The 105,047-nt window shown below is 67.5% G+C and carries 98 protein-coding genes and 1 CRISPR repeat array; of the genes, 63 read left to right on the top strand and 35 right to left on the bottom strand.

Annotation, left to right across the window (positions count from 1 at the left end):
• Nucleotides 1-222: 222 nt before the first annotated feature.
• The 4 genes from ACTCB7_RS03550 to rdgB form a co-directional block, all read right to left on the bottom strand.
• On the bottom strand, nt 223-1,074 hold the full coding sequence (locus tag ACTCB7_RS03550; protein ID WP_163648060.1) for a 23S rRNA (adenine(2030)-N(6))-methyltransferase RlmJ: 852 nt from the start codon (nt 1,072-1,074) through the stop codon (nt 223-225).
• A gap of 79 nt (nt 1,075-1,153) precedes the next feature.
• Entirely contained in the window at nt 1,154-1,828 is a 675-nt protein-coding gene (locus ACTCB7_RS03545; protein WP_205596206.1) for a YiaD family glycine zipper/OmpA-like lipoprotein, read from the bottom strand.
• Nucleotides 1,829-1,880: 52 nt separating this feature from the next.
• The gene (gene hemW, locus ACTCB7_RS03540) at nt 1,881-3,056 is read right to left on the bottom strand and encodes a radical SAM family heme chaperone HemW (RefSeq protein WP_463005560.1); all 1,176 of its coding nucleotides are present in this window, start codon (nt 3,054-3,056) and stop codon (nt 1,881-1,883) included.
• Nucleotides 3,053-3,646, bottom strand: a complete 594-nt coding sequence (rdgB, locus tag ACTCB7_RS03535; protein WP_224416146.1) for an RdgB/HAM1 family non-canonical purine NTP pyrophosphatase — start codon at nt 3,644-3,646, stop codon at nt 3,053-3,055. Before rdgB ends, hemW begins: the two co-directional genes overlap by 4 nt.
• Nucleotides 3,647-4,075: 429 nt before the next feature.
• Here rdgB and ACTCB7_RS03530 point away from each other — a divergent pair, with 429 nt between their 5' ends.
• The 7 genes from ACTCB7_RS03530 to ACTCB7_RS03500 all read left to right on the top strand — a co-directional run bounded on the left by ACTCB7_RS03530 (nt 4,076) and on the right by ACTCB7_RS03500 (nt 10,106).
• Nucleotides 4,076-4,747 carry a LuxR C-terminal-related transcriptional regulator gene (locus ACTCB7_RS03530; RefSeq protein ID WP_463005559.1) on the top strand — a complete coding sequence of 224 codons (672 nt, stop codon included), beginning with the start codon at nt 4,076-4,078 and terminating at the stop codon, nt 4,745-4,747.
• 5 nt (nt 4,748-4,752) lie between these two features.
• A complete protein-coding gene (locus ACTCB7_RS03525) occupies nt 4,753-5,244 on the top strand; it encodes a CsgE family curli-type amyloid fiber assembly protein (protein WP_463005558.1) in 492 nt (163 codons plus the stop codon).
• Nucleotides 5,245-5,276: 32 nt separating this feature from the next.
• Entirely contained in the window at nt 5,277-5,690 is a 414-nt protein-coding gene (locus tag ACTCB7_RS03520; RefSeq protein ID WP_463005557.1) for a curli assembly protein CsgF, read from the top strand.
• Nucleotides 5,691-5,704: 14 nt separating this feature from the next.
• Complete coding sequence (locus ACTCB7_RS03515) at nt 5,705-6,541, top strand: CsgG/HfaB family protein (protein ID WP_463005556.1); 837 nt, start codon at nt 5,705-5,707, stop codon at nt 6,539-6,541.
• 423 nt (nt 6,542-6,964) lie between these two features.
• Nucleotides 6,965-8,308, top strand: coding sequence for a hypothetical protein (locus tag ACTCB7_RS03510; RefSeq protein WP_463005555.1), 1,344 nt, complete (start codon nt 6,965-6,967; stop codon nt 8,306-8,308).
• Nucleotides 8,309-8,534: 226 nt separating this feature from the next.
• Nucleotides 8,535-9,017: a hypothetical protein gene (locus ACTCB7_RS03505; protein ID WP_263478940.1), complete on the top strand. Its 483-nt coding sequence runs from the start codon at nt 8,535-8,537 to the stop codon at nt 9,015-9,017.
• A gap of 90 nt (nt 9,018-9,107) precedes the next feature.
• On the top strand, nt 9,108-10,106 hold the full coding sequence (locus tag ACTCB7_RS03500) for a hypothetical protein (protein WP_163648051.1): 999 nt from the start codon (nt 9,108-9,110) through the stop codon (nt 10,104-10,106).
• Between the two features lie 86 nt (nt 10,107-10,192).
• Here the strand turns inward: ACTCB7_RS03500 and ACTCB7_RS03495 are convergent, their stop codons facing one another.
• The 6 genes from ACTCB7_RS03495 to ACTCB7_RS03470 form a co-directional block, all read right to left on the bottom strand.
• Complete coding sequence (locus tag ACTCB7_RS03495) at nt 10,193-11,761, bottom strand: bifunctional aminoglycoside phosphotransferase/ATP-binding protein (protein ID WP_463005554.1); 1,569 nt, start codon at nt 11,759-11,761, stop codon at nt 10,193-10,195.
• Between the two features lie 24 nt (nt 11,762-11,785).
• On the bottom strand, nt 11,786-13,072 hold the full coding sequence (gene hemL, locus ACTCB7_RS03490) for a glutamate-1-semialdehyde 2,1-aminomutase (protein WP_224420344.1): 1,287 nt from the start codon (nt 13,070-13,072) through the stop codon (nt 11,786-11,788).
• A 76-nt stretch (nt 13,073-13,148) separates the two neighbouring features.
• Nucleotides 13,149-13,799, bottom strand: coding sequence for a thiamine phosphate synthase (thiE, locus tag ACTCB7_RS03485; RefSeq protein ID WP_224420345.1), 651 nt, complete (start codon nt 13,797-13,799; stop codon nt 13,149-13,151).
• Nucleotides 13,786-14,622 (bottom strand): bifunctional hydroxymethylpyrimidine kinase/phosphomethylpyrimidine kinase, encoded by an 837-nt coding sequence (gene thiD, locus ACTCB7_RS03480; RefSeq protein WP_463005553.1) that lies wholly within the window; start codon nt 14,620-14,622, stop codon nt 13,786-13,788. The genes thiE and thiD overlap by 14 nt, the downstream gene beginning before the upstream one ends.
• Nucleotides 14,622-15,053: a protoporphyrinogen oxidase HemJ gene (hemJ, locus tag ACTCB7_RS03475; protein WP_163648046.1), complete on the bottom strand. Its 432-nt coding sequence runs from the start codon at nt 15,051-15,053 to the stop codon at nt 14,622-14,624. Before hemJ ends, thiD begins: the two co-directional genes overlap by 1 nt.
• 39 nt (nt 15,054-15,092) lie before the next feature.
• A complete protein-coding gene (locus tag ACTCB7_RS03470; protein ID WP_224416136.1) occupies nt 15,093-16,823 on the bottom strand; it encodes a chloride channel protein in 1,731 nt (576 codons plus the stop codon).
• A gap of 220 nt (nt 16,824-17,043) precedes the next feature.
• Between ACTCB7_RS03470 and erpA the strand changes: the two genes are divergently transcribed.
• The 20 genes from erpA (at nt 17,044) to glmS (ending at nt 36,237) form a co-directional block, all read left to right on the top strand.
• The gene (erpA, locus tag ACTCB7_RS03465; protein ID WP_163648044.1) at nt 17,044-17,397 is read left to right on the top strand and encodes an iron-sulfur cluster insertion protein ErpA; all 354 of its coding nucleotides are present in this window, start codon (nt 17,044-17,046) and stop codon (nt 17,395-17,397) included.
• 169 nt (nt 17,398-17,566) lie between these two features.
• Nucleotides 17,567-18,334 (top strand): transporter substrate-binding domain-containing protein, encoded by a 768-nt coding sequence (locus ACTCB7_RS03460; RefSeq protein ID WP_163648043.1) that lies wholly within the window; start codon nt 17,567-17,569, stop codon nt 18,332-18,334.
• A gap of 113 nt (nt 18,335-18,447) precedes the next feature.
• On the top strand, nt 18,448-19,119 hold the full coding sequence (locus ACTCB7_RS03455) for an amino acid ABC transporter permease (RefSeq protein ID WP_163648042.1): 672 nt from the start codon (nt 18,448-18,450) through the stop codon (nt 19,117-19,119).
• Between the two features lie 10 nt (nt 19,120-19,129).
• Nucleotides 19,130-19,903, top strand: coding sequence for an amino acid ABC transporter ATP-binding protein (locus ACTCB7_RS03450; RefSeq protein WP_163648041.1), 774 nt, complete (start codon nt 19,130-19,132; stop codon nt 19,901-19,903).
• 552 nt (nt 19,904-20,455) lie between these two features.
• On the top strand, nt 20,456-22,360 hold the full coding sequence (gene mnmG / locus ACTCB7_RS03445) for a tRNA uridine-5-carboxymethylaminomethyl(34) synthesis enzyme MnmG (RefSeq protein WP_463005552.1): 1,905 nt from the start codon (nt 20,456-20,458) through the stop codon (nt 22,358-22,360).
• A complete protein-coding gene (gene rsmG / locus ACTCB7_RS03440; RefSeq protein WP_463005551.1) occupies nt 22,357-22,983 on the top strand; it encodes a 16S rRNA (guanine(527)-N(7))-methyltransferase RsmG in 627 nt (208 codons plus the stop codon). Before mnmG ends, rsmG begins: the two co-directional genes overlap by 4 nt.
• Before the next feature lie 38 nt (nt 22,984-23,021).
• Nucleotides 23,022-23,789 (top strand): ParA family protein, encoded by a 768-nt coding sequence (locus tag ACTCB7_RS03435; protein WP_463005550.1) that lies wholly within the window; start codon nt 23,022-23,024, stop codon nt 23,787-23,789.
• Nucleotides 23,790-23,816: 27 nt separating this feature from the next.
• Entirely contained in the window at nt 23,817-24,737 is a 921-nt protein-coding gene (locus ACTCB7_RS03430; protein ID WP_463005549.1) for a ParB/RepB/Spo0J family partition protein, read from the top strand.
• Nucleotides 24,738-24,943: 206 nt separating this feature from the next.
• Entirely contained in the window at nt 24,944-25,342 is a 399-nt protein-coding gene (locus ACTCB7_RS03425; protein WP_463005548.1) for an ATP synthase subunit I, read from the top strand.
• A 15-nt stretch (nt 25,343-25,357) separates the two neighbouring features.
• Nucleotides 25,358-26,224, top strand: a complete 867-nt coding sequence (atpB, locus tag ACTCB7_RS03420) for a F0F1 ATP synthase subunit A (RefSeq protein ID WP_163648035.1) — start codon at nt 25,358-25,360, stop codon at nt 26,222-26,224.
• A 51-nt stretch (nt 26,225-26,275) separates the two neighbouring features.
• Nucleotides 26,276-26,524: a F0F1 ATP synthase subunit C gene (gene atpE, locus ACTCB7_RS03415; protein ID WP_011508579.1), complete on the top strand. Its 249-nt coding sequence runs from the start codon at nt 26,276-26,278 to the stop codon at nt 26,522-26,524.
• A gap of 65 nt (nt 26,525-26,589) precedes the next feature.
• Nucleotides 26,590-27,060, top strand: a complete 471-nt coding sequence (locus tag ACTCB7_RS03410) for a F0F1 ATP synthase subunit B (protein ID WP_463005547.1) — start codon at nt 26,590-26,592, stop codon at nt 27,058-27,060.
• Between the two features lie 11 nt (nt 27,061-27,071).
• Complete coding sequence (locus ACTCB7_RS03405; protein ID WP_224420353.1) at nt 27,072-27,611, top strand: F0F1 ATP synthase subunit delta; 540 nt, start codon at nt 27,072-27,074, stop codon at nt 27,609-27,611.
• 16 nt (nt 27,612-27,627) lie between these two features.
• Nucleotides 27,628-29,172 (top strand): F0F1 ATP synthase subunit alpha, encoded by a 1,545-nt coding sequence (gene atpA / locus ACTCB7_RS03400; protein ID WP_463005546.1) that lies wholly within the window; start codon nt 27,628-27,630, stop codon nt 29,170-29,172.
• A 64-nt stretch (nt 29,173-29,236) separates the two neighbouring features.
• Complete coding sequence (gene atpG / locus ACTCB7_RS03395) at nt 29,237-30,112, top strand: F0F1 ATP synthase subunit gamma (RefSeq protein ID WP_463005545.1); 876 nt, start codon at nt 29,237-29,239, stop codon at nt 30,110-30,112.
• Between the two features lie 51 nt (nt 30,113-30,163).
• A complete protein-coding gene (gene atpD, locus ACTCB7_RS03390; protein ID WP_463005544.1) occupies nt 30,164-31,540 on the top strand; it encodes a F0F1 ATP synthase subunit beta in 1,377 nt (458 codons plus the stop codon).
• A 26-nt stretch (nt 31,541-31,566) separates the two neighbouring features.
• A complete protein-coding gene (locus ACTCB7_RS03385) occupies nt 31,567-31,995 on the top strand; it encodes a F0F1 ATP synthase subunit epsilon (RefSeq protein WP_463005543.1) in 429 nt (142 codons plus the stop codon).
• 153 nt (nt 31,996-32,148) lie between these two features.
• Nucleotides 32,149-33,510: a bifunctional UDP-N-acetylglucosamine diphosphorylase/glucosamine-1-phosphate N-acetyltransferase GlmU gene (gene glmU, locus ACTCB7_RS03380; RefSeq protein ID WP_463005542.1), complete on the top strand. Its 1,362-nt coding sequence runs from the start codon at nt 32,149-32,151 to the stop codon at nt 33,508-33,510.
• A gap of 104 nt (nt 33,511-33,614) precedes the next feature.
• Nucleotides 33,615-34,385, top strand: a complete 771-nt coding sequence (locus ACTCB7_RS03375; RefSeq protein ID WP_463005541.1) for a DeoR/GlpR family DNA-binding transcription regulator — start codon at nt 33,615-33,617, stop codon at nt 34,383-34,385.
• Nucleotides 34,386-34,401: 16 nt separating this feature from the next.
• A complete protein-coding gene (glmS, locus tag ACTCB7_RS03370; RefSeq protein ID WP_463005540.1) occupies nt 34,402-36,237 on the top strand; it encodes a glutamine--fructose-6-phosphate transaminase (isomerizing) in 1,836 nt (611 codons plus the stop codon).
• A gap of 6 nt (nt 36,238-36,243) precedes the next feature.
• Here the strand turns inward: glmS and mltA are convergent, their stop codons facing one another.
• Complete coding sequence (gene mltA, locus ACTCB7_RS03365; RefSeq protein WP_224416127.1) at nt 36,244-37,371, bottom strand: murein transglycosylase A; 1,128 nt, start codon at nt 37,369-37,371, stop codon at nt 36,244-36,246.
• A gap of 231 nt (nt 37,372-37,602) precedes the next feature.
• Between mltA and ACTCB7_RS03360 the strand changes: the two genes are divergently transcribed.
• A complete protein-coding gene (locus ACTCB7_RS03360; RefSeq protein WP_224416126.1) occupies nt 37,603-38,478 on the top strand; it encodes a DUF72 domain-containing protein in 876 nt (291 codons plus the stop codon).
• Between the two features lie 491 nt (nt 38,479-38,969).
• Nucleotides 38,970-40,331 (top strand): sodium-dependent transporter, encoded by a 1,362-nt coding sequence (locus ACTCB7_RS03355; RefSeq protein WP_224416125.1) that lies wholly within the window; start codon nt 38,970-38,972, stop codon nt 40,329-40,331.
• Nucleotides 40,332-40,395: 64 nt separating this feature from the next.
• Here ACTCB7_RS03355 and ACTCB7_RS03350 read toward each other — a convergent pair whose 3' ends face one another.
• On the bottom strand, nt 40,396-40,596 hold the full coding sequence (locus tag ACTCB7_RS03350) for a PA3496 family putative envelope integrity protein (RefSeq protein WP_224416124.1): 201 nt from the start codon (nt 40,594-40,596) through the stop codon (nt 40,396-40,398).
• Between the two features lie 202 nt (nt 40,597-40,798).
• Between ACTCB7_RS03350 and hexR the strand changes: the two genes are divergently transcribed.
• From hexR to ACTCB7_RS03330, 4 genes are all read left to right on the top strand, one after another.
• Nucleotides 40,799-41,686 (top strand): transcriptional regulator HexR, encoded by an 888-nt coding sequence (gene hexR, locus ACTCB7_RS03345; protein WP_224416123.1) that lies wholly within the window; start codon nt 40,799-40,801, stop codon nt 41,684-41,686.
• A gap of 52 nt (nt 41,687-41,738) precedes the next feature.
• Entirely contained in the window at nt 41,739-43,988 is a 2,250-nt protein-coding gene (gene uvrD, locus ACTCB7_RS03340; RefSeq protein WP_463005539.1) for a DNA helicase II, read from the top strand.
• Nucleotides 43,989-44,009: 21 nt separating this feature from the next.
• Nucleotides 44,010-44,468, top strand: coding sequence for a phosphate-starvation-inducible PsiE family protein (locus ACTCB7_RS03335; protein ID WP_240464662.1), 459 nt, complete (start codon nt 44,010-44,012; stop codon nt 44,466-44,468).
• Nucleotides 44,469-44,599: 131 nt separating this feature from the next.
• A complete protein-coding gene (locus ACTCB7_RS03330; protein ID WP_163648018.1) occupies nt 44,600-45,685 on the top strand; it encodes a TRAP transporter substrate-binding protein in 1,086 nt (361 codons plus the stop codon).
• Between the two features lie 36 nt (nt 45,686-45,721).
• Here the strand turns inward: ACTCB7_RS03330 and ACTCB7_RS03325 are convergent, their stop codons facing one another.
• The gene (locus tag ACTCB7_RS03325) at nt 45,722-46,141 is read right to left on the bottom strand and encodes an acyl-CoA thioesterase (protein ID WP_163648017.1); all 420 of its coding nucleotides are present in this window, start codon (nt 46,139-46,141) and stop codon (nt 45,722-45,724) included.
• Nucleotides 46,142-46,474: 333 nt separating this feature from the next.
• On the opposite strand from ACTCB7_RS03325, the gene phoU reads away from it, so the two are divergent.
• The 3 genes from phoU (at nt 46,475) to fhuF (ending at nt 48,848) form a co-directional block, all read left to right on the top strand.
• A complete protein-coding gene (gene phoU, locus ACTCB7_RS03320) occupies nt 46,475-47,203 on the top strand; it encodes a phosphate signaling complex protein PhoU (RefSeq protein ID WP_163648016.1) in 729 nt (242 codons plus the stop codon).
• A gap of 87 nt (nt 47,204-47,290) precedes the next feature.
• Nucleotides 47,291-48,034, top strand: coding sequence for a sulfate transporter CysZ (gene cysZ, locus ACTCB7_RS03315; protein WP_463005538.1), 744 nt, complete (start codon nt 47,291-47,293; stop codon nt 48,032-48,034).
• A 70-nt stretch (nt 48,035-48,104) separates the two neighbouring features.
• On the top strand, nt 48,105-48,848 hold the full coding sequence (gene fhuF, locus ACTCB7_RS03310) for a siderophore-iron reductase FhuF (protein ID WP_463005537.1): 744 nt from the start codon (nt 48,105-48,107) through the stop codon (nt 48,846-48,848).
• On the opposite strand, the gene phoR is transcribed toward fhuF, so the two are convergent.
• The 4 genes from phoR to ACTCB7_RS03290 form a co-directional block, all read right to left on the bottom strand.
• On the bottom strand, nt 48,791-50,149 hold the full coding sequence (gene phoR / locus ACTCB7_RS03305) for a phosphate regulon sensor histidine kinase PhoR (RefSeq protein WP_463005536.1): 1,359 nt from the start codon (nt 50,147-50,149) through the stop codon (nt 48,791-48,793). The two genes, fhuF and phoR, sit on opposite strands and share 58 nt — an antisense overlap.
• A gap of 10 nt (nt 50,150-50,159) precedes the next feature.
• Nucleotides 50,160-50,849: a phosphate regulon transcriptional regulator PhoB gene (gene phoB / locus ACTCB7_RS03300; protein WP_463005535.1), complete on the bottom strand. Its 690-nt coding sequence runs from the start codon at nt 50,847-50,849 to the stop codon at nt 50,160-50,162.
• Nucleotides 50,850-50,975: 126 nt separating this feature from the next.
• The gene (ubiA, locus tag ACTCB7_RS03295) at nt 50,976-51,875 is read right to left on the bottom strand and encodes a 4-hydroxybenzoate octaprenyltransferase (protein ID WP_463005534.1); all 900 of its coding nucleotides are present in this window, start codon (nt 51,873-51,875) and stop codon (nt 50,976-50,978) included.
• 30 nt (nt 51,876-51,905) lie between these two features.
• Nucleotides 51,906-52,379 (bottom strand): chorismate--pyruvate lyase family protein, encoded by a 474-nt coding sequence (locus ACTCB7_RS03290; RefSeq protein WP_163648080.1) that lies wholly within the window; start codon nt 52,377-52,379, stop codon nt 51,906-51,908.
• Nucleotides 52,380-52,544: 165 nt separating this feature from the next.
• Here ACTCB7_RS03290 and ACTCB7_RS03285 point away from each other — a divergent pair, with 165 nt between their 5' ends.
• From ACTCB7_RS03285 to yccS, 4 genes are all read left to right on the top strand, one after another.
• The gene (locus ACTCB7_RS03285; RefSeq protein ID WP_463005533.1) at nt 52,545-53,705 is read left to right on the top strand and encodes an NAD(P)/FAD-dependent oxidoreductase; all 1,161 of its coding nucleotides are present in this window, start codon (nt 52,545-52,547) and stop codon (nt 53,703-53,705) included.
• A 122-nt stretch (nt 53,706-53,827) separates the two neighbouring features.
• Nucleotides 53,828-54,103 carry an HU family DNA-binding protein gene (locus tag ACTCB7_RS03280; RefSeq protein WP_163648010.1) on the top strand — a complete coding sequence of 92 codons (276 nt, stop codon included), beginning with the start codon at nt 53,828-53,830 and terminating at the stop codon, nt 54,101-54,103.
• An 81-nt stretch (nt 54,104-54,184) separates the two neighbouring features.
• Nucleotides 54,185-54,541 (top strand): hypothetical protein, encoded by a 357-nt coding sequence (locus tag ACTCB7_RS03275; RefSeq protein ID WP_163648009.1) that lies wholly within the window; start codon nt 54,185-54,187, stop codon nt 54,539-54,541.
• A gap of 107 nt (nt 54,542-54,648) precedes the next feature.
• Nucleotides 54,649-56,823, top strand: a complete 2,175-nt coding sequence (yccS, locus tag ACTCB7_RS03270) for a YccS family putative transporter (RefSeq protein ID WP_463005532.1) — start codon at nt 54,649-54,651, stop codon at nt 56,821-56,823.
• A 7-nt stretch (nt 56,824-56,830) separates the two neighbouring features.
• On the opposite strand, the gene recG is transcribed toward yccS, so the two are convergent.
• Both recG and ACTCB7_RS03260 read right to left on the bottom strand, forming a co-directional pair.
• Entirely contained in the window at nt 56,831-58,912 is a 2,082-nt protein-coding gene (gene recG, locus ACTCB7_RS03265) for an ATP-dependent DNA helicase RecG (protein WP_463005531.1), read from the bottom strand.
• Nucleotides 58,909-59,835: a LysR substrate-binding domain-containing protein gene (locus ACTCB7_RS03260; protein WP_463005530.1), complete on the bottom strand. Its 927-nt coding sequence runs from the start codon at nt 59,833-59,835 to the stop codon at nt 58,909-58,911. The genes recG and ACTCB7_RS03260 overlap by 4 nt, the downstream gene beginning before the upstream one ends.
• 113 nt (nt 59,836-59,948) lie before the next feature.
• Between ACTCB7_RS03260 and ACTCB7_RS03255 the strand changes: the two genes are divergently transcribed.
• The 15 genes from ACTCB7_RS03255 to ACTCB7_RS03185 all read left to right on the top strand — a co-directional run bounded on the left by ACTCB7_RS03255 (nt 59,949) and on the right by ACTCB7_RS03185 (nt 72,654).
• Nucleotides 59,949-60,875 (top strand): SDR family oxidoreductase, encoded by a 927-nt coding sequence (locus ACTCB7_RS03255; RefSeq protein ID WP_463005529.1) that lies wholly within the window; start codon nt 59,949-59,951, stop codon nt 60,873-60,875.
• Between the two features lie 277 nt (nt 60,876-61,152).
• Nucleotides 61,153-61,974 carry a phosphonate ABC transporter ATP-binding protein gene (phnC, locus tag ACTCB7_RS03250; protein WP_463005528.1) on the top strand — a complete coding sequence of 274 codons (822 nt, stop codon included), beginning with the start codon at nt 61,153-61,155 and terminating at the stop codon, nt 61,972-61,974.
• 48 nt (nt 61,975-62,022) lie between these two features.
• Nucleotides 62,023-63,036 (top strand): phosphonate ABC transporter substrate-binding protein, encoded by a 1,014-nt coding sequence (gene phnD, locus ACTCB7_RS03245; protein ID WP_463005527.1) that lies wholly within the window; start codon nt 62,023-62,025, stop codon nt 63,034-63,036.
• Between the two features lie 78 nt (nt 63,037-63,114).
• Nucleotides 63,115-63,909, top strand: coding sequence for a phosphonate ABC transporter, permease protein PhnE (gene phnE / locus ACTCB7_RS03240; RefSeq protein WP_133483670.1), 795 nt, complete (start codon nt 63,115-63,117; stop codon nt 63,907-63,909).
• A gap of 35 nt (nt 63,910-63,944) precedes the next feature.
• A complete protein-coding gene (gene phnF / locus ACTCB7_RS03235; protein WP_463005526.1) occupies nt 63,945-64,700 on the top strand; it encodes a phosphonate metabolism transcriptional regulator PhnF in 756 nt (251 codons plus the stop codon).
• Nucleotides 64,697-65,137, top strand: coding sequence for a phosphonate C-P lyase system protein PhnG (gene phnG / locus ACTCB7_RS03230; protein ID WP_087720122.1), 441 nt, complete (start codon nt 64,697-64,699; stop codon nt 65,135-65,137). The genes phnF and phnG overlap by 4 nt, the downstream gene beginning before the upstream one ends.
• A gap of 76 nt (nt 65,138-65,213) precedes the next feature.
• Entirely contained in the window at nt 65,214-65,897 is a 684-nt protein-coding gene (phnH, locus tag ACTCB7_RS03225; protein ID WP_373190400.1) for a phosphonate C-P lyase system protein PhnH, read from the top strand.
• Nucleotides 65,897-67,021, top strand: a complete 1,125-nt coding sequence (locus ACTCB7_RS03220; protein WP_463005525.1) for a carbon-phosphorus lyase complex subunit — start codon at nt 65,897-65,899, stop codon at nt 67,019-67,021. The genes phnH and ACTCB7_RS03220 overlap by 1 nt, the downstream gene beginning before the upstream one ends.
• Before the next feature lies 1 nt (nt 67,022).
• A complete protein-coding gene (locus ACTCB7_RS03215; RefSeq protein WP_071230461.1) occupies nt 67,023-67,856 on the top strand; it encodes an alpha-D-ribose 1-methylphosphonate 5-phosphate C-P-lyase PhnJ in 834 nt (277 codons plus the stop codon).
• Nucleotides 67,853-68,713: a phosphonate C-P lyase system protein PhnK gene (locus ACTCB7_RS03210; RefSeq protein ID WP_071230460.1), complete on the top strand. Its 861-nt coding sequence runs from the start codon at nt 67,853-67,855 to the stop codon at nt 68,711-68,713. The genes ACTCB7_RS03215 and ACTCB7_RS03210 overlap by 4 nt, the downstream gene beginning before the upstream one ends.
• Before the next feature lie 13 nt (nt 68,714-68,726).
• A complete protein-coding gene (gene phnL, locus ACTCB7_RS03205; RefSeq protein ID WP_463005524.1) occupies nt 68,727-69,494 on the top strand; it encodes a phosphonate C-P lyase system protein PhnL in 768 nt (255 codons plus the stop codon).
• A complete protein-coding gene (locus tag ACTCB7_RS03200; protein WP_087720121.1) occupies nt 69,491-70,639 on the top strand; it encodes an alpha-D-ribose 1-methylphosphonate 5-triphosphate diphosphatase in 1,149 nt (382 codons plus the stop codon). The genes phnL and ACTCB7_RS03200 overlap by 4 nt, the downstream gene beginning before the upstream one ends.
• A gap of 25 nt (nt 70,640-70,664) precedes the next feature.
• A complete protein-coding gene (gene phnN, locus ACTCB7_RS03195) occupies nt 70,665-71,216 on the top strand; it encodes a ribose 1,5-bisphosphokinase (RefSeq protein ID WP_133483678.1) in 552 nt (183 codons plus the stop codon).
• On the top strand, nt 71,213-71,968 hold the full coding sequence (gene phnP / locus ACTCB7_RS03190) for a phosphonate metabolism protein PhnP (RefSeq protein WP_133483679.1): 756 nt from the start codon (nt 71,213-71,215) through the stop codon (nt 71,966-71,968). Before phnN ends, phnP begins: the two co-directional genes overlap by 4 nt.
• 26 nt (nt 71,969-71,994) lie before the next feature.
• Nucleotides 71,995-72,654: a DapH/DapD/GlmU-related protein gene (locus ACTCB7_RS03185; RefSeq protein WP_133483680.1), complete on the top strand. Its 660-nt coding sequence runs from the start codon at nt 71,995-71,997 to the stop codon at nt 72,652-72,654.
• A 2-nt stretch (nt 72,655-72,656) separates the two neighbouring features.
• Here the strand turns inward: ACTCB7_RS03185 and thpR are convergent, their stop codons facing one another.
• From thpR to gmk, 5 genes are all read right to left on the bottom strand, one after another.
• A complete protein-coding gene (gene thpR / locus ACTCB7_RS03180) occupies nt 72,657-73,172 on the bottom strand; it encodes an RNA 2',3'-cyclic phosphodiesterase (RefSeq protein ID WP_133483681.1) in 516 nt (171 codons plus the stop codon).
• A gap of 38 nt (nt 73,173-73,210) precedes the next feature.
• Nucleotides 73,211-73,600 (bottom strand): RidA family protein, encoded by a 390-nt coding sequence (locus ACTCB7_RS03175; RefSeq protein WP_463005523.1) that lies wholly within the window; start codon nt 73,598-73,600, stop codon nt 73,211-73,213.
• Between the two features lie 105 nt (nt 73,601-73,705).
• Complete coding sequence (gene spoT, locus ACTCB7_RS03170) at nt 73,706-75,844, bottom strand: bifunctional GTP diphosphokinase/guanosine-3',5'-bis pyrophosphate 3'-pyrophosphohydrolase (protein ID WP_463005522.1); 2,139 nt, start codon at nt 75,842-75,844, stop codon at nt 73,706-73,708.
• 110 nt (nt 75,845-75,954) lie between these two features.
• On the bottom strand, nt 75,955-76,209 hold the full coding sequence (gene rpoZ / locus ACTCB7_RS03165; protein ID WP_224420373.1) for a DNA-directed RNA polymerase subunit omega: 255 nt from the start codon (nt 76,207-76,209) through the stop codon (nt 75,955-75,957).
• Nucleotides 76,210-76,285: 76 nt separating this feature from the next.
• A complete protein-coding gene (gene gmk / locus ACTCB7_RS03160; protein ID WP_224420374.1) occupies nt 76,286-76,918 on the bottom strand; it encodes a guanylate kinase in 633 nt (210 codons plus the stop codon).
• Nucleotides 76,919-77,020: 102 nt separating this feature from the next.
• Here gmk and ACTCB7_RS03155 point away from each other — a divergent pair, with 102 nt between their 5' ends.
• Nucleotides 77,021-78,208 carry an MFS transporter gene (locus tag ACTCB7_RS03155; RefSeq protein WP_163647999.1) on the top strand — a complete coding sequence of 396 codons (1,188 nt, stop codon included), beginning with the start codon at nt 77,021-77,023 and terminating at the stop codon, nt 78,206-78,208.
• A gap of 43 nt (nt 78,209-78,251) precedes the next feature.
• Nucleotides 78,252-86,761: direct repeats of the CRISPR family, unit length 29 nt; unit sequence GGGTCGATCCCCGCGGGTGCGGGGAAGCC.
• Nucleotides 86,762-86,811: 50 nt separating this feature from the next.
• On the opposite strand, the gene cas2e is transcribed toward ACTCB7_RS03155, so the two are convergent.
• The 8 genes from cas2e to cas3 form a co-directional block, all read right to left on the bottom strand.
• Nucleotides 86,812-87,129 carry a type I-E CRISPR-associated endoribonuclease Cas2e gene (cas2e, locus tag ACTCB7_RS03150; protein ID WP_463005521.1) on the bottom strand — a complete coding sequence of 106 codons (318 nt, stop codon included), beginning with the start codon at nt 87,127-87,129 and terminating at the stop codon, nt 86,812-86,814.
• Between the two features lies 1 nt (nt 87,130).
• Nucleotides 87,131-88,033: a type I-E CRISPR-associated endonuclease Cas1e gene (gene cas1e / locus ACTCB7_RS03145; protein ID WP_163647997.1), complete on the bottom strand. Its 903-nt coding sequence runs from the start codon at nt 88,031-88,033 to the stop codon at nt 87,131-87,133.
• Between the two features lie 6 nt (nt 88,034-88,039).
• Complete coding sequence (locus ACTCB7_RS03140; protein ID WP_163647996.1) at nt 88,040-88,822, bottom strand: type I-E CRISPR-associated protein Cas6/Cse3/CasE; 783 nt, start codon at nt 88,820-88,822, stop codon at nt 88,040-88,042.
• Nucleotides 88,819-89,523 carry a type I-E CRISPR-associated protein Cas5/CasD gene (gene cas5e, locus ACTCB7_RS03135; protein ID WP_163647995.1) on the bottom strand — a complete coding sequence of 235 codons (705 nt, stop codon included), beginning with the start codon at nt 89,521-89,523 and terminating at the stop codon, nt 88,819-88,821. The genes ACTCB7_RS03140 and cas5e overlap by 4 nt, the downstream gene beginning before the upstream one ends.
• Nucleotides 89,520-90,638, bottom strand: coding sequence for a type I-E CRISPR-associated protein Cas7/Cse4/CasC (gene cas7e / locus ACTCB7_RS03130; RefSeq protein WP_163647994.1), 1,119 nt, complete (start codon nt 90,636-90,638; stop codon nt 89,520-89,522). Before cas7e ends, cas5e begins: the two co-directional genes overlap by 4 nt.
• The gene (locus tag ACTCB7_RS03125; RefSeq protein ID WP_163647993.1) at nt 90,631-91,230 is read right to left on the bottom strand and encodes a type I-E CRISPR-associated protein Cse2/CasB; all 600 of its coding nucleotides are present in this window, start codon (nt 91,228-91,230) and stop codon (nt 90,631-90,633) included. Before ACTCB7_RS03125 ends, cas7e begins: the two co-directional genes overlap by 8 nt.
• Before the next feature lie 13 nt (nt 91,231-91,243).
• On the bottom strand, nt 91,244-92,785 hold the full coding sequence (locus tag ACTCB7_RS03120; RefSeq protein ID WP_163647992.1) for a CRISPR-associated protein Cse1: 1,542 nt from the start codon (nt 92,783-92,785) through the stop codon (nt 91,244-91,246).
• Nucleotides 92,786-92,941: 156 nt separating this feature from the next.
• A complete protein-coding gene (gene cas3, locus ACTCB7_RS03115; protein ID WP_163647991.1) occupies nt 92,942-95,461 on the bottom strand; it encodes a CRISPR-associated helicase Cas3' in 2,520 nt (839 codons plus the stop codon).
• Between the two features lie 252 nt (nt 95,462-95,713).
• Here cas3 and pyrC point away from each other — a divergent pair, with 252 nt between their 5' ends.
• From pyrC to ACTCB7_RS03085, 6 genes are all read left to right on the top strand, one after another.
• Nucleotides 95,714-96,763 carry a dihydroorotase gene (gene pyrC, locus ACTCB7_RS03110; protein ID WP_463005520.1) on the top strand — a complete coding sequence of 350 codons (1,050 nt, stop codon included), beginning with the start codon at nt 95,714-95,716 and terminating at the stop codon, nt 96,761-96,763.
• Nucleotides 96,764-96,872: 109 nt separating this feature from the next.
• Nucleotides 96,873-97,334 carry a MarR family transcriptional regulator gene (locus ACTCB7_RS03105; RefSeq protein WP_224416105.1) on the top strand — a complete coding sequence of 154 codons (462 nt, stop codon included), beginning with the start codon at nt 96,873-96,875 and terminating at the stop codon, nt 97,332-97,334.
• On the top strand, nt 97,331-98,443 hold the full coding sequence (locus ACTCB7_RS03100; RefSeq protein WP_463005519.1) for an HlyD family secretion protein: 1,113 nt from the start codon (nt 97,331-97,333) through the stop codon (nt 98,441-98,443). Before ACTCB7_RS03105 ends, ACTCB7_RS03100 begins: the two co-directional genes overlap by 4 nt.
• Nucleotides 98,436-99,995, top strand: a complete 1,560-nt coding sequence (locus ACTCB7_RS03095; protein WP_163647988.1) for an MDR family MFS transporter — start codon at nt 98,436-98,438, stop codon at nt 99,993-99,995. Before ACTCB7_RS03100 ends, ACTCB7_RS03095 begins: the two co-directional genes overlap by 8 nt.
• A 130-nt stretch (nt 99,996-100,125) precedes the next feature.
• On the top strand, nt 100,126-101,328 hold the full coding sequence (locus tag ACTCB7_RS03090; protein WP_463005518.1) for an MFS transporter: 1,203 nt from the start codon (nt 100,126-100,128) through the stop codon (nt 101,326-101,328).
• 82 nt (nt 101,329-101,410) lie between these two features.
• Nucleotides 101,411-101,713, top strand: coding sequence for a hypothetical protein (locus ACTCB7_RS03085; RefSeq protein ID WP_463005517.1), 303 nt, complete (start codon nt 101,411-101,413; stop codon nt 101,711-101,713).
• 35 nt (nt 101,714-101,748) lie between these two features.
• Here the strand turns inward: ACTCB7_RS03085 and ACTCB7_RS03080 are convergent, their stop codons facing one another.
• Together ACTCB7_RS03080 and ACTCB7_RS03075 are read right to left on the bottom strand one after the other, a co-directional pair.
• Nucleotides 101,749-102,951 carry an MFS transporter gene (locus ACTCB7_RS03080; protein WP_163647985.1) on the bottom strand — a complete coding sequence of 401 codons (1,203 nt, stop codon included), beginning with the start codon at nt 102,949-102,951 and terminating at the stop codon, nt 101,749-101,751.
• Nucleotides 102,952-103,126: 175 nt separating this feature from the next.
• A complete protein-coding gene (locus ACTCB7_RS03075; protein ID WP_163647984.1) occupies nt 103,127-103,570 on the bottom strand; it encodes a (R)-mandelonitrile lyase in 444 nt (147 codons plus the stop codon).
• Between the two features lie 110 nt (nt 103,571-103,680).
• Between ACTCB7_RS03075 and ACTCB7_RS03070 the strand changes: the two genes are divergently transcribed.
• Nucleotides 103,681-104,577, top strand: a complete 897-nt coding sequence (locus ACTCB7_RS03070; RefSeq protein WP_463005516.1) for a LysR family transcriptional regulator — start codon at nt 103,681-103,683, stop codon at nt 104,575-104,577.
• Nucleotides 104,578-104,670: 93 nt separating this feature from the next.
• On the opposite strand, the gene ACTCB7_RS03065 is transcribed toward ACTCB7_RS03070, so the two are convergent.
• Nucleotides 104,671-105,047: integrase core domain-containing protein (locus tag ACTCB7_RS03065; protein WP_463005515.1), on the bottom strand; the 377-nt coding region annotated here is incomplete at its 5' end.

Raw genomic sequence — 105,047 nt, 5'->3', positions numbered from 1 at the left:
GGCATGGCACTATCTGGGTGAATGGCGATATTCGCTATATTGCCATGCAGTTCAGTAGGTTAGAAGCATTCCTGGGGGCCGGTCTCACGGATTCAGGAGTAGGTTACGTGGTTTCTTGATCATTTTTGATCCCCATTTACTCCCTTAAAACTATAAACTATTGATTTTATGACTTATTTTACATTCTGTATCGGCAAGTGACGCCGGCCGCCACGGGCCGGCTCACTCTGTCGTCCACCATTTCCCGCTGTGCCGCGCCCCTCGGCCCCACAGCGGCGCCAGGCGCTGCATGGCCGCCGACAGCTCGGTATCCAGCCCCCAGGGCGGGTTGCGCACCACCAGGCCGCTGCCGTACATGCCGTGGCGCTCCCCGGCGGCATGGTGAACGAGTTCGCTGCGCCACAGCTTGTCGATGCCCGCCGTGCGCAGCGCCTCCAGCAGGCCGTGATGGTGACCCGCCGGCAGCAGCGGATACCAGATCATCACCACCGCGTGGCGCGCCTTGGCGGCGATCCGCTGCAGCGTCTGTGCCGTCTCGGCGTATTCGGCCTTGCGCTCGTAGCTGGGGTCGATGAGCACGCACAGCCGCGGCGTCGGCACCGGCAGCCGGCGCACCAGCCCCTGCGGGCCATCCTCGTGGAAGCGCCGGGCCTGGGGCGGCAGCGCCTGGCTCTCGAGATGACGATGCTCGCCCGGGTGCAGCTCGAAGAGCGTCAGCCGGTCCTGTTGGCGAATGGCCCGAGACAGCCACCACGGCGAGCCGGGATAGTGGGTCAGCGTGCCACTCCTGGGCTGGGCCTCGGTCAGCGCGGCGAGCCAGTCGGCGAGCAGCGGCGCGTCGTCCCTGACCAGCGCATGCCGGGCCGCCCAGACCGGTTCCACCCCGTCGCGGTATTCCTGGAGCCTGTCGGTCTCCATCGCGGCCAGTGGATACAGGCCGCGACCGGCATGAGTATCAACATACGTAATGGGTGATTCTTTACGTAAAAGATGGCGCGTGACGGCATGCAGCGCCAGATGCTTGTGAACGTCGGCGAAGTTGCCGGCATGATAGGCGTGCTGATAGGCAAGCATGGCGAGATTCCGATGAAGAAAAGGCCCACCGACAGTCGCCGGTGGGCCCGAAGGTCGCGAATCGTGGAACGTCGGGGAGTTACTGCTGCCCGGTCGGCACCACGGTGATCTCGACACGGCGGTTCTGGGCGCGTCCGGCTTCGGTATCATTGCTCGCCACCGGCTGGCTTTCCCCCTGACCGACCATGTTCAGGCGCTGACGCTGCACGCCACCCTGCATGAGGTAGTCGCCCACCGCCTGGGCCCGGCGCTCGGAGAGGCGCTGATTGTAGGCCTTCGAGCCGGTGCTGTCGGTGTAGCCGGCCACGGTGATGCGGGTTTCCGGATACTCGCGCAGCACGGCGGAGACATCGTTGAGCGCCTGCCGCGCCTGGCCGGTGAGTTCGCTGGAGTCGAAGCCGAAGGTGACGCTGTTGGGCATGTTGAGGACGATGTTGTCGCCCTGGCGCTGCACGCCGATGCCGGTACCCTGCAGCCGGTCACGCAGCTTGGCTTCCTGACGGTCCATGTAGTAGCCGATGCCGGCACCGGCGGCGGCGCCCACCGCCGCGCCGATGGCGGCATGATCGCGGCGGCTGGCGGCACTGTCGCCACTGAGCAGGCCGGCCACGGCCCCTGCCGCGGCACCGATGCCCGCACCGGTGGTGGCCTTGGCGGTCTGGGGCTCCCCGGTCTGCGGGTTGGTGGTCGTGCATCCTGTCACGGCCAGTGCGGCCGACAGCGGAATCGCCATCCAGAGCTGCTTGGTGATCATGCGGTTAACGCTCCTCGTTTCCTTGGCTTCCGTGAATAAGGCTTGCCGCCCGTCACGCATCGTCGATCAGGGCCAGCAAGTCGTTCAAGAATAACAGACCCTGCGGGCTCGCCTGCAGCCGGCCGGCATCCTCGACCAGCAGCCCGCGCGCGCGGGCTGCCGCCAGGTGCGGTGTCAGTTCATCCAGCGGCCGGCCGGTATGGGCTTCCCACAGCGACAGCGGCACCCCGTCCACCAGCCGCAGCGCGTTCATGGCGAACTCCAGCGGCAGCGTCTCGAGCGCCACCGGCTCGCGCCCGGCCTCGAAGCCGCGCGGGTCGTCGGCGCGGCGCAAATACGCCTCGGGCTGGCGGGTCTTCCAGCGCCGCTCGACGTGCCAGGTGCCGTCGGGCTCCCGCCGGGTCAGCTTGCCGTGGGCGCCGGCACCGATGCCCAGATAGTCGCCGAAGCGCCAGTAGGTCAGGTTGTGGCGCGAGGCATGGCCGGGCCGGGCATAGGCAGAAATCTCGTAGCGCCCAAGGCCGGCGGCCTCGAGTCGCGCGTGGCCGGCATCCTGGATCGCCCACAGCGTCTCGTCCTCCGGCAGGGGCGGCGGCCGGGAGTGGAATTCGGTATTGGGCTCGATGGTGAGCTGATACCAGGAAAGGTGCGTGGGCGCCAGCGACAGCGCCGTGTCGATATCGGCCAGTGCCAGCTCGGCGTCCTGCCCAGGCAGGCCGTGCATCAGATCGATGTTGAAATTGTCGAAACCGGCCTGCCGGGCGCTGTCCACCGCGCGGCGCGCCTCGTCGCCGTCGTGGATGCGCCCGAGCGCCTGCAGCTGGGCCGCCTGGAAGCTCTGGACGCCCAGCGACAGGCGATTGATGCCGGCCCGGCGATAGGCCGTGAAGCGCCCCTGCTCCAGCGTCCCCGGGTTGGCTTCCAGGGTGATCTCGGCATCCCCGGCGAGCACGCCGCGCCGCTCGAGGGTGTCCAGCAGGCGCGCGTAGAAATCCGCCGACATCAGGCTCGGCGTGCCGCCGCCGATGAATACGCTGTGGATCAGTCGCCCGTCGCTGCGCGTGAGCTCCTCGTCCAGATCCATCAGCAGGGCGGCCAGATACGCCGACTCCGGCAGATCGGCGCCGGAACCGGAACCGATGCCATGGGAGTTGAAGTCGCAGTAGGGGCACTTGCGCACGCACCAGGGCACATGCACGTACAGCGCCAGTTCGGGCAACGGCCTCATGAGCCGAGGCTCTCCACCAGGGTGCGCAGGGCGCGGCCGCGATGGCTGAGACGGTTCTTTTCAGCGGGGTCGAGCTCGGCGGCCGTCAGCCCCTGGTCGGCCAGCCAGAACAGCGGATCGTAGCCGAACCCTCCCTCACCACGCGGGTGGGCGAGAATCTCGCCACGCCAGCTGGTCTGCACGATACGCGGCACCGGGTCGTGCTCGTGCTGCAGCCAGACCAGCACGCACCAGTAGCGGGCCGTGCGCTGCCCTTCAGGGACGTCCGCCAGCGCCTCGAGCAGCTTGCGATTGTTGGCCGCATCGCTGCTGGGCTCGCCCGCGTATCGGGCCGAATAGATGCCCGGCGCCCCCTGCAGGGCGTCCACCGCCAGCCCCGAGTCGTCGGCCAGTGCCGGCAGGCCGCTGATGCGACAGGCGTGCCGCGCCTTGAGCAAGGCATTTTCGACGAACGTCAGCCCCGTCTCCTCGACATCGTCGACATCGAACTCGCGCTGGGGATGAACCTGATAATCCAGGGGCGTCAGCAGTGCCTGAAACTCGCGCAGCTTGCCGGGGTTGCCGCTGGCCAGTACCAGTCGTCGCTCCATGTCTCGTCACCTTCGCTTGCTCAGTTTCGCTCATTCTATCGGTTAGCAAGGCCTGTGCGGAACGCCGGCGGGCCCGGCGGCGTTCCGTCGAGTCGCCGGCGAGGCGGCCCCGCCCACGGGGATGAGAAAGGCCATGCCGGAGTCACACGCAAAGGTTACATCGTGTTTCTGAAACGGCTGATTTTTCCCCTGCCCGACACGCTGAAAACTCTTTTAACGCCATTGGTTAACAATTAAAAACATGATTTAAAAAAGATAATTTCCCAAAGATTAAAAACGCTCGTCCATATAGCGAAGACAACCTACAAGACAGTGTAACTTAACTTTACAAAAATGACGGGAGCGACAACGCTGAATCAGACCACTGCATGACATGCAGCCACAGAATAACGACTCACGATCCAACACCATACTTCCGGAGCAGTGACGATGAGCCAAGGGAACTCATTGATTCTTCTGGTCACGGACTGCAATCCTCAGACGCAGCTGTTCATGGACTACATCGCCGAACAGCTGGACTGCCAGATTGCCGCCGTCTCCCCCCAGGATTCGCTCGATGCCTTCACCAGCGATTCGCTGCTGATCCTGCTCGATGCCGATCACGTCGATGAAAGCAGCATGCAGCAGTGGCACAGCCGGGCGGCGGAGACCCCCCACACCACTCTGGCGGCCATCAACCTGCGCGACGAGGACCACGCCGCGGACATGCTGGCCTCGCTGCACCTGCGGGGCGTGTTCTACCGGCGCGACAGCATGGCGTTGATCTGCAAGGGCATCCACGCCCTGCTGGAAGGTGACCTGTGGATGTCGCGCTCGCTGATGACCCGCTTGATCGAGTTCTACCGGCGTCAGCAGCTCAACGCCTACCGGCCGGTCTGCGGCCTGACCCATCGCGAGCTGGAAATCATCGGCCTGCTGGGCTCGGGCGCCTCGAACACCGAGATCGCCGACAAGCTGTTCGTCAGCGAACATACGGTCAAGTCCCACCTCTACAACATCTTCCGCAAGATCAAGGTACACAACCGCATCCAGGCCATGAACTGGGCGCGCCAGAACCTCGGCGCGCCCCCGCCCAGCCCGAGCAAGCCCCAGCGGCGGTAACCGTCATGAACATGCCTGTCATCAGCCTTGCCCTGTGCCTGCTGTGGTTGTCGGCAGCGCCGGTACTGGCCGGAGCCGATTCCGCCGCGCCGGCGACCGGCCAGCAGAGCGACGCCCCCGAGAGTGCGGACGGCCCGGCGACATCGCAGACGCTCAAGCCCAGCGAGCCGTCACCGCTCAACGGCCTGGTGGTGGACCGCACCATCACCATGGTCGGCAAGACGTTCTACCAGCAGTTCAGCCAGCGCCGGCTGGACAGTGTCGTGCTCAACAACACCAACCTGGTGATCCACGAGCGCCCCTCGGCACGCTGGGGCAGCCTCGTCTGGGTCGCCGAGGGCAACCGCATCCTGTACCGGGCCACCCTGCCGCCCCGCTTGAGCGACATCGATCAGTATGCCCAGGCCGCCGTGGAGCAGGTCGAGGATCTGGTGCTGCGTCGCAAGGTCATGCAGGCACTGGACCGCAATGGAGATCTGGCCGACGACGAATGGTGAGCCGGCCCAACGACACACGCGAGGGAACCCCGATGAGAATCAAGCCGCTGCTGTTGTCTCTGGCCCTGGCCACGGGCACCGCCCAGGCAGGAGAACTGGTCTATCGACCGATCAATCCGTCGTTCGGCGGCGACCCGTTGAACGGCAACTACCTGCTCAACAAGGCCCAGGCCCAGGATGACAATAAGGACCCCAACGCCCCGGATTTCGGCAGTTTCAGCGAAACCGACCTGTTCATCCAGGACCTGCGCAACAGTCTGGTCTCTGACGCCATCGACGACGCCGTGAAATCCACCGATCCCGGACGCACCAGCACCATTGACAGCGCCGAACTGAAGATTCAGATCGTCAGCAATGGCAACGGCGGCTTCCAGATGCAGATCACCGATCGCCGCACCGGGGAAGTCACCAACATCAACCTCGGCTCCGCCGCCAACAACTTCTGATGAGGGCGAACACCATGAAAGGATTGACGGCCTGCCTTGTCATCTCCCTGCTGGCTCTGAGCGGCTGCTCGAGCATGGTGACCACCGCGGAAGGGCTCGAGGCGGCCCCCGCGACGCTGATGCCGCGCTCCGGCACCTACGGGGATCTGATCAGCCTGCCCAAGCCGAGCGCCAGGATCTACGCCGCGGTCTATGACTTCCGTGATCAGACGGGGCAGTACAAGCCTCAGCCGGCCAGTACCTTTTCCACCGCCGTCACCCAGGGCGGCGCGGCGATGCTCAGCGGGGCACTCGCCGACTCCGGCTGGTTCGTGCCCCTCGAACGGGTGGGGCTGCAGAACCTGCTGACCGAGCGCAAGATCATTCGCGCCAACCTGGAACGCAACGGCCAGACTGATGCCCTCAGCTCGCTGGATGCGGCACGGGTCCTGCTCGAGGGTGGCATCATCGCCTACGACTCCAACCTGCGTACCGGGGGTGCCGGGGCGGAATATTTCGGGATCGGTGCCTCCGGTCAGTACCAGGTGGATCAGGTCACGGTCAATCTGCGGGCAGTGGATATCGCCACCGGGGAGGTGCTGGCCAATGTCACCACCAGCAAGACCATCTTCTCCCACGAGATTCGCGCCGGCGTATATCGTTTCATCGATTTCAAGCGCTTGCTGGAAGGCGAGATCGGCTACACCAACAACGAGCCCGTGCAGATGGCGGTCATGTCGGCCATCGAGTCCTCGGTGATTCACCTCATCGCCCGGGGTATCCAGAACGGCCTGTGGACACTGGCCAATCCCGCCGAGCGTGACGACCCGATTCTCAGCGCCTACCTGGAGGCGCCCACTCCCATGCTCTGACAGCCCGGCTCGCGCGATAGTGCCTGAGCGCCCTGCGGGGCGCTTTTTTCATGCCTGCAGCCTGACCGCCACCCCGCTGTTTCTCTCGACAGGCCATGCTGAAAGACAAACTTGTGACTTATCTGTGCACTTTAAAAACATCGTCTCTCACATCAGTCCGGCCAGCATGAAAAATGGCATTTACTTCTGATTGCTGCATTTTTTCACTTTGTAAAGACTTCGAAAGGCAGTGCAAAAAACCATGCCAGCAATGACAGAACGGAATGCCGTGACGGCGAGAAACGTCGTTCAGCAGGATCGCTGATGCGAGGCCCTCCCGCCGTCTCGGCACCATGAATCCGCAAGACGGAGTGACGCGTCCGGGCGTGCCGGTGCGCGAATCTCGTCGCTCGATCACGAGCAGCCACAGGGTGGGAACAGCACATGAAACTCAAGATCGCGATTCTGTCCGCCTCGATTGCCTTGTCGTCCCAGGCGATGGCAGATGGCAACGACATCACGGTCGAACAGGATGGCTACGGCAATCAGCTCAATGCCTACCAGTTCGGCAACGGCGGCACGGCCAGTTACCAGCAGTCGGGCTGGCGCTCCCGCGCCGAGCTGCGCCAGTACGGGCAGGGTAACGACGCTTCCCTGATGCAGAATGGCTACCGGGGGCAGGCCACCCTGCTGCAGCGCGGTTATCTCAACAGCGCCGCCATCGATCAGGACGGCATGAGGAGCCGCGCCTCGATCACCCAGCGCGGGCAGAACAACGACGCCGCCGTCACCCAGCGCGGCTGGCGCAGCGACGCCACCATCACGCAGCGCGGTTACGCCAACCAGTCGGCGATTACCCAGTCGGGGTATCGCAACAGCGCGACCACCCTGCAGGCCGGCCAGACCAACGCCTCCGCGATCACCCAGGCGGGGATGCTCGGCACGGTCGATATCACCCAGCGCGGCTACGGCAACCAGTCCAACGTCACCCAGGGCGCCGATAGCTACACCAACGCCGTGACCTCGGTGCAGCGCGGCACCTACAACGAGTCGACGGTCGCTCAGGACGGCTACTTCGGCACGGTCGACGTCACCCAGCGCGGCTACGGCAACCAGTCCGACATCACCCAGGGCGCCGACGGCTACACCAACAGCGCCACCTCGATGCAGCGCGGCACCTACAACGAGTCGACGGTCACTCAGGACGGCTACTTCGACACGGCCGATATCACCCAGCGTGGCTATGGCAACCAGTCCGACGTTACCCAGGGCGGCTATACCAACAGCGTGACGTCGTTGCAGAAGGGTACCTACAACACCTCCAGTGTCGACCAGAGCGGCTACTTTGGACGTGTCAATGTCAGTCAGTCGGGTTACGAGAATGATGCTTCCGTCACCCAGCAGGGCTACCGCAATCAGGCCGACGTGATGCAGTCGGGTGAGTTCAACACGGCCGAACTCAGCCAGTCCGGCGAATACAATCGCGGCGATATCTCCCAGAGTGGTTACGGCAACGACAGCACCATCACCCAGAGCGGCTGGCGGAACATGGCCACCACCGAACAGGACGGCACCTACAACACGGCGGAAATCACCCAGACCGGCTATCGCGATATCGCGGATATCTACCAGAACGGCTATGGCAACAGCGCGGTGATCTCGCAGGCCGCCGGTGGCTGGGGCTCCTGGGCGACCAACCGGGCCAGCATCGTCCAGTACGGCTACGGCAATACCGCCAGCGTGACCCAGAGCGGAGGCGCCAACACCGCCAACGTCTACCAGTACTGATCTTCGTCAGTCTTCATGGATTACCGACCCCGCTTCGGCGGGGTTTTTCCTGCTCTTTTTCGTCCCCCTTTTATCGCTATTTACCTCATCGTTTCCCCACCAGTTACCTGATGAGTTTTTCGTTGCCATCAACCAGAGAATTCACCATCAGTTTCATGCGCGCTTCTTATAGCGTGTCTCGCCTTTTGTATAAAAATGTAATCAACCATTAAAGGCGGGATTCACCATGAAATCGTCAGTGATCATCGGGGCCGCAGCCGGCCTTTTCATCACGACCTCCGTGCAGGCACGTGACCTGGCCATCGGCTCGGAACTGGACAGCTACTCCGGGGTTTCTCGTGGCGATCAGGCCGTGACGATCGAGCAGTCAGGCGTCGGCAATCGGGCCGACACTCGCCAATACGGCAGCGGCAACGGCGTCGCCATCGGCCAGTCCGGCCGGGCCAATCATGCCGTGGCGATGCAGGCCGGCAGCGCCAATGAGGCCAGCATTCTTCAGTCGGGCGGTTATCTGAGTGCCGAAATCAACCAGCAGGGGGTCGGACACAGCGCCGACATCGCCCAGTCTGGTTATCACAAGCAGGCCACCATCAATCAGCAGGGGGCCTACGGCAACGCGGAAATCGTCCAGCTGGGCAGGAGCAGTACCCCCGTGAGCATCACGCAGTACGCCCGCGGACGCATGAGCGTTCAGGTCGTGCAGCACTGATGGCGGGGTTCAAGGAGCGGCATCGACAGGACGTCACCGCGTCTCGCATGCCGGACGTTGATTGAAAAACCACACAAGGGAACACGAACCATGAAACTGCAACTCTCCGTACTCGTCGCCGCCATCGCCCTCTCCACCAGCGCCATGGCCTCCGAGGAGGGTAGCCACCATGGTGGCGGTCATCACGGCGGCTTCCACAACGGCAACAATAGCTCGGAGATCAACCAGACCGGCTACGGCAACAGCGCCGAGACCAACCAGATCGGCTACAGCAACGCCACCACCCAGCTTCAGACAGGCTGGGGCAATGACTCCAGCGTCATGCAGCGTGGCTGGGACAACTCCGCGGATGTGACCCAGAACGGCTGGGGGAACCGTTCCAGCGTCTATCAGCAGGGCTATTCCAACTCCACGGACGTGTCCCAGTCCGGCATGCACAACAAGTCGTCCGTGACCCAGAATGGTCGGGATAACTATGCCGCCGTTTCTCAGAACGGTATGGGCAACCGTTCCGACGTGTCCCAGGAAGGTCGCGACAACGTGGCCGACGTGACCCAGAACGGCACCCACAACGATTCGGTGGTGACCCAGAACGGCCGCGACCATTACGCCCGGGTCAAGCAGAACGGCATGGGCCACGCGTCCGACATCGCCCAGAGCGGCAAGGATAACGTCGCTCGCGTCGATCAGTCCGGCAGCCTCAACGACTCCGTGATCGTGCAGAAGGACGAGAGCAACTATGCCAAGGTCACCCAGTCGGGTACCAAGCAGTTTTCCGACATCTACCAGAGCGGCAAGGATCAGGTCGCCATTACCACGCAGAGCGGTTACGGCAACGATGCCAAAGTGGTCCAGGAAGGGATCGGCGACAACTACTCGTCGATCGGCCAGACCGGCTACAACGATCTCGCCGATGTCTACCAGGGCGGCTACGACAACGTCTCGTCGGTCAGTCAGGGAGCCGCCGCCGGCATGGGCATGATGAACCTGTCCCGCAATACCGCGACCATCGTCCAGCAGGGCTACGGCAACTACTCCAGCGTGACCCAGATGGGCGGTGGCAACGCGGCCAACGTCTATCAGTACTGAAGGCGTCCCGCGACGTCCATCCGACGCTCACGACGCATGCATGAAAAAGGCCCCGCTACGGCGGGGCCTTCCTGTGTCGCCACCGCTCACTGCAAGCGCAGATGCTCCTGGATCAGCCCCACCAGGGTCAGGTTGGCGTTGTCCCGGGTGGTATCGAGATGTACCAGGTGCAGGCGCTCCTCGTCGGTGAACGGCTCGAAGAGGCGTTGCTGGCGCTCGAGCACCGCCAGCCCGGCCTCGGAGGGATCACCGCCCCGACGGGCGCGCTTCTCGATGCGCGCGCGCAGGGTCGCGTCGTCGGCCTCGAAGCTGACCAGCAGCACCGGCAGCCCCCGGGCCTCCGCCTGATGGCGAAGCCGATCGCGCTGTGCCTGACGCAGGCAGGTGGCGTCGATGCACACCGGCAGCCCGCCGTCGAGCACCATGCCGGTCAGCGCGGCAAGGTGCCGATAGGTGCGCTCGGTGGCCTCGGGGGTATAGATATCCACACCCGCCTGCTCGGTGCGCGCCTGGGGATCGAATCCGTGCAGACGCTTGCGCTCCACATCGGAACGCAGCCGGACCCCGCCCAGCCGCCGGATCATCTCGCCGGTGAAACGGCTCTTGCCGCTGCCGGAGACCCCCACGCCGATCACCAGATAGGGAAAGTGGAATTCCGCATAGCGCTCGGCAAGGTCGAGATAGCGACGGAAGTCGGCCATGATCGCCTGGCGATCGGTGGGATGCAGGTCCGGCTGGTGGTAGCGCAGCATGGCCACCTTGGCGCGCACCAGCGCCCGGTAGAGCTTGTAGAAGGGCAGCAGGCGCACCAGTTCGTGGTCCCCCGAGCGCTCCAGATAGCGGTTCAGGGCGTGCCGAGCCAGGGCTTCCTCGCCGCGTGCCTCGAGATCCATCAGCAGGAAGGCCAGATCACTGCCGACATCGTTCCAGCGCAGCGTCTCGTTGAACTCGATGCCGTCGAACAGGACCACGCGATCGGCGAAGCGCACCGCGTTGCCCAGATGCACGTCGCCGTGAGTCTCGCGCACAAAGCCGTCGCGATGACGGCGATCGAATACCTCTCCGAGCCGGGCCAGGGTCTCGTTCGCCCAGGTCTCGAGGTGTTCCAGTCGCCTACGGTCATGCTCGCCGGTCAGGCGCGCGTCGATCAGCCGGAATTCCCGTTCGACGACCGCCGCGATGGTCTCGCGTGACCCCAGGGCATCGGTGGCCGGCAGCCGCTCGGCCTCGGCATGAAAGCGCACCAGCTGGTCCACCAGGTCATCGATCAGCGGCTGCGACAGCTCGCCGCTGGCCTGCAGATGGCTGAGCAGCTCGCGGTTGCTGAACTGGCGCATCTTGATGGCGTGCTCGATGGGCGTACCCGAAGCGGCGACCCGGGGCGCCTCCGGCGTGCCGACGATCGGCACCACGCCGAGGTAGAGATCCGGCGCCAGGCGGCGGTTGAGCCGCACCTCCTCCTCGCAGCAGCGCCGCCGCCGCTCAAGCGTCGAGAAGTCCAGGAAATTCCCCAGCTCCAGCGGCTTCTTGATCTTGTAGGCATACTCCCCGGTCAGCACGATCCAGGAAATATGCGTCTCGAAGATCTCGATCGCCCCGACCGCGTGGTCGAAGCAGCTAGGGTCCCGGAGGGCGTCGATCATGGCCTGGCTCACGGCAAGCTCCCGTCAGGTGAAGGTTCAGCGCGCCATGGCGGCAAAGACCCGCTCGGCGGCATCCAGGGTGGCGTGAATATCCGCATCGCCGTGGGCGCTCGACATGAAGCCGGCCTCGAACGGCGACGGCGCCAGGTAAACCCCGTGGTCGAGCATCGCGGTGAAGAAGCGACGGAAGCGCTCGACGTCGCAGGCACCGGCCTGGGCGAAGTCATCGACGCGACGCTGCCCGGTGAAGAAGACCCCGAACATGCCGCCGGCGCGCTGCGTGATCAGATCGACCCCGGCCTCCGCGGCGCGCGACTCGAGTCCATCGCACAGCATCTCGACGCGCCGCGCCAGATCGGCGTGGAAGCCGGGCTGGCGGATCTTGTCGAGCAGCGCGATGCCGGCGGCCATGGCCAGCGGGTTGCCCGCCAGGGTACCGGCCTGATAGACCGGCCCCAGCGGCGAGATGTATTCCATGATCTCGCGCTTGCCGCCGAAGGCGCCCACCGGCATGCCGCCACCGACGATCTTGCCCAGGCAGGTCAGGTCCGGGGTGATGGCGTAGTGTGCCTGGGCGCCACCCAGGGCGACCCGGAAGCCGGTCATCACCTCGTCGAAGATCAGCACGCTGGCGTGGGCGTCACAGACCTCGCGCAGCGTCTCGAGAAAGCCCGGACGTGGCGGAATGCAGTTCATGTTGCCGGCCACCGGTTCGACGATGATCCCGGCGATGGCGTCGCCCAGCTCGTCGAAGCAGGCCCTGACCGCCTCGGCGTCGTTGTAGGGCAGGGTGATGGTATGCTCGGCCAGCGAGGCCGGCACCCCCGGCGAACTCGGTTCACCGTGGGTCAGGGCCCCGGAGCCGGCCTTGACCAGCAACGAGTCGGAGTGGCCGTGATAGTTGCCCTCGAACTTGACGATCTTGTCGCGCCCGGTATAGCCGCGTGCCAGGCGGATCGCCGACATGGTGGCCTCGGTGCCGGAGTTGACCATGCGTACCATCTCGATCGACGGCATGATCTCGCAGATCCGGTCGGCCATGGTGGTCTCGATCGCCGTCGGCGTACCAAAGGACAATCCGGCGTCGAGCCGCTCGCGTACCGCGCCGAGCACCTCGGGGTCGGCGTGCCCGGTGATCATTGGCCCCCAGGAACCCACATAATCGATGTAGCGCTTGCCCTCGACGTCGAACAGGTACGCCCCCTGGGCCCGCTCCATGAACAGCGGGGGACGATCCATTCCCTTGAAGGCCCGGACCGGCGAGTTGACGCCACCGGGAATGTGCCGGCAGGCCTGTTCGAAAAGTTCCGCGGAAGTGGGCATGTCGTCCTCTCGTCAGAAGCTGTGGATAACTCTTTGGACAGTTGGAATAACTCGTCGTTGACGGCTTGTGGATAAGCTAGCCGTCTTCCAGCTGTCGTCGCAGATACTGCACGTTGCTTGCCGGTTCGCCCCGGCCGAACACGGCCTGTACGGTCGCCAGCAGTTCGGCCCCGGCGCGGCGTGCCTGCCGGACATTGTCGGCATCGATGCCGCCGATGGCCACCCGGGGCAGGCCGAATCGTGCCGCTTCGGCCAGCAACTCGAGCCGTGCGGGCGGGGCGTCGGGCTTGGTGCGCGAGGTGAAGAAACGCCCGAACGCCAGGTAGCTGGCTCCCGCCTCGCATGCCTGCGCGGCCAGGTCCAGACGCGCGTGGCAGGTGGCGCCGATGATCGCCGCCTCGCCCAGCGCACGCCGGGCTTCGCGCAGCGAACCGTCCTGCTGGCCGAGATGTACGCCGACGCCGCCATGGCCCTCGCGGCGCAGCCGCTCGGCGAGCGCCAGGTCGTCGTTGATGATCAGCGGCACCCCGTGTCGGGCACAGCGGCTCGCCAGGGCAGCGGCCTGGCGGTGGCGCCGCTCGGCATCCCGCGACTTGTCGCGATACTGCAGCAGGGCCAGCCCGCCCGCGAGCGCCGACTCGCAGGCGGCGATCAGGGTGGCGTCATCGGGCAGCAGCCCGGCATCGGTGATGGCATAGACGCCCCGGCGCCAGTCATGAACGGTCATCGAGGGCCTCCGGGTCGAAGGCGGCGGGCAGTTGCCAGAGTCGGCGCGGCAGGTGCTGGCCCGCCGCCGGCCGCCAGCCGTGGCGCAGGCTTTCCCAGGTGAAGCGCTGGGCCTGCTCGCAGGCCGCCACCAGGCGCTCGCCGGCGGCCAGGCGCGCCGCCGCCGCCGCCGCCAGGGTACACCCCGAGCCATGATAGGCCCCGGGCAGCCGCGGCCACTGCCACTGGCGAGTCAGCTCGGGGGTGTGCAGGGTATGCGTCACGCAGGTCGGATCGCTCCCCGCCGCCGGCTGGTCGGTGCCGGTGATCAGTACCGCCTGACAGCCCCGCGAGAGCAGTTCGGTGGCCCGTGCCGTGTCATCGTCGGCCTGCGGTGCCAGCCGCTCCAGCTCCTGTCGGTTGGGCGTCAGCAGATCGACCCCCGGCAGCAGCCGCTCGCGCAGGGCCTCGGGCAATGCCGTGGCGGCCAGCTCGCTGCCGCCGCCGGCGCGCAGCACCGGGTCGCAGACCACCGGCACCCCGGGCAGACGGCGCAGTACCTCCAGGATCACCTCGAGGGTGGCGATATCGGCGATCAGCCCCAGCTTGATCGCCGCGATCTCGAAGTCCTCGACGAGCGCCTGCACGGTCTCGCGCATCATGTCCGGCGACGCGGGCGTCACCCGGCGCACGTCGCGGGTGGTCTGCACCGTGAGGCTGGTGGGCACGGTCAGCGGCCAGCCGCCGCAGGCGGCGATCGCCTCGGCATCCGCCACCAGCCCGGCGCCGCCCGTGGCATCGTGGCCCGCCAGCACCAGCACGGCCGGGAGGTCTCGTGCGGCCATCAGAAGGGCTTGATCACCGCCAGCAGCACGATCAGCACCAGACCGATCACCGGCAGCTCATTGAAGACGCGGAAATAGCGATGCGACTTGTCGCAGGTGCCCGCCGCCAGCCGCTTCATGTGGGCCAGGCAGACATGGTGATAGCCGATCAGCAGCACCACCAGCGCCAGCTTGGCATGCATCCAGCCCTGGCCGAGGAAGCCGGGCACCAGGTAGAGCATCGCCCCGCCGAAGACCAGCACGGCGATCATCGACGGCGTCATGATGCCGCGGTACAGCTTGCGCTCCATGGTCTCGAAGTAGGCGATCGCCGTCTCGTCGCCGCGATCCCGGGCCATGGCGTGATAGACGAACAGCCGCGGCAGGTAGAACAGGGCCGCGAACCAGGTCACCATGGCCATCAGGTGCAGGGCTTTCATCCACAGGAACATCGGGTCTCCTCGTCGCCGTCGGGGGAAGGATCGCTCGGATCAGCGCTTGTAACGGTAGTAGTTCTCGATGGCATCACGGGTGATGATACCGGAAATCTTCTGGATCATCGGCGCCGTGGTGTGCTCGACGTAGAGCGCATCCACGCCGTAGTCGTTGAGGCGGTCGAAGGCCTCGCTGAGCGTCGCCTGCAGGTGGATGGGCGCCAGCTCGAGGCGCTGCCCGGGAATCTCCAGCAGGTCGAGCGTCGCCGTCTCGTCCGTCGCCTCCTGCTCGTCCAGCAGGGCGCGCGCCAGGTCGGCGGCCTTGAGCGCCAGCGGGGTCTTCTCCTCGCTGGAGCGGGTGATCACCAGCCAGGTGGGCTTGTCCTCGAGCAGCCGGCGGGCCTGCTCGCGGGTGATCATCCGCTGGGTCCGCGCCACGCTGCGCTCCATGACGGCGGGGACCGCCACCCGCGACAGGGCCTGCATCAGCGGCTGCTGCAGCGGATGCAGGCCGTGATGGGTGCCGGTGACATACAGGCCGTGGCAGCGGCAGATCTGGCGCGCGGTGAGCCCGGCGATCACCACCGCCAGCATGCCCGGCAGGATGATGTTGGGGTTGTGGGTGAGCTCGAGCAGCGCCATCAGTGCCGCCAGCGGTGCCTGCAGCACCGCGCCCATCATCGCCGCCATGCCCAGCATGGCGTAGAAGCCGGGATCGGAGGCCACCGAGGGCCACAGCCAGTCCCCGCTCAGCCCGCACAGGGCGCCGGCCGAGGCCCCCACCACCAGCACCGGGCCGATGATGCCGACGGGAATCCCGCAGGCAAAGGTGAAGGCGGTGAGCAGCAGCTTGCCGAGCATCAGTGCCACCAGCACGTCGAGCGCCAGACGGCCGTCGAGCGCCGCGGCCAGGCTGTCGTAGCCGATGCCCTGAACCTGGGGATACCACCAGGCCACCACCGCCACGGCCACGCCCGGCAGCATCAGCCGGGCGACGAGCGGCCAGCCGGCGAGCAGCGTGCCGCGCTGGGCGATACGGATGAACAGCCCGGCCAGCAGGCCGATCAGCAGGGCGCTGGTGGCAATCCACGGCAGGTTGAGCAGCGAGCCCAGCTTGACGATCGGCACCTGGAAGGCCGGCTCGGTGCCGTAGGCCAGCTGGGCAACCACCGCACTCATCGTCGAGGCCAGGATCACCGGCATGAAGCCGGCGATGGTGTACTCCATGATCACCACTTCCATGGCGAAGATGACCCCGGCGATGGGCGTGTTGAACGATGCCGAGATCGCCGCCGCGGTACCGCAGCCGACCAGCACGCGCAGGCTGTTGTGGGGCAGGCGCAGGCGCTGGCCCAGCCCGCTGGCGGCGGCCGCGCCAAGATGGATCGCCGGCCCCTCGCGGCCGGCGGAGAGCCCGCCGAGCACGGAGATCACGCCCACCCACCACTGGTTGAGCCAGTTGCGCAGCGGCAGCCGCCCCTGATGATAGGTCAGGCGCTCGATCACGTGGCCCACCCCCAGCCGACGCGCCTGACTCGACTGCGGCGCGAAGCACAGCGCGATCAATGCCACGGCAATCAGCGGCAGCAGCGCACGCCAGTGCGGCGCCAGCGCCTCGAAGGCTTCCGAATCATTGTGCGGCATGAACAGCCATGCCCCCAGCGACAGCAGGAACCGGAACACCACCATCAGGCCGCCGGTGAGCAATCCCGAAACCAGCCCCAGCACGCACAGCTGCGGCAGGGCATCGACGCTGGCCAGCTGGCGCCGAAATCGTTCAAGGTTCATGTCTGGGAAAGGGCGCACGCCGCCAGGCACCTCGTCGCTGTCACGGGAATGGGAGGACGACACGCAGGCGCGCCGCCCGGCAAGACTCCGCCTATCATACCCGCACAGGCACTGGTCGACTCAAGACAGACGCCCGACGCCGTCACGCTAAAGTTGACCCTTTTGCTGGGGATTGGGGATAATCCTCCCTGACTATTCACCGATTCCACGGAGAGCGCTGATGAGCGGTGCCGCTACCTTCGCCCCCACGCCCTTGCTGCTCACCGAAGCGGCCGCGCGCCGTATTCAGGCCCTGGCCGCCGACGAGGGCAACCCTCAACTCAAGCTGCGCGTCTATGTCACCGGCGGCGGATGCTCCGGCTTCCAGTACGGTTTCGACGTCGCCCAGGAGGCCGCCGAGGACGATACCCTGATCGAGGTCGACGGCGTCGGCATGCTGGTGGACCCCCTGTCGTATCAGTACCTGGTCGGCTCCACGGTCGACTTCGAGGAAGGTCTGGCCGGCGCGCGGTTCGTGATCCGCAACCCCAACGCCACCTCCACCTGCGGCTGTGGCGCCTCGTTCATGGTGTAAGTGGGTGCAAGCACCCACTGCTCACGTCCTTCCCCGCATCTTCCATTGTGTTCCATCGTGGCCGCTCCCGGTACGGGCCGCGACACCGCGCAGCGGCGCTTGACGCCCTACCCGGAACTCGCCAAGGTAACAAGGTGTTCCGTAAATAATATTCCAACCGGGGAACTCCATGAACCAATCGCTCCTGAAATCGTTGTCGCTGGCCTCCGCGCTCACGCTGGGTCTCGGGCTGTCCGCGGTCAGCCAGGCCGAAACCGTCAATGCCGTCACCGACCCGAGCTTCGTGCCGTTCGAGATGATGGACAAGGACAGCGGCGAGATGATCGGCTTCGACATGGACATCCTGCGCGAAGTCGCCGACCGCGCCGGGTTCGACATCAACCTGCGCACCATGGACTTCAACGGCATCATCCCTGCCGTGCAGACCGGCAACGCCGACCTGGCCATCGCCGGCATCACCATCACCGACGAGCGCGAGAAGATCGTCGACTTCAGCGATCCCTACTACGACAGCGGCCTGCGCATCCTGGTCTCCGCCGGCGACGACAGCGTCAAGGAGCTGAGCGATCTGGAAGGCAAGCGCATCGGCACCAAGATCGGCTCGACCAGCTACGACTACCTGCAGAAGCACCTCGGCGACAAGGCCGAGATCAAGCCCTATCCGGGCAGCGCCGACATGTACCTGGCGCTGATGGGCGGCAGCGTCGACGCCGTGTTCTACGACGCGCCCAACGTCGGCTACTTCGCCAAGACCAAGGGCGAGGGCCGCGCCCAGGTGGTCGGGCCGCTCTACGAGGGTCAGCAGTACGGCATCGCCTTCACCTCCGGCAGCAAGTGGGTCGAGCCCGCCAACAAGGCGCTCGCCGCGATGAAGAAGGACGGCACCTACGCCGACATCTACAAGAAATGGTTCGGCGAGATGCCCGACAGCCAGTAAGCATCACGACCGCAATCTTCGGGGCCGGGTGGCCGCAACGCCCGGCCCCGTCGCGTTCCTAACCCTGATTCGCGACCCGCCGACGGCGGACGGGTCGCGCCGGAGAACCCGACGTGGACGTCAACTTCCAGTTCGACTGGCAGGCGGCCATCGCCTCCATTCCCTACCTGCTCGACGGCATCCCCTGGACCCTGATCATCTCGTTCGGCGGGCTCGCCATCGGCTTCGTCATCGGCATCGTCTTCGGTCTGCTGCGCATCAGCCCGCTGTGGCTGCTGCGCTGGCCGGCCGTGGCCTACATCGAGATCTTCCGCGGCACGCCGGTGCTCGTCCAGGTCCTGTTCATCTTCTACGGCCTGCCGCAGATCATCGGCGGGCCCATCGACGCGGTCACCGCGGGTATCGCCGCCATTGCCCTGAACGCCGGTGCCTACATCTCCGAGATCGTGCGCGGCGGCGTGCAGTCGATCGAGAAGGGCCAGCGCGAGGCCGCGCTGTCGCTGGGACTGTCCCGCGCCCAGGCCTTCCGCTACGTCATCTGGCCCCAGGCGCTGCGCCGCATGATCCCGGCGCTGGGCAACCAGGGCATCGTCAGCATCAAGGACACCTCGCTGTTCTCGGTGATCGGTGTCGGCGAGCTGGTTCGCCAGGGCCAGATCTACATCGCCACGACCTTCACCGCCCTCGAGGTGTACTTCATGGTCGCCATGCTCTATCTGGCGATCACCCTGAGTCTTTCCTTCGCCCTGCGCCTGCTCGAGCGCCGTGGCCTGGTCGGTCAGTGAGGACAACGCCATGAACGACAAGCCCCACAGCGAGACCGTCCAGCCCATTGTGCGCCTGGACAAGGTCAACAAGTACTTCGGCAGCCTGCACGTGATGCAGGACATCGACCTCGAGGTCGCCCCCGGCGAGGTGGTGGTAATCATCGGTGCCAGCGGTTCGGGCAAGTCGACGCTGATCCGCTGCGTCAACGGCCTCGAGGAGTTCCAGAGCGGTCACATCACGGTGGACGGCAACGAGCTACTGCCGCACGGCAAGAGCGGGCGTTCGCTGCAGACCATCCGCACCGAGGTGGGCATGGTCTTCCAGCAGTTCAACCTGTTTCCGCATCTCTCGGTGCGTGACAACGTCACCCTCGCGCCGATCAAGGTTCGCGGCCTGAGCCGTGACCAGGCCGTGCAGATCGCCGACCGGCTGCTCGAGCGGGTCGGCATCGCCGACCAGGCCGACAAGTACCCGGGTCAGCTTTCCGGTGGCCAGCAGCAGCGTGTCGCGCTGGCCCGGGCACTGGCCATGGAACCGCGCCTGATGCTCTTCGACGAGCCGACCTCGGCACTCGACCCGGAGATGATCGGCGAGGTGCTCGACGCCATGCGCGAGCTCGCCAACGACGGCATGACCATGATGATCGTCACCCACGAGATGGGCTTCGCCCGCGAGGTCGCCGACCGGGTGATCTTCGTCCACAAGGGGCGCATCGTCGAGGAAGGCCCGCCCGAGACGGTCTTCGACAGCCCCGAACACGAGCGCACCCAATCCTTCCTCGCCCGCGTACTCAAGCACTAACCCTCCGCCCCTCGCCGACCGCGAGGGGTGTCTTTCTTCCATTCTCCCCTTCCCGGATTCCTTCCCCAGCCCCGATTTGCCCCTGTGGACAAGTTTCTCGGCGTATCCACGCTTTCTCCCGTGAAGCCCGCGTCATGCGCGGCCTGTCAGGCAACAAGCCCCACTGTTGATCGCTACACGCACTGCGCCGGTACAAGCCGGTGGACAAGTCGGGGATGCGTGCACCTGTGGATGAACGTCCTTTTCATCCACAGCTCCCGAACCGGAACTCCGCAGGCCGTCTACCTTTTTTGCAATGCATCGTCAACATTTCAGGAGACTGACATCGAACGAAAAGTCAGTCTTATCCACAGAAAATGTCCACACCAATAATCACTACCACAACAGAACTTCTTTCTCTTTTTATATTGTTTCTTTAAGACACGACGGTCGACGACTCTGCGAGGCCCGGATGTGGAAAACCCCTGACGGTTACCCACAGGGACGTTATACTGGGCGGCTTGTTGATACTTGCCCTGAAGTCGCGCGCCCGGCGCGCAAGTCGAGGTATCCGTGGATTATCCCAACCGCTTTGACGTCATCGTCATCGGCGGTGGCCATGCGGGAACGGAAGCCGCACTGGCCGCTGCCCGCATGGGCTGTCAGACCCTGTTGCTGACACATAACATCGAGACCCTGGGACAGATGTCCTGCAATCCGGCGATCGGTGGCATCGGCAAGAGCCACCTGGTCAAGGAGATCGACGCCCTGGGCGGTGCCATGGGGCTGGCGACGGACCATGCCGGTATCCAGTTCCGGGTGCTCAACGCCCGCAAGGGGCCGGCCGTCCGCGCCACCCGCGCCCAGGCCGACCGCGTGCGTTACAAGGCCGCGATTCGCGGCATGCTGGAGAACCAGCCCAACCTGACGCTATTCCAGCAGGGTGTGGATGACCTGATCGTCGACGGCGACACCGTCAAGGGCGCCGTCACCCAGACCGGCATCCGCTTTCACGCCGACACCGTGGTGCTGTGCACCGGCACCTTCCTCGGCGGGGTTATCCACATCGGCCTGGACAATCACACCGGCGGCCGGGCCGGCGATCCCCCTGCCAATGCCCTCGCCCAGCGACTGCGTGCCTTGCCGTTCCGCGTCGATCGGCTCAAGACCGGCACCCCGCCGCGGCTCGATGCCAAGAGCCTGGATTTCAGCCAGCTCGAGGAACAACCCGGCGACACGCCGACCCCGGTGATGTCCTATCTCGGCTCGCGGGACATGCACCCGCGGCAGGTAAGCTGCCGCATCGCGCATACCAACGAGCGTACCCACGAGATCATCTTCGCCAATCTCGATCGCTCACCGATGTACTCCGGCGTGATCGGTGGCGTCGGCCCGCGCTACTGCCCGTCGATCGAGGACAAGGTCCACCGTTTCGCCGACAAGGCCAGCCACCAGATCTTCATCGAGCCGGAGGGGCTGGAGACCCACGAGCTCTACCCCAACGGCATCTCCACCTCGCTGCCCTTCGACGTGCAGCTGCAGGTGGTGCGCTCGATCAAGGGGCTCGAGAACGCCCACATCACCCGGCCGGGCTACGCCATCGAGTACGACTTCTTCGATCCGCGGGATCTGAAGCACTCGCTGGAGACCAAGTTTATCCACAACCTGTTCTTCGCCGGGCAGATCAACGGCACCACCGGCTACGAGGAAGCCGGCGCCCAGGGCCTGCTGGCCGGGCTCAACGCCGCCCTGCGGGTGCGGGGCGAGGATGCCTGGTGCCCGCGGCGCGACGAGGCCTACATCGGTGTGCTGGTCGACGACCTGATCACCCTGGGCACCCAGGAGCCCTACCGGATGTTCACCTCCCGTGCCGAATACCGGCTGCTGCTGCGCGAGGACAACGCCGACCTGCGCCTCACCGAGACCGGGCGCCGCCTGGGCCTGGTGGACGACGCACGCTGGGCCGCGTTCAGCACCAAGCGCGAGGCGATCGAGGCCGAACAGGCACGGCTCGCCGCCACCTGGGTGCAGCCCCGCTCGGCGGCGGCCGAGCAGCTCAACGCCCGGCTGCCCAAGCCGCTCAACCGCGAGTACAGCCTCCTCGAGCTGCTCAAGCGCCCGGAGCTCGGCTACGCCGATCTCGTCGGCCTCGACGGCATCGAGGGCCAGGGCGTCGATGACGAGACGGTGGCCGAGCAGGTACAGATCCAGGCCAAGTACCAGGGCTACATCGACCGCCAGCAGGCCGAGATCGACAAGCTCAAGCGCCACGAGGCCACACCGCTGCCCGCGGATCTCGACTACGCCCGGGTCGAGGGGCTGTCCAACGAGATTCGCGACAAGCTCGCCGCGGCGCGTCCCGAGACCCTGGCCCAGGCCGGACGCATCTCCGGCGTCACCCCGGCGGCGGTGTCGATCCTGCTGATCCATCTCAAGAAGCGCCGCCTGGTCGACGATGCCCGGGCGGTGAACACATGACGCCCGAGTGTGAGCGGCGCCTCAACGCGGGACTGGCGGATCTGGGCATCAGCGTCGATGCCCGGGCGCGGGAGCAGTTGCTGGCACTGCTGAGGCTGTTGCACAAGTGGAACCGGGCTTATAACCTCACCGCGGTACGCTCGCCCGAGGCCATGGTGACGCGGCATCTGCTCGACAGTGCCTCGATCCTCCCGGCGATGACCGGCCCGCGGGTGCTGGATATCGGCTCGGGCCCGGGCTTTCCCGGGCTGGTGCTGGCGATTCTCGACCCGCGGTTGACGGTGACGCTGCTCGACAGCAATGGCAAGAAGGTCCGCTTCCAGCGTCAGGCGGTGATGGAGCTCGGGCTGACCAACGTCGAACCGGTACAGGCCCGTGTCGAGCGCTTCGAGGCGCCACCGTTCGATCAGGTGGTATCACGGGCCTTCGCCAGCCTCGGCGACTTCATCGGCCTGAGTGAACCGCTGCTGGCCTCACGCGGCGAGTGGCTGGCGATGAAGGGCCAGGCCTGCGAGGAGGAGCTGGCCGAGGTGCCGGACGGTGTGCAACTCGTCGAGCGGCGTATCCTCGACGTCCCCGGAGATGATGCCACCCGCTATCTGCTGCGGCTGGCCCGAACCTGACCGCCGGCCGGCACACCACGTCGACAAGGGAGCCTTTCGTGACCAAGATCATCGCCTTGACCAACCAGAAGGGCGGCGTCGGCAAGACCACGACCGCGGTCAACCTGGCGGCCTGTCTCGCGGCACTGGAACGCCGCGTGCTGCTCGTCGACCTCGACCCGCAGGGGCATGCCACCATGGGCAGCGGGGTCGACAAGCATGAACTGGACGGCAGCGTGCTCGACGTGCTGCTCGGTGAAAAGCCCGCCGAGTCGGTGATTCTCGACTGCCCCGAGGCTGGCTACGCCCTGCTTCCCGGCAACGGTGACCTGACCGCCGCCGAGGTCGACCTGCTCGACCGCGACGGCCGTGAACGCTGCCTGCACGAGGCGATCAAGGGCGTCGCCGGCGAGTACGACGTGGTACTCATCGACTGCCCGCCGTCGCTCAACATGCTCACCGTCAACGGCCTGACCGCCGCCGACGGCATCCTGATCCCCCTGCAGTGCGAGTTCTATGCCCTCGAGGGGTTGTCCGCCCTGCTCGACACCGTCGAACAGATCCAGGGCAGCGTGAATCCCTCGCTGCAACTCTTCGGCATCGTGCGCACCATGTTCGACAACCGCAACAGCCTGACCCGCGACGTCACCAAGCAGCTGCGCGACTACTTCGGCGATACCCTGCTCAAGGCCGCCATCCCGCGCAACGTGCGGGTCGCCGAAGCGCCGAGCCACGGCCTGCCGGTCACCAAGTACGCCCGCTTCTCGCGAGGCAGCCAGGCCCATCGGGTGCTGGCCAAGGAACTGATCCGTCGTTTGTCGCTATGACCCCGGGAAACGCCCCAAGGATTGCCCATGACCCGTAAACGTGCCCTGGGCCGCGGCCTGGATGCCCTGATCGGCGCCGGTGCCCGCCGCCGTGACCTGCTGGATGCCGATGTCACCCTCGATGCGCCGGTCGCCGAAGCGCCCTCACCGGACGTGCCCGACGATGACGAGGCGCGCCTGGCCCGCCTGCCGCTCGGTCAGCTGAGCCGCGGCCGCTATCAGCCCCGCCGCGATATCCAGCCCGAGGCGCTGGAGGAGCTCGCCGACTCGATCCGCAGCCAGGGGGTCATGCAGCCGATCGTGGTGCGGCCGATCGGCGAGGACCGCTACGAGATCATCGCCGGCGAGCGGCGCTGGCGGGCGGCCCAGCTCGCCGAACTCGACGTGATTCCGGCCGTGGTGCGCAACGTCAGCGACCAGGGCGCCCTGGCGCTGGCGCTGATCGAGAACATCCAGCGCGAGAACCTCAATCCCGTCGAGGAGGCCCTGGCCCTGAAGCGGCTGCTCGACGAGTTCGAGCTGACCCAGCAGCAGGTGGCCGACGCGGTGGGCAAGTCGCGGGCCCAGGTGGCCAACCTGCTGCGTCTGCTGGCGCTCGACCCGGAAGTGCAGACCCTGCTCGAGCGCGGCGATCTGGACGTGGGGCACGCCCGGGCGCTGCTGGTGCTGCCTGCGACAAAACAACGCAAGGCGGCTCATGACGTGGTCGATCGCGACCTTACCGTGCGTCAGACCGAGGCGCTGGTGAAGACGCTTCAGGCCGGCAAGCCCGCCGCCGCCAGGCCCGCCGCCGCGCCGTCCGCGGACGTGGCGCGGCTCGAGACCCAGCTCGGTGACCTGCTCGGCGCCGCGGTGAAGATCCGTCACGGTCAGAGCGGCAAGGGGAGAGTGACCATTCACTACGGCAGCCTCGAAGAGCTGGACGGGATTCTCGGGCACATACGCTGAGCGTCCGGGTCGATAGTTAGCCAGATAAATGGTTTTCCCGACGTTCGTTGCGCTTTGGTCGTAGTCCGATTCCACTTCGTGGAAATTCGCCGCAGGTTCGGTTGAAGGGTACCCCCGGCTTCCCTATAATCCGCCGAGGTCCGGCGCTGGGGGCGCTCAGTCAACGACAATTCCTGTGGACATTGCCGACGAACACCCGAGATTTTATGCCTGCTCCGAGTCCGGCCCAGATCAAACGACCCGAGTTCACGCGCCTGCTGGCGGCGCAGGCAGCCATGGTGCTGCTGGCCGCGGTGGTCGGCGCAGGCGTCGGCGGAACGGCCGCCGCCGGCTCGGCACTGCTCGGCGGCCTGGTCGCCGCGGTGCCCGGCGTCTACTTTGCCTGGCGTGCCTTCCGTTATCAGGGAGCGCGATATGCCAGGGACATCGTTAAGAGTTTCTATCGAGCCGAAGCCGGCAAGTTCGGTTTGACGGCGGCATTGTTCACCTTGGTGTTCATTGCAGTGCCCCCGTCAAACCCCGCTTTCTTCTTTGGCGCTTACGTGGCGACGTTGGCGACGCAGTGGCTGGGGCCCTGGCTGCTGAAGCGCCCGTCGTACACCTGACATCGAGGCAGTGCAATGGCAGCAGGCAACAATCTGACGCCGACGGCGTACATCCAGCACCATCTGCAGAACCTGACCTTCGGGTATCATCCCGACCACGGCTGGGCGATGGCTCACTCCGCCGAGGAGGCCGCCGAAATGGGCTTCTGGGCGATCCACCTGGACACCATGGCCTGGTCGATCGGCCTGGGCGTGCTGTTCCTGTGGCTCTTCCGCAAGGCCGCCAAGGCCGCGACCACCGGCGTCCCCCATGGTCTGCAGAACTTCGTCGAGATGATGGTCGAGTTCGTCGACAACTCGGTGAAGGAAACCTTCCACGGCAAGAGCCGGCTGATCGCGCCGCTGTCGCTGACGATCTTCTGCTGGATCTTCCTGATGAACCTCATGGATCTGGTGCCCGTCGACCTGCTGCCGATGCTGGCGCAGAAGATCGGCGTCATGTTCGGTGCCGATCCCGCGCACGTCTACTTCAAGGTCGTGCCCACCACCGACGTCAATGCCACGCTCGGCATGTCACTGTCGGTCTTTGCCCTGATCATCATCTACTCCATTCGTCACAAGGGGCTTTCCGGCTTCATTGGGGAATTGACGCTGCATCCGTTCAGCTCCTCCAACAAGCTGTTCCAGGTCATCCTGATTCCGATCAACTTCATCCTCGAGGTGGTGACCCTGCTGGCCAAGCCGGTGTCGCTCGCCCTTCGTCTGTTCGGCAACATGTATGCCGGCGAGTTGATCTTCATCCTGATCGCGATGATCGGGCTGTGGCAGTTGCCGCTGCATTTCTCCTGGGCGGTCTTCCACATCCTGATCGTTACGCTGCAGGCGTTCATCTTCATGATGCTGACGATCGTCTACCTGAGCATGGCGACCGAAGAGCATTGAACCGTCAACCCTTAACCCGCTAAACCACTTGACTGAAAACTGGAGTACATCATGGAAGCACAAGTTCTGGGCATGACCGCTATCGCCGTTTCCCTGCTGATCGGCCTGGGCGCCCTGGGTACCGCCATCGGCTTCGGCATCCTGGGTGGCAAGTTCCTCGAAGGCGCCGCGCGTCAGCCGGAGATGATCCCGCAGCTGCAGGTGAAGATGTTCATCGTCGCCGGCCTGCTGGACGCCGTGACCATGATCGGTGTGGGTATCGCGCTGTTCTTCACCTTCGCCAACCCGTTTGTGGGTTGAATCACGGTGGGTCGCAAGACCAACCGGGACTCTGACCACAAACCTGTGAAGCGAGAGGTGCTGGCGTGAATCTGAACCTTACCCTGATCGGTCAGGCCATAGCCTTCGCGGTCTTCGTCTGGTTCTGCATGAAGTATGTATGGCCTCCGGTCATGCAGGCGCTGCAGGAACGTCAGAAGAAGATTGCCGATGGCCTGGACGCTGCCAGCCGTGCCACCCGTGACCTCGAACTGGCCCAGGAGCAGGCCAACGAGACGTTGCGCGAGAGCAAGGAGCAGGCGGCCGAGATCCTAGAGCAGGCCCACAAGCGGTCGAACCAGATGATCGAGGAAGCGCGCGAGAATGCCCGTCTCGAGGGCGAGCGGATGATTACCGCGGCCCGTTCCGAGATCGAGCAGGAAATCAATCGCGCGAAGGAAGAGCTGCGTTCGCAGGTGTCGCGACTCGCTGTCGAAGGTGCGGAGCGTATCCTGGAATCCTCCATCGACGAGGCTAAACATCGCGAGCTCGTCGACAAGCTCGCCGCCGAGCTTTGAGGAGGTGACCCATGGCTGAAACGTCTACCGTCGCTCGACCTTACGCCAAGGCGGCGTTCGAGTTCGCGCACACCCAGGGGGCGCTCGAGGCCTGGTCCGAAATGCTGACACTGGCGGCCGGCGTGATTGCCGATGACGCCATGCGCTCGCGGGTGCTGGACAACCCCCGGTTGTCCGGCGCCGAGAAGGCCGACATCGTGCTCGATGTCGGCGGCGAGGCGTTCAGCGAGGAAGTCCGTAACTTCCTGCGGACCCTGGGCCAGAGCCACCGCCTGGCGGCGCTGCCGGACATTGCCGAGCAGTTCGAGCAGCTGAAGGCCGAGCAGGAGAAGCGCCTGGAGGTGACCATCGTCTCCGCGTTCCCGCTCGACGCCGCTCAGCAAGACACGCTCGCGAGTGCCCTGGCCAAGCGCCTGAACCGCGAAATCTCCATTACCACTCAGGTGGACCGTGCCCTGATGGGCGGCGTCATCCTGCGTGCCGGCGACACCGTCATCGACGGTTCGGTGCGCAACCGACTGGCCCGTCTGCGCGACACACTCTCCGTCTGAGCTTGAGGGACATGGCATGCAGCAACTGAATCCTTCCGAGATCAGCGACATCATCAAGCAGCGCATCGAAAAGCTGGATGTCGCCTCCGAAGCCCGTAATCAGGGCACCATCGTCAGCGTGTCCGACGGCATCGTGAAAATTCACGGGCTGGCGGACGCGATGTTCGGCGAGATGATCGAATTCCCGGGCCACGTCTTCGGCATGGTCCTCAACCTCGAGCGTGACAGCGTCGGCGCCGTGGTGCTGGGCGACTACCAGCAGCTCGAGGAAGGCATGACCGCCCAGTGCACCGGCCGCATCCTCGAGGTGCCGGTGGGCCCCGAGCTGGTCGGCCGCGTGGTCGACGCCCTGGGCAACCCCATCGACGGCAAGGGCGAACTGGGCACCGAGCTGACCGACGCGGTCGAGAAGGTCGCGCCGGGCGTCATCACCCGTCAGGGCGTCGACCAGCCGATCCAGACCGGCCTCAAGTCCATCGACGCTATGGTGCCGATCGGCCGCGGTCAGCGTGAGCTGATCATCGGCGACCGCCAGATCGGCAAGTCCGCCATCGCGGTGGACACCATCATCAACCAGAAGGGCAAGGGCGTTACCTGTATCTACGTCGCGGTAGGTCAGAAGCAGTCGACCATCGCCAGCGTGGTGCGCAAGCTCGAGGAACATGGCGCGATGGAGCACACCATCGTCGTCGCCGCCGGCGCCGCCGATCCGGCCGCCATGCAGTTCCTGGCCCCCTATGCCGGCTGCTCGATGGGCGAGTACTTCCGCGACCGCGGTCAGGACGCCCTGATCGTCTACGACGACCTCACCAAGCAGGCCTGGGCGTATCGCCAGATTTCCCTGCTGCTGCGTCGTCCGCCGGGCCGTGAAGCCTATCCGGGTGATGTCTTCTACCTGCACTCGCGCCTGCTCGAGCGTGCCGCACGCGTCAACGCCGACTACGTCGAGAAGTTCACCGACGGCGAAGTGAAGGGCCAGACCGGCTCGCTGACCGCGCTGCCGATCATCGAGACCCAGGGTGGCGACGTCTCGGCGTTCGTGCCGACCAACGTGATCTCGATCACCGACGGTCAGATCTTCCTCGAGACCGGCCTTTTCAACTCCGGCATTCGTCCGGCGATCAACGCCGGTCTGTCGGTGTCGCGCGTGGGTGGCTCGGCCCAGACCAAGATCATCAAGAAGCTGGGTGGCGGCGTGCGTCTCGCCCTGGCCCAGTATCGCGAGCTGGCGGCGTTCTCGCAGTTCGCCTCCGATCTGGACGAAGCGACCCGCAAGCAGCTCGAGCACGGCCAGCGGGTCACCGAGCTGATGAAGCAGACCCAGTACGCGCCGATGTCCGTGGCCGAGATGGCCCTGACGCTGTTCGCGGCCAATGAGGGCTTCCTCGACGACGTCGAGGTCAGCAAGGTGCTGGACTTCGAAAGCGCGCTGCACGACTACATGAAGGCCGAACACGGCGAGCTGCTCGACAAGATCAACCAGACCGGCGACTACAGCGACGAGATCAAGCAGGGTCTCAAGGCCGGCGTCGAGAAATTCAAGGCTACTCAAACCTGGTAATCCCCCGGGCCCGGCCTGGCCGGGCCTGCGATTCCCCGAGGGGCCACGAATAAGGTAGATCGCTATGGCAGCCGCAAAAGAGATCAAGACTCAGATCGGCAGTATCAAGAATACGCAGAAGATCACCAGCGCCATGGAAATGGTCGCTGCGTCGAAGATGCGTAAGGCGCAGGAGCGGATGCAGGCCAGCCAGCCGTATGCCAAGCAGATCCGCAAGGTCGTGGGCCATGTCGCCAAGGCCAATCCCGAGTACCGCCATCCCTACACCCTCGACCGCGAGGTCAAGCGGGTCGGCTATATCGTCGTCTCCAGTGACCGCGGTCTGGCCGGCGGCCTGAACGTCAACCTGTTCAAGGCCGTGGTCAAGGATGCGAAGGCGTGGCGTGACAAGGGCGTCGAAACCGATTTCGTCGCCATCGGGAGCAAGGCCGGCACGTTCTTCCGCAAGTACGGCGGCAACCTGCTTGCGGCCAAGAGCGGGCTCGGCGAGGCCCCCGAGGCCAAGGATCTGATCGGCAGCGTCAAGGTCATGCTCGATGCCTTCGACGACGGTACGCTGGATCGGCTCTACGTGGTGTCCAACGAATTCGTCAACACCATGACCCAGAAGCCGACCGTGCGCCAGCTGGTACCGCTGGTCACGTCCGACGAGGACGACGACGACGAACAACCCCGTCCCGACAGCTGGGACTACCTGTATGAGCCGGACGCCCAGGCCCTGCTCGACAAGCTGCTCAAGCGCTATGTCGAGTCGCAGGTCTATCAGGCGGTGGTCGAGAATGCAGCCTGCGAACAGGCGGCGCGCATGATCGCGATGAAGAACGCGACCGACAACGCCGGCAACCTGATCGACGAATTGCAACTGGTGTACAACAAGGCCCGCCAGGCGGCCATTACCCAGGAAATTTCCGAGATCGTGAGTGGCGCCGCCGCGGTGTGACGCGCCGGTGAAACGCAGCAGGTTTCATTTGCAGGTTTAAGAGGATCCAAGATGAGCGGACGTATCGTACAAATCATCGGCGCGGTGATTGACGTAGAGTTTCCGCGGGACGACGTCCCCAAGGTCTACGACGCGCTGACGGTCTCCGAGCCGGGGACCATTCTCGAGGTCCAGCAGCAGCTGGGCGACGGCGTGGTACGTGCCATCGCCATGGGCTCCACCGAGGGCCTCAAGCGCGGCATGGCCGTGGAAAACAGCAAGGCGCCCATCTCCGTGCCGGTCGGCAAGGAGACCCTGGGCCGCATCATGAACGTGCTCGGCGAGCCCATCGACGAGGCCGGCGAGATCGGCGAGGAAGAGCGCATGCCGATCCACCGCAAGGCGCCGAGCTACGCCGATCAGGCGGCATCCAGCGAGCTGCTGGAGACCGGCATCAAGGTCATCGACCTGGTCTGCCCGTTCGCCAAGGGCGGCAAGGTCGGCCTGTTCGGCGGCGCCGGCGTGGGCAAGACCGTCAACATGATGGAGCTGATCCGCAACATCGCCACCGAGCATAGCGGTTACTCGGTGTTCGCCGGGGTCGGCGAGCGCACCCGCGAGGGCAACGACTTCTACTACGAGATGCAGGAGTCCAACGTCCTCGACAAGGTCTCGCTGGTCTACGGCCAGATGAACGAGCCGCCGGGCAACCGCCTGCGCGTGGCGCTGACCGGCCTGACCATCGCCGAGAAGTTCCGCGATGAAGGCCGCGACGTGCTGCTGTTCGTCGACAACATCTACCGCTACACCCTGGCCGGCACCGAGGTCTCCGCACTGCTGGGCCGCATGCCCTCCGCGGTGGGCTACCAGCCGACCCTGGCCGAGGAGATGGGTGTGCTGCAGGAGCGCATCACCTCCACCAAGACCGGCTCGATCACCTCCGTGCAGGCCGTCTACGTGCCCGCGGACGACCTGACCGACCCGTCCCCGGCGACCACCTTCGCCCACCTGGACGCCACCGTGGTACTGGCGCGCTCCATCGCCGAACTGGGTATCTACCCGGCGATCGACCCGCTGGACTCCACCTCGCGTCAGCTCGACCCGCTGGTGGTCGGCGAGGAGCACTACAACGTCGCCCGCGGCGTGCAGGGCGTGCTGCAGCGCTACAAGGAACTCAAGGACATCATCGCCATCCTGGGCATGGACGAGCTGTCCGACGAGGACAAGCTGTCCGTCAACCGGGCGCGCAAGATCCAGCGCTTCCTGTCGCAGCCGTTCTTCGTCGCCGAGGTCTTCACCGGCGCGCCCGGCAAGTACGTGCCGCTCAAGGAGACCATCCGCGGCTTCCAGGGCATCCTCGACGGCGACTACGACGAGCTGCCGGAGCAGGCTTTCTACATGGTCGGCACCATCGACGAGGCTGTCGAGAAAGCCAACAAGATGAAGTAAGCCGTCCACGCAAGAGGACCTAAGGTATGGCGAAAAGCTTCCATTGCGAGATCGTCAGCGCCGAGCAGTCGATCTTCTCCGGCGAGGTCAACCAGCTCGTCGCCGCCGGCATGATGGGCGATCTGGGCATCATGGCCGGCCACACGCCGCTGTTGACCGAGCTCAAGCCGGGTCCGCTGCGCGTGCTGGGCGAGAGCGGCGACGAGCAGGTCTACTACGTCAACGGCGGCTTCCTCGAGGTGCAGCCCGATCTGGTGTCGGTGCTCGCCGACAGCGCGGTGCGGGCCCGCGATCTCGACGAGGCCGAGGCCGAGTCGGCGCGCAAGGAGGCCCAGCGCGAGCTCAACGAGCAGAAGTCGGACCTGGACTACTCCCGGGCCGCAGCCGAGCTCGCCGAAGCGGTGGCCAAGCTGCGCACGCTCGACCAGCTGCGACGGGCCAGCGGCAAGCGCTGATCCCGACGTCGGCGGTAATCACGCCCCATGGAGCCCGACTCCATGGGGCGTTTTCGTGTCCGGCCGTCAGGAAACACGGCGGCCGTCATGGAGCCGTGACCGGGAGCCTCGTAAACTGGCGTCGGTCACGCGACAAGCGAACAAGGAGTGAGGATGTCTCTCGACGTGGTGATCCTGGCGGCCGGCCAGGGAACGCGAATGCGCTCGGCGCGCCCCAAGGTCCTGCATGCCCTGGCGGGCCGACCCATGGTGCGCCATGTGCTGGATACCGCCGACAGCCTGGGCCCCGAGCGGCTGCACGTGGTGATCGGCCACGGCGGCGAGGCGGTGCGCGAGACGCTCGCCGACACCCGGGCGAGCTTCGTCGTCCAGGCCGAGCAGAAGGGCACCGGCCATGCCGTGGCGCAGGCGCTGGAGGCGCTCGGCGACGGCAAGGTGCTGATCCTCTACGGCGACGTGCCGCTGATTCGCCGCGAGACCCTCGAGGCGCTGCTCGCCGAGGTGGCGGACGATCGCCTGGGGCTGTTGACCGTGACCCTGGACGACCCCGCCGGTTACGGCCGCATCAAGCGCGATGCCGAGGGCCGGGCGGTGGCGATCGTCGAGCACAAGGATGCCTCCGAGGCCGAGCGCGGAATCCGCGAGTGCAACACCGGCATCATGGCGATGACCGCCGACCAGCTGCGGCGCTGGCTGCCGCGGCTCTCCGCCGACAATGCCCAGGGCGAGTACTACCTGACCGACGTCATCGCCATGGCCGCCGAGGAGCGCCTGACCATCGCCACGGCCCAGCCCGCGACTCCGGTGGAGGTCGAGGGCGTCAACAACCGGGCCCAGCTGGCCCGTCTCGAGCGCGCCTACCAGCTGGGCCAGGCCGAGGCGCTGATGACCGCCGGCGTGGCGCTGGCCGATCCGGCGCGGCTCGACGTCCGCGGCCGGCTGACCTGCGGGCGCGACGTGTTCATCGACGTGGGCTGCGTGTTCGAGGGCGAGGTCGAGCTGGCCGACGGGGTGACGGTCGGCCCCTACTGCGTGATCCGCGACTCGCGCATCGGCGCGGACTCGCGCATCGCGGCGCACAGTGTGCTGGAGGGGGCCGTGCTGGCGGGGGCCGGCCAGGTCGGGCCCTTCGCGCGGCTGCGCCCCGGCACGCACCTGGCCTCGGGGGCGAAGGTGGGCAACTTCGTCGAGACCAAGAACGCCCGGGTCGGCGAGGGCAGCAAGATCAACCACCTGAGCTACGTGGGCGATGCCGAGCTGGGCCGCGACGTCAACGTCGGCGCCGGCACCATCACCTGCAACTACGATGGTGCCCGCAAGCACCGCACCGAGATCGGCGACGCCGCCTTCATCGGCTCCAACACCGCCCTGGTGGCCCCGGTCACGGTGGGGGCGGGAGCCACCATCGGCGCCGGCTCGACGATCAGCCGCAATGTCGACGCCGGGACGCTGGCGGTGGCCCGCGCTCGCCAGACCCAGCGCGACGACTGGCAACGGCCGACCAGGGACGACTGAGTCCGTCGTGATGCTCTCGGTGGCTTGACGCGGGCCGGCGATTGGCGTTTGATGGGCGCATTATCTTTCGAGTTGAAAGAAACAGCTTTCGTTTCGACAGAAAAATGCCCAAGCGCGATACCCTGCAGCGGCGCCATGCCATCCTCGCCTACGTCAATGATCACGGCGAGACCAGCGTTGACAGTCTGGCCCGCCATTTCGCCACCTCCGAGGTCACGGTGCGCAAGGATCTGGCCACCCTCGAGAAGGGGGGCCTGCTGCTGCGCCGCTTCGGCGGTGCCGCGCCGCTGCCCCAGGAGATGCTCGCCGAGCCCGCGGCGACGCCGTCCGTCGCCAAGCGGGCCATCGCCCGGGCCGCCGGCGAGCGCATCCGCGCCCACAACCGCCTGATCATCGACAGCGGCACCACCACCTCGGCGATGATTCCCGAGCTCGGCGGCCACGAGGGGCTGGTGGTGATGACCAACGCCCTGTCGGTGGCCAACGCGCTGCGTGAGCTGGAGCCCGAGCCGGTGATCCTGATGACCGGCGGAACCTGGGACCCGCACTCCGAATCCTTCCAGGGCCGGGTCGCCGAGCAGGTACTGCGCTGCTACGACTTCGACCAGCTGTTCATCGGCGCCGACGGCATCGATCTCGAACGGGGCACCACTACCTACAATGAGCTGATCGGCCTCTCGCGGGTGATGGCCGAGGTCGCCCGTGAAGTGGTGGTGCTGGCGGAATCCGACAAGGTCGGGCGGCGCATCCCCAACCTGGAGCTGCCCTGGGCGCGCATTCATACCCTGATTACCGACGACGGCATGGACGACGCCACCCGCGAGCGTCTCGAGGCTCACGATGTCGCCGTCATCCGTGTCGCCGTGAGCGAGTGAAGACAAGGAGGCCAGCATGTGTGGAATCGTCGGTGCCGTGGCCCGGCGCCCCGTTCAGGAGATCCTGCTCGAGGGGCTGAGACGGCTTGAATACCGGGGGTACGACTCGGCGGGCATGGCGGTGCTCTCCGAGGATGCCCGCCTGAACCGCCAGCGGGCGATGGGCAAGGTCGCGGCGCTGGAAGCCTGCCTCGCCGAGTCGCCGCTGAGCGGGCAGGTGGGTATCGCCCATACCCGCTGGGCGACCCATGGCCGGCCCAGCGAGCACAACGCCCATCCGCACCAGTCCGGCGAGAGCCTGGCGGTGGTGCACAACGGCATCATCGAGAATCACGAGGCGCTCAAGGCCGAGCTGGAAGGTCAGGGCTACGTGTTCACCTCCGAGACCGACACCGAGGTGGTCGCCCACCTGCTGGCCCGCGAGTTCAATCGCAGCCAGGACCTGCTGACCGCCGTTCAGCAGGCGGTGGCGCTGCTCGAGGGCGCCTATGCGCTGGCCGTGCTGCATCGTGGCGAGCCCGAGACCCTGATCGGCGCCCGCAAGGGCAGCCCGCTGGTGGTCGGCGTGGGCATCGAGGAAACCTTCCTGGCCTCCGACCCGCTGGCGCTGCTGCCGGTCACCGACCGCTTCATCTACCTGCAGGAAGGCGACGTGGTGCGCCTGTCCCAGGGCGAGCCCCCCGAGGTCTTCGATCGTGCCGGCGAGCGTCAGGAACGCGGCGTGCAGACCTACGAGCATGGCGACGGCGCCGCCTCCAAGGACGGCTATCGCCACTTCATGCTCAAGGAAATCTACGAGCAGCCGCAGGTCATCGCCGCCACCCTCGAGGGACGGCTGAGCGAGCGACGGGTGCTGGCGGAAAGCTTCGGCCCCCAGGCCGAGGCGCTGCTGTCACGAGCCCGCCAGGTGCACATCGTGGCCTGCGGCACCAGCTATCACGCCGGACTGGTGGCGCGCTACTGGCTGGAAAAGTACGCCGGGCTGCCCACCCAGGTGGAGGTCGCCTCCGAGTACCGCTACCGCCGGGTGGTGGTGCCCGAGGATACCCTGTTCGTCACCCTGTCGCAGTCGGGCGAGACCGCCGACACCCTGGCGGCGCTGCGCTTCGCCCGCGAACGCGGCTACCTGGGCAGCCTGGCGATCTGCAACGTGCCGGGCAGCTCGCTGGTGCGCGAGTCGGACCTGGCGCTGATGACCCAGGCCGGGCCGGAGATCGGTGTGGCCTCGACCAAGGCCTTCACCACCCAGCTGGTGGCGCTGATGCTGCTCACCCTGTCGCTGGGTCGTCGCCACGGCCTGGATGCCGCCGAGGAGGCGCGCATCGTCCAGGCCCTGCACGCGCTGCCGGGGGGCGTGCGCCAGGTGCTCGGCCTGGATGCCGCCATCGAGGCGCTGTCGATGGCCTTCGCCGAGAAGCAGCACGCCCTGTTCCTGGGCCGGGGGGCGCACTACCCGATCGCCCTGGAGGGGGCGCTCAAGCTCAAGGAGATCTCCTACATCCATGCCGAGGCCTACCCGGCGGGCGAGCTCAAGCACGGCCCGCTGGCGCTGGTCGACAGCGAGATGCCGGTGATCTCGGTGGCGCCCAACGACGAGCTGCTGGAGAAGCTCAAGTCCAACCTGCAGGAAGTCCGTGCCCGCGGCGGCGAGCTGTTCGTGTTCGCCGACGAGAGCGTGCGCCTGGAAGATACCGAGGGCGTGCACGTGCTGCGCCTGCCACCGGTCGATGAGGCCCTGGCGCCGCTGCTCTATACCCTGCCGCTGCAGCTGCTGTCCTATCACGTGGCCGTGCTCAAGGGCACCGACGTCGACCAGCCCCGCAACCTGGCCAAGTCGGTGACCGTCGAATAGGCGGCCTCAGCGCCGCTGGCGCGGCATCAGCACCCACAGCTGGCCGGGCTGCTTCATGCGCCCGGCCAGCTCCCCCGCCTGGTCGCCATGCCCCCAGAAGAAGTCGGCGCGCACCGCGCCGGTGATCGCGCTGCCGGTATCCTGGGCGACCATCAGTTGCTGCAGTGGCGTGTTGGACAGCGGCCGCGTGGTGGCCAGGAACACCGGCGCGCCCAGCGGAATGCGCGAGGGGTCGACCGCCAGGCTGCGCCGCGAGGTGAGCGGCACGCCGAGTGCACCGACCGGGCCGTCGGCGCCGGCACGCGGGTCGGACTCGCGAGGTTGGAAGAACACCACCCGCGGATTGACGTCCAGCGCGGCCTGCACCCTGTCCGGATGACGCCGGGCCCAGGCGCGGATGCCGTCGAGGGTGGCCTCGCCGGGGGTGATGGCGCCGCGGTCGATCAGCGCCCGGGCGAAGGAGCGGAAGGGCTGGTTGTTGGTGCCGGCGTAGCCCACGTGCAGGGTGCCGCCCTCGGCCAGCTCGATGCGCCCGGAGCCCTGGATCTGCAGGTAGGCGGCCTCGATGGGATCGTCGACCCAGACCAGTTCCTGACCTGCGAGCCGGCCGCTCTTGCGCAGGGCCGCGCGACTCGGCCGCTGAGCGTCGGGATCACTCCGCCAGGCGTCGGGCAGGCGGTAGAGCGGTGTCTGATAGGGGCCGTGACGCCGGCGCGAACCATGCAGCAGCGGTTCGTAGTAGCCGGTGATCAGCCCGGTGGTCGAGCCGTCGGCGTTGACCATCAGGTAGGGGGCGAAGCGGCGTTCGAAGAAGTCGCGGATGGCCTCGCTGTCGAGCGGGTCGAGGGCCTCGGCGTCGCGGCAGACCGCCGCCCAGCCGTCGCGTCGGGCAAGGCGCCGACAGCTCTGGCGGAAGGCGCCCAGGGCGGCGACGGCGTTTTCCTGACGCCAGCCGGGCAGATCCTGCCAGTCCATGGGGTGCATCTGCCGCGTGAGCTGCTGTTCCACCGGCGAGGGCGGCTCGGTCGGCTGCGGGGCCTGGCTGCTGCAGGCGGCCAGCAGGGCGAGCAGCAGCACGAGAATCAGGGAACGCACACCGCGGGCAGCGGGAGGCCAGGGGAGCTCGACGATCACGCGGGTTACCTCGCATCCGTGAAGAGGGAAAGTGAAAGTGTCTGCCAACCCGGCAGGGCACGCGGCCGGCTGGCTCGATTATAGGGGATGAGTCGCGGCGCGGCAGCCGATGCCGATTCCAGCGCCTTTGGCTCCGATGGCAGCAATGGCCTTGCCAAGGAAAAAGACGCCCGGACGGGCGGGGCGGCGATGGCGTATCCTGCGCGCTGGATCCTGATTCGCGAGGGTGTCATGAGCGACCGACACAGCGGGCCGCGGCTGCATCTGGGACTGCCGATGTGGGCCAATGCCGACTGGCGCGGTGGTCTCTACCCACGGCAGGCGGCCTCCGAGGACTTCCTGACCGACTATGCCCGGGTGTTCTCCAGCGTCGAGGGCAACACCACCTTCTACAGCGGCACCCCGCGCGCCGAGACGGTAGCGGCCTGGGCCCGGCGATCACCGCCGACGTTCCGCTTCTACTTCAAGCTGCCGGCGGCGCTGACCCATGAACGACGCCTGACCGGGATCGACGCCGACCTGGAGACCTTTCTCGACGGCCTGGCGCCGCTGGGCCCGCGCCTGGGGCCGGTGATGATCCAGCTGCCACGCGACTTCGGTGCCGCGGAACTGCCGGCGCTGGAACGCCTGCTCGCGCGCTGGCCGGCGGGCGTGCCCTGCAGCGTCGAGGTCCGTGCCCGTGAATTTTTCCACAAGGGCAGCGCCGAGCAGCGTCTCAACCGCCTGTTGATAACTCACAACGTGGACCGGGTGATGCTCGACGTGCGGCCGTTGTTCGCCACGCCCACCGGCGACGACCCGCGGCTGCGTACCGCCCAGTCCGAAAAGCCCCGGCTCCCATTACACGTGCTTTCCACGGGAGAGCGCCCCATCGTGCGCTTCATCGGCCATCTTGACACGGCGCTCAATCGGCGGTATTTCGCGCCCTGGGTCGAGCGCCTTTCCCTGTGGATAAAACAGGGGAAAACCCCTTTCCTGTTTGTGCATACCCCGGACAATCGCCAGGCGCCGGCCCTGGCGCGAACGCTCTACACGGCGCTGGGCGAGGCACTGGACCTGCCGCTGCTGGCGGCCTTTCCCGGCGAGCGTCAGGCCACGCTGTTCTGAATGGGCGCCGGGCGGAAGACGGGGCTGGTCAAGTGGCTCATCATCGGCTAGTTTTGTCGCCCTTGCGCCCCATGGCGCGATGGCCCGATGGCGAGCAAGGCGTGTCCGACCGGCATGCCTCGTCCGCCACGGCTTGTTGACGGCAGCCGGCACGCTGCGTCGCTACACCCGGCGGCGCGGTGTGCCGGCTGTCTCGCGGCAGTGATCCTGCTGGCGGTTGAGGCAACCCGCCACACTCGGCTCCGCGCGACGACAGGCAAGTGCTCCGAGTCGTGCCCTTCGATCCCCGGTGTCAGATAGTCCGCTATTCACCCGCACGATCGTGTCGATTCGTTGCTGTGCCCGGCGTCCCGCGCCCGAACGGGTTGCGAGGATCCTGTCATGCCCTGGCAGGCAGCGTGCGATCCACGCTGCGCGGGACGTGGCACAACAAGGACAAGGCGTCATCGCATCCGATCGATCGATGATGACACGTACACTCAGGGTGCATTATGTCGAAGCAATCTCATGCCCAATGGTCATCCCGGCTGGCCTTCATCCTCGCCGCGGTAGGGTCGTCTGTCGGCCTTGGCAATATCTGGAAGTTTCCCTACATGACCGGCGAGAGCGGGGGCGGTGCCTTCGTGCTCATCTACCTGGTCTGCATCGCGCTGGTGGGCGTGCCCATCCTGATGTCGGAATGGCTGATCGGCCGTCTCGGCCAGCGCAACCCGATCGCCTCGATGTCGCTGTTGACCCGGCGCTTCAAGCGTAGTCCCGCCTGGGTGCTGATCGGGGTGTTCGGCATCCTCGGCGCCTACCTGATCCTGTCGTTCTACAGCGTGATCGGCGGCTGGGGGCTGGCCTACATCGAGCTCGGCGCGAGCAATGCCTTCGCCGGTCTGGACAGCACGGCGGTGGGCGACATGTTCAGCGGTCTGCTGGCCGATCCCACGCGACTGCTGCTCTGGCACAGCCTGTTCATGCTGCTGACCATCGGTGTGGTACTGGGCGGCGTGACCGGCGGCCTGGAGCGGGCCACCAAGCTGCTGATGCCGGCGCTGGTGGTACTGCTGGTGGTGCTGGTCGGCTATGCCGCGACCTCCGGCGCCTTCGCCGAGGGCGTGGCCTACCTGTTCACGCCGGACTTCTCCAAGCTGTCCAAGGACGGGGTGCTGGCCGCACTGGGCCATGCCTTCTTCACCCTGAGCCTGGGCATGGGGATCATGATCGCCTACGGTTCCTACCTGCCGCAGGACGTCAACATCGGGCGCAGCGCCCTCATCGTCGTGGTGATGGATACCGTGATCGCGCTGATGGCGGGACTGGCGATCTTCCCGGTGGTCTTCGCCAATGACCTGAGCCCGGCCGCCGGCCCGGGGCTGATCTTCCAGACCCTGCCGCTGGCGTTCGGCCACATGACGGGTGGCTGGCTGTTCGGCGTGCTGTTCTTCGTGCTGCTGGTGTTCGCCGCCTGGACCTCGGCGATCTCGCTGCTCGAACCGATCGTCGAATGGCTGGAGGAGCGCACGCCGCTGTCCCGTGTCGGCGCGACCCTGGTGGCCGGCGCCGCTACCTGGGCGCTGGGCATCGTCACCGTGCTGTCGTTCAACGTCTGGTCCGACGTGGCGCCGCTGGGCGTGTTCGCCAAGTTCGACGGCATGACCATGTTCGCGCTGCTGGACTACTTCACCAGCAAGCTGATCCTGCCGCTGACCGGTCTGGCCGCGGTGCTGTTCGTGGGCTGGTGCATCGGCCGCGAGGAACTCTACGAGAACCTGCGCATGGGCGAGGGCGCCTTCGCGCTGTGGCGGTTCGCGGCGCGCTATGTCGCCCCGCTGGGGGTGATCGTGGTCTTCATCGGCAGCCTGTAAGCGCCGCCGAGCCCATCCCGGCATCCCGCGCCCCGGCCGTCAGGTCGGGGCGTTTGCGTTGGGGCTACTGCAGGGCGTCATCCTCGAATTCGGCGATGTCGCGCTCGAGCCGCTTGATCTCGTTGTGCATCTCGATGCCCCGGCGCGCGCGCAGGTAGCGGACGGCGGCACTCTTCTTGCGGGTCTCGTGCTCGGTGACTTCCATGGTCATGAAGATGTCGAGAAGCTCGCTCTTGACGGCACCCAGTTGTTCTTCATTGCGCATGTCGACTCTCCTTGCAACGGCAAAGGTGTCAAAGACACGTCATTTCTTACTATACCCCAGTTGACAAAATCGTGACATTGAGGGCCGGGCTGCCGTTTTCCACGCAGATTGGGCATACTGTTGGCCGGTGATGGCCCGCGAGGGCGTATCCCGCAGGCGCGCCGGTTACCACGACCGGCCGATTCAGCAAGAGGAGCGAACCGTGAGCCGTGCCCTATTCGATGAAATGCGACGTCGCATGGAGCACTTTCGTCGCTCCGAGCAGAAGGTGGCGCGCTTCGTGCTGCGTCATCCCGACGAGGTCATCCACATGCGCATCGTCGACCTGGCCACCGAGGCCAAGGTCAGCGAGCCGACCGTGGTGCGCTTCTGTCGCGCCCTGGGCTGCAGCGGCTTCCAGGACTTCAAGCTGCAGCTGGCGCAGATGCTGGCTGCCGGCAGTCAGTTCGCCCAGTTCTCGATGAACGACAGCGACAGCGTCGCCGAGTTTTCCCACAGCCTGTTCGACTCCACCATCGGCACCCTGCTGTCGGTGCGCGACCGGCTCGACAACGACGCCCTGGGGCGCGCGGTCAACGCGCTGGCGATGGCCAACCGGGTCGAGTTCTACGGCTTCGGCGCCTCCGGCGCGGTGGCCTTCGACGCCCAGCACAAGTTCTTCCGCCTGCAGATTTCCACCTCGGCCTACACCGACCCGCACATGCAGAACATGTCGGCGGCGACCCTCCAGGAGGGCGACGTGGTGGTGGCGATCTCGCAGACCGGGCGCACCCGGGCGCTGGTCGACAGCGTGCGCCTGGCCCGCGAGAAGGGCGCCACGGTGATCGGGCTGTGCCCGAGCCGCTCGCCGCTGGCCGATGAGGTCAGCCTGCCGCTGTACATCGACGTCCACGAGGACACCGAGATCTACACGCCGATGAGCTCGCGCATCGCCCACCTGGTGATCATCGACGTGCTCGCCGTGGGCGTGGCCAAGACCCGCGGGCCCAAGCTCGCCGAGCAGTTGAAGGCGGTCAAGCGCAGCCTCACGCCGCTGCGCTTCCCCGAGCCGGGCGAGGGCACCGGCAGCGAGTCCCCGGCGACGTCCTGAGGCGCCGATGTGCTAAGCTGGGCGCCCATTTCGCAGCTCGACAGCGGTATCCATGGACGACGTTCTTTCGGGCGCAGGCTCGCCGGGCAATGGCTCGCCGGGCGACGTCTCGACGCTTCTCGACGATCTCAATCCGGCCCAGCGCGAGGCCGTCAGCGCGCCGCTGGGCAACATGCTGGTGCTGGCCGGTGCCGGCTCGGGCAAGACCCGGGTGCTGGTGCACCGCATCGCCTGGCTGCTGCGGGTCGAAGGGCTCTCGCCCTACGCGATCCTCGCCGTGACCTTCACCAACAAGGCGGCGCGCGAGATGCGCACCCGCCTCGAGGCGCTGCTGGGACTCTCGCTGCGCAACATCTGGGTGGGCACCTTCCACTCCATCGCCCACCGCCTGCTGCGTACCCACTGGCAGGACGCGCGCCTGCCGCAGCACTTCCAGATCCTCGATGCCGACGACCAGCTGCGCCTGATCAAGCGCCTGCTCAAGGACTACAACATCGACGACGAGCGCTTCCCGCCGCGCCAGGTGCAGTACTTCATCTCCGGCTGCAAGGAGGAGGGCCTGCGTCCGCAGCAGGTGCAGACTCACGGTGACGCCTACCTGGGGCAGATGGTCGAGCTCTACGAGCGTTACCAGCTGACCTGCGAGCGCGGCGGGCTGGTCGACTTCGGCGAGCTGCTGCTGCGCAGCCTCGAGCTGCTGCGCGACAATCCCCGGCTGCTGGCCCACTACCGCGAGCGCTTCGCCCACCTGCTGGTCGACGAGTTCCAGGACACCAACACCCTGCAGTACGCCTGGCTCAAGCTGCTCGCCGGCGAGCACAACGGCCTGACCGTGGTCGGCGACGACGACCAGTCGATCTACGGCTGGCGCGGCGCGCGGGTCGAGAACATCCGCCGCTTCGAGCAGGAATTCCCGGGGACGCGTACCGTGCGCCTCGAGCAGAACTACCGCTCGACCAGCGCCATCCTCGATGCCGCCAACGCCCTGATCGGCCACAACACCGGGCGCATGGGCAAGGAGCTGTGGACCGCCGGGGCCAAGGGCGAGCCGATCTCCGTGTATGCCGGCTTCAACGATCTGGACGAGTCGCGCTTCATCGTCGACACCATCAAGGAAAAGGTCGACGCGGGCTTCAATCGCCGCGAGATCGCCATCCTCTACCGCTCCAACGCCCAGTCGCGGGTGATCGAGGAGACCCTGATCCGCCAGGGCGTGCCCTACCGCATCTATGGCGGCCAGCGCTTCTACGAGCGCCTGGAGATCAAGAACGCCCTGGCCTACCTGCGCCTGCTGCTCAACCGCGAGGACGACGCCTCGCTGGAACGGGTGATCAACGTGCCGGCCCGCGGCATCGGCACCCGCACCGTGGAGATCCTGCGCGTGCGCGCCCGCGAGACCGGCACCTCGCTGTGGCAGGCCCTGCACGACAGCGTCAGCGACGCCACCCTCAAGGGCCGGGCGGCCAACGCCGTGACCGCCTTCGCCAACCTGATCGAGCGGCTCGACAACGACACCGCCGGCATGGCGCTGCACGAGATCATCGAGCACGTCAACACGGTGACCGGGCTGGTCGAGCATCACCGCAACGAGAAGGGCGAGAAGGGCCAGGCCCGGGTCGAGAACCTCGAGGAACTGGTCAATGCCGCGCGCGCCTTCACCCAGGGCGAGGCGCTGGCGATACAGGAGGTCGGCGAGGGCAGCGCGGCCCTCGAGCCGTTTCTCGCCGAGGCGGCGCTCAACGCTGGCGACCACGAGGCCGACGAGTTCGAGGACGGTGTGCAGCTGATGACCCTGCACTCCGCCAAGGGGCTGGAGTTCCCGGTGGTGTTCATCGCCGGGGTCGAGGAGGGGCTGTTCCCGCACAAGATGTCACTGGAGGAAACCGGGCGGCTCGAGGAGGAGCGCCGGCTGTGCTATGTGGGCGTGACTCGCGCCATGCACAAGCTCTACCTGACCCACGCCGAGCTGCGTCGCCTGCACGGCAAGGAGACCTTCCAGCGGCCGTCGCGCTTCCTGCGCGAGCTGCCCGAGGAACTGCTCGAGGAGGTGCGCCTGCGCGGTCAGGTCTCGCGGCCGGTGACGGCGACGCGGCCGGCACGCGGCCTCGCCCAGGCGTCGGTCGACGGCGGCGGCGATCTACCGGTGCTGTCGCTGGGCCAGCGCGTCCATCACCCGCTGTTCGGCGAGGGCGTGGTGCTCAACGCCGAGGGCCAGGGCGAGCGAGCCCGGGTGCAGGTGAGCTTCGAGGGCGAGGGCGACAAGTGGCTGGTGCTGGGGTTCGCCAAGCTGACCCCGCTGTAACCTCCGGACGGGATGCGTCACATGAAGAAGAAATGGTTTCCCGAGCTGTTCGACAACTGGGCACGGCTATCCGGCTACCAGCGCTTCGAGCGGCTGGTGTCGCTAGTACTGACCGTGGCGATCGGCGCCACGGTGCTGACCGCGCTCTACTATCTGGTGATGCACGTCGTCGAACTGTTGTTCGTGCAGACCCGCGATCCCTTCGACTACCGGGTCTTTCAGGCGGTCTTCGACATGATCCTCACCGTGCTGATCGCCATGGAGTTCAACAACTCCATCGTCCGTACCATGGAGAGTGGCGGCGGGTTCATTCACGTCGAGATCGTGGTGCTGATCGCCATCATGGCGCTGGTGCGCAAGTTCATGGTGCTGGACTTCGAGGCCGTCGAGCCGCTCAAGATCCTCGCCCTGGCGGCCGCCGTGCTGGGGCTGGGCATCTGTTACTGGCTGGTTCGCCACGGCAACCGCAGTAGCGGCTGAGCGCCGGCCCCCCTGCCTTGCCGGTCAAATAAGCCCTGACGCATACTGTGGCCTTTCGGGCGGCGCGCCACGGCCGTCCGGGAGGGACACACCCCACGGGGCACAAGAACAGTTACCGGAGATACATCCGCATGCAACGACGCAAGTTTCTGACGACACTGGGGGCCGGCGCCGCCGGTGTCGCGGCCGCGCCTTTCGTTTCCACCGCCCGCGCCCAGGACACCATCCGCTGGAAGATGGTCACCTCCTGGCCCAAGAACTTCCCCGCGCTGGGTACCGGCGCCAACGACTTCGCCAAGCGCATCGGCGAGCTGTCCGGGGGGCGGATGCAGGTCGACGTCTACGGCGCCGGCGAGCTGGTGCCGGCGCTCGAGGTCTTCGACGCGGTGTCCGAGGGCACCGCGCAGATGGGCCACTCCGCCTCCTACTACTGGCGCGGCAAGGTGCCGGCGGCGCAGTACTTCACCGCCGTGCCGTTCGGCATGAACACCACCGAAACCAACGCCTGGCTGTACCAGGGCGGCGGCATGGCGCTGTGGGACGAGCTCTACGCGGGGCACAACCTCAAGCCCTTCGCGGTGGGCAACACCGGCACCCAGATGGCCGGCTGGTTCAAGAAGGAAATCAACTCGCTGGAGGACATGCAGGGCCTGAAGATCCGCCTGCCCGGGCTCGCCGGCGAGGTGATGAATCGCATCGGCGCCACCGCCCTGACCATCCCCGGCTCGGAGATCTTCACCTCGATGCAGACCGGCGTGCTCGACGCCGCCGACTGGGTGGGGCCCTACAACGACCTGGCCTTCGGGCTCTATCAGGTCGCCGACTACTACTACACCTCGGCCTGGAACGAGCCCAGCGCGATTCTCGAGGGCACGGTCAATCTCGAGGCCTGGAAGGCGCTGCCCGACGACCTCAAGGTGGTGGTGCAGGAAGCCGCGCGCAGCGCCAACCTGGCGATGATCGACGAGTTCACCTTCCGCAACGCCGAGGCGCTCAAGACGCTGGTCGAGGAGCACAATGTGCAGCTGCGCTCGCTGCCCGACGACGTGCTCAAGGCGCTCGCCGAAGCCTCGCAGAAGGTCCTGCAGGAGCAGGCCGACAACGACCCGGCGTCGAAGAAGATCTTCGACTCCTACCGTGACTTCCAGCAGCAGGTTCGCCGCTACACCGACATCGGCGAGTTCGCCTACCTGAAGAACCGCGCCCTGGTCAGCTGACGGCCCGCGCCGTCGGGTGCCACCGGCCGGGGCGGCTCAGAGGCTCTCCCGGCTGGTCTCGGGCACCGCGCGAATGCGCCCGTTGTCGTCCAGCGCCACCATCACGAAGCGGGCCTCGGTGACCTTGTGCATCTCCTCGGGGTCGCGCTCGTGGGGCGGACGGATCCACACCTCGACGTCGATGGTGATCGAGCTGCGGCCGATCTCGCGCACCGCGGTGAAGATGTTGACCACCGAGCCGATGCGGACCGGACAGAGGAAGTCCATCGCCTCGATCGCCACGGTGGCGGTACGCCCGTGGGCCTGGCGGCCGGCGCACAGCTCGGCGGCCTGGTCCATCTGATTGACCAGCCAGCCGCCGCTGATGTCGCCGTAGAGGTTGGTGTCCTGGCGGGCGGCCAGCACCTTGAGGGTCAGATCGCCACGCGGGGCGGGTACATCATCGAGATCGGTCATGGTCGATTCCCTTCCGGCACTTGTTGTTGTCACGAGCTGGCCGCCATCTTAAACGGCCGCGCCGTCGGGCGACCAGCCTCGCCGTGCACTTCGCGGCGTCCCCGGCTTCCTGCGTGCGGGCGACTCCGACTACAATCGAAGTCGAGCGGACCGGGAGCCGCGGCCCGTTCGTGACGCCCGGCCCGCCCTGATGTCGGTGTCGTGGATTCATCGGAATGCAATCTTGTTCCGGCATCATCGCCACCAGCGGTTTCGTGCCCGGAACATCATCCGCGTCTGGCGCTCAGCGAATTTCACCTCATCGGCCGTTCGTGCGCGGCCCCGGAGAACGTCATGGACATCACCAGCGAGACTCACAGTCAGCATATTTCCAAGCAGTTCAACCAGGAACTCGAGGAACTCAAGACCCACCTGATGGCGATGGGGGGCCTGGTCGAGAAACAGGTGCAGGAAGCCATCTCCGCGCTGCTCGACGGCGACACCCGGTTGGCCGAACGCGTGCGCGACAACGACAAGGCCGTCAACGACATGCAGCTGAAGATCGATGACGAGTGCACGCGGGTGCTGGCACGCCGGCAGCCGGCGGCGTCCGACCTGCGGCTGGTGCTGGCGGTGATCCGCGCCACCTCGGATCTCGAGCGCATCGGCGACGAGGCCTGCAAGATCGCCCGCAACGCCCTCGCGCTGGCCGAATCCGGACGCCAGGTGCACGGCTTCGTCGAGGTCCGCCACATCAGCGAGCACGTGCGCAAGATGACCCGCGATGCCCTGACGGCATTCGCCCGCTTCGATACCGAGCTGGCCCTGAAGGTCGCCCACGAGGACGACGCCGTGGACAGCGAGTACACCAGCGCCATGCGCTCGCTGATGACCTTCATGATGGAGGACCCGCGCTCGATCAGCTCGATTCTCAGCGTGATGTGGATCCTGCGGGCCCTGGAGCGTATCGGCGACCACGCCGACAACCTGGCCGAGTACGTCATCTACCTGGTCAAGGGGCTGGATGTCCGTCACCGCAACATCGATGCGCTTGACGATTCCTCGCTGACCGGTAAAGGTTGATCCCCGACGGCCCTCCGGGCCGTCATCGACCCCGGCCGTCGCCTGCGCGACGGCCGTTTCGTTGTTCGTTGCGGGAATCCTCCGACCATGCTCAATGCCTTCAGCGCCCTGGCCCGGGGCACGCGCCTGGTGCTCTCGCCGGGGCTGCGTCGTTACGTCTTTCTGCCGATTCTGGCCAACCTGCTGCTCTATGTCGGCACCCTCGTCTACCTGTTCGACAACTTCGGCGGCTGGATCGACTATGGAATGCGCCAGGTGCCGGGCTGGCTGAACTGGCTCGAGTGGCTGATCTGGCCGCTGCTGGTGGCGAGCCTCGCGGTGGTGGTGTTCTTTACCTTCACGCTGGTCGCCAACCTGATCGCCGCGCCCTTCTACGGCTTTCTCGCCGAGAAGGTCGAGCGCCAGGTCACCGGCCGGCCGCCGCTGGACGATCGCGGCTTCGCCCGCGCCGCCGTCGACGCCCTGGGCCGCGAGCTGGTCAAGCTGGGCTATATCCTGCCGCGCATGGCGCTGCTCTTCCTGCTCGGCTTCGTGCCCGGGCTGAACCTGGTGATGCCGTTTCTATGGGCGGCCTTCTCGGCCTGGATGATGGCGGTCACCTACCTCGACTACCCGATGGACAACAACCTGGTCAGTTTCGTCGAGATGCGCCGCCGTCTGCGCTCGCGCTGGTGGCCGACGCTGACCTTCGGCGGCTGGGTGATGGCGGCCAGCTGGGTACCGGTGCTCAACCTGCTGCTGCTGCCCGGTGCGGTCGCCGGGGCGGTGCTGATGTGGCAGCAGCACTACCGGGATCTGCCAGTGCCGGCCGAGAAGCCCCGGCGCTCCTGATTGCCGCGCAAGATTGTAACGAGAATTATTATCACTTAAGGTGGCGGACGTTGTCCGAGCGGAGACGTCCATGCTGCCTTCCCTTGCCCCCCTGTTCCGTGGCCCGCTGGCTGGCCTGGACGACCGCCTGCGGCTTCCGGATGCCGCGGCGTCGGCGAATACCCGGGCCGCGTCGGCGCTGTTCTCGACGGATGGGCTCGCCCCGGCACTGGCCGTCTTCGGCCGCGACTACACGCGGCCCGACCACCGCGCGCTGGTCTCGCTGTGGTCGAAGTATTTTCTTGCCCAGGCGATCCTCGTGCCGGCGGCGGCCGCCCTGGTGCTGGGCCGTCGGCTGCCGATGGCCCTCGAGACGCTGGCGCTGGAGCTGGATGCCGCGGGGCGGGTCGCCCGCCTGGTGGTACCCCACGAGGGCGAGATGATCGAGGCCGACGACCCCGAGCCACTGCTGCGGCCGCTGCTGGATCGCCTGCTGGCGCCGGCCATCGCGGTCATGGCCGCGCACGGCGGGCTGGCGCCGCGCACGTTGTGGAGCAACGCCGGGCACTACTACGCCTACCTGATCGATCAGCTGCGTGGACAGGCGTGGGCAGCACCCGGCCTCGGCTTGGGCGAGGCGCTGATGGCCCGGCGGGTGTTCGCCGACGGAGCCCGCAACCCGCTCCATCGGCCGGTCCGCCAGGTCCGCGATGCCGACGGCACGTGCCATACGCGGCGGCGGTTGTGCTGCGTGCGCTACCGGCTGCCGGAACTCGGCTACTGCGGCAACTGCCCGCTGCCGGCGGCGCGGGGTGTTTCCTCGGAGGGCGAGTAGGCCTCGCCGATGGACTGACGGGTCAGGCGGGCGGCGGGGAACACGCAGCGAAACAGCGCGCCTTCGCCGGGGCGGGAGTCGATCTCCAGGCGCGCGTCGTGGCGCAGCAGCACGTGCTTGACGATCGCCAGCCCCAGGCCGGTGCCGCCGGTGGCGGCGCTGCGGCCCTTGTCGACTCGGTAGAAGCGCTCGGTCAGGCGCGGGATGTGCACCGGGTCGATGCCGTCGCCGTCATCCTCGACCTCGAGGGCGCCACCGCCCTGCCAGGGGCGCCAGCGCAGGGTGATGGTGCTGTCCTCGGGGGTGTAGCGCACGGCGTTGAAGGCCAGGTTGGAGACCGCGCTGCGCAGTTCCGCCTCGACCCCCAGTAGATCGTGCGACTCGTCGATCTCGACGCGCACCCGGCGCCCGCCGCCCGCCAGGGCGGCGGCGTCGTCGCGGACGCTGCCCAGCAGCGGCGCCACGGCCACCGGCACGCTGCGTTCGGTCTGGTGGTCGGTTTCCAGCCGCGACAGCAGCAGCAGGTCCTCGACCAGGTTCTGCATGCGTCGGGTCTGGTCCTGCATCTGGCCGAGGCCGCGCTGCCAGCGCGGCGGCAGCTGGTCGGCGTGCTCGGTGTAGGTCTCGAGATAGCCGGTGAGCACGGTCAGCGGCGTGCGCAGCTCGTGGGAGACGTTGGCGACGAAGTCGCGGCGCATCTGCTCGAGGCGGTGCAGCCGGGTGATGTCGCGCACCATCACCAGCCGCTCGTTGTCGCCGTAGAGGGTGATCTGGAACTGCAGCATCAGGTCGTCGCGCAGCGGCGAGGGCAGCACCACCGGCTCGCGATAGTCGCGGGCGTTGAAGTAGTCGATGAAGCGCGGATCGCGCAGCAGGTTGGTGACGGGCTGGCCGCGATCGTGGCGGGCCTGCAGGCCGAGCATGTGCTCGGCGGCGCTGTTCCACCAGTCCATGTTGCCCTGGTTGTCGAGCATCACCACGCTGTCGCGCATCGCCTCGGCGGATTCCTGGATGCGGTGGATCACGTCGCGCAGGCGCTGCTGGGTCAGCCGCTGGACCTTCTGGTAGCGGTACAGGCGGTCGAACAAATCGCCCCACACGCCGCTGCCCGCCGGGGGCTCCTCGCTCGGGTCACTGTTCAGCCACTGGTAGAGCTCGCGCAGGTGGCGCAGGTGGATGAGCACGAACAGGGCGAGGCCGGCGGCCACGCCCCAGCCGAGATCGCCGAGCACCCAGCCCAGCAGCCCCAGCCCGATGACCAGATAGGCCAGTCGCCAGAGCTCGTTGTTCCAGTAGTACATGCCGGTGGTCTTATCCCCGCGCCGAGAAGCGATAGCCGGTGCCGCGCACGGTCTGGATCAGGTGCTGATGTGCCTCGCCCAGTGCCTTGCGCAGACGGCGGATATGCACGTCGACCGTGCGTTCCTCGACGTAGACGTTGCCACCCCAGACCTGATCGAGCAACTGGCCGCGGGTGTAGGCCCGTTCGGGGTGAGTCATGAAGAATTGCAGCAGCCGGTACTCGGTGGGACCGATCTCCAGCGCCTGGCCGTTGGACGAGACCCGGTGACTGGCTGGGTCGAGCATCAGGCCGTCGACCTCCACCACTTCCTCGACACCGCGTGGCGTGGTGCGGCGCAGGACCGCCTTGAGCCGGGCGACCAGCTCGCGCGGCGAGAAGGGCTTGGTGATGTAGTCGTCGGCGCCGGCCTCGAGCCCGAGGATCTTGTTGTCCTCCTCGCTCTTGGCGGTGAGCATGATGATCGGCAGCTCGGCGGTGGTCTCCTCGCGCTTCAGGCGCCGCGCCAGCTCGATGCCGCTGGTGCCGGGCATCATCCAGTCGAGCAGCAGCAGGTCGGGCTGGCTGTCGACGATCAGGGCGTGGGCGTCCTGGGCATTGTCGGCCTCCAGGACCCGGTAATCGGCCATCTCCAGCGCCACGGCGATCATCTCGCGGATGGAGGGCTCGTCATCGACGATCAGAACGGTCTTGGATGTCATTTCCCTGGCCTCGTGGGGTGACGGACACCGCCCGCGGCAGGCATCCGTCGGTGACAGGACGATGACGATTACAACGCGCGCGCATGACAAGCTTGTGACAGACGCCGGGCGCTCGCAATGCCCGCGTCAGCCCTCGGGCCACAGCGCCATCATGATGCCGGCGTGGAGCACCAGCCCTGCCCAGTGGTTGTTGAGAAACGCCCGGAAGCAGCGTTCCCGGGAGCGGTCGCGGATCAGCCACTGCTGGTAGACGAAGATCAGCCCCATCGCCGTCAGGCCGATCCAGTAGTAGCCGCCCAGCGCCTGGCGCACGCCCACCACGGCGAGCAGGGTCAGCGTGGCCAGCTGCAGCAGACCGATGATCAGCTTGTCGTGCCGGCCGAACAGCACGGCGGTGGACTTGATGCCGATCTTCAGGTCGTCGTCGCGGTCGACCATGGCGTATTCGGTGTCGTAGGCCACCGTCCACAGCACGTTGGCGACGAACAGCAGCCAGGCATCCGCCGGCAGCTGCTGCTGGACGGCGCCGAAGGCCATGGGGATCGCCCACGAGAAGGCCGCGCCGAGCACCACCTGCGGCCAGTGGGTATAGCGCTTCATGAACGGATAGACGAAGGCCAGTGCCACCCCGCCGAACGACAGCATCACCGTGAAGGCGTTGGTGAAGCAGACCAGCACGAAGGACGCGGCGACCAGCCCCGCGAACAGCACCCGGGCCTCGCCCGCACCGATCCGCCCGGTGGCCAGCGGACGATCGCGGGTGCGCTTGACGTGGCCGTCGAAGTGGCGGTCGGCGTAGTCGTTGATCACGCAGCCGGCGGCGCGCATCAGGTAGACGCCGGCGACGAAGATCAGCAGCGTCGCGCGCTCGGGCAGGCCGTCGGCGGCGATCCACAGGGCCCACAGGGTCGGCCACATCAACAGCCAGGTGCCGATCGGCCGGTCGAGCCGGGTCAGGTGCAGGAAGGCGGGCAGGCGCGCGGGATGCAGGCGAGCCAGACCGACGGGACGCGGGGTGGGTTGCATGACAGCCTCCGAGAACGATCGGGCCACAGTCTAGCGAGTCGCCAGCCCCAGTTCATCCGCCATGGCGGTCAGGAAGAACTCCTGGACCAGCACCTCGAAGCGGCCGTGGCGAAAGCGCGAGCGCCGTCCCCAGGGCGCCTCGGCCGTCGGAAAGGGCGGCGCGCCACGGGTGATCGCGATCGGTCCGCGCTCGAGATCCGGCTGGCGGAACAGCCAGTGGCCCAGCGAGCGCTCGCCGAGCTGGCCCAGCCGCTGGCCGGTCAGGCTGGTCAGCGGCGCCACCGAGCGGGCGAGCACCCAGGGCGTGTCGCCGCTGCACAGCGCCACCTCGCGACACCAGACATAGTGCGAGGCGGGCACGCCGAGGGCACGGGCCTCGTCGCGGCGCGGGCGGGCCAGGCGCTGGGCGAGCAGGCGCACGGCGAAGGGCTGCGGCATCGCCGCGCCCAGCCGCCGGGTCAGCGAATCGCGCGAGGCCAGCCACTGCCACCAGGCCGGGCTCATCGCCGGCCGCCAGGCGGCGGCGGGGCGCCAGTGGGGGATCGCCACGGGGCGTGTCGAAGCGGGCAAACCGGCCTCCGGGTCGGCAAACGGGCGCGATAGTGTACCATGACGACCTGGCCGGCCCGGTCCCGGCCCGTCATCCACGACCCGCTGGCACCACGACCCATGACTCGATCCCTGACCCTGATCGGCAGCGGCATGGCCGGTTTCGGCCTGGCGCGTGCCCTGCGCCGCCTGCAGCCCGAGCGGCCGATCACCCTGATCACCGCCGACAGCGGCGACGACTATTCCAAGCCCCTGCTCTCCACCGGCTTCGCCAAGGGCCTGGCGCCGGAGGCGCTGGCCGCCGACTCGGCGCTGGATGCCGCCGAGCGCCTGAATCTGGTGATGCGCCCCCGGACCCGGGTCGACGCCCTCGATCCCGTGGCCCGCGAGCTGCACATCGGCGCCGAGCGCCTGCCCTTCGATGACCTGGTGCTGGCCACCGGGGCCGCGCCGCAGCCGCCCTTCGCCATCGACGCAACACTCGCCGGGCGGGTCTTCACCATCAACGACCTCGACGACTACCGGGCCTTCCATGCCGCCCTGACGGCGCTGGGGCGGTCGGCGCGCGTCGCCGTCATCGGCGCCGGGCTAGTGGGCTGCGAGTACGCCAACGACCTGGTCGCCGGCGGTCATGCCGTGGCCATGATCGCCCCCGAGCGGGCGCCGCTGGCCCGCCTGCTGCCCGAGCCGCTGGGCCGGGTGCTGGGCGCTGCGCTGGCCGGGGCGGGGGTCGAGCTGCATCTGGGGCGCGGCGTGGGCGAGCTGGGTCTCGACGGCGGGGATCTGAGCGTGGCGCTGGATGACGGCCATGTCCTCGACGCCGACCTGGTGCTGGTCGCCACCGGCCTGGTGCCGCGCACCGAGCTGGCCGCCGCGGCAGGGCTCGCGGTCAGCGAGGCCGGCATCCAGGTCGATCGCTGCCTGCGCACCGCGGTCGAGGGCATCCACGCCCTGGGCGACGTGGCCTGCGTCGACGGCGTCAACGCCATGTATGTCCAGCCGCTGCAGGCCGGCGCCCGGGCCCTGGCGGCGACGCTGGCCGGCACCCCCACCGCCGTGCGCTACGGGCCCTGGCCGGTGCTGGTCAAGACGCCCTGCTGCCCGGTGGTGGCCCTGCCGCCGCGGGTCACGCCCGCCCGCTGGCGCATCGAGGGCGAGGGCGACGATCTCGCCGCCCTGGCCGAGGACGACCGGGGGCGGCTGCTGGGCTTTGCGTTGACCGGGCGCTGTGTACGGCGGAAAGTCGAACTGGCGCGAGCCGCGCCGCCGTTGCTAATCTAGGTGCGTCGTGGCCCGCGGCCCCGGCGGCTGCCGGAGCGCCGGCCGGCGCTCGGGAGACGCCCGAAACAACAACAAGCGGCAGTCGAGGCTGCCGTCTTACACTGCCCCAGACAGGAGGTTCCATGCGCAAGCCAGAACTCGCGGCGGCCATCGCCGAGCGTGCCGATCTTTCCAAGGACAAGGCCAGCCAGGTGCTCAACGTGATCCTCGACGAGATCACCGGCAGCGTCGCCAAGGGCCAGGATGTCTCGCTCATCGGCTTCGGCTCGTTCACCGTGCGCGAGCGTGCCGCCCGTACCGGCAAGAATCCGCAGACCGGCGAGGCGCTGACCATCCCCGCCAGCAGGACCGTGGCCTTCAAGGCGGGCAAGGCGCTCAAGGACGCCGTCGCCAAGTAACGCCTCGCGGCTGGAGCGTGTCGCGACCGGCGTGCGCTCCGCCGACGCTCTTCCTTCCCACGTGCGAGTCATGGACGGCCCATGAAACTGCGACTGATGCTCTGGCTGCTCGGCCTGCTGCTCAAGCGCGCGCGGCGTCGCCACGCGGGCTTTCGCGAGCGGCTGCGCGACCGCCCGCTGGCCTGGGGAATCGCCACCGAGGATTTGCGCATCGCCCGCCACTACCGGCTGACGGCCGAGCGCGTGCAGTCGGCATCGGGCCTGCCGGTGGACCTCGACCTGGAACTGCGCTTCCGTGACCCCGACACGGCGCTGGCCGTGCTTCGCCACCCCTCCCCGCGCGCCTTTCGCGACGGCCTGATCGACGGCCGGCTGCGCCTGGTGGGCGACACCCGCGACCTCGAGCGCCTGCAGGGCCTGCTCGCCTTCCTGCGTTGACTTCCGGCGCTGATCGCTGCGGCATGACGACGTTATACTAACGTCGAATCAGCGGATCCCCCCCGTATCCGTCCGCCCGCTGCCGAGGAGGCCCGACCGCCATCGCCATGCTGCCACGCTCCCTCGACCATTCCCTGCGCCGCCTGTGGACGCTCGACACCTTCGCCTACAGCGTGCGCGTGTTCATCGCGCTGGCCGGGGCGATGGCCTGGAGCTGGCACCTGGGCGGCATCGCCCAGCTGATTCCGCTGTTCCTGGGGGTGATCGCCAGCGCCCTGGCCGAGACCGACGACCACTGGCAGGGGCGCCTGACGGCCCTGGCGGTGACGCTGGCGTGCTTCGCCGTCGCCGCGCTGTCGGTGGAATGGCTCTTCGACCGGCCGCCGGCCTTCGCCGCGGGGCTGACGCTGTCGGCCTTCGGCCTGACCATGCTCGGGGCGGTGGGGCCGCGCTACGGCACCATCGCCCATGCCACCCTGATCCTGTCGATCTACACCATGATCGCCCTCGAGCGTCAGGGCGGCGTGGCGCCGGCCGAGCTGTGGCGCGAGCCGGTCATGCTGCTCGCCGGGGCGGCCTGGTACGGGCTGATCTCGGTGGCCTGGTGCGCGCTGTTCGCTCGCCAGCCGCTCAAGCTGAGCCTGGCGCTGCTGCTGCGCGAGCTGGGCGAGTACCTGCGCCTCAAGGCGACGCTGTTCGAGCCGGTGCGCGGCATCGACCTGGAGGCGCGGCGCCTGGCGCTGGCCGAGCAGAACGCGCGGGTCGTGGAGGCGCTCAACCAGGCCAAGGAGATGATCTTTCGCCGCCTGGAGGGCGCGCGCGGCACGCACAAGCTCGACCGCTACCTGCGGCTGTACTTCATCGCCCAGGACATCCACGAGCGGGCCAGCTCCTCGCACTACCCCTACGGCGAGCTGGCCGAGGCCTTCTTCCACCACGACGTGCTGTTCCGCTGCCAGCGCCTGCTCGAGCAGCAGGGGCAGGCCTGCCGCTCGCTGGCGCGGGCGCTGCTGCTGCGCCAGCCCTTCGACCACGGCCCCAGCGAGCAGGCGCTGGCCGATCTCAACGCCTCGCTCGACTACCTGCACCGCCAGCCGCGCCGCGACTGGCGGCGCCTGCTGCACTCGCTGGACGCGCTGGCCGACAACCTGACCACGCTCGAGCACCGGCTGGCCGGCGCCCGCAACCCGGACGCCCCGGCCGGCGACGGCGACGCCTCGCTCTACGACCGTTCGCCCCGGGGCCCGCGGGACATCTACGACCGCCTGCGCTCGCACCTGACCCCGGCCTCGCCGATCTTCCGCCACGCCCTGCGGCTGTCGCTCACCCTGCTGGCGGGCTACGGCCTGCTGCTGTGGATCCATCCCACCCAGGGCTACTGGATCCTGCTCACCAGCCTGTTCGTCTGCCGGCCCAACTTCGGCGCCACGCGGCGCTTCCTGTGGCAGCGCATCGTCGGCACCGTGGCCGGGCTGGTCGCCGGCTGGGCGCTGATCAGCCTGTTTCCCGATCCGCTGGTCCAGCTGTCGATCGCGGTGGTCGCCGGGGTGGTGTTCTTCGCCGGCCGGACCCGCCACTATGCGCTGGCGACCGCGGCGATCACCCTGCTGGTGCTGTGCTGCTTCAATCAGGTCGGCAACGGCTTCGGGCTGATCTGGCCGCGGCTGTTCGACACCCTGCTGGGGGCGGGCATCGCCGGGCTGGCGGTGGTACTGGTGCTGCCGGACTGGCAGGGGCGGCGGCTTCATCAGCTGGGGGCGGCCAACCTGACGGCCAGCGCCCGCTACCTGAGCGCGATCCTCGACCAGTACGCCAACGGCAAGGCGGACGATCTCGACTACCGGCTGGCGCGGCGCAACGCCCACAACGCCGACGCCGCCCTCGCCGCGCGGCTGGCCAACGCGCGCCGCGAACCGGGGCATTTCCGCAAGGACGCCGAGGCCGGCTTCCGCTTCCTGACCCACGCCCACACCCTGCTCAACTACCTGTCGGCGCTCGGTGCCCATCGCGGCGAGACCCGGGCATCGGAGGACGATGCCTGGCTGCACGCCCAGGCCGACGGCATCATCGCCGACCTGGAGGCGCTGGCCGCCCGGCTGGGGGTGCGCCAGGTGACGGCGGCGTCGGCGACGGCGGAATCCCGCGCCCGGGCGCTCGAGGCCTGGGCGCAGGCCACCGATGACGAGCCCCGGCGCCTGCTGGCCGAGCAGCTGGCGCTGATCAGCCGGACCCTGGTGCCGCTGGGCGAGGCCGCCGCCGGGCTGGTGAAGCGGGAGGGGTAGGCGGGGCTCACACCTGCCCGTAGCGCCCGGCTTCCTCGCCCAGCCAGCGGCGGATCAGCGTCTCGGCGGCGTCGGGGGCCTCGGCGAGCAGCGCCCGGGCCAGCGGGTCGAGACGCTCGAGCAGGTCGCGGTCGCGCTCCAGATCGGCGATCTTCATCTGCGCCAGGCCGGTCTGGCGGGTGCCCAGCACCTCGCCGGGACCGCGCAGTTCCAGGTCCTTCTCGGCGATGCGGAAGCCGTCGCCGGTCTCGCGCATCACCGCCAGGCGCTCGCGGGAGTGGGCCGACAGCGGTGGGTGGTAGAGCAGCACGCAGAAGCTCTCGGTGCTGCCGCGCCCGACCCGCCCGCGCAGCTGATGCAGCTGCGACAGGCCCAGGCGTTCGGGGTTCTCGATGATCATCAGGCTGGCGTTGGGCACGTCGACACCCACCTCGATCACCGTGGTGGCGACCAGCAGGTCGAGCTCGCCGGCCTTGAAGGCTGCCATCACCTCGGCCTTCTCGGCGGCCTTCATGCGTCCGTGAACCAGCCCCACGGCGAGCTCCGGCAGGGCCTCGGTCAGGGCGTCACGGGTCGCTTCGGCAGCCTGGCACTGCAGGGCTTCGGACTCCTCGATCAGCGTGCATACCCAGTAGGCCTGGCGGCCCTCGGCGCAGGCATGGCGGATGCGTGCGACCACCTCGGGGCGGCGCTCGTCGGCGACCGCCACGGTCTGCACCGGGGTGCGCCCGGGCGGCAGCTCGTCGATCACCGACAGGTCGAGGTCGGCGTAGGCGCTCATCGCCAGGGTGCGCGGGATCGGCGTGGCGGTCATGATCAGCTGGTGCGGCGTCAGGCCGCCGGCTTCGCCCTTCTGGCGCAGTGCCAGGCGCTGGTGGACGCCGAAGCGGTGCTGCTCGTCGACGATCGCCAGCCCCAGGCGCTGGAAGTGCACGTCGTCCTGGAACAGCGCGTGGGTGCCCACCACCACCCGGGCGCGGCCGTCGGCGATCGCCGCCTTGGTATCCAGACGGGCCTTGCCCTTGAGCTTGCCGGCCAGCCAGGCCACGTCGATGCCGAGCGGGGCGAACCAGTCGCGGAAGTTGCGAAAGTGCTGCTCGGCGAGGATCTCGGTGGGCGCCATCACCGCCACCTGGCAGTCGCCGGCGATGGCGGCCAGCGCGGCCAGTGCCGCGACCACCGTCTTGCCCGAGCCGACGTCGCCCTGGACCAGCCGCAGCATGGGGCGCTCGGTTTCCAGGTCGCGGGCGATCTCGTCGAGCACCCGGCGCTGGGCGCCGGTCAGCGAGAACGGCAGCTGGGCGACGAAGCGTGCCTGCAGGCTGCGCCCGGAGGGCAGCGCGGGGGCGCCGTCGGCCTGGATGCGCAGGCGCACCTGGCGCAGGCTCAGCTGGTGGGCGAGCAGCTCCTCCAGCGCCAGGCGCCGCTGGGTGGGATGCGTGCCCGCGGCGAGGCGCTCGAGATCGGCGTCCGGGGGCGGCTCGTGCAGGTAGCGCAGGCAGGCGTGCAGCTCGGGCAGCCGGAAGCGCTCGCGCAGCGGCCCGGGGATGGCGTCGGGCAGGGCCGCCGGGTCGGCGTCGAGCGCCGCGAGCGCCTGGGCGATCAGGCCGCGCAGCCGCGGCTGGGTCAGCCCCTCGGTGGCCGGGTAGATCGGCGTCAGGTGGTCCTCGACCGGGGTCTCGCCCGGCGTCACCAGGCGGTACTCGGGATGGTAGAGCTCCAGTCCGGTGGCGCCGGCGCGGGCCTCGCCGAAGCCGCGCACCACCACCCCGGGGTGGAACTGCTGCTGCTGGGCCGGCGAGAAGTGGAAGAAGCGCAGGCTGAGGATGCCCGAGCCGTCCTTGAGGCGCACCAGCAGGCTGCGCCGGCGGCCCTTTACCACCTCGGCGGCAGCCACCTCGCCCTCGACGACGACCTCCATGCCGGCGCGCAGGGTGCCGATCGGCGTGATGCGGGTGCGGTCCTGGTAGCGCAGCGGCAGGTGCAGCAGCAGGTCGGCGACCTGCCGGATGCCCAGCCGGGCCAGCTTGCCGGCCAGCGCCTCGCCGACGCCGGTCAGCTCGGTGACGGAGGCATCGAGTCGGGTCATGCCGGCTCGGGGTCGCCCTGACGCCAGCGGCAGCGCTCGATCGCCTCGGTCACGGCATCGATGGCCCGGGGCCGCGGGAAGCTGGCGCGCCAGGCGATGGCCACGGTCCGTGAGGGTGCCGGGGCGGTGAAGGGACGGCTGATCAGCATGCCGCTCTCGTAGTGGCCGGTGCCGATGGCCGAGTGCGGCAGCACGGTGATGCCCAGCCGGGAGGCCACCATATGGCGGATGGTTTCCAGCGAGCCGCCCTCGGCGGTGAGCGTGTTGTTGGGACTGTTGAGCTGATGGCTGATTGCCGGGCAGGCTTCGAGGATCTGGTCACGGAAGCAGTGGCCCTCACCGAGCAGCAGCAGACGCTCCTCGAGCAGATCCTCCTTGTCGATGCTCTCCCGGGAGGCCCAGCGGTGGTCGGCCGGCAGCAGCACCTCGAAGGCCTCCTCATAGAGCGGCTTGGTGACCACGTCGGTCTCGGTGAAGGGCAGCGCGATGATGATGGCATCCAGTTCGCCGCTGCGCAGCTTGCGGCGCAGGTTAGCGGTGAAACCCTCCTCGATGTAAAGCGGCATCTGCGGTGCACCCCGCGAGAGCTCCGGAATCAGGTGAGGAAAGAGGTAGGGGCCAATGGTATAGATGGCACCGATGCGCAGCGGGCTCGCCAGCTGGTCGCGGCCAGCCGTGGCGAGTTCCTTGATGATGCTGCTCTGTTCCAGCACGCGCTGGGCCTGCTCGACGATCTTCTCGCCCAGCGGGGTGACCTGCACGGTGGACTTCGAGCGCTCGAACAGCGCCACGCCCAGCTCCTCCTCGAGCTTCTTGACGGCCACCGAGAGTGTCGGCTGGGAGACGAAGCAGCGCTCCGCCGCGCGTCCGAAATGGCGCTCCTGGGCCAGTGTCACGATGTAGCGGAGTTCTGTTAGAGTCATGGTGGTGCCGGCAGGCATCCTCTTCAAAGCGGGTGACGGTCCCAGTGATCTCGCCCGATGCACAGGGACACAATAATGCCAATAGGGACTTTTTATCAGGGGGCGAGGGAAAGGTGAAGACAACGACACTGATTCTGGGCTGTGGCGATATCGGCATGGCGCTGGGAAGCGAGCTCAGTAAGGCGGGACACCGGGTGATCGGCGCACGCCGCAATCCGCATGCACTGGAGGGCAGTGGGCTCGAGGCCGTGGCGGTCGATCTGAACGACGCGACCACCCTGGCTCGGCTGCCCGACGCCGAGACCCTGGTCTATGTGGTCAGTGCCGACCGCTTCGATGAAGCGGCCTATCGCGCTGCCTACCTCGATGGCCTGACCGCGCTGCTGGGCGAGTTCACCACTCGTGACACGGCACCGGGGAGGGTGTTCTTCGTCTCCTCAACCAGCGTCTACGCCCAGCGCGACGGCGATGTGGTCGACGAGACCAGCCCCGTCGAGCCTTCGGGCTTCTCGGGTCTCGTGATGCGCCAGGCCGAGCAGGCGCTGATCGACCATGACCTGCCGGGCACCGTGGTGCGCTTCTCGGGCATCTACGGCCCCGGTCGTGACCGCCTGATCCACCAGGTTGGCGAGGGGCGCATCGCCCCGGCGAGCCCCGTCATGTACTCCAACCGCATCCACCGCGACGACTGTGCCGGGGTGCTGGCCCACCTGATCGGCCGGCAGCTGGCCGGTGAGCCGCTTGAGGATCTCTACCTGGCCAGCGACTGTGAGCCGGCCCCCCTGCACGAGGTGATGGCCTGGCTGGCGAAGCAGCTCAAGGTCGAGGCCACCGAGACCATCCAGTCGCCGCTGCGCCGCCGCGCCAGCAAGCGTTGCGATAACACGCGCCTTCGCGATAGCGGCTATCGCTTCCGCTATCCCACCTACCGCGAGGGCTACGCCCAGGTGCTGCGGGAAGGAGGTTTCCTGCAGTCGACCCCTTTGTCATCCACCCCTGCCGTCAACGACAGAGCCCGACCTTACAACGCCAGCCGGTAGACGATCGAGTAGAATTCGAAGCCGTCGTTGGGTTCATCTAGGCCGCCGTCGCTCCCGACAAATATGACGCCGCGACGACAAATCCGCGACATTTAGATGACGTCCTGTGCCAACCTTTTGATTCCCATCATAAAGCGCCCATGGCGCTTTTTTTGACGTGTCTTCTGACCCCCGTAGGTGTCATCGCTTCTTAATTGTCTAGACATATAGCCGTCAAAGCACATCGCCAGACTGTGTTCAGACTTTCGAGTTCCCCACACTTTCCAGGGCGAAGCGTATGACTGCTATCAGTGTCGAACGGCTCGATAAATCCTTCGGTAATCATGCCGCGTTGCGCGACATCGGATTCGAGATCGCCAAGGGTGAAATGGTCACTCTGATCGGGCCCTCCGGCTCCGGCAAGTCGACCCTGCTGCGTCTTTTCATTGGCCTGACGGCAGCCGACCGTCAGTCGCACAGTCACGTCAGGGTGCTGGCGCGTGACGTGCAACGCCAGGGGCACCTGGTGGGGGCGCGTCGCGAACAGCGCCGCCGCACCGGCTATATCTTCCAGCAGTTCAATCTCGTCAGCCGGTTGAGCGTGATGACCAACGTGCTGATCGGGCACCTGGGAGCCATGCCGCGCTGGCGGGCGCTGGCCGGGCGTTTCACCCGCCGGGAGTATGACGCGGCGCGCCGTGCGTTGGCGCGAGTGAGTATCGAAGAGCTCGCCGAGCAGCGCGCGAACACGCTCTCCGGCGGTCAGATGCAACGGGTCGCCATCGCGCGTGCATTGGTCCAGGACGCCGAAGTGATCCTTGCCGACGAACCGATCGCCTCGCTCGACCCGCGCAGCGCGCGGGAGGTCATGGAGATTCTTGAGCGCATCAATCGCGAGGATGGTCGCACGGTGGTCGTCACCCTCCATCAGGTTGATGTGGCGCGCCGCTATTGTCGCCGCGCCATCGCCCTCAAGAAGGGACGGCTCTACTACGACGGGCCTATCGCGGGCCTGACCGATACCCGTCTGCAGGTTCTCTACGAAGATGCGGGGCTCGATGAGCTCGGCGTTCACGAGGACCGACCGCCGACCACTGGACTGCTTCACGCCGTGGGCTGAGCCCACCTCTTTCACGACACGTTCCACTATCGCAATCAGGAGTCAAACGTGACGTTACGCTCTCTGCGCCGTCTGGCGCCGCTCATCGCCACCATCGGACTCGGCGCTGTGCTCCCGGCTCACGCTCAGGACAATGACACGCTGACCTTCGGTATCATCTCCACGGAGTCCATGAACGCGCAGCGCGAAATGTTCCAGCCCCTGCTCGACGACATGGCCGACGCCGTGGGTATGCCGGTCGAGCCGTTCTTCGCCACCGACTATGCCGGGGTGATCCAGGCGATGCGTTTCGACAAGGTCGATGTCGCCTGGTATGGCAACAAGGCCGCGATGGAGGCGGTCGACCGGGCCGGTGGCGAGATCTTCGCCCAGACCGTCGCCGACGATGGCGCGCCGGGATACTGGGGCCTGATGATCGTCAACAAGGATAGCCCCTACCACAGTATCGACGAGATTCTCGACAACGCTGACCAGCTCACCTTCGGCAATGGCGATCCCAACTCAACCTCGGGCTTTCTGGTGCCGGGTTACTACGTGTTTGCCAAAAACGGGGTCGATGCGGCCTCTGCGTTCAAGCGCACCTTGAATTCAAGCCACGAGACCAACGCCTTGAGCGTGGCCAATCATCTGGTCGATGTCGCCACGTTCAATACCGAGAGCATGGCACGTCTGAAAGAGACTCATCCGGATAAGGCCCAGCAGCTCAGGGTGATCTGGACGTCGCCACTGATCCCCTCAGACCCGCTGGTGTGGCGCGAGAACCTACCCGAGGCGACAAAAGCCAAGCTGCGTGACTTCTTCCTGAACTACGGTGACACCGAACGTGAAAAGGTGATTCTGGCACCGCTGCAGTGGTCCGGTTTTCAATCCTCCAGCAACGCTCAGCTGCTGCCGATTCGCCAGCTTGAGCTGTTCAAGACGCGCGCCAATATCGCTAACGACGGCTCGCTTGATCCCCAGGAGAAGGCACGCAAGCTCGAGGAGCTTGATGCCAGGCTCGAGGAGCTCGACCAACGCCTGAAGCAGCAGGCGGTCTCGGAAAGCATGCCGCAGGCGTCCTGATCAACGACGAGGGGCGCTCGCGCGCCCCTCGTCGCGGTCTGGATGGTGACGAATGGCTGGATGGCTTGAGTAGCAAAGATGACGACGACGATTTCCGATGAGATACAGGCGCGCGCTGGCGGGCGCAACTGGAAGAAGCCCCTGGGCTGGGGGGCTGCGCTACTGGTTCTGGGTTGGTCATGGCAAGGCGCGGGTATTGCCCCGGGTCTGCTGATCGACAATTTCGACAACATGGTGGTTCTGGCCAGTGATTTCGTGCCTCCGACGTTCACCAACCTGACGCGCTACATCCACGAGATGCTGGTGACGATTCAGATTGCCATCTGGGGCACGCTGCTGGCGGTGATCTGCGCCGTGCCATTTGGCCTTTTAAGCGCGTCGAACGTCGCTCCCTGGTGGATCAATCAGCCCATTCGCCGACTGATGGATGCGTGCCGCGCGATCAACGAGCTGGTGTTCGCGATGCTGTTCGTGGTGGCCGTGGGGCTCGGCCCCTTCGCTGGAACGCTTGCATTATTCGTCCACACCACCGGGGTGCTGGCCAAACTCTTTTCCGAGGCTGTGGAGGCTGCCGACCCCGGGCCGATGGAGGGGGTGCGCGTCACCGGCGCCGGGCGTATCGAGGAGATCTTGTTTGGCTTGATTCCTCAGATCATGCCGCTATGGGTCTCGGTGAGTTTCTACCGTTTCGAATCCAACATCCGTTCGGCGACGGTGCTTGGCATGGTGGGCGGCGGGGGTATCGGCGTGTCGCTGTGGCAGAGCCTGCGCGGATTCGACTACGCCGAAGCGGCGACCATCATGCTGGTGATCATTGTCGCCGTCACCTTGCTGGACATGCTGTCGCAGCAGGTACGCAAACGTTACATCTGATGCCGGGGGCTCCCTCGGTTTTTTTGGGACTGATGATGTCTAGACAAATTCTCTCGCTAACGCGCTATCGCGAACTGGCCGAAGTGCTTCTTCGCGAGGTCCGCGCCGACTACGGCCCCGGCGATCTGCTGCCGACCGAAGCCCAGTTGGCCAAGCGCTTCGCGGTTAATCGCCACACCGTGCGCCGGGCGCTGGACGAACTGGTCGCCGCTGGCCTGGTGACACGCCATCAGGGGCGTGGCACCCAGGTCGTCGATCGGCGACTCGATTACGCCGTTAGCGCCGGCAGCAAGGTGACCCAGAATCTCGCCGGTCTCGGTCTCCCCGCGAATACCTGCTGTCTCGAACAGGGGTTCGTGATGCCGCCCGAGGCCATTGCCCAGCGCTTCGGGCGACCCGCCAGTGAGCCGCTGCTGCGCGTCGATACCGTGCGCTATGTTGACGACGCGCCGCTGATGCGGCTGCGTCACTGGTTCGATCCCGAGCGCGTGCCGGGCTGGCTGGCGCGCTATCGCGGCGGCTCCACCCGGGCGCTGCTCGGCCAGCACTATGGTTTGCGTCTGCAACGTCGAAGGGTGCGCATAGATGCCGTCGGCGCCGATCGCGACGATACCCGCTGGCTGCAGTGTCCGCTCAACGCGCCGCTGCTGGTGATGACGAGCGACAATACCGACGTCGACGGCGTGCTGGTGGAAGTCTCCGTGGGCCGGGCGCGCGCCGACCGGCTCTCCTATCACGTTGATTTCGACATCGACCCCATGGATTTCGACACCGACGAGGTTGCGTCATGAACGACACATCACGAGGCGCGCGTCAGCGGCTGCTGGCGCTCTCCACCCGCGAGCGAATAGAGGCGTGCTGGACGGCGCTCGATGCAGTGCCCGCACATCGCTGCGTACGCGGCCCGGAAACCGGCATGGCGATGCTCAAGGGCCGCACCGGCGGTACCGGCAACGCCTTCCATCTCGGCGAGATGACCCTGACCCGCGCCAGCGTCGCCCTCGATGACGGCACCCTCGGCCACGGCTGGGTGCGGGGCCGTGACCACCGCCACGCCGAGCTGATCGCACTGGCCGATGCCGTCGCCCAGCACGCCGAATGGCAGCAGAAGCTCGAGACGCACGTACTCGCGCCGCTGGCCGAGGAACTGGCCGAGCGTCAGCGCCGCGATGCCGCCACCGCCGCCGCCACCCGCGTCGACTTCTTCACCCTCGTACGTGGTGAATAGGTACGTGGCGAGTGAGCACGTGGTGAATGAGTACGTGGCGAGTGAGCACGGGCGAATGACGATGGAGGAAGTGACGATGGACAAAGCAATGACGGTAAAGACGGAAACGACGAGGGATCTCGTCTGGCCTGGGCTGGCCGACCCCGCCCACGACAGTCAGCGTCTGTTTCGCCAGATTCTCGGCGCGCTTTCCGAGCCGGGCACGCTGACGACGCTGGCACTGCCGGCACCGCCCCAGGTGGCGCCGAGTGACGCGCTGGGCGCCGCACTGTGGGGCGTGGTGCTGACGCTTTGCGACCTCGAGACACGCGTCTGGATCGCCGCCGACCTCGACTCGCCGGCCCTGCGCGAGGCGCTGACCTTCCACACCGGCGCGCGAATCACCGATGACCCGGCGAGTGCCGATTTCGCGCTGCTGACCCACGAGTCCTTCGATCCGCAGACACCTTTCGCGGTGGGCAGCGACACCTATCCCGATCGCGGTACCACGCTGCTGGTCGCCGTCGAGCGGCTGGAAAACGATTCGAACGGTGCCGACGACGCAGACCACGGCTGGCGGCTCAGCGGCCCCGGCATCGCCGAGTCGCGGGTGCTCGATATCGGTGACGGCGCCGGCTGCCGGGCACTGATGACTCGCCTGGCCGGCAACCGTGCCAGCTTTCCGCAGGGGCTGGACGCCATCTTCGGCTGCGGCGCGCAGCTGGCGGCGATTCCCCGCAGCACCTGCATCACACGTACCGATTCTCAGGAGATGAACTGATGTACGTAGCCGTCAAGGGAGGCGAGCAGGCGATCGCCAACGCCCACCGCTGGCTGGCCGACCGCCGCCGCGGCGATCGCGATCGTCCGGAACTCGAGGTTGCCCAGATCGGCGATCAGCTGCGCCTGGCCGTCGACCGGGTGATGAGCGAAGCCTCGCTCTATGATCCCGAACTCGCCGCGCTCGCATTCAAGCAGGCCAGCGGCGATCTCACCGAAGCCGTGTTCCTGCTGCGCGCCTATCGCACCACGCTGCCGCGACTGGCGGTCAGCGAGCCGCTCGACACCGCCAGCATGCGCATCGAGCGCCGCATCAGCGCCACCTACAAGGACATCCCCGGCGGCCAGATTCTGGGGCCGACCTACGACTACACCCACCGCCTGCTCGACTTCCTGCAGCTGGCCGGTGCCGAGGTGCCGGCCGCCGAGATTCGCGAAGAGGTTACCGAAGCCGAGGCGTGCCCGCAGATTCTGGAGCTGCTCAACGACGAAGGCCTGGTGGAGCAGGAGATCGACGACGGCAGTGAGCCTGCGGACATCACCCGCGATCCGCCCGATTACCCGATGGACCGTGCCGCCCGGCTGCAGATGCTGGCCCGCGGCGACGAGGGCTACCTGCTGGCGCTGGGGTACTCCACCCAGCGCGGCTACGGCCGCAACCACCCGTTTGCCGGCGAGATTCGCCTGGGTCAGGTGGAGGTCGAGATCCACGTCGACGAGTGGGACGAGACGATCTGCGTCGGCGAGATCGCGTTGAGCGAGTGCCAGATGATCAACCAGTTCGGCGGCTCGCGCGAGGCCGCACCGCAGTTCACGCGCGGTTACGGCCTCGCCTTCGGCCACAACGAGCGCAAGACCATGGCGATGGCGCTGGTCGATCGCGCCCTGCGCGCCGAGGAGCTGGGCGAGCCGATCATCGGCCCCGCCCAGCAGGCGGAGTTCGTGCTGGCCCACGCCGACAGCGTCGACGCCTCCGGCTTCGTCTCGCACCTGAAACTGCCGCACTACGTCGACTTCCAGTCCGAGCTCGATCTGCTGCGCCGTCTGCGACGCGAGCATGCCGCACGCCAGGCTGAACTCGACGGCACCCGCGACACCGCCAGCCCCCAGCAGGAGGAGCGCTAACGTGGACGGTTATAACTTCGCGTATTTGGACGAACAAACCAAAAGGATGATCCGCCGCGCGCTGCTCAAGGGGGTGGCGATTCCCGGCTATCAGGTACCGTTCGGCGGACGCGAGATGCCGATGCCCTACGGCTGGGGCACCGGCGGTGTGCAGCTCACCGCGAGCATTCTCGGTGCCTACGACATTCTCAAGGTGATCGACCAGGGTGCCGACGACACCACCAATGCGGTCAGTATCCGCCACTTCTTCCAGCGCGTGGCCGGCGTCGAGACCACCACCGCCACCACCGCGGCGGACGTCATCCAGACCCGCCACCGGATTCCCGAGACGCCGCTGCGAAGCGGCCAGATCCTGGTGTTCCAGGTGCCGATTCCCGAGCCGCTGCGCTTCATCGAGCCCAGCGAGCAGGAGACGCGGCTGATGCACGCGCTGGAGGAGTACGGCGTGATGCACGTCAAGCTCTACGAGGACATCGCCCGCTACGGCCATATCGCCACCACCTACGCCTACCCGGTCAAGGTGGACGGGCGCTACGTGATGGACCCGTCGCCGATCCCCAAGTTCGACAACCCCAAGCTCGACGGCAACCCGGCGCTGATGCTGTTCGGCGCCGGTCGCGAGAAGCGGCTTTACGCGATCCCGCCCTACACCCGGGTCGAGAGCCTCGACTTCGAGGACCATCCGTTCGAGGTCCAGAGCTGGGAGCACACCTGTGCGCTGTGCGGCAGCGATCACAGCTATCTCGACGAAGTGATCACCGATGACAAGGGCGGGCGGATGTTCGTCTGCTCCGATACCGACTACTGCCAGACGCGACGGGGAGAGGTGGCATGAAGAAGCCGGCACTGGAGCGCCCGGTCCTGCTGGACGTTCAGGACATCACCCGCCTCTACGGTCCCGGCAAGGGCTGCGAGGCGATCGATTTTCAACTGCATGCCGGCGAGGTGCTGGGCATCGTCGGCGAATCCGGCTCCGGCAAGTCGACGCTGTTGCGCGTGCTCGCCGGGATGGAAGCGCCCGATGCGGGACGCGTGGTCTATCGAAGGGCTATTCACGAGTCCGAAGCCGCTCGAGCCGGCGCCGGAGAAGACGTGCTGGATAAGGGAGAGTTGGAGAGGGATGAGGCCGAGCTCGATCTCTACGCCATCGGCGAGGCACGGCGTCGAGCACTGCTGCGTCTCGAATGGGGGCTGGTGCACCAGAACCCCCGCGATGGCCTGCGGATGGGCGTTTCCGCCGGGGCCAATATCGGCGAGCGGCTGATGGCCCAGGGCCAGCGCCACTACGGTCAGTTGCGTGCCACCGGCCAGGAGTGGATGCGCCAGGTCGAGCTCGACCCCGGTCGTATCGACGACGCCCCGCGCACCTTCTCGGGCGGCATGCAGCAGCGCCTGCAGATCGCCCGCACCCTGGTCACCCGGCCGCGTCTTGTGTTCATGGACGAGCCCACCGGCGGGCTCGACGTCTCGGTGCAGGCGCGCCTGCTCGACATGCTGCGCACGCTGGTACGCCAACTGGGCCTTTCGGTGGTGCTGGTCACCCACGACCTCGCCGTGGCGCGCCTGCTCGCTCACCGCCTGATGGTGATGCGCCGCGGCCAGGTGGTCGAGGCCGGCCTTACCGACCAGATCCTCGACGATCCGCAGCACGCGTATACGCAGCTGCTGGTTTCATCCGTGCTGACACCTTGAGGGAGGAATTCCGATGCTTTCCGAGACTAGCGCTTCCCCGAAACGCGCCCGACCTCGCCTCACGGTGGATGGGCTGCACAAACGGTTCCTGCTGCACGGCCAGGGCGGGCTCGAGATCGACGTGATGCGCGATCTCTCGCTGACCCTCGACGCCGGCGAATGCCTGGTGCTTGCCGGTCGCAGCGGTATCGGCAAGAGCACGCTGCTGAAGATGCTTCACGGCGACTATCGCATCGACCGCGGGCACATCCGGCTGCATTTCGAGGATGGCGAACTCGACCTCGAGACGTTGCCGGCCTACGCCTGGCACGGCCTGCGCCGGGACGTGATCGGCTACGTCAGCCAGTTTCTGCGCGTGGTACCGCGGGTCGCCGCCGTCGATGTGGTGATGGAGCCGCTGCTGGCGCGTGGTGCCGACGAAAACGAGGCCCGCCAGCGCGCCGAGACGCTGCTGGCCCGGCTCAACCTGCCCGAGCGACTGTGGCGGCTGCCGCCCGGCACCTTCTCCGGCGGCGAGCAGCAGCGCGTCAACATCGCCCGCGGCTTCATCGGCGAGCATCCGCTGCTGCTGCTCGACGAACCCACCGCGTCGCTGGACGCCACCAATCGCGACGTGGTGATCACCCTGATCGGCGAGGCCAAGGCCCGCGGCGCGGCGATGCTCGGCATTTTCCACGACGAGGACGTGCGCGAGCGCGTCGCCGATCGCCTGCTGCCGCTGGACGATAGTCTCGGCGCCCGCGCTTCCGTTACCCAGAACACTCAGGAGACGCTGTCATGAGCACGCAGGAACAGGTACTGACCAACGCCAGGCTGGTGCTCGACGACGAGGTGATCGACGGCACGCTGGTGATCCGCGACGGCCGGATCGCCGCCATCGACCATGGCGCGAGCCAGACCGGGGGCGCCGTCGATTGCGAAGGCGACACGCTGCTGCCAGGGCTGGTCGAGCTGCACACCGACAACATGGAAAAGTATTTCCAGCCGCGACCCAAGGTCGAATGGCCGGGACGTCAGGCGGCGCTGGCCCACGACGCCCAGATGGCGGCCAGCGGCATCACCACCGTGTTCGATGCGGTCTCGATCGGTGACGTCGACGAGCAGAGCATGCGCCACCGGGCACTGGACGAGATGTGCCATGCCCTGTCGCAGATCGTTCACGACGGTCTGGCGCGGGTCGATCATCGTCTGCACCTGCGCTGTGAGGTGAGTCACCCGAACACGCTGGTGCGCTTCGGCGAGCTGTCGTCGTCACCGCTGCTGGGCCTGGTCTCGCTGATGGATCACGCCCCCGGCCAGCGCCAGTTCGCCAGCCTCGAGGCGTATCGCGTCTACTATCAGGGCAAGTACCAGCTCGATGACGCGGCGATGAACGCCTTCATGGCGACCCAGATCGACAACAGCCAGCGCTACAGCGCCGAGCATCGCCGCGCCATCGCGGCCAGCTGTCGCGAACGGGGCCTGGCGATCGCCAGCCACGACGACGCCACCGTCGAGCACGTCGCCGAAAGCCATGAATATGGCACCCGAGTCGCGGAGTTCCCCACCACCCGCGAAGCGGCGGAGGCCTCCCACCGTGCCGGCATGGCGGTGATGATGGGCGCACCCAACGTCGTCCGCGGCGGCTCCCACTCCGGCAACATCGCCGCTGCCGATCTGGTCGAGCTGGGCGTGCTGGATATCCTGTCATCGGATTACTACCCGGCGGCGCTGCTCGACGCGGTGTTCAAGGTGGCGGCGATGGAGAACGGCTACGCGCTGCCCCGGGCGGTCGCCACCGCGACACGCATACCGGCCGAAGCGGTAGGCCTGACCGATCGTGGGCGCCTGGCGCCGGGGCTCCGTGCCGATCTGTTGCGGGTGCGATTGATCGACGATCATCCGGTGGTGCAGAGAGTTTGGTCTGCGGGTAGACAGGTCCATTGATGGCGTATTTTTCGAGAGGTCCGAGATGTCGCGTCTGATCTACGTCATGGGCGCCAGCGGCGTCGGCAAGGACAGCCTGCTGCGCGAGCTGGCACGACGGCGCCCGGACGCGCTGGTGGCGCATCGCTACATCACGCGCGCCAGCGGCGGGGCGGAGAACTGCATCGAACTCTCCCGCGAGGCATTTCACTGGCGGCGGGAGCAGGGGCTGTTCTGCCTATCTTGGAGCGCGCATGGGCTCGACTACGGCGTCGGGATCGAGATCGAAGCGTGGCTGGCGGCGGGGCACACGGTGGTGCTCAACGGCAGCCGGCGAGCGCTGGAGCGCGCCCGTCGACGCTTCGGCGCGGCCCTGATGCCGGTTCTGGTCGTGGCGGATGTCGAGGTGCTGCGCCGGCGTCTGATCGCTCGCGGGCGCGAGACGCCGGCCGAGATCGAGGCGCGGCTGGCGCGCGGCGGCGGTGAGGATGCGCTGGGCGATATTGCGCGAATCGACAACGGCGGCGAGCTGGCGCATGGCGTGAAGGCGCTCGAAGCCTGGCTTGACTCGCCGCACGGCCCGGATGAGACGTCATGAAGTTGCGCTTCGCCGGCACCGGCGACAGCGGTCAGGTACCCTGCTTCGGTTGTGACTGCCCGGCGTGTCAGCGCGCCCGGCTGCTGAGCGGCCACCGCCGCGAGCCCTGTTGTGGCGAGATCGAGCTCGATGGCGAGCTGATCCTGATCGATGCCGGCCGCATGGATCTGGCCGCGCGCTGCGAGCGTCAGCGTCCGGCGGCGATTGTGCTGACGCATTATCACGCCGATCACGTCCAGGGGCTTCTGCACCTGCGCTGGGGGCGGGGCGAATCGATTCCGGTCTATGGCCCGAAAGATCCTCAGGGCTGTGCCGACCTGCACAAGAATCCCGGCATCCTCGCTTTCCAGCCCGGCCTCAAGCCGTTCCGAGCGCTCACATTGGGCGGTCTCACGGTGACGCCGCTGCCGCTCAATCACAGCAAACCAACGCTGGGTTACGCTCTGGACGATGGTGCCCATCGCATCGCTTGGCTCTGCGACACGGTCGGCCTGCCCGCGGCCACCGAACGCTTTCTGGCCGAGTGGCGCCCGCACGGCATGGTGGTCGATGCGACCCATCCAGATTCGCTCCTCGCGCCCCGCAACCACAACAACCTCGCCATGGCGCTGGAGATCATCGAGCGTTTAGGCCCTTCACGCGCCTGGCTGACGCACATCAGCCACGAACTGGATGCCGACTTCATGGCGACGTCGCGAATCCTGCCGGGGGGCGTGGAATTGGCCACCGATGGTAGAGAGATACTTTTTTGAAAAACAGCGCATTCCGAGGACAACGTATGGCTTCACAACCCGCTTCCCGTCGTCTGAGTGATGCCCCCACCATAGCGCCCACGGCGAAGATCCACGAGAGCCAGCTGGGCGCCTGGACCGAGGTGGGCGATCGCTGCGTCTTCAATCACGTCATGCTCGGCGATTACAGCTATGTCGAGCGTGATAGCGATCTGATGTTTACAGAAGTTGGCCGCTTCACGTCGATTGCCTCAAGCGTGCGCATCAATCCCAGCAATCATCCCTGGTGGCGGCCGACGCTGCACCACTTCAGCTACCGCCCCGGCAAGTTCGGCTTCGCCGACAGCGACCAGAGCGTCGACGACCGGATCTTCGCCTGGCGGGCCGAGGACCGTGTCGTGATCGGTCACGATGTCTGGATCGGCCACGGCGCCATCGTGCTGCCCGGCGTCATCATCGGCAACGGCGCCATCGTCGGTGCCGGCAGTGTCGTCACCCGGGATGTCGCGGCGTATACCATCGTTGTCGGTAATCCGGCCCGCGCACTAAGGTCACGCTTTGCAGACCCCGAGACCGTGGCGCGCCTCGAGGCGCTGGCCTGGTGGGAGTGGTCCCACGAGCGGCTGGCCCGCATGCTGGTGCTGTTTCAGGGTGATACCGGGGCGTTCCTTGAGGTCGCCGAGCGCGAGTCGCGTCTGGGACCATGACCTCAGCCGGTGTTGTCGGCCAGTGTTCGATAGCATGGCCCGTCATTGGCAAGCTGTGATTCCACCAGGGCGAGATGGTCGAAGCGCCAGAGGATCGGGGTGGGTAGCCGTGATTGCGGTGCCGCGCGGTCAGCCTGACGTACCAGGCTGACGTGTGGGATAAAGTCGCGCTCAGGCGCAGTGAAGCCGTGACGGGACAGCGCTTGCCAGAGCCTGGTATCGAGCGTCAATAGTGTGTCATTCGGCGTCTGGCCGCCGACCCAGACGATGCGCGGTCGGGGGAAATGCCCTAGTCGATCCAGCGTCCACTCGCCCTGAAGCGCTGGCCAGCGCTGTGCGAGGGCCACGAGGGCTTCGATTCGGGCTTCGTCCACATCGCCCAGAAAGGCCAGCGTGATATGCAGGTTCTTTGCAGGGAGCGGATAACCGCCACAGAGCGGGGCCAGGCGCGCTGCCTCGGCGGCGAGGGCTTGGCGAGTAGCGTCGTCGGGCCACAGGGCGAAGAAGAGTCTTCTCATCGGTGATCCGATCGCTGATTCGTGGCGTGAGGTCAGGCTCAATCGCCGATGACCATGATCCCCTCCGCCTCGAATTGCGCGCCCTTGGGCAGCGCCTTGACGCCGATGGCGGCGCGGGCCGGGTAGGGCGTCTCGAAGAACTCCTCCATCACCTTGTTGACCACGGCGAAGTGCTCCAGATCGACCAGGTAGAGGTTGAGCTTGACCACGTCCTGCAGGGTGCCGGCGGCCTCTTCGCAGACTGCCTTGAGGTTGGTGAAGACCTGGCGCGCCTGGGCCTCGACGTCCTCGGAGACGAGCGCCATGGTGGCCGGGTCCAGCGGGATCTGGCCGGAGAGGTAGATGGTGTTGCCGGCCTTGATGGCCTGGGAGTAGGGGCCGATGGCGGCGGGTGCCTTGCTGGTCTGGATGACGGCCTTGTTGCTCATGACGGATCTCCTTGCTTGTCGTTGCGCCTGGCCCGGGGCCGGCAGGGTAGAAAAAACACGACGCCCGCCGCGCCGCGGTGAGGCGGCACGACGGGCGCTGCGGATTCAGTTGCGGATTCGGTTGATCCGGCCGACGTGCGGCTGGTTGCGGATCCGCTTGATGATGCGGGCCAGATGCACGCGATCCCGCACGGCCAGCGTCAGGTTGATGATCGACAGCCGGGCGTCGCGTTCCTCGATGCCGATGCGCTCGATGTTGGCATCGGCATCGGTGACCACGCTGGCCAGCTCGGCCACCAGGCCGCGCCGGGTTTCCATCTCGATGCGCAGGGTGACCGGGAAGTCGCCGCTGACCTCGTCGGCCCACTTCAGGGCGAACAGTTTATCCGGATCGTCGCGCTTGATGTCTTCCAGATTGCGACAGTCGACGCGGTGCACGACGATGCCCTTGCCCACCGACAGATGACCGATGATCGCATCCCCGGGCAGCGGATGACAGCAGCGCGCGAAGTTCAGCACCATGCCCTCGGTGCCGCTGATCACCACCGGCGCCTCCTGCGAGCCCGGCACGGCGGGCTGCGCGGTCGCCGGCGACTCGCCGCTCTCCACCAGGTGGCGGGCGACGGCATAGGCCATGCGGTTGCCCAGGCCGATCGATTCCAGCAGGTCGTCGGCGGTGCGCACGTCCAGCGCTTCCAGGACCCGCGGCAGGCGGGAGTCGGGCAGTTCCTCGAGGCTGGTCTCGAAATCGGCCAGCGCCTTGTTGAGCAGCCGCCGGCCGAGCTGGATCGACTCGGTGCGCTGCTGGTTCTTGAGCGCGTGGCGGATCGCCGAACGGGCCTTGGCGGTCATCACGAACGACAGCCAGGCGAGATTGGGCCGGGCGCCGGGAGCGGTGATGATCTCCAGCGTCTGGCCGCTTTCCAGGCGCGTGGACAGCGGTGCCAGGTGGCGGTCGATGCGGCAGGCGATGCAGCTGTTGCCGATGTCGGTGTGGACCATGTAGGCGAAGTCCACCGCCGTGGCCCCCTGCGGCATCTCCATGATGTCGCCCTTGGGGGTGAACACGTAGATGTCGTCGGGGAAGAGGTCGTTCTTGACGTGCTCGATGAACTCCAGCGAATTGCCGGCGTGGCGCTGCATCTCGAGCAGGCCGCGCACCCATTCCCGGGCCCGGGCATGGCTGCCGGCGGCGATCGGCCGCTCGGTCTGGCCGGCCTTGTAGAGCCAGTGGGCGGCGATGCCGTTGTTGGCCATCGCCTCCATCTCGCGGGTGCGGATCTGCACCTCGATGGGCATGCCGTTGGCGCCGAACAGCGTGGTGTGCAGGCTCTGGTAGCCGTTGGCCTTGGGAATGGCGATGTAGTCCTTGAAGCGCCCGGGCACCGGCTTGTAGAGGTTGTGCACCGCGCCGAGGATGCGATAGCAGGTGTCGACGTCCTCGGTGATGATGCGAAAGCCGAACACGTCCATGATCTCGGCGAACGACTTGCGCTGGTCGCGCATCTTGCGATAGATCGACAGCAGGTGCTTCTGGCGACCGATCACCGTGCCCGGCAGGCCCTCGTCGTCGAGGCCGTGCTGCAGGCTGCTCTGCACCTGGCGCATCATCGTCCGGCGATTGCCGCGGGCCTTGGCGACGGCGCGCTTGATGCGCTCGGCGCGCATCGGGTAGATCGCCTGGAAGGACAGGTCCTCGAGCTCGACGCGGATGGTGTTGATGCCCAGCCGGCCGGCGATGCGGGCGTAGATCTCCAGCGTCTCGCGGGCGATGCGGCGCTTCTTGTCGGGACGCAGCGCGCCCAGGGTGCGCATGTTGTGCAGCCGGTCGGCGAGCTTGACGATGATCACGCGGATGTCCTGGGACATCGCCATGACCATCTTCTGGAAGTTCTCGGCCTGGGCGACCGCCTTGTCCTCGAAGGTGATCTGGGTCAGCTTGGAGACGCCGTCGACCAGTTCGGCGACCGCCTCGCCGAACTGCGCGGCCAGGGCCTCCTTGGTCACGCCGGTATCCTCGATCACGTCGTGCAGCATGGCTGCCATCAGGCTCTGATGGTCCATGTGCATGTTGGCGAGGATGTTGGAGACCGCCAGGGGGTGGGTGACGTAGGGCTCGCCGGAGCGCCGGCGCTGGCCGTCGTGGGCCTGCTCGGCATAGTAGAAGGCACGCTTGACCTGCCGGATCTCGTCCTGCGGGAGATAGCCGCCGAGGCGGTCAGCCAGGTCGTCAATGGTGAACATGCAGCGCGCCTATGGTCGGTAACCTCGTGGAAGCGGACTCCGGCCCGGCCCCCGACGGCCCGCGCGAGCGGACCGGGAGCGGGCGATCGATGGCAGCGGACGAACGGGCCTCAGGCCTCCGGTTCGGCGCTCGGCTCGGGCCGGACGCGCACCGGGGCCTCGATCGGCTCGTCGAGGACGTTCTCGTCGATCTTGCCGGCGGCGATCTCGCGCAGCGCCATCACGGTGGGCTTGTCGTTTTCCCAGGGCAGCTGGGCGTCGCGGGTGCCGCGAGCCAGCTGACGGGCACGCTGGGAGGAGATCATCACCAGCTTGAAACGATTCTCGACGTGGTCGAGACAGTCTTCTACGGTAACTCGCGCCATGGACGGTCTTCCTGAAATTGCCTGTGAGAGCGGATTCGCGGGCGCGATCGATGATCGCGCGGTAGGACATTCGAGTCTACTCGACCCCTTCGATGCGTGACAAGAGCGCCTCCAGCAGTGCGCCGTGGCGTTCGCGAACCCGCGCCAGCCGGGTGCGTTCGCCGAGCACCAGCCCGCAGAGCTGGGCCAGGGCCTCATCGAAGTCGTCGTTGATGATCACGTGCTGGTACTCGTCGAAGTGCGACATCTCGCTGACGGCGTCGCGCATGCGCCGGGCGATCACCTCGGGGCCGTCGGTGCCGCGGCCGGCGAGCCGTTCGGCGAGCGCTTCCCGCGAGGGCGGCAGGATGAATACCGAGACGGCATCCGGCATCTGTTCACGCACCTGGCGCGCGCCCTGCCAGTCGATCTCGAGGATCACGTCGGTGCCGGCGGCGAGCAGTGCCTGGACCGCCGGGCGCGAGGTGCCGTAGCAGTTGTCGAAGACCCGGGCGTGTTCGAAGAAGTCGCCGCACTCGACCATGCGCTCGAAGGTCTCGCCATCGACGAAGTGGTAGTTGACCCCGTCGGTCTCGCCGGGGCGCATCGCGCGAGTGGTGTGCGACACCGACACCTGGATGCCGTCGAGGCGCTCGATCAGGCCGCGGACCAGGCTGGTCTTGCCGGCGCCCGAGGGGGCGGAGACGATGTATAGCGTGCCGTGGGACATGTTGACGGGTCCGGTTGCATCGTTTCGAAAGGGGAATCCGGCATTATCGCACATTGCGCGCCCGCCTCTACACTGGGACGGGCGTTTTACAGGAGACCGCCCATGACCGACACGCCTTCGAGCTCGCGATTCGCCTTCGCGGGCGTCGCCTTCGCCTTCCTGGCGACCATGCTCGGCACCACCCTGCCGACGCCGCTGTATCCGCTCTACCGCGAGGCGTTCGGCTTCTCGCAGCTGACCATCACGGTGATCTTCGCCGCCTACGCGGTGGGCGTGATCGGCGCCCTGCTGCTCACCGGGCGCTGGTCCGATCAGCTCGGCCGCCGCCCGCTGCTGCTGGCGGGGCTGGTGGCCTCGGCGGCGAGCGACCTTCTGTTCCTGACCGGCGACGGCCTGGCGTGGCTGATCGTCGCCCGAGTGGTGTCCGGCGTCTCGGCGGGCATCTTCACCGGCACGGCCACGGTGGCGGTGATCGAGCTGGCGCCCGAGGCGCGCAAGCGCCAGGCGACCCTCCTCGCCACCGCCGTGAACATGGGCGGCCTGGGGCTGGGGCCGGTGTGTGCCGGGCTGCTCGGCGAATATGCGCCGGGGCCGCTGCTGCTGCCCTACGGTGCGCACCTGGGGCTGCTGCTGCTGGGCGCGCTGGCGGTGCTGCGCGCTCCCGAGACCGTGACCCGCGCGGCGCATCCCGACCTGAGCTGGCAGCGGCCGAGCGTGCCGCCGGCAGTGCGCGGCTTGTTCCTGCCGGCGGCGACGGCGGGCTTCGCCGGCTTTGCGGTGCTGGGCTTCTTCACCGCCACGGCGCCGGCCTTCATGAAAGGCGTGCTGGGCCAGGACAACCTGGCGCTGATCGGGCTGGTCGCCGGGGTGGTGTTCTTCGCCTCGACGCTGGGGCAGTGGCTGCAGGAGCGCCTGCCGCAGGCGCGTCGCCTGCCGCTGGGCTGCGCGGTGGTGGTGCTCGGCGCCCTGCTGGTCGGCACCGGCATCGCCCGGGCCTCGCTGGCGACGTTTCTGGCCGGGGCACTGATCGCCGGTTTCGGCCAGGGCGTCGGCTTTCGCGCCGGGCTCGGCGCGGTCGCCACGGCCAGCCCGGCCGACCGGCGCGGCGCGGTGACCTCGACCTTCTTCGTCGTCGCCTACGTGGCGCTGTCGATCCCCGTGGTGGGCATCGGCCTGGTGTCGCGCCTGGTCGGCCTGGCGCCCACCGGCGTGGGCTTTTCGGTGCTGGTGGCGCTGCTCTCGGCGGCGGCGCTAGGGCTGCTGCGCCGTCCCATCATGCAGGAGGGCTGATTGGTAGAGGCGGCTTAGCGAAACCGCAGTAGCTCCTGGTGATATGTCGATCCCCGCGGGTGCGGGGAAGCCGGTCGGCCTGGCGGGGGCGGGCGCGCTTGAGGGGTCGATCCCCGCGGGTGCGGGGAAGCCAAGATATGCCATCAACACCCAGCGCTACCGATGGGTCGATCCCCGCGGGTGCGGGGAAGCCGCGCTATACCGCAAGGGCGACGCGCTAGAGACGGGTCGATCCCCGCGGGTGCGGGGAAGCCCTTCGCGAGGCGCGCAAGCAGGCCAAGACACCGGGTCGATCCCCGCGGGTGCGGGGAAGTCGCGAGATCCATGACGGGCACCTCCGGTGGCGGGGGTCGATCCCCGCGGGTGCGGGGAAGCCGGCGCTGGAGAACGGGACAGACTGGAGGGGAAAGGTCGATCCCCGCGGGTGCGGGGAAGCCCGCTTCTGCCGGATACGGCTGCCAATGGTCTGGGGTCGATCCCCGCGGGTGCGGGGAAGCCACGGTGCAATCGTCGGTGGCGATCGGCCGCCAGGGTCGATCCCCGCGGGTGCGGGGAAGCCAAGTACGTCAGCAAGAACGTCAACGGCCAGCAGGGTCGATCCCCGCGGGTGCGGGGAAGCCTCGCAAAGTAGGGAGAGGATATGGAACTGGCAAGGTCGATCCCCGCGGGTGCGGGGAAGCCCCGATTCCAACGGCAGAGATGCGCAAAGCCATGGGTCGATCCCCGCGGGTGCGGGGAAGCCTAGATGCTGCCGGCGGCGCGGCGGTCGTCCTGGGGTCGATCCCCGCGGGTGCGGGGAAGCCTCCCAGGTCTTGTCCCAGCCATCGCGCTGCCAGGGTCGATCCCCGCGGGTGCGGGGAAGCCATCAGTAGAGCCTCCCGGCTATTGCGAGCCGCGGGTCGATCCCCGCGGGTGCGGGGAAGCCGCATCGACGTGGGAATTTGCCAGCGATGCAGCGGGTCGATCCCCGCGGGTGCGGGGAAGCCTCGCTGAAGTCGATGATCGCCGCCTCGCGCTCGGGTCGATCCCCGCGGGTGCGGGGAAGCCGGGTGCTGCAGGCCGGCACGCGCACCTACACCGGGTCGATCCCCGCGGGTGCGGGGAAGCCCGCAGGCCCAGGTCGTAGTGCATGATGCCCTGGGGTCGATCCCCGCGGGTGCGGGGAAGCCCTCAACGAGCTGGTCGAGGCCCGCTACGCGCTGGGTCGATCCCCGCGGGTGCGGGGAAGCCTCGTGCCACTCGCGGTATACGTCACCTCGGCCGGGTCGATCCCCGCGGGTGCGGGGAAGCCCGGCGGGCGATACCATCCAGTACGATCTCTCCGGGTCGATCCCCGCGGGTGCGGGGAAGCCGAGGCTCCCGGCCTTGGTCTGGTTGGGTGTGAGGGTCGATCCCCGCGGGTGCGGGGAAGCCCAGGGCGAGAAGGAGCTGTCGCTAATCGAGCAGGGTCGATCCCCGCGGGTGCGGGGAAGCCTCGGGGTTGTTGCCGAGCGCTGCCGCCAGCTCGGGTCGATCCCCGCGGGTGCGGGGAAGCCCTATCGCTGATCGACGGGCAAGTGGACCTCGTGGGTCGGTCGATCCCCGCGGGTGCGGGGAAGCCTCCGCACCCGGTTTGGTAGCGCCACCGTCACCGGGTCGATCCCCGCGGGTGCGGGGAAGCCTCCGCACCCGGTTTGGTAGCGCCACCGTCACCGGGTCGATCCCCGCGGGTGCGGGGAAGCCAATGCCGGCTGCCGGTCACGCAGGGCCCGCTCGGGTCGATCCCCGCGGGTGCGGGGAAGCCTCGACCTCGGCGATGGTGCCCAGGCGGATCAGGGGTCGATCCCCGCGGGTGCGGGGAAGCCGCCAGCGTGTCACCGATGCTCGCCATGGGCGAGGGTCGATCCCCGCGGGTGCGGGGAAGCCTTTCGCCATGGTCGTGGGCGCGCTTTTCCAGAGGGTCGATCCCCGCGGGTGCGGGGAAGCCGTCTGCTTGGCCAGCTCCTGGAGTCGGTCCGAGGGTCGATCCCCGCGGGTGCGGGGAAGCCGTCAGTGCGGTGTTGGGGCTACTGACTTGCTCGGGTCGATCCCCGCGGGTGCGGGGAAGCCGCCGAGCAAGACGAGCGCTTGGCTGCCTACCTGGGTCGATCCCCGCGGGTGCGGGGAAGCCCTCGTCGACACCGATGGCCCGGTCCCTGATGCGGGTCGATCCCCGCGGGTGCGGGGAAGCCGACAGCAGGGATACAGCCAGGATGCGCTGGGCGGGTCGATCCCCGCGGGTGCGGGGAAGCCGTATTGCGTCATGCCGTCAAGCGACGTGACACGGGTCGATCCCCGCGGGTGCGGGGAAGCCGCCCAGGCGCCGCTCAATCTCTTCCGGACTGAGGGTCGATCCCCGCGGGTGCGGGGAAGCCGGCAATGAGGTGCAAGCGGAAGGCCCCAGCAAGGGTCGATCCCCGCGGGTGCGGGGAAGCCGAATCAAGACTTTAGCTTGATTCCCCTTCGTCGGGTCGATCCCCGCGGGTGCGGGGAAGCCTCAATGCCGGCGGCAAGAACGACCGGGCCCGCGGGTCGATCCCCGCGGGTGCGGGGAAGCCCAGCGGTAATACAGCTTGCCCTTGCCCCGGGCGGGTCGATCCCCGCGGGTGCGGGGAAGCCCGCAAGGAAGATCCGGAGACGTTCGCTCGGATGGGTCGATCCCCGCGGGTGCGGGGAAGCCACGGTCACTTACCTCGGCAATCGCCACGCAGAGGGTCGATCCCCGCGGGTGCGGGGAAGCCCCGACGATATATTCCCCCACCAGTCGGCAACGGGGTCGATCCCCGCGGGTGCGGGGAAGCCATCTACGACGAGGAGACGGTCGGGGCTGATCGGGGTCGATCCCCGCGGGTGCGGGGAAGCCGAGGCGCTGCTGGAAGATTGCGAGGACGACGAGGGTCGATCCCCGCGGGTGCGGGGAAGCCGCGTCCAGCCCACAGCCTTGAGAGTCGTTTTAGGGTCGATCCCCGCGGGTGCGGGGAAGCCGAGCGCATCGAGCAGCGGATAGATGACGTGGCGGGTCGATCCCCGCGGGTGCGGGGAAGCCCCAATCTGATACTTAGCCATAACTACTCCTGGGGGTCGATCCCCGCGGGTGCGGGGAAGCCTCATCCAGACCGAAGCAACTAGCGGGCTATTTGGGTCGATCCCCGCGGGTGCGGGGAAGCCGATTCGACGAGGTCACGCAGCCCGGCCACGCTGGGTCGATCCCCGCGGGTGCGGGGAAGCCGCGCTGGCTGGCGACGGCCATCTCCCGGTTGAGGGTCGATCCCCGCGGGTGCGGGGAAGCCTCAAGGGTCGCAAGGGCCGCATGGAGGGCGGGGGGTCGATCCCCGCGGGTGCGGGGAAGCCGCGCGGAGCGATACAGCGGGTGAATGAGACAGGGGTCGATCCCCGCGGGTGCGGGGAAGCCGATCAGGCGATCAGCGAGAAGAACCTGAATGAGGGTCGATCCCCGCGGGTGCGGGGAAGCCATCGGCAGCGCCGCCGGGGTCTGCTCGGCGTAGGGTCGATCCCCGCGGGTGCGGGGAAGCCGCGCTGAAGTTCCACCTCACCAACATCGCCAAGGGTCGATCCCCGCGGGTGCGGGGAAGCCACCCTCATGCCTTCCTGCTTCTCTTTCCAGTAGGGTCGATCCCCGCGGGTGCGGGGAAGCCTTCTGGACTGATTCCATGCGCTCCCGTTTCCAGGGTCGATCCCCGCGGGTGCGGGGAAGCCATTCACCGCCGGGAAATCGTACTCGGCATGGAGGGTCGATCCCCGCGGGTGCGGGGAAGCCTACTGCCGCTGCTCGGGGGGCATATCCAACGTGGGTCGATCCCCGCGGGTGCGGGGAAGCCGCATCGACCCGCGTATTCACCGCCGGGAAATCGGGTCGATCCCCGCGGGTGCGGGGAAGCCCGACATCCTCCGAGAGGGGACGCCAGTATGAAGGGTCGATCCCCGCGGGTGCGGGGAAGCCCCCGTGGCGGCGGTCGCCGCCCTGATGCTGGAGGGTCGATCCCCGCGGGTGCGGGGAAGCCCATTACTAAGGGGCCTTGTTTACCGACATTCGGGGTCGATCCCCGCGGGTGCGGGGAAGCCGCAGTTGGTCACGCTTGGCGGCCAATTCTTCGGGTCGATCCCCGCGGGTGCGGGGAAGCCCAGATTCAGATCGACGACGGCTCGCCGACCGCGGGTCGATCCCCGCGGGTGCGGGGAAGCCCCGCCCAGCAGTACCACGGAATTGTCGATGCCGGGTCGATCCCCGCGGGTGCGGGGAAGCCGTCGGCGGGGCGCTGCTGGACACCATCAACAAGGGTCGATCCCCGCGGGTGCGGGGAAGCCTCGGGCCGGGTGGACCTGCCCACCTTCGAGTGGGGTCGATCCCCGCGGGTGCGGGGAAGCCTCACTCACTCTCCGTCTTGCGAGGACGCCCTCGGGTCGATCCCCGCGGGTGCGGGGAAGCCGACATGCTGTGGGACCGGCTGGTGTCCCGCTGGGGTCGATCCCCGCGGGTGCGGGGAAGCCAGGTCTTCAACCTGCGCGCCTACCGACAACTCGGGTCGATCCCCGCGGGTGCGGGGAAGCCCCGGTAGAGGAAAAGGATCGTGTCGGCGTCCTGGGTCGATCCCCGCGGGTGCGGGGAAGCCGCAGCAGTCGATTGGGACAGCGTCCCTGTCCAGGGTCGATCCCCGCGGGTGCGGGGAAGCCGAGCCAACATTCCGCGCATCCACCATCGCCGAGGGTCGATCCCCGCGGGTGCGGGGAAGCCCGTGATGAAGGCATCAGAAAAGCCGGCTGGCAGGGTCGATCCCCGCGGGTGCGGGGAAGCCGTCGGCGGGGCGCTGCTGGACACCATCAACAAGGGTCGATCCCCGCGGGTGCGGGGAAGCCTTCGTCCTCGATACCGGACAGGGCTTCTTGCAGGGTCGATCCCCGCGGGTGCGGGGAAGCCGTCGGCGGGGCGCTGCTGGACACCATCAACCAGGGTCGATCCCCGCGGGTGCGGGGAAGCCGCCGGGGAGGCGACCAATCGGGCGTTTGACTCGGGTCGATCCCCGCGGGTGCGGGGAAGCCACGCGGGCGACCCATTCGGGGTCCGGTGGCCGGGGTCGATCCCCGCGGGTGCGGGGAAGCCATACGGGAGGCTGTATGAGTGAGTGGATCAACGGGTCGATCCCCGCGGGTGCGGGGAAGCCCCGGCTTCGAGTCCATTCACGATCCGCCAGTCGGGTCGATCCCCGCGGGTGCGGGGAAGCCGGGCTGACGGAGGGTACGTCGCCGGTTTGCTGGGGTCGATCCCCGCGGGTGCGGGGAAGCCCTGACTCTGTCATCTATTTCGCCATCGCCGTAAGGTCGATCCCCGCGGGTGCGGGGAAGCCCTGCCGATCGTGAACTTGATGTGGCCCACGTCGGGTCGATCCCCGCGGGTGCGGGGAAGCCCCGCGGCGAGGATCTATCCGCACTGCGCACAGGGGTCGATCCCCGCGGGTGCGGGGAAGCCCCACCAGGCCGCGGTGCACATCAAGGTGACCGGGGTCGATCCCCGCGGGTGCGGGGAAGCCATGTCGCCGACGAAGAAGTCGCGGCCCCGGGTGGGTCGATCCCCGCGGGTGCGGGGAAGCCTTCAACCCCGAATACCAATTCACTGGCCGCACGGGTCGATCCCCGCGGGTGCGGGGAAGCCCGCCTACGGTGGCCGTGGCTCGGGCAAGACGCGGGTCGATCCCCGCGGGTGCGGGGAAGCCAAGTCGGATGCCTTCGCCCTGTGGGTGGTGCAGGGTCGATCCCCGCGGGTGCGGGGAAGCCTAGATGACGTACTGCAGGCCCTGGTGCTCGATGGGTCGATCCCCGCGGGTGCGGGGAAGCCTACAAGTCCGCATTCGGCACGCTCGGCAATACGGGTCGATCCCCGCGGGTGCGGGGAAGCCGCAGCCATCGACTGGAATAGCCAGCCAGTCCAGGGTCGATCCCCGCGGGTGCGGGGAAGCCATCAGCAAGAAGCGCGCCCAGTACCGCGTGTGGGGTCGATCCCCGCGGGTGCGGGGAAGCCTTGCGGCTGCACGTCTGCTTGCGGGAATACTTGGGTCGATCCCCGCGGGTGCGGGGAAGCCCGACGGCCCGGTGATGACCTTGCCGGTGGTGCGGGTCGATCCCCGCGGGTGCGGGGAAGCCTCCTCTGCCGCCACCTCGATGCCATTGGCCTCGGGTCGATCCCCGCGGGTGCGGGGAAGCCACATGGAGGCTTCAACGACCGCGCTGATCAAGGGGTCGATCCCCGCGGGTGCGGGGAAGCCGCGGCGACCAGGCCGTCCTCGATGTGCTTCACGGGTCGATCCCCGCGGGTGCGGGGAAGCCACACCCAGCGACCTCAGCACAGAGGCTAACCAGGGTCGATCCCCGCGGGTGCGGGGAAGCCCTGCTTGCGCAGCTTGTGAGCTTCCATGACGAGGGTCGATCCCCGCGGGTGCGGGGAAGCCTCGCCGGTGTCATCGGCACGCGTTCGGACAAGGGGTCGATCCCCGCGGGTGCGGGGAAGCCAGGTGTGACAGCATGGCTATTTCCTTCTGCTGGGGTCGATCCCCGCGGGTGCGGGGAAGCCCCGGCGGCGGCACCTACTGGGGCGACATGCTGGGGTCGATCCCCGCGGGTGCGGGGAAGCCGGCTTCGCGCACGGCTTCGTGACTCCAGGCATGGGTCGATCCCCGCGGGTGCGGGGAAGCCCGCCAGCCAGCCGTATCCCAGCGCCGCCACGAGGGTCGATCCCCGCGGGTGCGGGGAAGCCGTAATACTCGAACGCGGTGTCCTTGCGGTTTGGGGTCGATCCCCGCGGGTGCGGGGAAGCCTCAAAGATCAACCCCCAATACACTTTCGGGAAGGGTCGATCCCCGCGGGTGCGGGGAAGCCGACACCGACGCCTACGTCCAGCACGTCGCGTGGGGTCGATCCCCGCGGGTGCGGGGAAGCCGCTACGGCCACGAGGGCGGCATCGGCCTGCCGGGGTCGATCCCCGCGGGTGCGGGGAAGCCTTGCCGGCCAGGCCAACGTCGATGCACAGGTCGGGTCGATCCCCGCGGGTGCGGGGAAGCCGTCGAGGCCCACGACCTGGCCGAGAACGAGCGGGGTCGATCCCCGCGGGTGCGGGGAAGCCCAAGCGCCAGCACACGGAACAGCGGAGGGCCGGGGTCGATCCCCGCGGGTGCGGGGAAGCCATGCCGTGGTCTTGCCGAGCGAGGTGAGCAGTCGGTCGATCCCCGCGGGTGCGGGGAAGCCCCCGTCTCCGAAATCCGCCCGGTCTGGAAGGCGGGTCGATCCCCGCGGGTGCGGGGAAGCCAAGGCGATCACGCGCATCGCGGGTGGCAGCCTGGGTCGATCCCCGCGGGTGCGGGGAAGCCATGACGTCCATCTGGTCGATCTCGACCAGACGCGGTCGATCCCCGCGGGTGCGGGGAAGCCGACATGAGTTCGGCGTCGATGGAGGAGGCCGAGGGTCGATCCCCGCGGGTGCGGGGAAGCCCCAGTCGGCGGCGAGAACGGCTACCCGCCGGAGGGTCGATCCCCGCGGGTGCGGGGAAGCCTCGGCGAGGATGGCGGCAGCCTCCGGCTCGGGGGGTCGATCCCCGCGGGTGCGGGGAAGCCCGCTCGGCATCGCGGATCTCGATATCTCCAGTGGGTCGATCCCCGCGGGTGCGGGGAAGCCCCGCACCCCGAGCCGCGACCACCTGCTGGACGGGGTCGATCCCCGCGGGTGCGGGGAAGCCCGGATCCGCATACCCGAGCCTGATCCGGACGAGGGTCGATCCCCGCGGGTGCGGGGAAGCCCGCCTCGCACAGGGCTTCGGCGTGGCTCTCGTGGGTCGATCCCCGCGGGTGCGGGGAAGCCTGGGCCGACTCCGAGCACGACACGATCAACGCGGGTCGATCCCCGCGGGTGCGGGGAAGCCGCCTTCATCGACGGCGGCCAGATCAAGAGCGGGGGTCGATCCCCGCGGGTGCGGGGAAGCCGACCTGGTCGCCGACAGCATGCGTCTGTGCGAGGGTCGATCCCCGCGGGTGCGGGGAAGCCTCGGTGGTCATCTTGCGCAGCTGCTCGTTGAACGGTCGATCCCCGCGGGTGCGGGGAAGCCGCACTCCCCAAGAAGCTCAAGGACCTCAACCTGGGTCGATCCCCGCGGGTGCGGGGAAGCCTCGACCGCCGCCCCTACGTCACGATCTGTCCTGGGTCGATCCCCGCGGGTGCGGGGAAGCCGCGTCTTCGAGGTCCTGCGGGGTCGGCGCCTCGGGTCGATCCCCGCGGGTGCGGGGAAGCCGAGCTGTCGCAATGGCAGTACGCCGGTCAGCAGGGTCGATCCCCGCGGGTGCGGGGAAGCCTATCTCTCGCTCACCGGCGGCGCGGCCGAGCCGGGTCGATCCCCGCGGGTGCGGGGAAGCCGTCGAGCTTTAGTCACACACCGACGCAATCAAGGGTCGATCCCCGCGGGTGCGGGGAAGCCCTGGTGGCCGCATTGCTTTCCGACGTTGCGGCGGGTCGATCCCCGCGGGTGCGGGGAAGCCTCTATAGGAAAAGTATTTGATTTTGCTGAGTTGTTAAAGAGCCGGAGTCCTCAGTCCTGCTCTGGTGGTGAGGAAAGGTGGCGCCGAACCAGCAGGATACTTTCGTGTTCGACAATATCTTTTGGGGGTTCGCCAAGCGTTTTCAGGCCCATGGCGCCTGGCGCATTGGCATCGGCCCAGCACATGGTGATGGAGCCCCGGCCCAGTTGTTGGTGCCAGTCGCTCAGCACGTTCCAGGTCCGTTCCCTGACGCCTTTGGTCATGCGCGGATTGGCATAGACGCCAGGCGAGAGTTCCAGCATTGCCGACCCCAGAAAGCCGCGATAGCGGGCTTCGACATCGCGTGTGACGATGACGCAAAGTGGCATGTCAGGAGGTCTGCTTCACGGGTGAGTCCTGAGTGTCTTCCGGGGCATCGTTGTCGGTCAGTACCGTCTTGATGGCGTCGATCATCGAGGGAATGACCGCCTGGCGGCGGAATATCTCGGCGGCACGACGGCGCACCAGGCGATCAATGGTGTCCGGGCGCTGCTCGGCGTCCTTGGCGGCACCGAAGGCGATATCCAGTACCAGGTCATGGCGCCGTAGGTCGGCGATGTCGAGAACGAAGCTCTGGCCGGAGTCCTCGTGGATGAAACCCAATTGAGGGATCGTGCCTGTCACAGCAACGGCGATGGCGGCGGCTGCCTGCATGGTGACGGCCGCGTGATTCAGCGCCTGATTGGGTAGGTCGGTTGCGTTGGGGTTGGCGCGATCATAGCGCCTGCCGCGCCAGGCGATACCGTAGCGCTCGGCGGCCAGGGCATAGGCTTTCTTGATGCGCGTGCCTTCCATGCCGCGCAGCACCTCGATATCGCGCGTTCGCACGATGGTGTCGAAGCGCAGGGCGTACATGCGACGGGCGACTGCCAGCCGCTTGCCCTTGGCCGCCCAGAGTTCGGTCTGGCGGCGGGCGAGTGCCGAGGTGTCCGGGCCCAGCGGGGGCATGGTGTACAAGCGCACCCCTTCGACGCCAACCGCACACAGCACGCAGCCGTGACGCCCCAGCAAGCGCAGCGCGTCGTGGGAGACCGATGAGCCAGGGCCGAGCAGCACCGCGGAGATGGTTTGATGGGGGAGCTGATAGTCTCCGGCAGGCAGCGTGCCGCCTGCGGTCACGAAGCGTAGGCAGCCATCCTCGACTTCCAGCCGGCCACGGTCCAGCCAGGCCAGCCCATGGCGGTCGGCGTGCGGGATACGCGCAGTGTCGAGTCCAAGGCGGCCGACCAGCATCGCTGTTCAGTCTCCTGTCGCGGCTTTTGGCGGGCTCAACAGGAGCATGCCGTAGCCGTAGGCGCGGTGACGACCGATCCCTCGGGTGAGCAGATCGGCAAAGCGTTGCGTATCGGTAATGGAGAGCGTGCCGTGCATGACGATATCGCAGGCTTCCCGTGCTTTGCCGCCACGTGCCGCCATGACCCGCTGAGCACTGACCAGTCGTGCTTCTTCGAGGTCAGCGGCGTCTCCCAGACGCTTGGCCAGCCAGACCCGATAGACCGCCTCGCGACTACGGCCCTGGTGCATCATCGTGTCCCGCTGTGGATGTCTCAGGGCCTCTGCCAAGAAGGCATCGATTTCTGCTCCCTTGGGGAAGCCGTGATGACGGTTGCCGGTTCGATCGGACGGTGCCTCGATGGCGGAAGAGAGCCTGACGGTGGGGCGCAGGCGGACGTCGAAACCGATACGTTGGCCGGCTCGCCAGGCATTCGGCATGGTCTTGGTTTCGAGTGCCTGGAGCGACAGGGCGGTCATCACTTCCGGCGTGGCGGCGATGGTGGCGGTTTCCACGAGTTCTGCGCTGTCATGCCGGGTATAGGCGTAAAGCCGGCCCTGGCGCTGCCGCGGGGCTACCCGCAGGCGAAAGGGCTGCAGGACGCCAGCACCAAAGGTTTCTCCGAGCAGGTGGTGTAACGCAGCCCCTTCGTCGAAGTGTTGCCGCCGCCCGCCCGTCCAGCCGCGTTCTCCCGCAATGCGTGCCAGCTCGGCAAGATCGACCGGCAATCGTATGAGTTGCAGCGTCACGAGACCCCCTGTTTCAGTCGCCCTTCGTGAACGGTGCGCGACCCACCGTGCAGGCCGGTACGCCAGTGGCGCATATCGGCGACTTCATGACTGCGCACGCCCACTGGGCCTTCTCCCTCGGGCCAGAAGGCACGCGCTGCTTTGCCACCGGCCACCTGTTCGAGTGCCGCGTGGGCGGTCGCCGCCTCGATGAAATCGTGCTCGGTTGCCGTCACCAGCGGTCTTGAGGGCAGGCAGGCCTTGCGGCCGAGAAAGAGGGGCCTTGCCGGGCGCAGCAGGGCGTCCCGAAGCGTGTCGAGTGACGGTTCCTGTGCGGCTGGCGTGAGCGTCAGTACCGCAACCAGTTCGGCATCCGCGAGGAAGTCACGCTGTCTGCGATGTGGCGCACTGTATGAGTTACCACCTCGGCCTTCGGGCGCTCCTCGGGTCGTCCACCCTTGGTCGCTCTTGCTCAACTGGGCATTCTGGGTGTCGGTGAGTATATCCCCGTCGCGCAGCAGGGCGGCAGCGCAGATCAGACGGTCCTGGAGCGCCTGATGGGCGGCGCGTTCGGACCAGTCCAGCCCCAGCGCGTTGGCCAGCAGGCCGGTGAGCATCGAACGGCCGGGCCAGCGCCAGGTGGGGCCGACCTGGTCCACGGCCACCGCGCCGAAGGCCATGAGCGGTGCGGCGAGTTCGAGCCTGAGCCAGCGCCGGCTCATGACAACCGCCCGGGCAGCGTGCCGGCCCATTCGGCCAGCTCCTTCAGGGTGCTACGCTGGGCACCGTCGACCGGTGTATCGTGCAGCGAGAGGAAGCGACGTTCTTCGCCGGTGGCGTAAGCCGCGTCGATGGCTGCCAGATGCTTGACGAGAGCGCTGCTGGCGCTAGCAGGGTCGGACGCCACCGGGCGTTGGAAGGCCTCGGCCAACGAGCGTGGCTGGCGGTCGCCGGCCTCGGCCAGCATGAAGGAGGCGCGGCTATAGGGGGCGGTGGAGCCGAGCTTGGCACCGGGTGAAACTTCGGCGATCAGATGGATCAGGTTATGCAGTACCGGGCCTGCCAGGTCGTCGGCGGCCAGTCCCAGATTGCGCTTCAAACCGTCCAGATCGACGACGACATAGCCATAGTAGAGACCCGAGGTCAGCTCGGTCTCCTGAATGGTGTCGGCACCGGGCGCGTCCTCGGCCAGGTCGTCGACGGCGGTAAAGTAGTCGCTTTCGCTCTCTTCGCCATGGACCGTGAAGGCGTGGGCTACGTGCACCGGTGCGGTGATGTTGGCTTCGGGGTCGGAGGTGACCATGCGCCCGAACAGCGCGCCGGTCAGGCCGCCGGGTAGGCTCGTCGCTTCCCGCATCACCTTGATGTTTTTCTGGAAATCTTTCTTCCAGCCGGCGGCCAGCGTAGCGGCTTGCGCGGCATCGCCGTTGGCTTCCTGTGCCAGCCGCCGGGCTTCGGCGGAAAGCCAGGCAAGCTCACGCTCTCCCAGCAGTAGTGTCTGGCGCGCACTCTTCGCGGTGCCCTTGTCGCCATAGACGGCTTTCTGGAACTCGGGCTCGAGCTTGTCGATAACGGCCTCGGGGGCCTCCAGGTCGCCGAAGACTTTGCGGCTGACCAGCTCCCGCGAGCGAAACGCCAGACTGGCACCATCGATGGCGCTGAGTGCATGAGGGTCTTCGGCGATGCGCCAGTGGCGTTTCAGACACTGCGAGCTGATGCGGGTGCGGATCACCCCGCCGTAAGGCAGGCGCTTGGCCAGGCCGCTGTCATCGCGATTGAGCAGTGCTGCCGGGTAAGTGGTGAGGGTGTGGATCTGCAGAAAGCGCGGATTATTCATCGCCGGGTCCCTTCTCGATGGGCGTGTTGCCTGACAGGCGCTCGGCACGGTCAAGACGTTGGTAATAGGGGGCCGCAAGGCGCTGCGGATCGGCATCCACGAAGCGCCAGGCAAGATCGCCGACATCGACACCCTGCCCGGGCTCGCGACTGGCGGCGAGCATGCGCACGGCGCGCAGCAGGAGTACCTGGCGCTGCTGGCCGCGTGCGGCCAGCAGCCGAGCAAACCGCGGCTCACTGAGAAGCGGACGCGCGTCGCCTTCGGTGGGCCACGACGCCTGACCGCCGTCGCAGAGTGCCGTGCCCAGCTTTCGCTCGGGGTCGTGAAGTTCGCCGCGCTCTTCCGGCGGCCCTTTCGGTGTCAGTAGGGCGAGCGCTTGAACGATGGGCGACCAGCTATCGCGGCGCTGCTCCAGCACCGGGTGACGCGCGGCCAGGCGCCAGTAAGCGGGCACGACGGCTGCGGAATCCAGGCGGCGCAGTGCGCTCATTTCGCCGCTGCCAAAGGTTTTCATCATGCCGGCAATAGCGAGCGCGACGCTGTGCGGGGCGTCTTCCGCGAGCGCGGCTGGCTGTTGGGTGGGTGTCTCCATACTGACGCTCCGGTTAGATGAGTTCGCCCTGGCGCAGTTTGCCGTTCAGGCAGCGCTCGGCGCGTACGCGGGCGCGGGCGCTCCACACGCTGGCGCAGGGGATGGCTTCAAAGGCGCGGGCCAACTCACAGCGTGATGTTTCCACCAGCTGGGCACGAAATGCTTGGCAAGCGGTGTCCTCGGTCTCCGGGTCAGCACGATCCCAGAGATAGTCGAAGAAGAGGGTATCGGCGGCGGCATCCAGGCGGTGCCGGGCAGCGCTGGCTCGGCGACGTTCATCGCGGCCGACCGCGTCGGGGTCGCCATCGGCGGCATACAGTGCCACGGCCTCGCGCAGTGCCGCGTCGGCAGTAGCGATTTCGCTCATCTGACGCTCGGCTGCCGCACTGAGACTGTGGCTTTGCTGGCCGAACAAGCCTCTTGCAACCGCTTTTTGGGGCAACGGCAAGAGCCGTGAGCGAAGGCCATAGGTCGCTGAATTGCCTCTGGCGAGCGCTTCGGTCAGTAGCAGCATTCGATCCGCCGATTCCTTGGGCTGCAGACGGGCGGCCAATGGCAAGACCCAGTTGCCTGAGAGCAGAAGATCGACAAGGCGGCGATAGTCGAAACGACCTTCGCTGATGGTCAGTGCCTTGGGCGCTTTGGTGTCGACGGAGACCGGCGCCCAGGGGTCGCCGAGCACGCCCCTGAAGGCGCTGGCATCGACGCGCGCGCTTCGCGAACCGGCACGCTCTGCCCGCAGTGTGCCATTGGCGGTCCGCAGGAGCCGGATACGACGGCAGACCTCGATCGCCAATGTATCCAGCTCGGTGGCGGCGAGTGACTGGTTCTCCGGCCAGGGGTGACACCAGAGCAGCGCCGCCTTGCCGGGCGTCATCGGCCCGGGGGCGTCGCGATGGGCAAGGCAGAGCGACACATCCCGTCGCCACCAGGCAGCGGGATCCGGTGTATTGTCTTCCTTGGCCGGTATCAGACCCATGAAGGCGCGGCTGGAGGAGCCGCCGTTCATGCGTGCAATGCCGTAATTGGCGCTGCCGCCATAGCCTTCCATGGTTTGCAGACTGATCAGCGCGAAAACCCAGTCCTCGGCATCGGCGGATAGCGCGATCTCTCGTTTGAGGTCGTGGTTCTTCGAGGTGATGAGAAGGTCGAGTGCATCCGGGGTGGCCACCGGCGACCACTTCAGTCCGCCGGGGTCGGGTGGCTGAAGAAAAGCAGGCACGTTGCGGTCTTCTGCCACCAGTTGCCAGGGGGCATCGCCCTCGATGCCGGTATCGGCATGGGAAAGCCCGCGCAGCAGTGTGGTCCAGTCGGCAGCGCTTCCCGGTAGTTCCTGGCGTCCGCCGCGGTCGAGCGCCAGTGCCGCCAGCTGTACGCTGAACATGTGCCAGGCCGTGCGTTGATGGGCGCGCAGGCGTGCAAGACACGTGACCCTGCCTTCGGCCAGCCCGGCGAAAAGCTCGGGCAGCGAGAGCTTTCGGCCGTCATCGACGCTGAACAGCGGGTCGGTCAATAGGTTGGTCTGGAGCGTGGTATCGCCTTGTGCGTCGGTCATCTTGCCCACACCCTCCCTCCGCAATGCCTAGCTCTGAAGCACGTTGCGTGTTGTCTAATGTTTCTTAGGTTACCTTCTTTAACACTGCCAGCGTGAAACGGTCAACCCGAGTCATCCTTATGGGCGAGTGTGTTCATATCGGTCAGGCATCAGCTTTTAATGCTCCCTTATTGGCGGTTTTAGTCCGGCACGGTCATAAGTGAAGTGCCGTTCGCCGACGTTGATGGTTAGGCCGTTATTCGTGGTCGTGACGCTGATCATCTCTTCCCCGCTCAGGCCTTTGCACCAGTGGGCCGGCGGCGCCAGACGGCTCACCGGCAGGCCGAATGCCCCGAGCGTGTCAGGTGGCAGTTCCCAGAGCGGGCCGAGCGCGCCCAGTCGCGTCTGTACCGTCTCGTCCGCGTCGGGAAAGCGTTCCGGAAAGGGTGCCGTGCGTTGTAGCACCAGCATGCGGGCGTGCTGATCTTCAGCGAGCGTCGTCGCGACGACCGCCTGGGTATACGTTTGCCAGCCCATCTCGACATCGATCGCGTCCAGCGCTTCGGGGTGGGTGGCCAGTTCCACGAGTTCGCGATTATGTTCTGGGATGCACCAGCATTCGCGGGTTTCCGCCAGCCGCCTTGTGGCCTCGATGATACGCAGATCCATATAGATCCCGCACAGTACGCCCTGGCTCTGCCAGGCGCCTAGACCGTTCTCGAAGTGCTGATTGCGAGCCAGCGCATCCAGGCCACTCTCCGGGCAGAGAATATGCACCACGGGTTGCTCGAATCCCGCAGGCCGGGGTCGCTCATGGCGATGAAGGCGGCCAATGCGCTGGAGCAGAACATCCATCGGGCAGAGGTCGGTCATCAGGATGTCCGCGTCGATATCCAATGACTGTTCGAGCGTTTGAGTTCCCACCGCGATGACTGGCCGCGCCGGCGCGCCTTTGCCGAAGGCTCGCTCCACGGCGGCATCGAGGCGGCGTCGATCCTCTGCCGCGAAGCGGCTGTGGTGTAGCGCCGGCTGACCTTCTACCTGGAGACAGAGTTGCGGCGCGACGTCGCAGATGGCCTGCCAGGTGGCGACAGCCTGATCCACGGTGTTGCGAATCACCAGCACGCGGGCGCCACTGTGTGCCGCCTCGAGTGCGAGGCGGGCGCAGCGTGACGGGTCCATGGTCGGCTCGAGTCGTGGTCTCACCGTTTTTACACCGGCACTGTTGGCGCCCTCGGCTTGCAGTGGCTCGTCACTGCCCGAGTGCCAGAGCGCCGGATAGGCACTGTGTCTTGCCTGTTCCAGCCCAGGCAGCGATTGGCTGAGCCATTCAGCGCGCTCCACCGACCCCAGGGTCGCCGACATCAGCAGTGCCTGGCCGCCCAGCGCCATGTGGTCGCGGACGAGGGTGCGCGCGATGCGGTTCATGTAGGTATCCGAGGCATGGACCTCGTCGATGACCAGCAGGCTGCGTGACAGTGCCGCCCCGCGTAGATGGGCGTGTTTGGCCTGAAGGCCGGCGATCAGCACCTGGTCGATGGTACCCACCGCCACCGGCGCGGCGAGAAAGCGGGTGGCGTGTTCCGCTGCCCAGTGCTCCCGTCCGTCGTCCCAGCGAACCTCGAAGCCGGGCAGTCGCACGCCTTCGGCTTCACCCGCCTGAAGCTGGCCGGGCACGGCGAGAATCGTTTCAGGGCCGCCGATCCGTCGCATGATGCACTCGACGCGCTTGAACAGCTGCCAGGCGGCGGCTCGAGTCGGCACCGCGAAATAGAGCGCATCGACGCTACCGGCTGAGCGTAACCGGGCAAAGTGCCAGAGCGCGGCCTCGGTTTTTCCCGACCCGGTTTCGGCCTCCAGAATGGCCAGCGCGGTGGTCGTGGGCAGTTCTCCGATCAGCGCTTGTACGCCGTGGGGCCGGTGGAAGCCGGTCAAGGCTTCAAAATCCGGGGGCGTATCCGGCCAGGCGGTATCGGTCATGCCTACCCGGCGCAGGGCAGTTATCGCCCGTTTCCGGGCGCGCGCGGCGTAGCCGTCGATATCGAGCGTCAACTCATGCGAGAAGGCGCGTTCGTCCGAGCCGATCCAGTCGGCCAGTGCCAGCAAGCCGGCGAAAAGGTGGATGAGCGGTGGCCGGGTCAGGGCCTCGGGATCCCCCCAGGCGGCATCGCCAAACCAGGCGTGTAGCGCTTCGCCCATATGATTCTCTTCGGCGCACCAGTCGTAACCCGCTACCGATGGCCAATTGGCCGAGTTTTCCAGTTGGGTCGGACGACCGTGATGGGCAAATAGCGCGCGAAACCACGCCAGCCCATCTTCCAGAGGAATCAGGGGTTGCAGCAGTTCATGGGCAGCCCCGTCCATGGCCTCGCCGCGCTTGTGCAGGCCATCCAGCCAGCGCCAACCCTCGGCAAGGTGGCTGCGCAGATCACGCCGACGGTTCTGGGGCCACGCTTTCGCCTGAAAGCGTGGCGAGAGCTTGCCAATGTCGTGCAGAAAGGCGAAGGCCGCCAGCCATTGGCACTCGGCCTGGGTCAGTGCTCGGCCGGCGGCACGCGCCAGGCGTACGGCGATGACCGGATGCTGAACGAGCTGCTCCAGCACGGCAGCCACATCCATGCTGTGATGGGCCAAGTGGTGAGAGGGTAGGCCATCAGCGTTTGTTTTCCCCCAAGCGGGATCATTCGCGGAAGTCATGACTCGAGATGCCTTTTCGAGACCATTGAGTGAGATGCCTCTGGTCATGCAGTTGATGAGTAGGTGAGAACCAATAGGTACGAGCATGCGATACCCGACACTTTATCCACGAAAATGTTTATTGACAGGTATAGCGTTTGGACCGGTTGCTGCACCGTCTTGCCCTACCGGTGTACCGAGCACCGCCGGGCTTACGACTCTTGGCTCTGATAAGATACGAGCCCCTTCGCTCACGCCTGCCAGGAGTTTCCGATGACCGCATCCCCCTCCACCCTGCGCATCCGCCGCCCCGACGACTGGCACCTGCACCTGCGTGACGGCGACCTGATGGCCGCGGTGCTGCCCCACACCAGCGCCGTCTACGCCCGGGCCATCGTCATGCCCAACCTGGCGCCGCCGGTGACCACCCTGGAGGCGGCCGAGGCCTATCGGCGGCGCATCCTCGACGCCCTGCCGGCGGGCCACGACTTCACCCCGCTGATGACCTGCTATCTCAACGAGAGCGTCACCGCGCAGACCCTGGAGGAGGGCCATGCCCGGGGCCTGTTGACCGCCGCCAAGCTCTATCCGGCCAACGCCACCACCAACTCGGCGCATGGCGTGCGCGACGTCAAGGCGATCTACCCGCTGTTCGAGACCATGCAGCGCATCGGCATGCCGCTGCTGATCCACGGCGAGGTGACCGACGCCGCGGTGGACATCTTCGACCGCGAGAAGGTGTTCATCGATACGGTGATGGAGGACATCCGCCGCCAGTTCCCCGCCCTCAAGGTGGTCTTCGAGCACATCACCACCGCCGAGGCCGCCCGGTACGTGCTCGAGGGCAGCGAGACCCTGGCGGCGACGGTCACCCCGCAGCACCTGGCCCACAACCGCAACGACATGCTGGTCGGCGGCATCCGCCCGCATCTCTACTGCCTGCCGATCCTCAAGCGCGGCAGCCACCAGCAGGCGCTGCGCGACGCCGTGGCCAGCGGCCACCCGCGCTTCTTCCTGGGCACCGACTCGGCGCCGCACCTGGCCCATACCAAGGAGACCGCCTGCGGCTGCGCCGGGGTGTTCAACGCGCCGCATGCGCTGGAAGTGTACGCCAGCGTCTTCGAGGCGATCGGCGCCCTCGAGCGCTTCGAGGCCTTCTGCTCGGAGAACGGGCCGCGCTTCTACGGCCTGCCGCTCAACGAGGGCACGCTCGAGCTCGAGCGCCAGCCGTGCACGGTGCCGGAGACCCTCGCCTGCGGCGAGGCGCACCTGGTGCCGTTCCGGGCCGGCGAGACGCTGCCCTGGCGGCTGCGGCGGGACTGAGGCGGCGAGCATCGGCCACCCCGGAATTCTCGACGAACGGGGTGGCCGGGGGCGTGGCAAGGCACTATGATAGTTCGTTAGCTATTCATGTGTCGGGGAACAATTTGCCATGTCCACTACCGGTAGCTCATCCCGCGAACGCTTCGGCGCCCAGCTCGGCCAGGTGGCCCGGCTGTGGCGCGCCGAGATCGACCGGCGCCTGGCGCCCTACGGCCTGACCGAGTCGCGCTGGCGCATTCTCTGGCAGCTGTCCCGGGCCCGCGAGCCGCTGACCCAGAAGGCGCTGGCCGCGGCGGTCAACGTCCAGGGGCCGACCCTGGTGCGCTCCCTGGATACCCTGGAAAGCGAGGGCCTGATCGAGCGCCGGACGGTGCCCGGCGACCGGCGCATCAAGGTGGTCGAACTGACCCCGCGCGCCACGCCGATCCTCGAGCGCATCCAGACGGTGGTGACCAGTGTGCGCGCCGAGCTCTTCGACGATATCGACCCGGAGGCCCTGGATACCTGCCTCGCCGTGCTCGAGCGCCTCGCCGTGCGCCTGGGGGCCGACGAACCGGAGCGCGGGGAATGAGCACGGAGTCGGCGGCCGAGCCGGCCCGGCCGGCGCGACGACGCTGGCGCCTGGGCCTGATCGTGGCGCTGGTGCTGGGCGTGGCGGGGGCGGGCGGCGGCTGGCTCTATCGGCAGCTGACCCACGTCAACGTCATCGATGCCCGGGTCGCCGCCGACATGGTGGTGCTGGGCAGCCAGGTGGCCGGGCGGGTGACCGGCGTCAGGGTGATCGCCGGCGACACGGCCGGCCAGGGGCAGGTGCTGGTGACGCTCGACGAGCGCCGCAACCGGCTGCGTGTCGAGGAGCTCGACGCCCGCCTCCAGGCGCTGGTCGCCGAGCGTGACGAGACTCGCGCGCGGCTCACCATGGTCGACCATCAGACCGGCAGCGCCATCGAGGCCCGGCAGGCCGAAATCGATGCCGCCCGCTCGGCGCTGAGCTCGGCACAGGCGGAGCGTGATCTGGCGCGCCTCGACGACCGGCGCGCCGCCAGGCTGGTCGGGCAGGGCGCGGTCAACCAGGCCCGGGCCGACAAGACGCGCACGGCGCTGGCGACCGCCCGGGAGGCGGTGAAGAGCGCCCGGGCCCGGTTGCACAACGCCGAGGCGGCCCTCGCCGAGGCGCGTGCCGATCGCGAGCAGCTCGGCGTGCTCAGGCGCCGGCTGGCGGGCCTCGAGGCCCAGGCCCATGCCCTGCGCGCGCAGCGCGACCAGGCGCGACTGGATCTCGACGACCGCACCCTGAGCATGCCCTTCGACGGCGTCGTCGACCGGGTCTTCGTCGATCCCGGCGAGTACGTCAGCGTCGGCCAGCGACTGGCCATGGTGCACGACCCGCAGGCGGTGCGCGTCGAGGCCAACGTCAAGGAGACCGCCATTCGCCACTTCGCGCCGGGCCAGTCGGTGGCGGTGCATGTGGATGCGCTGCCCGACCGGACCTTCACCGGGACCGTCGAGCGGGTGGGGCAGGCCGCGACCAGCGAGTTCGCCCTGCTGCCCAGCCCCAACCCCAGCGGCAACTTCACCAAGATCACCCAGCGCCTGCCGCTGCGCGTGAGCGTGGCCCAGCGCGACGGGCTGCTCAAGCCGGGGATGATGGCCGAGCTGGAGGCCCGCCCCGGTGGCTGAGGCGGCGCGTCCCGACAGCATCGACGCTCTGTTCGCGCGCTACGGCCCGGCCTACCGCTACTGGGTGACCCTGACGGCGATGATGGGCACCATCTCCACGGTGCTCACCGCCACCATCATCAACGTCGCGCTGCCCGACATCATGGGCGCCTTCGGCATGGGCCAGGACACCGCGCAGCTGCTGTCCACCGGCTTCCTGGCGGCGATGACCGGCACCATGCTGCTCAACGCCTGGCTGGTGGACGCGGTGGGCCAGCGCGCCACCTACCTGATCGCCATGGGCGTGTTCAGTGCCGCCTCGATCCTCGGCGGGCTGGCCACCAGCGAGACCCTGCTGATCACCGCGCGGCTGTTGCAGGGGGCGGCGGCGGGCATCCTGCAGCCGCTGGCGATGCAGGTGATCTTCCAGGTCTTTCCGCCCGAGCGGCGCGGCTCGGCCATGGGCGTCTACGGCATCGGCGTGGTGCTGGCGCCGGCCCTGGGGCCGACCCTGGGCGGCATCCTGGTCGACAGCTTCAGCTGGCGCTACGTGTTCTTCATCGCCCTGCCGTTCAGCCTGCTGGGGCCCTTCCTGGGCCTGCTGTTCATGCCGGGGCGCGCCCATGACGGCCCGGTCCGGCGCTTCGACTGGCTCGGCTTCGCGCTGCTCACGGTATTTCTGGTGACCCTGCTCGACGGCTTGTCCAGCGGCCAGCGCGAGGGCTGGCGCTCGGACGCCATCCTCGTCGAGTTCAGCGTGGCCATCGTGACCTTCATCGCCTTCGTGGCCTGGGAACTGAAGACCGCGACCCCGCTGCTCAACCTCGGCCTGTTCTCGCGCCGGGTGTTCTCGAGCGCGGCGGTGGTGGCGTTCATCTTCGGCGCCGGCATCTACGGATCCACCTACCTCATTCCGCTGTTCGTGCAGACCATCCAGGGCTACACGCCGACCCGCTCGGGGCTGCTGCTGATGCCGGCCGGCTTCGTGCTGGCGCTGGTCTTCCCGCTCGCCGGGCGCGCCACCGACCGCACGCCGCCGCCGCTGACCATGAGCCTGGGGCTGGCCATCTTCGCGCTGTCGTGTTTCCTGATGACCGCCGCCGACACCGACACGCCGTTCTGGACCTTCGCCGGCTGGATCGTGGTCGGGCGCATCGGCCTGGGGCTGGTGCTGCCCAGCCTCAACGCCGGCGCCCTGGCGGCCCTGCCGCCGGTCCTGCTGGGGCAGGGCAGCGGGGCGATCAACTTCGTGCGCCAGCTGGGCGGCGCGTTCGGCGTCAACGGGCTGTCGCTGCTGCTGAGTCACAGTACCCAGCGCTACGCCCAGGCCTTCACCGCCGCCCAGGACGGCACCCACACCGCCACGACGGCCTTCCTGCAGGCGAGCACGTCGCTGCTGGCCCAGAGCGGGCTGGCCGAGCCGGAACGCCAGGCCGTCGCCGGGCGCTATCTCGACCAGGTGATCGCCCTGCAGAGCCAGATGATGGGCTTTCGCGAGAGCTTCTTGAGCGTGGCGCTGCTGTTCCTGGCGGCGCTGCTACCGACGCTGCTGATGGCGCGCATCTCCCGGTGAGGCCGCCGTCCCGACTCGATGACGTCCGGATCTTATACGTAAGTCGCATTTCTGGAACAATGGCGCGCTTGTCAGCGCCGGGCCGCCATCGGCCCGCCGCACACCGCACCATCGCACAGGGAGAGTCCTCATGACGCAGGCCGCCATTGCGCCGGTCACCCGCCCGCGCCTCGCTGAGTTCGCCCTGGCGCTGGGCGGATTCGGCATCGGTACCGGAGAGTTCGTGATCATGGGACTGGTGAGCCGGGTGGCGAATGACCTGCAGGTGCCGGTACCCGATGTCGGCTACGCCATCAGCAGCTATGCGCTGGGCGTGGTGGTCGGGGCACCGCTGATCTCCGCGCTGGCGGCGCGGCTGCCGCGGCGGGCCCTGCTGATCGCGCTGATGCTGGTGTTCGCCATCGGCAACATCGCCAGCGCCTTCGCGCCCGGCTTCGGGGCCTTCGTGCTGCTGCGCTTTCTCGCCGGGCTGCCCCACGGCGCCTATTTCGGCGTCGCCGCGCTGGTCGCGGCGGCGGCGGTGCCCATCGATGAACGGGCCCGGGCGGTGAGCCGGGTGATGCTGGGGCTGACCACGGCGATCCTGGTCGGTGCGCCGCTGGGCACCTGGGCGGGCAATCTGCTCGGCTGGCAGGTCGCCTTCGCCGGCGTGGGCGGTATCGCCCTGCTCACCGCGCTGCTGATCCGGCTGTGGGTCCCGGCGTCGCCGGCCGATCCGCAGGCCAGCCCCAAGCGCGAGCTCGGTGCGCTGGTCAAGCAGCGTGTGCTGTTCACGCTGGGCATCGCCGGTATCGGCTTCGGCGGCATGTTTGCGGTGTTCAGCTACGTCATGCCGACCCTGACCGAACAGGCCGGCATGAACGAATCGCTGGGGCCGCTGGTGCTGGTGGTGTTCGGCGTCGGCACCATCCTCGGCAACCTGGTCGGTGCGCGTGCCGCCGACAGGAACCTGATGCGGGCGATCCCCGGCATCCTGCTCTGGTGCCTGGTGGTGCAGGGGCTGTTCTATGTGGCCGCCAACAGCGTGGCCTGGGGGCTGCTGTTCGTCGGCCTGGTGGGCACCAGCATGGCGCTGGGGCCGACCCTGCAGACCCGGTTGATGGATGTCGCCGAGGACGCCCAGACCATGGCCGCCTCGCTCAACCATGCCGCCTTCAACGGCGCCAACGCGCTGGGCGCCTGGCTGGCCGGGGTGACCGTCAAGCAGGGCTTCGCCTGGTCCTCGACCGGGCTGGTCGGCGCCTCGCTGGCCGCCGCGGGGCTGGTGATCTTCGCCCTGGGGCTGTGGGCGGAACGGCGGGCGGCCGGCAATGCGTCACCGGGCCGCACCTGAGGCAAAGGGGCCTGGCGTATAATCCGTCCCGACCGGAGGGAAGCCTCCGTCTTCTCTGACATCAAGAGTTCGGGAGACATCCATGCAGAATCTGATCGTGTCGTGTCTCGTCATGGTCGTCTCGGCGATTCTGGTCGCGGGCAGCTACCTGCTGTCGGAAGACCGGCTCGACGAGCGTGTCGCCGGCCATATCGCCGACACCCTGGGTACCGACCAGACCGTCTCGGTGACCATCGACAAGAAGGTCAACAACGATTACGGCGTCTGCGGGCGCTACACGCTGCCGTCTGGAGAGGGCCGCGCCTTCTTCTACAACGAGGTCAACGGCCACATGGCCCTGAAGAAGGACACCGAGCGCTACCGGATCAACTGCCTCGATACCTGAAGACAGCCGGCCTGGCCGGGCTCCAGTGACAGGCCTCACGCCGGCTGGCGGGCGGCCTCCTTCAGCGGCTGCCAGGCCAGCAGCCAGCCCAGGGTCACCATGGCCGCCATCAGCGCCAGGATGGTGACGAACGCCACGCCGGCGTCCAGCAGTACCCCGAAGAAGGCCGGGGCCAGGCCGGAGGCGAACACCATGCCGGCCGAGAACACCGAACGCAGCTTCGCCAGGTTGTCGCTGCCCCACAGCTGGATGAGCAGGCTGGTGACGGTGGGCTCCTGCATGCCGGTGACCAGCCCGGAGAGCAGCATGTAGGCGAGGATGCCGTAGCCGTTCTCCAGGGCGATGGCGACGAGCAGCCCGGCGACGAGCGGCAGCAGATAGACCCGCCCCATGAGCGAGGCCCCGAGCCGGTCGACGAGACGCCCGGCGATCAGCGAGCCGATGACGCGCCCGGAGGCCGCCAGCGCGAAGCCGAGCGCAAAGACCGCGGGACTGGCGCCGAACTCGGCGGTCAATTCGCTCTGGAAGACGAAGATGCCCGTGTTGACGATGGCGATCGACAGCATCATCAGGCTCAGCCGCCAGAAGCGGGTGTCCATCAGGGGGCGGGGCGAGTGGGCGCTCGCTCGTGGCGCGTCGCGGGGCGTTGCGGGGGCCGTCGCGGGCCCGACAGGCGCCCGGGCGAGCAGGGGCAGCCAGACCACCAGCAGGATGCCGAGCAGCGTCCAGAGCAGTTCCCGCCAGCTGATCAGCTGCAGGGCGCCGGTGGTGATCGACGGCAGCACGGCCTCGCCGACAGGCATGGCCAGCGTCACCAGGGCCAGGGCGCTGCCGCGTGCCTCGGGCACCTGCTTGGCGACGGTCGTCGTGCCGAGGTGCGTGAACAGCCCCTGACCGCAGAAGCGGATCAGCCCCAGCCCCGCCAGGGCCGCGCCCAGCCAGGGTGACAGGGTCAACAGCAGGATGCCGAGGCTCATGCCCAGCACCACGAAGACGGCAAAGCGGCGCGGCGCAATCCAGTCGAGCATGGGGCCGATGAAGAAGATCAGAAACCCCGAGGTCAGCGTGAGCAGCGAATAGGCGATGCCGAACTCCCCGCTGCTCAGGGAAAAGGCCTCGGCAATCGCGGGCTGAAAATAGCCGACCAGGAAGGTCTGGCCCAGGTTGCCCGAGAAGATCGCGATGAAGCCGAAGGCCAGTATTGCCGGGTACTGCCGAATCACGTCCCTGTAGTTCATGCGGCGGATGCATCCTCCTGTCGGCGCCCCTGGCGGAGATGCCGGGCGTTGTCGTGGCGGGTACAGGAGGCCAGATTAGCATTTCCCGGAATGGCCCGAAGGGGCGCTCAGTTCCGATCGCTTTTCCGGAATGCATCGCGTGAAAACGCTCCCCGAGCGGGTGAAACAGGGGAGATCAGTCCTTCTTGACCGGACCGGCGAGGTAGACGTCGTCCGTGACGGGCTCCATCCACTCGACCGGAGAGCCATTCTGGGCTTCCTGGATGGCGACGTGCTGCATCGCCGTCTTGTCGGTCGCACCGTGCCAGTGGCGGCGCCCGCAGTTGCACCAGATCAGGTCGCCGGGACGGATCTCGGTCTTCGGGCCGCCCTCGCACTGGGTCCAGCCCACGCCGTCGGTGACCAGCAGGATCTGGCCAACCGGATGCGTGTGCCAGTTGGTGCGCCCACCCGGTTCGAAATTGACGACGGCAACGCCCACTCGCGACGGCTCCGGGGCATTGAAGACCCGGTCGATGCGAACATTGCCGGTGAAATAGTCGCTGGGCCCCTGGATGGCGTCGGTGGAACCGGCGCGCTGGACCCGCATGTCCTCTGACGGTGTGTGGGTCTCGCTCATGGCAACCTCCTGTGAGGGTTCCGTTTCATGACTTCAGTGAAACGGTAGCAGACGGCGATTGAGTGCAGTATATGTAAAATCCTGAATGCAGAATGAAGTGAGGCTTCACAATGACAGGGCCCCGGCTGGACGATCTCGCGGTCTTCGTGACGGTGGGGCGCGAGGGCAACTTCACCCGCGCCGCCGCGCATCTCGGTGTCTCGCCCTCGGCGGTGAGCCAGACGCTGCGCGGGCTGGAGGAGCGCCTCGGGGTCAGGCTGCTCACGCGCACCACGCGTCGCGTCACACGCACCGAGGCGGGCGAGAAACTGCTGCGGGAGTTGGCCCCGCTGCTGGATGCCATCGAGGCGCAGGTGGCGGCCGTGAGCGAGCTGCGGGAACGACCGGCGGGCACGGTGCGCATCACGGCGGACGAGTACGCGGCCCGCCATGTCCTGTGGCCGAAACTCCGGCCGTTGCTGGCCGCCTACCCCGAGCTCACCATCGAACTGACCACCGACTACGGGCTGACGGACATCGTCGCCGAACGCTTCGATGCCGGCGTGCGCCTGGGCGGCACCATCGCCGCCGACATGATCGCCGTGCCGATCGGGCCTCGCATGCGCCTGGTCACCGTGGCCGCCCCCGACTACCTGGCGCGGCACGGTGCCCCCCGGACCCCGGCGGCGTTGACCGCGCATCGCTGCATCAACCTGCGCCTGCCGACCCATGGCGGGCTCTATGCCTGGGAGTTCGGCAGCGGCGAGCAGGAGTTCCGGGTCCGCGTCAGCGGGCCGCTGATCATGAACAGTGTCCTGCAGATCCTCGAGGCGTGTCTCGATGGCGCGGGGCTGGCGCAGCTGCCCGACGGGCTGGTGCAGACGCACCTGGAGGATGGCACGTTGCGGGAGGTCCTGGCCGAGTGGTCCGAGCCCTTCGCGGGCTATCACCTCTACTACCCCAACCGCCGCCAGCAGACCGCGGCCTTCCGGGTCGTGCTGGAGACACTGCGCCTGCGCGCCGGATGAGCGACGTTCAATACCGATCACCGCCGGCATTGATTCATGTTTCTGAATTACGGTTCTTGTCAATCTCGAAGGGATTATCGTCAAGATAGAAAGCTATTTGTCGGGTCCCGTGTGATTGACCACTCGTTTGGTAAATAACTCAGGTCGCTTGGCCTGCCATTCCTTCATCGCTGCAATCGGTGATTGATGATGCAGCGCCTTCTGAGGGATGTGGTGATTGTACAGCCAAGCGTAGCGTTTGAGCGTCTGCTCTAGATCCTCGCCTGAGGTGTAGCGCCGGGTCGCCAGCACGTCGCTGATGCGGCCGTTGAACCGCTCCACCATGCCGTTTGTCTGTGGCCTTCCCGGCTTGATCAGGCGATGTTCGATACCATGGGCCTGGCACTCCTGGTCGAAAGGGTGGCGGCCGCTGGGCTTGCGCTCACCTGCCCGCGTGAAGCGATCGGTGAACGACTTGCCGTTGTCAGTGA

Source organism: Modicisalibacter sp. (assembly GCF_055145905.1).
Note: the sequence above shows the minus strand (reverse complement) of the source record. Positions and strands in the feature narration are given on the sequence as shown.

Coding starts and splice junctions, on each gene's coding strand:
- ACTCB7_RS03285 (WP_463005533.1), top strand. CDS start 52,545: ATGACTCGATCCCTGACCCTGATCGGCAGCGGCATGGCCGGTTTCGGC.
- ACTCB7_RS03185 (WP_133483680.1), top strand. CDS start 71,995: ATGGCTTCACAACCCGCTTCCCGTCGTCTGAGTGATGCCCCCACCATA.
- ACTCB7_RS03460 (WP_163648043.1), top strand. CDS start 17,567: ATGAACCAATCGCTCCTGAAATCGTTGTCGCTGGCCTCCGCGCTCACG.
- spoT (WP_463005522.1), bottom strand. CDS start 75,844: ATGTTCACCATTGACGACCTGGCTGACCGCCTCGGCGGCTATCTCCCG.
- ACTCB7_RS03175 (WP_463005523.1), bottom strand. CDS start 73,600: ATGAGCAACAAGGCCGTCATCCAGACCAGCAAGGCACCCGCCGCCATC.
- phnH (WP_373190400.1), top strand. CDS start 65,214: ATGGACAAAGCAATGACGGTAAAGACGGAAACGACGAGGGATCTCGTC.
- phnN (WP_133483678.1), top strand. CDS start 70,665: ATGTCGCGTCTGATCTACGTCATGGGCGCCAGCGGCGTCGGCAAGGAC.
- ACTCB7_RS03330 (WP_163648018.1), top strand. CDS start 44,600: ATGCAACGACGCAAGTTTCTGACGACACTGGGGGCCGGCGCCGCCGGT.
- phoR (WP_463005536.1), bottom strand. CDS start 50,149: ATGTACTACTGGAACAACGAGCTCTGGCGACTGGCCTATCTGGTCATC.
- cas7e (WP_163647994.1), bottom strand. CDS start 90,638: ATGAATAATCCGCGCTTTCTGCAGATCCACACCCTCACCACTTACCCG.
- ACTCB7_RS03450 (WP_163648041.1), top strand. CDS start 19,130: ATGAACGACAAGCCCCACAGCGAGACCGTCCAGCCCATTGTGCGCCTG.
- ACTCB7_RS03525 (WP_463005558.1), top strand. CDS start 4,753: ATGAACATGCCTGTCATCAGCCTTGCCCTGTGCCTGCTGTGGTTGTCG.
- erpA (WP_163648044.1), top strand. CDS start 17,044: ATGAGCGGTGCCGCTACCTTCGCCCCCACGCCCTTGCTGCTCACCGAA.
- phnC (WP_463005528.1), top strand. CDS start 61,153: ATGACTGCTATCAGTGTCGAACGGCTCGATAAATCCTTCGGTAATCAT.
- ACTCB7_RS03220 (WP_463005525.1), top strand. CDS start 65,897: ATGTACGTAGCCGTCAAGGGAGGCGAGCAGGCGATCGCCAACGCCCAC.
- rpoZ (WP_224420373.1), bottom strand. CDS start 76,209: ATGGCGCGAGTTACCGTAGAAGACTGTCTCGACCACGTCGAGAATCGT.
- ACTCB7_RS03155 (WP_163647999.1), top strand. CDS start 77,021: ATGACCGACACGCCTTCGAGCTCGCGATTCGCCTTCGCGGGCGTCGCC.
- ACTCB7_RS03405 (WP_224420353.1), top strand. CDS start 27,072: ATGGCTGAAACGTCTACCGTCGCTCGACCTTACGCCAAGGCGGCGTTC.
- ACTCB7_RS03360 (WP_224416126.1), top strand. CDS start 37,603: ATGAGCGACCGACACAGCGGGCCGCGGCTGCATCTGGGACTGCCGATG.
- ACTCB7_RS03545 (WP_205596206.1), bottom strand. CDS start 1,828: ATGATCACCAAGCAGCTCTGGATGGCGATTCCGCTGTCGGCCGCACTG.
- ACTCB7_RS03100 (WP_463005519.1), top strand. CDS start 97,331: ATGAGCACGGAGTCGGCGGCCGAGCCGGCCCGGCCGGCGCGACGACGC.
- ACTCB7_RS03500 (WP_163648051.1), top strand. CDS start 9,108: ATGAAACTGCAACTCTCCGTACTCGTCGCCGCCATCGCCCTCTCCACC.
- ACTCB7_RS03090 (WP_463005518.1), top strand. CDS start 100,126: ATGACGCAGGCCGCCATTGCGCCGGTCACCCGCCCGCGCCTCGCTGAG.
- recG (WP_463005531.1), bottom strand. CDS start 58,912: ATGACCCGACTCGATGCCTCCGTCACCGAGCTGACCGGCGTCGGCGAG.
- atpA (WP_463005546.1), top strand. CDS start 27,628: ATGCAGCAACTGAATCCTTCCGAGATCAGCGACATCATCAAGCAGCGC.
- ACTCB7_RS03275 (WP_163648009.1), top strand. CDS start 54,185: ATGAAACTGCGACTGATGCTCTGGCTGCTCGGCCTGCTGCTCAAGCGC.
- atpG (WP_463005545.1), top strand. CDS start 29,237: ATGGCAGCCGCAAAAGAGATCAAGACTCAGATCGGCAGTATCAAGAAT.
- cysZ (WP_463005538.1), top strand. CDS start 47,291: ATGCTCAATGCCTTCAGCGCCCTGGCCCGGGGCACGCGCCTGGTGCTC.
- atpD (WP_463005544.1), top strand. CDS start 30,164: ATGAGCGGACGTATCGTACAAATCATCGGCGCGGTGATTGACGTAGAG.
- rdgB (WP_224416146.1), bottom strand. CDS start 3,646: ATGGAGCGACGACTGGTACTGGCCAGCGGCAACCCCGGCAAGCTGCGC.
- hemL (WP_224420344.1), bottom strand. CDS start 13,072: ATGCCCACTTCCGCGGAACTTTTCGAACAGGCCTGCCGGCACATTCCC.
- ACTCB7_RS03510 (WP_463005555.1), top strand. CDS start 6,965: ATGAAACTCAAGATCGCGATTCTGTCCGCCTCGATTGCCTTGTCGTCC.
- ACTCB7_RS03385 (WP_463005543.1), top strand. CDS start 31,567: ATGGCGAAAAGCTTCCATTGCGAGATCGTCAGCGCCGAGCAGTCGATC.
- ACTCB7_RS03520 (WP_463005557.1), top strand. CDS start 5,277: ATGAGAATCAAGCCGCTGCTGTTGTCTCTGGCCCTGGCCACGGGCACC.
- glmU (WP_463005542.1), top strand. CDS start 32,149: ATGTCTCTCGACGTGGTGATCCTGGCGGCCGGCCAGGGAACGCGAATG.
- cas1e (WP_163647997.1), bottom strand. CDS start 88,033: ATGCTGGTCGGCCGCCTTGGACTCGACACTGCGCGTATCCCGCACGCC.
- atpE (WP_011508579.1), top strand. CDS start 26,276: ATGGAAGCACAAGTTCTGGGCATGACCGCTATCGCCGTTTCCCTGCTG.
- phnE (WP_133483670.1), top strand. CDS start 63,115: ATGACGACGACGATTTCCGATGAGATACAGGCGCGCGCTGGCGGGCGC.
- ACTCB7_RS03425 (WP_463005548.1), top strand. CDS start 24,944: ATGCCTGCTCCGAGTCCGGCCCAGATCAAACGACCCGAGTTCACGCGC.
- ACTCB7_RS03355 (WP_224416125.1), top strand. CDS start 38,970: ATGTCGAAGCAATCTCATGCCCAATGGTCATCCCGGCTGGCCTTCATC.
- uvrD (WP_463005539.1), top strand. CDS start 41,739: ATGGACGACGTTCTTTCGGGCGCAGGCTCGCCGGGCAATGGCTCGCCG.
- ACTCB7_RS03470 (WP_224416136.1), bottom strand. CDS start 16,823: ATGAACCTTGAACGATTTCGGCGCCAGCTGGCCAGCGTCGATGCCCTG.
- ubiA (WP_463005534.1), bottom strand. CDS start 51,875: ATGCAACCCACCCCGCGTCCCGTCGGTCTGGCTCGCCTGCATCCCGCG.
- thiE (WP_224420345.1), bottom strand. CDS start 13,799: ATGACCGTTCATGACTGGCGCCGGGGCGTCTATGCCATCACCGATGCC.
- ACTCB7_RS03085 (WP_463005517.1), top strand. CDS start 101,411: ATGCAGAATCTGATCGTGTCGTGTCTCGTCATGGTCGTCTCGGCGATT.
- cas3 (WP_163647991.1), bottom strand. CDS start 95,461: ATGACTTCCGCGAATGATCCCGCTTGGGGGAAAACAAACGCTGATGGC.
- hemW (WP_463005560.1), bottom strand. CDS start 3,056: ATGAGGCCGTTGCCCGAACTGGCGCTGTACGTGCATGTGCCCTGGTGC.
- ACTCB7_RS03120 (WP_163647992.1), bottom strand. CDS start 92,785: ATGACCGACGCACAAGGCGATACCACGCTCCAGACCAACCTATTGACC.
- ACTCB7_RS03290 (WP_163648080.1), bottom strand. CDS start 52,379: ATGAGCCCGGCCTGGTGGCAGTGGCTGGCCTCGCGCGATTCGCTGACC.
- ACTCB7_RS03530 (WP_463005559.1), top strand. CDS start 4,076: ATGAGCCAAGGGAACTCATTGATTCTTCTGGTCACGGACTGCAATCCT.
- ACTCB7_RS03200 (WP_087720121.1), top strand. CDS start 69,491: ATGAGCACGCAGGAACAGGTACTGACCAACGCCAGGCTGGTGCTCGAC.
- hemJ (WP_163648046.1), bottom strand. CDS start 15,053: ATGTTCCTGTGGATGAAAGCCCTGCACCTGATGGCCATGGTGACCTGG.
- phnF (WP_463005526.1), top strand. CDS start 63,945: ATGTCTAGACAAATTCTCTCGCTAACGCGCTATCGCGAACTGGCCGAA.
- ACTCB7_RS03350 (WP_224416124.1), bottom strand. CDS start 40,596: ATGCGCAATGAAGAACAACTGGGTGCCGTCAAGAGCGAGCTTCTCGAC.
- phnL (WP_463005524.1), top strand. CDS start 68,727: ATGCTTTCCGAGACTAGCGCTTCCCCGAAACGCGCCCGACCTCGCCTC.
- ACTCB7_RS03075 (WP_163647984.1), bottom strand. CDS start 103,570: ATGAGCGAGACCCACACACCGTCAGAGGACATGCGGGTCCAGCGCGCC.
- ACTCB7_RS03550 (WP_163648060.1), bottom strand. CDS start 1,074: ATGCTTGCCTATCAGCACGCCTATCATGCCGGCAACTTCGCCGACGTT.
- phoB (WP_463005535.1), bottom strand. CDS start 50,849: ATGACATCCAAGACCGTTCTGATCGTCGATGACGAGCCCTCCATCCGC.
- cas5e (WP_163647995.1), bottom strand. CDS start 89,523: ATGAGCCGGCGCTGGCTCAGGCTCGAACTCGCCGCACCGCTCATGGCC.
- ACTCB7_RS03515 (WP_463005556.1), top strand. CDS start 5,705: ATGAAAGGATTGACGGCCTGCCTTGTCATCTCCCTGCTGGCTCTGAGC.
- pyrC (WP_463005520.1), top strand. CDS start 95,714: ATGACCGCATCCCCCTCCACCCTGCGCATCCGCCGCCCCGACGACTGG.
- cas2e (WP_463005521.1), bottom strand. CDS start 87,129: ATGCCACTTTGCGTCATCGTCACACGCGATGTCGAAGCCCGCTATCGC.
- ACTCB7_RS03335 (WP_240464662.1), top strand. CDS start 44,010: ATGAAGAAGAAATGGTTTCCCGAGCTGTTCGACAACTGGGCACGGCTA.
- ACTCB7_RS03210 (WP_071230460.1), top strand. CDS start 67,853: ATGAAGAAGCCGGCACTGGAGCGCCCGGTCCTGCTGGACGTTCAGGAC.
- ACTCB7_RS03280 (WP_163648010.1), top strand. CDS start 53,828: ATGCGCAAGCCAGAACTCGCGGCGGCCATCGCCGAGCGTGCCGATCTT.
- phnP (WP_133483679.1), top strand. CDS start 71,213: ATGAAGTTGCGCTTCGCCGGCACCGGCGACAGCGGTCAGGTACCCTGC.
- yccS (WP_463005532.1), top strand. CDS start 54,649: ATGCTGCCACGCTCCCTCGACCATTCCCTGCGCCGCCTGTGGACGCTC.
- phnG (WP_087720122.1), top strand. CDS start 64,697: ATGAACGACACATCACGAGGCGCGCGTCAGCGGCTGCTGGCGCTCTCC.
- ACTCB7_RS03080 (WP_163647985.1), bottom strand. CDS start 102,951: ATGAACTACAGGGACGTGATTCGGCAGTACCCGGCAATACTGGCCTTC.
- ACTCB7_RS03125 (WP_163647993.1), bottom strand. CDS start 91,230: ATGGAGACACCCACCCAACAGCCAGCCGCGCTCGCGGAAGACGCCCCG.
- rsmG (WP_463005551.1), top strand. CDS start 22,357: ATGACGCCCGAGTGTGAGCGGCGCCTCAACGCGGGACTGGCGGATCTG.
- ACTCB7_RS03260 (WP_463005530.1), bottom strand. CDS start 59,835: ATGACTCTAACAGAACTCCGCTACATCGTGACACTGGCCCAGGAGCGC.
- gmk (WP_224420374.1), bottom strand. CDS start 76,918: ATGTCCCACGGCACGCTATACATCGTCTCCGCCCCCTCGGGCGCCGGC.
- glmS (WP_463005540.1), top strand. CDS start 34,402: ATGTGTGGAATCGTCGGTGCCGTGGCCCGGCGCCCCGTTCAGGAGATC.
- ACTCB7_RS03430 (WP_463005549.1), top strand. CDS start 23,817: ATGACCCGTAAACGTGCCCTGGGCCGCGGCCTGGATGCCCTGATCGGC.
- atpB (WP_163648035.1), top strand. CDS start 25,358: ATGGCAGCAGGCAACAATCTGACGCCGACGGCGTACATCCAGCACCAT.
- ACTCB7_RS03375 (WP_463005541.1), top strand. CDS start 33,615: ATGCCCAAGCGCGATACCCTGCAGCGGCGCCATGCCATCCTCGCCTAC.
- ACTCB7_RS03505 (WP_263478940.1), top strand. CDS start 8,535: ATGAAATCGTCAGTGATCATCGGGGCCGCAGCCGGCCTTTTCATCACG.
- ACTCB7_RS03325 (WP_163648017.1), bottom strand. CDS start 46,141: ATGACCGATCTCGATGATGTACCCGCCCCGCGTGGCGATCTGACCCTC.
- ACTCB7_RS03105 (WP_224416105.1), top strand. CDS start 96,873: ATGTCCACTACCGGTAGCTCATCCCGCGAACGCTTCGGCGCCCAGCTC.
- thiD (WP_463005553.1), bottom strand. CDS start 14,622: ATGGCCGCACGAGACCTCCCGGCCGTGCTGGTGCTGGCGGGCCACGAT.
- fhuF (WP_463005537.1), top strand. CDS start 48,105: ATGCTGCCTTCCCTTGCCCCCCTGTTCCGTGGCCCGCTGGCTGGCCTG.
- phoU (WP_163648016.1), top strand. CDS start 46,475: ATGGACATCACCAGCGAGACTCACAGTCAGCATATTTCCAAGCAGTTC.
- ACTCB7_RS03070 (WP_463005516.1), top strand. CDS start 103,681: ATGACAGGGCCCCGGCTGGACGATCTCGCGGTCTTCGTGACGGTGGGG.
- thpR (WP_133483681.1), bottom strand. CDS start 73,172: ATGAGAAGACTCTTCTTCGCCCTGTGGCCCGACGACGCTACTCGCCAA.